Raw genomic sequence first — 112,744 nt, 5'->3', positions numbered from 1 at the left:
GGCGGGAGCCGGCTCGGACGCCGGAGCGCCGAACGCCGGCAGCCCCAGCGTGGTGGGTGCCCCGGACGGGCGCTCGCCGGCCTCGGCGGCGTCGCCGGCGCGGGTGCGGCGGTGGGTGAGCACGCCGCCGTCGGCGACGAGGTGGTGCGGGGCGCCCCGGTCGATCCGGACGGTGACGACGTCCCCGGGCCGGATGCCGGTCGCGGTACCGGGCGCGAAGTGCACCAGCCGCCCGTCCCGGGCACGACCGGTGAGACGGGCGGTCGCCGCGTCCTTGCGCCCCTCGCCGGTGGACACCAGCAGCTCCACCACCGTGCCCTCCTGTGTGCGGTTCTCCTCCCAGGAGATCCGCTCCTGCAGTGCGACGAGGCGCTCGTAGCGCTCCTGCACGACGGCCTTGGGCAGCTGGTCGGGCAGGTCCGCGGCCGGGGTGCCGGGGCGCTTCGAGTACTGGAAGGTGAACGCCGCGGCGAACCGGGCCCGCTCGACGACGTCGAGGGTGTCGGCGAAGTCCTGCTCGGTCTCGCCCGGGAACCCGACGATGATGTCGGTGGTGATCGCCGCGTGCGGGATCGACTCCCGCACCTCGGCCAGGATCGAGAGGAACCGCTCCGAGCGGTAGCTGCGACGCATCCGGCGCAGGACGTCGTCGGAGCCGGACTGCAGGGGCATGTGCAGCTGCGGGCAGACGTTCGGGGTCTGCGCCATCGCGGCGATGACGTCGGAGGTGAAGTCGCGCGGGTGCGGGCTGGTGAACCGCACCCGCTCCAGCCCCTCGACCTCGCCGCAGGCCCGCAGGAGCTTCGAGAACGCCTGCCTGTCACCCATGTCCGAGCCGTAGGCGTTCACGTTCTGTCCGAGCAGGGTCACCTCCAGCACGCCGTCGGCGGCGAGGGTCTGCACCTCGGCGAGCACGTCGCCGGGGCGGCGGTCGCGCTCCTTGCCGCGCAGCGACGGCACGATGCAGAACGTGCAGGTGTTGTTGCAGCCCACCGAGATCGACACCCAGCCGGCGTAGGCGGAGTCGCGGCGCGCGGGCAACGTCGAGGGGAACACCTCGAGCGCCTCGGCGATCTCGACCTGGGCCTCGTCGTTGTGCCGGGCGCGTTCCAGGAGGGTCGGCAGTGCGTGCACGTTGTGCGTGCCGAACACGACGTCGACCCACGGCGCCCGCCGGGTGATCGTGTCGCGGTCCTTCTGGGCCAGGCAGCCGCCGACGGCGATCTGCATGTCCGGGTTGGCGACCTTGCGCGGGCGCAGGTGCCCGAGGTTGCCGTAGAGCTTGTTGTCCGCGTTCTCCCGCACCGCGCAGGTGTTGAACACGACGACGTCGGCGGTGTCGGGGTCCTCGGCCCGGGCGTACCCGGCGTCCTCCAGCAGACCGGCCATCCGCTCCGAGTCGTGCACGTTCATCTGGCACCCGTAGGTGCGCACGGTGTAGCTGCGGCTCACACACCCGAGGGTAGGCGCCCCGGCGAACGGCGCCGGGACGGGGCCGTCGGGGATGATGGCCCGATGCACCGGTCCGGTCCCCCGCTGACGCGGCGCGCCCTGCTGGGTGCGGGCGTTGTGCTGGGTGCGGGGGCGGTGCTCCCGGGCTGCACCGGCCCGCGGCCAGCCGAGCCGCTGGTGATCGCCGGCGGGGTGCAGCCGGGGGTGTACATCAACCTCGCGCGCACGCTGTCGGAGATCTGGCACGAACGCCTCGGGCTCCCGGCGGCCCCCCGGGTGCTGGAGACGGCGGGCAGCGCACAGAACATGGAGCTGCTGACCGACGGGCGGGCGGCGGTCGCGATCAGCCAGGTCGACGTGGCCGCCGACGTCGCCGCGCGCGTCACCGGCCCGACCGAGCCGCGCGCACTGGCCCGGCTCTACGACGACGTCACCCACCTCGTCGTGCGTGCCGACTCCGGCCTGCGCAGCATCGCCGACCTGCGCGGACGACGGGTGTCGGTCGGCCCGAGCGGCAGCGGCTACCAGCCGATCGCGATCCGGCTGCTCGACGTCGCCGGGATCGGTGTCGCGGGCCTGGGTACCCGTGCGGAGCTGGGGCTGCCGGACGCGGCGACGGCGCTGGTCGAGGGCCGTCTCGACGCGTTCTTCTGGTCCGGCGGGGTCCCGACCGACGGGGTGCGGGAGCTCGCCGCCCGGGTCCCGATCCGGCTGCTGGAGCTCGGTGGGGTGCTCGACCGGATGCGCGAGCGTCACCCCGTCTACTCCGTGGCGACGGTCCCGGCGAACACCTACGGGCTGCCCGGCCCGGTGTCGTGCCTGTCGGTGCGCAACGCGCTGCTGGTCACCGAGGGGATGGACGCCGACCTGGCCCGCGCGCTGATCCGGGCGGCCTTCGACGAACAGCCCCGGCTGGCGCAGGCCAGCCCGGCCGCGGTGACCGTCGACTCGCGCTCGGCCATCGGCACCCAGCCGATCCCGCTGCACGAGGGCGCCGTCGAGTTCTACCGGGCCGCCAAGGGCTACTGACCTCGCTGACCCCGCGCGGACAGGTCGAGCACTGTCTTCCCCGTCCCGTGCCCGTCCTCCACCCGCGCCAGGGCCTGTGCCGCCCGGTCGAAGGGGTACACGGCGGTGACGTGCGGGTCGAGGACGCCCTGCACCATCAGCGCCGCGACCCGCTCCAGGGTCCGGCGGTCGGTGTGGCGCTCCACGACGACGCCGCCGACCTCCCCGACCGTGGGATCCCCGACCGAGACCACGGCCCGTGGCGTGGCGGCGAGCGGTGCGACGGCACGCAGCGACGCGCCGCCCACGAGGTCCACGACGCCGTCGAAGCCGCCGGGGGCGAACGCGCGCAGCCGGTCGATCGCACCGGGCGCGCGGTGGTCCACGAACACCGCCCCGGTCCCGGTGACGACGTCGCGCTTGGTCCCGCCCGCGGTACCGATCACCTCGAGCCCACCGGCGCGGGCCAGCTGGGCGACGGCCAGCCCCACGCCCCCGCCGATCCCGTTGACCAGCAACCGGCCACCGCGCGGCAGTGCCAGCTGGTCGACGACGTCGAGCGCGGTGGTCCCGGCGACCGGCACGGTGGCCGCCCACTCGTCGGACAGCGCGTCCGGCGTCCGGGCCGTGGCCGAGCCGAGCAGCAGCGTGTCGGTGGCGTAGGTCCCGGCGCCGGTGAGGGCGAACCCGAACGCCCTGTCCCCGACCGCGAGGCCCGTCACGGCGGTCCCGACCGCCGTGACCACCCCCGCGGCCTCCATCCCGAGGACCTGGGGGAACGGGAGGTGCCCATTGATCATCGGCACCCCGCCGGCTCGCAGGACGTGGTCGAGGGGGTTGACCCCGGCGACGGCGACGGCGAGCGCGACCTCGTGCGCACCCGGCACCGGGGCGGGGCGGTCGAGGAACTCCTGGACGTCGGGGCCGCCGAAGGCGCGGTATCCGTATGCGTTGACCACGCCGGCACGCTATGACCTGCCACCGGTGTCAGGTTCCAGTGATCGTGTCCCAGGTCACCGGTCGGCGGACCCGGCCGGGCGCGCGGCGGCGAGGGCGGCCCGGTGCTCGCTGTTCCCGGCCATGAGGCGTTCCAGGGCGTCGACGGCGGTCCCGAGGGTCCCCATCGCCTCGCGCAGCCGGTCCCGCTCACGTGCCATCGTCGCGAAGGCGTCCTCGGCGGTCCGCAGGCTCGGGGTGTCCACGCACGGCAGCAGCCGGGCGATCGTGCGGCTCGACAGGCCGGCGTCGAACAGCGTCCGCAGCAGGGCGACGCGCTCGACCTCCGGTGTCCCGTACTCCCGCTGGCCGCCGCTGCCGCGGGTCGAGGCGAGGAGACCCTGCTGCTCGTAGTAGCGCAGCATGCGTGCGGTCACGCCGGTGCGTTCCGCGAGCTCGCCGATCCGCATTCCTCACACGTCCTCTCCGTGGCTGGGGGGCCGGTCGCGCACCGCGGAGGGAGCGGGGCGCAGCCACAGTGTGACCCGGAGCCCGCCGCCGGGTGCGTCGCTCAGCTGCAGGCTCCCGCCGGCCGCGGCGGCGGTCCGCACCGCGATGGCCAGGCCGAGCCCGCTGCCCTCGACGTTGGTCTGCCCGGGTGCCCGCCAGAACCGGTCGGTGGCGCGTGCCCGGTCCTCGCGTGCGAGGCCGGGGCCGCCGTCGACGACGCTGACCCCGATCCGGTCGGCGGTGCGCAGCGTCGCGACCCGCACCCGTCGCCCGTGCGGGGTGTACTTGAGCGCGTTGTCCAGCAGCGCGTCGAGGACCGACTCCAGCGCGGGCTCACCGATCAGGGCGTGCAGGCCGCGTGGGCCGCTGCGGCACAGCTCGATCCCGGAGTGCTCGGCGAGCGGCCGCCAGTTGTCCACCCGTTCGGCGACGACGACGTCGAGGTCGGTGTCCTCGGCGACGCCCGGGTCCTCCACCGCGCGCTCGGCGCGGGCCAGCGCGAGCAGTCCGTCGAGCACCCGGGACAGTCGCTCGGCCTCCTCCATCGCCGCGAGGTGGTCGTCGGCGGCGGCCGGGTCGACGTGCCCGTCGAGGTTGGACAGCCGCAGCCGCAGCGCGGTGAGCGGGTTGCGCAGCTGGTGGGAGGCGTCGGCGACGAACGCGCGCTGGGCGCCGAGCGCCTCGCGCACCGTCTCGGTCATCCGGTCGAACGACTCGGCCAGCGAGCGCAGCTCCGGCGGGCCGCTGCGCCGCGACGGCGGACCGGGCGGCCCCCCGGCGAGGACGGCCGTCCCGACCCGGTCCATCGCCTCGTCGAGCCGGCGGACCGGGCGCAGCACCCAGGCGGTCAGCGGCAGCGCGACCAGGATCCCGGCGAGCAGCGCGAACACCGCGGCCCCGGCGATCAGCGACCAGGTGCGCACCGCCTCGGCCCGCAGGGCGTCGGTCGGGGACACCGTCACCACCGCGCCGACGACCTCGCCGTCGACGAGTACCGGCTCGGCCAGCACCAGCGGCCGGTCGTCCCACGGCATGAGCAGCGGGTAGGTCGAGGAGCGGCGCCCGGCGAGCGCGACCTCGGTCCGCTCGACGGCGTAGTCCCCCAGCTCGGGCAGCCGGTCGGCCGGGCGGGAGGCGGCCACCGTGCGCCCCGCCCGGTCGAGGACGAGCACCGCGACGCCGTAGACGTCGTCGTAGCGGGTGATCTCGTCGGTGAACGTGGCGAGCGCGGAGCTGCCCGCGGGGGTCTCGATGAGCGGGCGCTGGGCGGTCGAGGCGAAGGAGATGGTGTCGGTGAGGCGGTCGGTGAAGACCTCCTCCTGGGCCCGCTGGGCGGCGGTCCACGCCAGCGGGACGCCCAGCCCGGCGGCGAGCAGCCCGACGAGCACGAGCACGACCAGCAGCAGCCGGCTGCGCACGTCGCCGTTCCCCTCTCAGTCCTCGGTGGCGGCGAAGCGGTACCCGACGCCGCGGACGGTCCGCACCAGCTCGGGGCGGCCGAGCTTGGTCCGCAGGGTCGCCACGTGCACGTCGAGGGTCCGGTTCGCGCCCGCCCAGCCGCGCCCCCACACCTCGGCGACGATCTGGGCGCGGGTGCAGACGGCGCCGTCGGCGCGGGCGAGCAGCGACAGCACCTGGAACTCCTTGCGGGTGAGCACCACCTGCTCCCCGGCGACGGTGACCTCGTACCGCTCGGGGTCGACGCGGACCTCGCCGACGGTCACCGGGGCCGACCCGGCCGGGACGACGGTGCCGTCGTCGCCGATCTTGCGGCGGCGCTGCACCGCGTGCACCCGGGCCACGAGCTCCCCGATGTCGTAGGGCTTGACCAGGTAGTCGTCGGCGCCGGTGTGCAGCCCGGCGATGCGGTCGGTGACCTCGCCGCGGGCGGTCACCATCAGCACCGGGACCTCGGAGACGGCGCGGATCGCCCGGCAGACGTCGAGCCCGTCGGCGTCGGGCAGCCCCAGGTCCAGCAGCACGACGTCGACGCCGTCGAGGTGGTCCACGGCGCCGCGGCCGTGGTCCAGGCGGGTCGTGGTCATCCCGTGCCGGTGCAGTGCCGGACGCAGCGCGGCGGCGACCCGGTCGTCGTCCTCGATCAGCAGGATGTGCACCGGTGGCCGCCCTTTCCGTTACGTGGCCGAGACCCTAAAGGTTCCTCAAGGTGGTGGACTCGCATGTCCGTTCCGTCCAGGCTCTCGCCATGTCCGGAGGCAGCATGACCAGCCCGCCCGCGTCCAGCACACCCATGGTGCGGATGGCCGGGGTGCAGAAGCACTTCGGCGACCTCCACGTGCTGCGCGACATCGATCTGGACGTCGCCCGTGGGGAGGTCGTCGTCGTCCTCGGCCCCTCCGGTTCCGGCAAGTCCACACTCTGCCGCACGATCAACCGGCTCGAGCCGATCGACACCGGCACGATCGAGATCGACGGCACCGCGCTGGCGGCGGAGGGCAAGGCGCTGGCCGCCCTGCGCGCCGACGTCGGCATGGTCTTCCAGTCGTTCAACCTGTTCGCGCACAAGACGATCCTGGAGAACGTCACCCTCGCACCGCTGAAGGTGCGCGGGGTGTCCAAGGCCGAGGCCGAGAAGACCGGTCTGGCGCTGCTGGAGCGTGTCGGCATCGCCAACCAGAGGGACAAGTACCCCGCCCAGCTCTCCGGCGGCCAGCAGCAACGCGCGGCGATCGCCCGCGCGCTGGCGATGAAGCCGAAGGTCATGCTGTTCGACGAGCCGACCTCCGCCCTGGACCCGGAGATGGTCAACGAGGTCCTCGACACGATGACGTCACTGGCCGCGGAGGGCATGACGATGATCGTCGTGACCCACGAGATGGGCTTCGCCCGCAAGGCCGCGCACCGCGTGGTGTTCATGAGCGAGGGCGAGATCGTCGAGGACTCCACTCCGGACGACTTCTTCACCAACCCGCGCAGCGACCGCGCGAAGGACTTCCTCGGGAAGATCCTCTCGCACTGAGCGCCGCCACGCCCCCGCCTGTCGCCGAGCACCACCGTTCCCACCCCGTCCACGATCGGAGCCCGTCCATGAAGAGATCCCGCATGCTGGTGGCGGCCGCGCTGGCCGCCGCCCTCGCGCTGGCCGGCTGCGGCCAGGAAGGCGCCCCCGGCGCGGAGGGCTCGGGCTACCAGCCGACCGTCGCCGAGAACGTGACCGTCGAGGGCTCCCCGACCTTCGAGACGATCCAGCAGCGCGGCCGCGTGGTCGTCGGGGTGAAGGACGACCAGCCGGGGCTGGGCTTCCGCGACGCCACCACCGGCGAGTTCTCCGGCTTCGACGTCGACATCGCCCGGATGGTCGCCGGCGGTCTCGGGTTCGCCCCCGAGCAGATCGACTACAGGGTCGTGCCGTCCGCCGCCCGCGAGGACGTCCTCGAGCGCGGCGAGGTCGACTACTACGTCGGCACCTACACGATCAACGACCGGCGCAAGGAGCGCGTCGGTTTCGCCGGCCCGTACTACGTCGCCGGCCAGGGCCTGCTGGTCCGCGCCGACGACAACGAGATCACCGGCCCGCAGACGCTGCAGGGCAGGACCGTCTGCTCGGTCACCGGCTCCACCCCGATCCAGCGGGTCCGCGACCAGAACCTGACGACCAGCATCGTCGAGTTCCAGACCTACACCCAGTGCGTCGACCAGCTGATCAACAACCAGGTCGACGCCGTCACCACCGACGACGCGATCCTGCTCGGCTACGCCTCGCAGAACGCGGAGCAGCTCAAGGTCGTCGGTGAGACCTTCTCCGACGAGCCCTACGGCGTCGGCGTCCCGCTCGCCGACACCGCGTTCCGCAACAAGGTCAACGACCTGCTGCAGGCCGCGATCGACGACGGCACCTGGCAGACGATCTACGACGGCACGCTGGGCCGGTCGGGCACCCCGGCCACGCCGCCGGCGATCGACCGCTACTGACCCGACCCACGGCCCGGTCTGCGGTGCGTCCGCGCACCGCGGGCCGGGCCGTGCCCGATCCGACGGAAGGAGAGCACCTCGGTGGACGTCCTGCTCGACAACCTCGACGTGTACTGGCGCGGCCTGGTGACGACGGTCGGTCTGTTCGTCGTCTCCGGTATCGGCTCGCTGGTCCTCGGCACGCTGGTCGCGGGCCTCCGGGTCAGTCCGGTGCCGATCCTGCGCAGCTTCGGCTCGCTGTACGTGACGGTCCTGCGGAACACACCGCTGACCCTGGTGCTGTTCTTCTTCGCGTTCGCCTACCCGCGCCTGGAGCTGGTGGAGTTCTCGTTCTTCACCCTCGCGTGCATCGGGCTGACCCTCTACACCGCGGCGTTCGTCTGCGAGGTCGTCCGGTCGGGCATCAACACCGTCCCGGTCGGCCAGGCCGAGGCCGCGCGGGCGCTGGGCTTCACCTTCACCCAGACGCTCGGCCAGATCGTGCTCCCGCAGGCGGTGCGCTCGGTCGTGCCGCCGATGACCAACATCCAGATCGCGCTGCTGAAGAACACCACGATCGCCTCCGGCTTCGCGGTGTTCCAGCTCGGCAGCGTGTACAGCGTGCTGTCCGAGCGCGGCTACAACGTGCTCGTCGGGCTGCTGTGGGTCGCGCTGTTCTTCGTGGTCCTGGTCGTGCCGCTGACGCTGCTGCAGCGCCGGCTCGACGCGACGTGGGGAGCGTCCCGGTGACCGCGCCCGCCCGTACCCCGTCCCTCGGCCACCGCTCGGAGGTGACCCGGTGAGCTCGGTCCTCTACGACGTCCCCGGCCCGGCCGCGGACCGGCGCAACCGGCTCCTCGGTGTCGTCGGCACGGTCGCGATCGTCGCGATCCTCGGATTCGTGGTGTGGCGCTTCTACGACGCGGGCCAGTTCTCCCCGCGGCTGTGGGAGTGGATCACCTACGTCCGCATCCAGTACCTGCTCCTGGACGCGATCTGGGCGACCGTCAGCGCGTTCGGGGTCGCCGCGGTCCTGTCGCTTCTCTTCGGTGCGGTGTTCGCCGCCGGCCGGCTGTCCGAGCACGCCTGGGTCAGCGGGCCGTCGACGGCGGTCGTGGAGCTCTTCCGCGCCGTCCCGCTGCTGGTCCTGATCTTCATCCTGTACTTCGGCCTGTCCCAGGGCGCCGGCATCGAGATCGACGCGTTCTGGGCCGTGGTGATCGGCCTGATGCTCTACAACGGCTCGGTGCTCGCCGAGGTGTTCCGGGCCGGGGTGAACGCGGTGCCGCGCGGCCAGCGCGAGGCCGCCTACGCCCTCGGGATGCGCAAGACCCAGGTGATGAGGAGCGTGCTCCTCCCGCAGGCGTTCCGCTCCATGCTGCCGACGATCCTGTCGCAGCTGGTCGTGGTTCTGAAGGACACCGCACTCGGGTTCATCATCCTGTACCCGGAGCTGCTCTACCAGGCGCGCTTCCTGGGCAGCCAGACCCAGCTCGGGTCGCCGATCCTGCCGGTCGCGCTCGTCGTCGCAGTCATCTACATCGGGCTCTGCCTCATCCTGACCTGGGTCTCGCGGCTGGTGGAGAAGCGGATCACCCGCGGCCCGAAGGCGACCACCCCCACCGGGGGCGACCGCGAGGTCGCGGCGGCGGTGCCCTGACCGCCGTTCCGCCCGACGACGGGCCCCGGGACGCGTTCCCGGGGCCCGAGGTCGTCCGGGCCGGAGCACCCGGGTGCCCGTCAGCCGAGGTGCCGGAGGAACGCCTGCGGGTCGGCCAGGAAGCGGCGGGTCAGGGCGACCGGCAGGGCGTCGTCGTACGGGGTGCGAGTCACCTCGCCGTCACCGTCGATCTGCAGGACGGCGGCCCCGGGCAGGGCCAGCAGGACCGGCGAGTGGGTGGCGACGACGAACTGGCTCCCCCGTCCCACCAGGTCCGTCATCCGCTGCAGGACGGCGAGACAGCCGGTGACCGACAGCGCCGCCTCCGGCTCGTCGAGCACGTAGAGCCCGAGCGGACCGAACCGGTGGCGCAGCAGCGTCAGGAACGACTCGCCGTGGCTGCGCTCGTGCCCGGAACCGCCGTAGACCGGCAGCAGCGGCGGGCCGCCCGCCCGGTCGAGCCGCTCCACCTCGGACGCGACGTTGTAGTACGACTCGGCACGCAGGAAGAAGCTGGTGCGTTCCCGGCCCGGTCGCCGGGTCACCCGCAGGTAGGACCCCAGGTCGGACTCGCTGGCCCGGGTGGCGAACCGGAACGAGCGCGACCCGCCCTCGGGGTTCAGCCCCAGCGCGACGGCGAGTGCCTCCACCAGCGTCGACTTCCCGGACCCGTTCTCCCCCACCAGGAACGTCACGCCCGGGTACAGCGCGAGCCCGCCGTGCTCGCACAGCCACCGGACCACGGGGAGCTCGAACGGGTACCCGGTGGACGGGGCACCGGGTTCGAGGGACATCCGGGCGACGAAGTGCCCCGGGCTCACAGGTTCTCGATCTCCACCGGCTCGATGCCCTCCCCCGGGGGCAGCGCGAACCCGAACACCCGCGAGTAGAACGCGAGCTCCGCGTCGAGGGCGCGCCGGATGTTCTCCGCCTTCCGGAAGCCGTGCTGCTCACCGGCAACCAGCAGGTGGGCGACGGGCACTCCCCGCCGGCGCAGGGCGTCGACGATCATCTCCGACTGGTTCGGCGGGACGATCGTGTCCTCCGCGCCCTGCAGCACGATCAGCGGGGTGCGGAACCGCTCCACGTGCGTCAGCGGGGAGCGCTCGGTGTAGACCGCCTCCGCCGCCGGCCACGGCCCGACCAGCCCGTCGAGGTAGCGGGACTCGAACTTGTGCGTCTCGCGGGCGAGCGCGGCGAGGTCGGCGACGCCGTAGTGGTCGGCCCCGGCGGAGAACGGGGTGTCCTCCCGGGCCAGGGCGGCCAGCGTCGTGAACCCGCCCGCGGAACCGCCGCGGATCGCCATCCGGGCCGGGTCGACGCGTCCGGCGTCGGCCAGCGTGCGGGCCGCGGCCAGACAGTCGGCGACGTCGACGACCCCCCACGCCCCCTTCAGCTGCTCGCGGTAGGCGCGCCCGTAGCCGGTGGAGCCGCCGTGGTCGACGTCGACGACCCCGAACCCTCGGCTGGTCCAGTACTGCACGGCGACCGAGAGGACCGGCGTCGCCGAGCCGGTCGGGCCGCCGTGGATGACCACCAGCAGCGGCGGCAGCTCGCCCTCGGGGGCCTCGTGGGCGCCCAGCGGCGGGTAGAACAGCGCGTAGCCGGTGCGCGGGCCGCCCGCGGCGTCGGTGGACAGGAACGTGATCGGCTCGGGCACCGACACCGTCTCCGGGTGCAGGCCCAGGTCTCGCGGGGCGCGCAGGGTCTGCACCCCGGCCGCGCCGGGCTCCCCCGCGCCCTCCGGGGCGGGCACCACGCGGTGCACGCCCGGCTCGGCGGTGGGCGCCCCGGCGACGCAGACGACGGCGTAGGGCCCGTCGGCGCGCACCGAGCCGATCGCGGTGAACGGCGTGTCGAGCTCGATGATCCGGCCGTCGACCTCCCGCACGACCAGGGCGTCGAAGCCCCGCGAGGAGCGGGCGAACACGACGCGTCCGTCCTCCAGGACGGCGTAGCGCGACCCGCCCAGCGCCCAGCCGGGTACACCGATCTCGGCGTCGATGCGCACGAGCGCCTCGATGTCCCGGCCGGGCGGCCACCGGTAGAGGTTCCACCAGCCGGTGCGGTCGCTGAGGAAGGTCAGCGACCCGTCGGGCTGCCACTGCGGCTCGGTGACCGACTCCCCCGGCCCACCCGCGACGACGGTGTCCAACCCGGACTCCAGGTCGCGCACGGTGAGCTCGACGTCGTCCCACGGCATCGACGGGTGGTTCCAGGACAGCCAGGCCAGGGTGCCGCCGTCCGGCGAGATCCGCGGCGCTGCGACGAAGTCCGGGCCGCTGACCAGCACCTCCGGCTCCGACGGGGCGCGGGCGTCGAGCCGCACGATCTCGTTGACGACCTCGGCCGCCGGGGTGTGCTCGGCGTGGTGGTGCTCGCGGACCGCGACCATCCAGGTGCCGTCGGGGGCGACGTCGCCGTCGGCGTAGCGGTCACCACGGGCCACCGCGGGCTCCGGGGTGAGCGCGACCGGCTCGCCGCCGCGGTCGAGCCGGTACAGGCGCTGATCGACCCACTCGACGTAGAAGACGGTGCCGGGGCTGCCGGGGTGCAGCCACCACGCGCCGCCGCCGTACTCGTGGACGGCCGAGCGCGCGTTCGCCCCGGCCGGCAGCAGGTCGGTGCGGGTGCCGTCGTCGGTGCGGCGCACCAGCTGGGTCCGCCCGCCCTCGGTGGCGCGGCCCTCGGCCCACACCACCCCGGTGTCCTCGGTGCCGGGCGCACCGTCGGGGCGGACCTCCCCGAGCCGCACCGCGGCCGTCACCACCACTTCGGACGTGACCGGTGTCGGCCACGACCCGTACCCGGAGATCGTCACGGCGACCACGCTAGTCATCACCGTGCCGCCGTGCCCGTAGGTTGTCGCCGTGCCGACACTGCGTGCGCTGGAATGCCTGGTGGCCGTGTTCGACCACGGGTCGGTGACCGGGGCGGCCGCGGCCCTGCACCTGTCCCAGCCCGCCCTGTCCCACCAGCTCGCCCAGCTCGAACGCGAGGTCGGGACCCCGCTGCTGGAGCGGCTGCCGCGCGGGGTGCGCCCGACCGTCGCGGGGCGGGCGGTGCACGCCGACGCGGTCGCCGCGCTGGAGGCCGCGGACCGGGTGCTGACCACCGGGCGCACGGTCGCGGCCGGCGGCGCCGGGGTGCTGCGGGTGGCGTGCGCGGAGACGATGACCGCGGGTCTGCTCGCCCCGGTGCTGCGGGCCGCCGCCGGTGCCACCGCCCGGACCCGGGTGGAGCTCACCGAGCTGACCAGCGCCGACGAGATCGCCGCCCGGGTGGCGGACGGCGCGGCCGATGTGGGGGTGTGCCCGCCGCCCGGCCGTGACGGCGTCGACGTCGAGGGGCTCGGCCGCGAGCCGCTCGTCGCGGTGCTCCCGCGCCGCCATCCGCTCGCCGGCGCGCCGGGGCCGGTCCCGGTCGTCGCGCTCGGCGAGGGCCCGGTGGTGCACTACGACCCCGCCAACGGCCTGGCCGGCTGGCTCGACAGCCTCGCCGTCACGCACGGCGTCCGCCTCGACCCGGTGACCCGCACCCGGAGCGCGACGACCGCGGCCCGGCTCGCCGACGCCGGGCTGGGCGTCGCGGTGGTGCCGGTGACGGCACTGCCCGCGGGTGCCCCGGGTGTGGTGCGGGCGCTGGCCCCGGCGCAGGACCGGGAGGTCGTCGCGCTGACCCGGCCGGGCCGGGACCCGGTGGTGGCGGCGTTCGTCGCCACGCTGCGACCGCGCGGGGTGCCCGTGCCCGCCGCCGTCGCGCAGCTCGCTCCCTGAGCGGCGCAGGTCAGGCCAGCCGGCCACCGCCGTCGACGTGCAGGGTCGTGCCGGTCACGAAGGGGTTGGTGAGCAGCGACCGGGCCGCGGCGGACAGCTGGGCCGGGGTGCCGGTGCGCCGCGCCGGGTTGGCCGCGGCCGTGGCGGCGAGGAAGGTGTCCTTGCCGTCGCCGAGCCGGTCCCACTGGCCGGAGTCGACGATGCCGGGCGAGAGCGCGTTGACCCGGACCGGGGCGAGCTCGACGGCCAGCGCCTCGGCGAGGAACGCGACGGCGCCGTTGGTCGTCGCCATCACCGAGCAGCCGGGCGCCGGGCGCCAGGCCGCGACGCCGGAGAACAGCAGGAACGACCCGCGCACGAGTGGGGCGAGGTGCTTGGCGAGCAGCAGCGGGCCGACGACCTTCGCGTCGAACGCGGTGTGGACGGCGTCGCGGTCCAGCTCGCCGACCGGCCCGTTCGCGGGTGCGGCGGCGAGCGACACGACGTGGTCCAGCGGCCCCGGGGCCGCCGCGAAGGCGGCGATGCTCGCCTCGTCGGTCAGGTCGATCCGGGCGGTGGCGGCGCCGACCGCGGCCGCGACCGGGGCGAGCTGCTGCGGGTCGCGCCCGGCGAGGGTGACCGTCGCCCCCTCGGCGACGGCGTCGGCGGCGAGCGCGCGGGCGATGCCCGATCCGCCGCCGACGATCAGCAGGTCCTGTCCGGCCAGTGTGGTGATGTCCATGTCCGGTACAGCGTCGCCGGACCGACGCGCAGTCCCGTCGCGCGATCGATGCTTCCGAGCTCTGCCATAGACGCCGTCTATGCCTCGGCGCGGCGCAGGACCGCCCTGGCCCGGGCGAGCACCGGCGCGTCGACCATCTCCCCGCCGAACCGGAACACCCCGGGGTGGCACTGCGCCTCGGCGAGCAGGGCGCGGGCGTGCTCGGCCTCGGCGTCGGTGGGCCGGAACCCGCGGCGCACGACCTCGACCTGCGACGGGTGGATGCAGGCCTTCGCCGCGAACCCCGCGGCCGCCGCGTCGAGGGTGTCGGCGAGCAGGGTGTCGGTGTCCGCGATGTCGGTCAGCACGGTGTCGACCGGGTCGAGGCCCGCGGCACGCGCGGCGTAGAGGATCCGGGTGCGGGCCTCGGTCAGCGCCGGGCCGTAGCCGCCGCCGGACGCGCGCCCGGTGCGTCCGCCCAGGTCGGCGAGCAGGTCCTCGCTGCCCCACATCAGGCCCGCGCAGTTCGTCGCCCGGGCGATCGACGGCGCCTCCAGCACCCCGTGCGCGGTCTCGCACAGCGCGATCACCGGGTGCGGGGCCAGTGCCTCCACCGCGGCGGCGCTCGTCGCCATGGGCAGCATCAGCGTGAGGTCCGGGTGGGCGGCCAGCGCGGCGACGTCGCCGTCGTGGGCGGAGGTGCCGGGCGCGTTGACCCGCACGACCACCCGGGTGCGGTCCAGCTCCGCCAGGGCGTCGACGACGGCGGCACGGGCGCCGTCCTTGTCGTCCGGGCCGACCGCGTCCTCCAGGTCGAGGATGACGGCGTCGGCCGCGGCGAGTGCCCTGGCGAACCGGTCGGGCCGGTTGCCGGGGCAGAACAGCAGGCCGGGGCCGTGGTCGAGCGGGCGGGCGGCGGTGTCCACGAGCGGGACCTCCTCGTTCCGGGGACGGACCACGATCATCGACCTGCCGTCGCCGCCGCGCGCAGCAGGCGCACCGCGGCCGGCAGCGCCCCGGGTCGCAGGACCGGAGCCAGGCCGACGACCCCGCTCATCCCGGTCCACCAGCGGACCTGCCCGTCGGTACGGAGCACGCCGACCGCGGGCGTCCGGCACCCGGCGACGGCGGCCGGGAGGTTCGGGTAGATCTCGGCCAGCCGCGGCTCGCGGCAGGAGCGGGCCCGGACCCGGACCCGCACGCAGCCCGGCAGCTCCTGTGCGATCCGCGAGCACGGCGCACAGGCCGCGTCGTGCACCACCACGAGCTCCCGGATCCGTGTGCGCGCCACCGCGTCATCATCGCCTGCCACCGGCCCCCGCCCTCGGCGGCCGTCCTCGGCGGCCGTCCTCAGTGGCTGCCCTCAGCGGCCGAGCAGCGCCGCGGCCAGCTCCCCGGGGTGCGACAGCATCGGGTGGTGCCCGCCCGACACCATCTCGGGCACGACACCGCGCAGCCGGCGGGCGAGCGTCGTCCGGACGAACGCGGCCGGGAACAGCTTGTCCTCTCGGCACAGCAGGTACCGGGTCGGCACGTCCGGCCAGGACTCCCGCGGCCACGGCTGGTTCCACGGCGTCGCGGACTGGTCGCGCTCGTGCCGCAGCGCCTCGTTCGCGACCGCCTCGTCGACGTCGTGGTAGAAGAGCCCGACGACGTCGTCGGGGTCGCGCCCGTCGCGCGCGGCCTGCTCGGCGAGCGCCGCACCGGAGCCGGTCGCGGCGCCCCACTGCGCCGCGGACTCGCCCGGCTGCGGCACCATCGCCGTCACCAGGACGAGCTCGCGCACCGCGATCCGGTCGCACACCAGCGGCGCGCTGAACCCGCCGAAGGAGTGCGCGACGACCACCAGGTCCTCGGCACCCTCGACCGCTGCCACCACGGCGTCGGCGCAGTCCTCCAGTCCGGCGGCGTCGTCGTCGCAGGGCAGCTCGACCGGCACGGCGCGGTGGCCGCGCCGGGTCAGCTCCCGTACCAGCGGGCCCCAGTACCAGGTGTCGGTCCCCGCCCCGGGGACGAGCGCAAAGGTCGTCATACCGGTGTGGACCGTCCGCGCGCGGCGTCCTCATCGCCTACCGTCGACGGCGGAACCGAGGAGGCCCGATGACCGATCCGACCCGCCTGCCCGCCGTCCCCGACCCGGAGCCTGCCGACCCCGCCGTGCCCGACCTGGTCGAGCCGGTCACCGACTACACCGACGACGGCGTCCCCACGTTCTCCTACGTGCGCGATCGCATCGAGGGACGCGCCGCGACCGCGGCGGCCGCCGAGGAGCTCGCAGGCGGCGATGTGCGCGCCGCGGAGGCCCACGACGCGGTCGCCGAACGCGAGCGCAGGGCGGCGGAGCGGCTCGCCGAGATCCGCCGGTCGATGGAGGGCTGAGCGGCCCGTCGCACCCCCGGCGCGGTCCCCGCACCCCGTGCGCCGGGTGCGACGGCCGTCGCGGGGGTGCGGGGACACGTTCAGCTCCCGGTGCGGCGGAAGATCTTGTCCCCCAGCCACACCAGCGGGTCGTACTTGCGGTCCACCGCGCGCTCCTTGAGCGGGATGAGCGCGTTGTCGGTGATCGTGATGTGCTCCGGGCACACCTCGGTGCAGCACTTGGTGATGTTGCAGAACCCCAGACCGTGCTCCTCCTGGGCCTCGACGGCGCGGTTGCCGTGCGCGTCGAGCGGGTGCATGTCCAGCTCGGCCATCCGCATCAGGTAGCGCGGCCCGGCGAACGCGTCCTTGTTCTCCTCGTGGTCGCGGACCACGTGGCAGGTGTTCTGGCACAGGTAGCACTCGATGCACTTGCGGAACTCCTGGCTCCGCTCGACGTCGACCTGCGCCATCCGGTACTCGCCCGGCGCGACCCCCTCGGGCGGGGTGAAGCTGGGGATCTCGCGGGCCTTGGTGTAGTTGAACGACACGTCGGTCACGAGGTCGCGGATCACCGGGAAGCTACGCAGCGGCGTGACGGTCACGACCTCGCTGTCGTCGAAGGTGTTCATCCGGGTCATGCACATCAGCCGCGGCCGGCCGTTGATCTCCGCGGAGCACGAGCCGCACTTGCCCGCCTTGCAGTTCCACCGCACGGCCAGGTCGCCGGCCTCGGTGGCCTGCAGCCGGTGGATGACGTCGAGGACGACCTCGCCCTCGTTCACCTCCACCGGGTAGTCGACCAGCTCGCCCTTGGTGTCGTCGCCGCGCCAGACGCGGAAGTGGTGGAGATGGCTGCTCATCGCGGTCCCTCCGCATCGGCCCGGTGACCGCCCAGCTCGTCACCGGTGTAGTACTTCTTCAGCTCGTCCATCTCGAACAGGTCGAACAGGTCGGGCCGCATCGGGAGCTGCTCCTGACGGGTCAGCTCGATGCCGTCCTCTCCGACGGCGCGGCAGACCAGCAGCACGTGGCGCCAGTCGGAGTCCATGACCGGGAAGTCGTCGCGAGTGTGCCCGCCGCGGGACTCCTTGCGCTCCAGGGCCGCCTTCCCGGTGCACAGCGCGACGAGCAGCATGTTGCGCAGGTCCAGGGCCAGGTGCCAGCCCGGGTTGAAGCGGCGGTGCCCCTCCACCGAGACGGTGCGGGTGCGGGTCGCGATGTCCTCGAGCTTCTTGAGCGCGAGCTCCATCTCGTCGCCCTTGCGGATGATCCCGACGAGCTCGTGCATCGTCTTCTGCAGCTCCTGCTGGACGACGAACGGGTTCTCCCCACCGGCGGTCGCACTGGAGAACGGCAGCATCGCCCGCTCCAGCGCCGCGGTGACGTCGGCCTCCGCGACGGCCGGCCGTCCCCGGTCCGCGTGCTGCGCGGCGTGCAGCCCGGCGCGACGGCCGAACACCAGCAGGTCCGACAGCGAGTTGCCGCCGAGCCGGTTGGAGCCGTGCATGCCGCCCGCGACCTCACCGGCGGCGAACAGGCCGGGCACCCTCGACATCGCGGTGTCCGGCTCGACCTCGACCCCGCCCATCACGTAGTGGCAGGTCGGGCCGACCTCCATCGGCTCCTTCGTGATGTCGACGTCGGCCAGCTCCTTGAACTGGTGGTGCATCGACGGCAGCCGCTTGAGGATCTCCTCGGGCTTCAGCCGGGTGGACACGTCGAGGAACACCCCGCCGTGCTCGGTGCCCCGGCCCGCCTTGACCTCGGAGTTGATGGCCCGGGCGACCTCGTCGCGGGGCAGCAGCTCGGGCGGGCGCCGGTTGTTGTCCGGATCGGTGTACCAGCGGTCGCCCTCCTCCTCGGTGGTGGCGTACTGCTCCTTGAACACGTCCGGCACGTAGTCGAACATGAACCGTGAGCCGTCGGTGTTGCGCAGCACGCCGCCGTCGCCGCGGACGGACTCGGTGACCAGCAGGCCCCGCACCGACGGCGGCCACACCATGCCGGTCGGGTGGAACTGCAGGAACTCCATGTTGATCAGGGTCGCGCCGGCGCGCAGGGCCAGCGCGTGGCCGTCGCCGGTGTACTCCCAGGAGTTCGACGTGACCGAGTAGCTCTTCCCGACGCCGCCGGTGGCGAGCACGATCGCCGGGGCGTCGAAGCGCACGAACCGACCGTCGCCGCGGAAGTAGCCGAAGCAGCCCGAGATCGCGCCGTCGGTGGTGAACAGCTCGGTGATCGTGCACTCGTGGAAGACCCGGATCCGGGACTCGGCGTCGCCGGTCTCGGCGAGGTCCTCCTGCTGCAGCGAGACGACCTTCTGCTGCAGGGTGCGGATCAGCTCCAGGCCGGTCCGGTCGCCGACGTGCGCCAGCCGCGGGTAGGTGTGCCCGCCGAAGTTGCGCTGGCTGATCTTCCCGTCCTTCGTGCGGTCGAACAGCGCGCCGTAGGTCTCCAGCTCCCAGACCCGGTCCGGGGCCTCCTTGGCGTGCAGCTCGGCCATCCGCCAGTTGTTGAGGAACTTCCCGCCACGCATGGTGTCGCGGTAGTGGACCTTCCAGTTGTCGTTCGGGTTGGCGTTGCCCATCGACGCCGCGCAGCCGCCCTCGGCCATCACGGTGTGCGCCTTGCCGAACAGCGACTTGGAGATGATCGCCGTCCGCTTGCCCTGCAGCCGCGCCTCGATCGCCGCCCGCAGGCCGGCACCGCCGGCCCCGATGACGACGACGTCGTAGTCGTGCCGCTCGATCTGCTCGTCCATCTCGGTGCTCACCCCACGATCCGCAGGTCGCTGATCCAGCCGGCGGAGACGGCCATGACGTAGAAGTCGGTGACGGCGAGGCTCACCAGCGTCGCCCAGGCGAACTGGTTGTGCCGGGTGTTCAGCTTCGAGACCCGGGTCCAGAGCGCGTAGCGGACCGGGTGCTTCGAGAAGTGGTTGAGCCGCCCGCCGACGGCGCTGCGGCACGAGTGGCACGACAGCGTGTAGCCGAACAGCAGCACCACGTTCACGACCAGGATGATGTTGCCCAGCCCCAGGCCGAACCCGCCGCCGGGCTTGGCGAAGGCCAGCACCGCGTCGTAGGTGTTGATCAGCGTGATGATCCCGGCGATGTAGAAGAAGTAGCGGTGCGCGTTCTGCAGGATCAGCGGGAAGCGCGTCTCACCGGTGTAGCGCCGGTGCGGCTCGGCGACCGCGCAGGCCGGCGGGGAGAGCCAGAACGCCCGGTAGTAGGCCTTGCGGTAGTAGTAGCAGGTCAGCCGGAACAGCAGCAGGAACGGCAGGGAGACCGCCGCGTAGGGCAGCCACCAGACGTCGGGCAGGAAGCGGCCGAAGTGCGCAGCCTCCTCGACGCAGCCGGTCGAGACGCACGGCGAGTAGAACGGCGTCAGATAGCCGTACTCGGGGACGAAGTAGTGGTCCTGCATGAACGCCCGCACCGTCGCGTACGCGACCCAGGCGACGAACGCCACGAAGGTGGCCAGCGGGGGAAGCCACCATCGGTCCGTGCGCAGCGTGCGCGCGGCGATGGTGGCCCGGCCGGTGGACGCGTCAGTGGTGGATGACACGTACGGGAGCTCCTGTCGTCTCGACGACGCCGAAGAGACCTGACACGACGTCGTGCCCTCGTGAACACCCGCCGCACACGGTGCGGTGGTCGCCAGAGAGTACGACGCAGATCACATGTGATCTACGTCGGGACGGCGATTGGCCGTTCCAGCGAGACGTGGGTCACATGTCGCACGACGCACGACGGCCCGGGCACCCCGCGGAGGGAGTGGCCCGGGCCGTCGCGACGGTGCGTCCTACTTCTTGCGGCCGCCCACCGTGGCCGCGAGGTAGTCGCGGTTCAGCTGGGAGATCACGTCGAGCGGGATCTCCTTCGGGCAGGCGGTGGCGCAGGCGCCGGTGTTGGTGCAGCCACCGAACCCGGCGGCCTCGTGCTCCTCCACCATGCTGACGACGCGCTCGTAGCGCTCCGGCTGACCCTGCGGCAGCTCACCCAGGTGGGTCAGCTTCGCGCCCAGGAACAGCGACGCGGACCCGTTCGGGCAGGCCGCGACGCAGGCACCGCAGCCGATGCAGTTCGCCGCGGCGAACGAGCGGTCCGCGGCGGACTTCGGCACGGCGTTGGAGTTGGCCTCCGGCGCCGACCCGGTGTTCACCGAGACGTAGCCGCCTGCCTGGATCATCTTGTCGAACGCGGCGCGGTCGACGACGAGGTCCTTGATGACCGGGAACGAGCCCGAGCGGAACGGCTCGATGACGATCGTGTCGCCGTCGGAGTAGTGCCGCATGTGCAGCTGGCAGGTGGTGGTCGCCCGCTGCGGGCCGTGCGGACGGCCGTCGATGACCATGCTGCACGAGCCGCAGATGCCCTCGCGGCAGTCGTGGTCGAACGCGACCGGCTCGTCGCCGGACAGGATCAGCTTCTCGTTGAGCACGTCGAGCATCTCGAGGAACGACATGTCCTCGTCGGCGTCGACGGTGTAGGTGACCAGGCGCCCCTTGTCGACCGCGTCGCGCTGGCGCCAGACCTTCAGGTTGAGCTTCATGTCCGTCGGTCCTCTTACTTGTAGCTGCGCTGGGTCGGGTGCACGTACTCGAACGTGAGCTCCTCCTTGTGCAGGACCGGAGCCTGCCCGCGGCCGGTGTACTCCCAGGCCGAGGTGAAGGAGAAGTTCTCGTCGTCGCGCTGCGCCTCGCCGTCCTCGGTCTGGCTCTCCCCGCGGAAGTGACCGCCGCACGACTCGCGACGCACGAGCGCGTCGAGACACATGAGCTCACCGAGCTCGAGGAAGTCGGCCACCCGGCCGGCCTTCTCCAGGCTCTGGTTCAGCTCCGCGCCGGTACCCGGCACCTTGACGTTGCTCCAGAACTCGCGACGGAGCTCGGGGATGCGGTCCAGCGCCTTGCGCAGACCGTCCTCGGTGCGCTCCATGCCGCAGTAGTCCCACATGATCTGGCCCAGCTCGCGGTGGAACGAGTCCACCGTGCGGGTGCCGTCGATCGACAGGAACTGGTCGATCCGGTCGGTGACCGACTGCACGGCCTCGACGACCTCGGGCGCGTCGTCGGAGACGGCGTCGAGCTCGTTCTTGGCCAGGTAGTCGCCGATCGTGACCGGGAGGACGAAGTAGCCGTCGGCCAGACCCTGCATCAGCGCGGACGCACCGAGGCGGTTCGCGCCGTGGTCGGAGAAGTTCGCCTCGCCGGCCACGTAGAGGCCCGGGATGGCCGACTGCAGGTCGTAGTCGACCCAGAGGCCACCCATCGTGTAGTGCACGGCGGGGAAGATCCGCATCGGGACCTCGTAGGGGTTCTCCCCCGTGATCCGCTCGTACATCTCGAACAGGTTGCCGTACTTGTTCTCGACGGCCTTGCGGCCCAGCCGCTGAATCGCGTCGTCGAAGTCCAGGTAGACACCCAGACCCGACGGACCGACACCGCGCTTCTCGTCGCAGACCTCCTTGGCGGCCCGGGACGCGATGTCACGGGGCACCAGGTTGCCGAACGCCGGGTACTTGCGCTCGAGGAAGTAGTCACGCTCCTCGTGCGGGATCTCGTTCGGCCCGCGGTCGCCGCCGAGCCTCTTCGGGACCCAGACGCGGCCGTCGTTGCGCAGCGACTCCGACATCAGGGTCAGCTTCGACTGGTGGTCGCCGGAGACCGGGATGCAGGTCGGGTGGATCTGGGTGAAGCAGGGGTTCGCGAACAGCGCGCCCTTGCGGTGCGCCCGCCAGGAGGCCGTGACGTTGCAGCCCTTGGCGTTGGTCGACAGGTAGAAGACGTTGCCGTAGCCGCCGGAGGCGAGCACGACCGCGTCGGCGGTGTGCACCTCGATCTCGCCGGAGACCATGTCGCGCGCGACGATGCCGCGGGCGCGTCCCTCGACGACGATCAGCTCCAGCATCTCGTGCCGGGCGTACATCTCGACGGTGCCGGCCTTCACCTGGCGCTCCAGCGCCTGGTAGGCGCCGATGAGCAGCTGCTGGCCGGTCTGACCGCGGGCGTAGAAGGTGCGGGAGACCTGCACGCCGCCGAACGAGCGGTTGTCGAGCAGACCCGCGTAGTCGCGGGCGAACGGGACGCCCTGCGCGACGCACTGGTCGATGATCTGCCGCGAGATCTCGGCGAGCCGGTGGACGTTGGACTCCCGCGCGCGGAAGTCGCCGCCCTTCACGGTGTCGTAGAACAGCCGGTAGACGCTGTCGCCGTCGTTGCGGTAGTTCTTCGCCGCGTTGATGCCGCCCTGTGCTGCGATCGAGTGCGCACGCCGCGGGCTGTCCTGGTAGCAGAACGTCTTGACGTGGTAGCCGGCCTCGCCGAGCGTCGCGCTCGCGGAGCCGCCGGCCAGGCCGGAGCCGACGACGATGATCTTCTTCGAGCGCTTGTTCGCCGGGTTGACCAGCTTGACGCCGAACCGGCGGCGCTCCCAGCGGGTCTCGATGGCACCCGAGGGAACCGCCTTGTCGACGACCGGCTCACCGGTCGTGTAGTCGGCGTAGGAGATGTGGTGGGACGAGGCGTCAGTCATGGATCAGACCACTCCGAACGTGACGGCGAGGGGCACCGAGATGAAGCCGAGGGTCAGCACGGCGGCGAAGACCGTCGACACCACCTTGATGGTGCGCTCACGCCTGTTCGACGACCACCCGAGCGTCTGGATGCCCGAGAAGATGCCGTGCTGGACGTGGAAGCCCAGCGCGACGACGGCGAGGACGTAGAACAGGGTGACGTACCAGCGGGCGGGGGTGAAGTCGGCCGCGAGGTTGTCCGCCACCGCGAGGTGCACGCCGTTCGGGTTCAGCGTGCCCGCGGTGAGGTCGAGCAGGTGGTAGACGACGAACAGCACGATGATCACGCCGCCCCAGCGCATGGTGCGGGCCGCGTAGCTGCCCTTGACCTGGTAGGAGCCACCCGCGTACTTGATCGGGCGGGCCTTGCGCGCGCGCAGGGCGAGCACGGTCGCCGACCAGATGTGGGCGACCACCGCGACGACGAGCACCACACGGACGATCCAGAGCATGCCCGAGTAGGGCAGCGCCGGCTCCAGGATGGTGCGCAGCCAGGCCGCGTAGTGATCGATCGCCTCGGGACCGAAGAAGATCTTCAGGTTCCCGATCATGTGCAACGTGACGTAGCCGAGCAGCACGACGCCACTCACCGCCATCACGAACTTCAGCAGCGCACTGGGCGTGCGCGGACGGCGGGGTGCGGCGGGCTTGGCTCCGCCGCCGGCCCGGGACTTCTCGGACATCGTGACCACGTCGTCCAGTGGATATACCAACGGGTAAGGCAGTCCAATGCATGAAACGGTCTCCGGTCATAGCCGTAGGCTATGCATGTGACACTTCAGCAGCTCATGTACTTCGTCGCCGTGGCAAACGTGCGCAGCTTCACTCGGGCGGCCGACCAAGTCGGGGTCGCCCAGCCGACCCTGAGCCGCGCGCTGCGGGCGCTGGAGGACGAGCTGGGCTCCCCGCTGATCAACCGCGGGTCGGTCGTCACGCTGACCCCGGCCGGTGAGGCGGTGCTGCCACTGGCACGGAGGATGCTCGCCGACTCCGACATGGTCCGCACGACGGTGGCCGAGATGGTCGGCCTGCGCAGCGGCCGGGTCCGGGTCGGCGCGACGCCGTCGCTGTGCATCGGCGTGCTGTCCGACGTGCTGCGGGTCTTCCACGCCCGGCACCCCGAGATCGCCGTCGAGCTGGCCGAGGACGGCTCGCAGCCGTTGGAGGCGGCACTGGTCCAGGGCGCGCTGGACGTCGCCCTGGTCATCGTGCCCCCCGACGGGGTGGACCCGACGCTGCACACCGCTCCCCTGCTCCGCGAACGGCTCTCGGTCGCCTCCCCCCGGGCACGCAGGCCGCTGACCCCGCGCGGGTCGATGACCGTCTCCGAGCTCGCCCGCCACGACCTGGTGATGGTGCGCCAGGGCTACGACCTGCGGGAGGTGACCCTGCGGGCCTACGCGGTCGCCGGGGTCACGCCGCGGATCGCCGTCGAGGGTGGCCAGATGGACGCCGTGCTGCGCATGGTCGAGGCCGGCACCGGGGTGGCGGTGGTGCCGGACCTGACGTTCATCGGGCGGCCGCGGCTGCGGCGCACGGTGCTCAACCCGGCCATCCACCGCACAGTGGCGCTGGCGCGGCGCGCCGACATCGCCCCCACACCGGCCGTCATCGCCTTCGCGGACACGCTGCTGGAGCACATGTCCGACACCTCGGCGTCGCTGCGGGAGGGCACGACCGACGTCCAGGTGCTGCACCGGCACCGGACCGGCCGGGAGCTGCTCGGCTGAGGACCGGGGTCAGTCGGGAACCGGGAACAGCGGGGCGCGGCCGTCGGGGGTCTCCGGCGGCGGGTGCGGGTCGAGCACACGCAGGTGCTCGCAGGTGCCGGTGACCTGCAGAACCCGGCGGACCTGGCGGGCCGCGCCGCAGTACAGCTCCAGGACCACCCCGGCCGCGACAGCGGCGTGCTGGCAGTCGAGCAGCACCGAGATCCCGGCCGAGGCGAACACGCCCACCCCGGACAGGTCCAGCACGACCCGTGGGGACGCGGCGAGCCAGTCGCCCACCTGCTCGGCCAGGAACGGCGCGGTCGCGAGGTCGACGTCGCCGACGACGTGCAGCGCCACCGGTCCCGACGGGTGCGGCACCGCCTCCAGGGTCAGGCCGCCGCCCTCCTCGGTCGCGGCGGACAGGCCCGGCACTCCCCCCGCGCCCTCCGTCGGATCGGTCATCACCGGCCGCCTCCCGCGGGGCGCCGCGCCACCGCCGCAGTCAGGGTGCCAGTGCGGTGCCAGTACCGCACGCCGATCGCCCGGTGACGCCCCCGCCCGGCGTGGACGCGCGGGAGGGCGCCGGTCTTCCTAGGCTCGGCGGGTGGCCCATCACGATCTCGCAGTCGTCGGCGCCGGAGCCGGGAACACGATCGTCGACGACCGGTTCGACGGTCTCGACGTCGCCCACGTCGAGGCGACCCGGTTCGGCGGGACCTGCCTCAACGTGGGCTGCATCCCGACCAAGATGCTCGCCCACACCGCCGAGGTCGCCGAGACCGTCCGCGCGGCGTCGGCCTACGGCGTGGACGCCCGGATCGACCGGATCCGCTGGAGCGACATCCGGGACCGGGTGTTCTCCCGGCTCGACCCGATCGGCGACGAGGGCCGCGACCACCGCCGCGACCACGGCACCGTCTACGACGGCACGGCCCGCTTCACCGGGCCACGCGCGATGGCGGTGGACCTGGCCGACGGCGGCACCGCCGAGTTCACCGCGGAGCGGATCGTGCTCGCCGTCGGCGGGCGGCCGGTGGTCCCGCCGCCGGTCGCCGACTCGGGCGTCCCGTTCGACACCTCCGACACGATCATGCGGATCGACGAGCTGCCCGGGCACCTGGCGATCATCGGCGGTGGCTACATCGCAGCGGAGTTCGCGCACGTGTTCGGCGGGCTCGGCTGCGAGGTCACGCTCGTCGAGAGCGCCGACACCCTGCTCGGCGGGATGGACGAGACCGTCGTGGCACGGTTCACCGACGCCGCCCGCGAGCGCTTCACCGTCCACACCGGACGGACGGTGGAGAGGGTCACCGGCGGTGCGGGCGACGTACGACTGCACCTCGACGACGGCACCGAGGTGCGGGCCGACCGGCTGCTCGTCGCGGCCGGGCGCCGCCCGAACTCCGACCGGCTCGACCTGGACCGAGCCGGGATCGACACCGACGACGCCGGCCGCGTCGTCGTCGACGCCCACGGCCGCACCACCGCCGACGGGGTGTGGGCGCTGGGCGACATCTCGTCCCCGCACCCGCTCAAGCACGTCGCGAACCACGAGGCCGAGGTCGTCGGGCACAACCTCGCCCACCCCGACGACCTGCGCGAGGTCGACCACGGGTCCGTCCCGGCCGCGGTGTTCACCACCCCGCAGATCGGCACCGTCGGCCGCACCGAGCAGCAGTGCCGCGAGGAGGGCCTGGAGCTCCGGGTCGGGTTCCACGAGTACGCCGACGTCGCCTTCGGCTGGTCGATGGAGGAGCAGCGCGGGTTCTGCAAGGTCCTCGTCGCCCCGAACGGCACGCTGCTCGGGGCGCACCTGCTCGGCCCACAGGCGTCGACGCTGGTCCAGCAGCTGGTGCAGGCGATGGCGCTGGGCGTGACCGCCCAGCGCCTCGCCGACGTGCAGTACTGGATCCACCCCGCGCTGAGCGAGGTGCTGGAGAACGCGCTGCGCGACGCCGCCGACCCGGACTAGGCGCGCCGCTCGGTGGCCACCGCCAGGCCGATCACCACGGCGAGCACGACCAGCCCGATCACGATCACGGGCAGGGCGTGTCCGGCGACCAGCGCGACCACCGCGGCCACCACCAGGATCGCGGCGGCCGTGTAGCGCGACCTCCCGACCGTCCCGGTGCGGCCCTGCAGGTAGAGCTTGTTGCCCGCGAGGTAGAGCAGCGGACCGCCGACCGAGGTCAGCACCAGCGCCGGGGTGTTCTCCGGGTGCGTGAGGTGCAGGTCGATCGCCACCGCGAACAGCACCGCCCCGGCCACCATCAGGCCGTGCGCGTAGGCGAACGCGGCCCGCGCCGCACGGGTCGACCCGTCGCCGGAGCTCGCCCGGGTGCCGTGCCCGGCGAGCGCGAAGTAGGACCACCACAGCGCGACGAGACCGGCGAAGCCGAGCAGGGTGATCGCCACCGCGTAGGGGGTCGCGTCCTCCATCTCCGACAGCGTGAAACCCATGATCAGGATCGACTCGCCGAGTGCGATGATGAACACCAGCCGGTTGCGCTCGGCGAGGTGCTCCACGTCGGTCGGCCACTCGTCCATCGGGGTGCGCCCGAGCCCCGGCACCCGGAACTCGAACCGCGGCCCGGCCATGTCGACGGCGACGGCCAGCACCCAGACGACCAGCCGCGCCACCGGCGGGAGGAACGCGCCGACGACGACGAGCACGGACGCGGTCGTGCTCCACACCAGAAGGTTGCGGTAGTTGCGGGCCATGACGTGCCCGCGCATGGTCACGACGAGGAACAGCGGGCGCCCGATCTGGGTGGCGGCGAAGCACAGTGCGAACAGCAGCCCGGACTCACCGAACGCGCCCGGCAGGGCCAGCGCCATCCCCAGCGCCGCCAGCATCAGCCCGGCGTTGAGCATCCGGACCGACGGGCGTCCGGGGTCCAGGTAGTTCATCGCCCAGGCCGAGTAGTTCCACAGCCACCAGACCGCGGCGAACAGCACCGCCGTCTCCAGCGCCCCGATCGGGGTCAGGTGGTAGAGCAGGGTGTGCGAGACCTGGACGATCGCGAACACGTAGACGAGGTCGAAGAACAGCTCGATCGGAGCGACCTCGGAGTCGCCCTCCCGTCGCAGCACCCGCGGCCGGATGTCCGGTGTGGTCATCGGTGGGTTCCTTTCCCGTGTCGGCGCCGCCGAAGGTAGTGCGGCGCGCAACGATGGGCGGTGTGAACCTCGGCCTGCGCGAGATGCGCCCCCGCGATCCGGACGAGCCCCACCGGGTGGCCAGCCCGCTGGAGCTGTTCTTCGACCTGGTGTTCGTGGTGGCGGTGTCGCTGTCGTCGGCGGCGTTGCACCACGAGGAGTCCGGCGGGCACGTCGGCGCCGGGGTCGGGTCCTACCTGATGGTGTTCTTCGGCATCTGGTGGGCCTGGATGAACTTCACCTGGTTCGCCTCGGCCTTCGACGTCGACGACTGGGGCTACCGGGCCACCACCCTGGTCCAGATGGCGGGCGCGCTGGTCATGGCCGCGGGGACGCCCTCGGCGATGGCCGGTGAGGGCTACGGCGTGCTCGTCGCCGGGTACGTGGTGATGCGGCTGGCGATGGTCACGCAGTGGCTGCGGGCGGCGCGGTCGCACCCCGCGCTGCGGACCACCGCGCTCCGCTACGCGGGCGGCATCGCCGTCGTCCAGCTGCTGTGGATCGCCTGGGTGCTCGTCGCCCCGCACCCGGTGTGGTTCGTCGTGCTGGCACTGGCCGAGCTGGCGGTCCCGGTGGTCGCCGAGCGTGCGCGGTCGACGCCGTGGCACCCGCACCACATCGCCGAGCGCTACAGCCTGTTCACCCTGATCCTGCTGGGTGAGTCGATCCTGGCGTCGACGACGGCCGTGGTCGACGCGCTGTCCTCCGCCGAGCACCTCGGCCCGCTGCTGGTGCTCTCGGCGTGCGGGCTCGTGCTGGCGGCGGGCATGTGGTGGGTCTACTTCGCCCACAGCCAACACGAGCACCTGCGGGCCATGCCGCGGGCACTAGTGCACGGCTACGGCCACTACCTCGTCTTCGCCGCGGCCGGAGCCTTCTCGGCGGGCATCGAGGTGGCCGTCGACGTCGACACCACCGGAACCGGCCTGTCCGCCGCCGCGGCCGGGGCGACGCTGACCATGCCGGTCGCGCTGTTCGTCCTCGGGGTGTGGGCGCTGGCGCTGCGCCCCGTGCTCGCCGCCGGCCGCAGCGCCGCCGTCGTCGTGCTGGCGGTGCTGCTGGGGCTGTCGGCGTTCGCGCCGTTCACCCCGGTCGTGGCCGCGGTGGTGATGGTGGCGGTGGTCGTGACCGTCGAGACGGCCCCCGCCCGGAACACCGTCGCCGCTTGACGGGTTCGGAGACGACAGGGGCCGGCACCTGCGGGAGCCGGTGAACCTGCGCCGCGTGGTGCGGCGCCGCGCGTCCTGAGAGGCTGAGTACATGTCCGGCGACACCGACCACGACACCGACCACGACACCGACCACGACACCGACCACGACACCGTGGTCACCCACGACACGGGCCACCACCGCTACGAGATCCTGATCGACGGCACCGTGGTCGGCAGGGCCGAGTACGTCGACGACCACGAGCAGCGGATCTTCCACCACACCGAGGTCGATCCGGAGCTGTCCGGGCGCGGGCTCGCGAGCACCCTGGTCCGCTTCGCGCTGGACGACACCCGCGCCGCCGGGAAGCGCATCGTGCCGGTCTGCCCGTACGTGCGGCGCTGGGTGTCGACCCATCAGGGCTATGCCGACATCCTCGACCCGGTGACGCCCGACGCCGTCGCCGCCGTCCGGAGGGGCTCGCGGTGAGCAACGTCGAGACCGCGCCGGAGGAGGTCGTCTGCGGGGGCGACGCCGCCGACGGGGAGCTGGTGACCCCGCGCAACGTGCCGCTGGGCGGGCCGCGCGCGATGACGGTGCGCCGCACGCTGCCGCGCCGCACCCGGTCGCTGATCGGGGCCTGGTGCTTCCTGGACCACTACGGCCCAGACCGGGTCGCCGACACCGGCGGGATGGCCGTGCCGGGGCATCCGCACACCGGGCTCGCGACGGTGTCGTGGCTGTTCACCGGCCGGGTCGAACACCGCGACACCACCGGCGCGCACGCGATCGTGCGCCCGGGCGAGCTGAACCTGATGACCGCGGGATCCGGCATCGCCCACTCGGAGTTCTCCACCCCCGACGCCGAGGTGCTGCACGGGGTGCAGCTGTGGCTGGCACTGCCCGCCGCCCACCGGGAGACCGCTCCCCGCTTCGAGCACTACGCACCGCCCCGGGTGCAGGCCGGGGACGCCGCGCTGCGGGTGTTCCTCGGATCGCTGGCCGGGTCGTCGTCGCCGGTCCCGACGTTCACCCCGCTGCTCGGCGCCGAGGTGGTGCTGCCCGCCGGCGCGTCGGTGACGCTGGACGTCGACGCCGGGTTCGAGCACGGAGTGCTGGTCGACACCGGCTCGGCACAGGTGAGCGGCACTGCGGCCGCGGCCGCCGAGCTCGTGTACCTCCCGCCGGGCCGGACGACCCTGGACCTGCACGCCGGCGACGACGGCGCCCGCCTGGTGCTGCTCGGCGGGGAGCCGCTGGGCGAGCAGATCGTGATGTGGTGGAACTTCGTCGGTTCCACCCACGACGAGGTCGTGGCCTTCCGGGAGCAGTGGCAGGACGAACGCGCCGCCGGGGGGCGGGACGGTGGCCGCTTCGGGATGTTCCCGGACGCCTGGGACTCGACGTTGCCGGCGCCGGAGCTGCCGAACGCACGGTTGACTCCTCGCGGGTAGGCGGGGCACGCCTCTGCTGCCCTGTCCTCGCAGGTCAGAGATTCGCGATTGCGAACGGAAAGTAGTGATCGAACACACGTTCGACTGTCGTCGACGGTGTGACCGCGACCCAGGAGCCACCCGACCATGCCACCGGCGTGGGCCCGGGTGGGTCCCCGGCCGGTGACCTCGATCTGTTCCGGTTCCTCGTCGACCACGCCCACACCGTCGACACCTCTGCGCTGACAGAGACAGACCTGATCGACCAGATCCAGCAGATCGAGACGCTCCAGGCCCCCCTCGCCGGGCTGCAGGCGAGTCGGATCCGGGCGTTCGCCCGGGCCCACGTCGAGAACCGCCTCGCCGACGACCGGACCGATGGGAGCGACCGCGCCCGGGCCGACGTCGAGCGGCTCCACCGCAGTGTCGTCGCCCAGATCCAGCTCGCCTGCCGGGTCTCCACCACCGAGGCCCGCACCCGCGTGGCCAACACCCGCGACCTGCACACCGGACTCGACCACGTCCGCGGCCTGCACACCGCCGGTGAGCTCAGCGCCGCCAAGGTCACCGCGATCGCCGTCGAGTGCCGCGACCTCGACCCACGCCAGCGCAGGCAGGTCGACACCCGCCTCGCCGCGCACGACCTGACCCGGCTCGGCATCGGCCGGCTCCGCGCGATGACCCGCCGCATGGTCGCCGAGATCGCGCCCGAACGCTTCCGCTCCCGCGCCGCCGCGGCCGAACGCCGGGTCACCCTGCGACCCGCACCGGACGCGATGAGCCACCTCACCGCCTACGTCCCGGTCGCACAGGGCGCGGCCTGCCTCGCCGCACCCCAGAAGGCCTTCGTGCAGGTCCAGGTCGACCCGGCACCCCTGACCCGCAGCCACGGACAGATCATGGCCGACACGCTGGTCGAACGCGTCACCGGACAGACCACCGCCACCGCGGTCCACCTGGAGGTCCAGGTCACCGTCCCCGTCCAGGCCCTGCTCGACCCCACCTCCCCACTCCCGGCGGAGATCCCCGGACTCGGCCCCGTCCCCGCCGAGCTGCTCGCCACCAGCGAGGCGACCTCATCCCTACGGCGGCTGCTCACCGACCAGGGTCTGGTCATCGGCGGCGACTCACGCCAACGCACCTTCACCGGACTCCTCGCCACACTCGTCACAGCCCGCGCGGACAACCGGTGCACCGAGCCCTACTGCGACGCACCCCTCCGCCACATCGACCACATCCACCGCCACACCGACGGCGGACGCACCGACCTCGACAACGGACGCGGACTGTGCGAGTTCCACAACCACATCCGCGAACAACCCGGACGGCACGTGGCCCGTGCACCCGACGGGACCGTCGTCACGACCACACCCACCGGACACACCTACCGGGGACCGGACCGACCGGATGCGTCTCCGTCCGGCGGGCACGAGAGCCCGGCGGTGGACGACGGCGCCGCGCGCCCGGCTCAGCCCAGATCGGCGCGTACCACCGGCACGACCCGGCGCAGCTGCTCGAGCAGCAGGTCGGCGTCCCGGCCGTCGCGGGCGACGACGAGGTCGACCCGGCTGATCTCGGCGGACATGTCGACCTGCAGCGAGCGGACCTTCCAGCGGCGCGACCGCAGCACGGTCAGCACCTTGTAGAGGCCGTCATCGGCGTCGGTCATAAGCAGCGAGACGACGTCGCCGTGCTCGGCGGGATCGGTCCCGGTGCGGGTGCGCTCGGCGGTGGGGGCGTTCATCGGATCTCCGGTGTTCGAGGGCGAACGTCAGGATCCGGCCAGGTCCGGCGGACACCACGTGCCACGCGCCGGCTCCCTGGGTTCAGCCGGCGCGCCGGGTAATGATCCGACCGCGCACGGGTCGAGGGTAACAGCCGTCACCACCCCCGGGCGGAGCCGTGGTGACCGCGACGCGGATGCTGGCGCCGTGCGGTACGTGGCGATCGGGGACAGCTTCACCGAGGGCGTGGGCGACGAGGACGCGGCAGGTGTCCCCCGCGGCTGGCCCGACCGGGTCGCCGCCGGGCTGGCCGGTGCCTCCGGTGAGCCGGTGCACTACGCGAACCTGGCCGTACGGGGCCGGCTGCTGGCCGACGTCGTCGGGCCGCAGCTCGATGCCGCACTGGCGCTGGACCCCGCACCGACCCTGATCACCCTCAACGGCGGGGGGAACGACATGCTCCGCCTCCGCACCGACGTCGCCGGGCTCGCCGCGCTCACCACCCGCGCCGTCGACCGCTGCGCGGCGGCCGGGGTCCGGCTGGTGCTGCTCAGCGGCGCCGACCCGTCGGACCGGCTTCCACTGGGACGGGTCGTCCACCGCCGCGGCGCGGAGCTGTCGGCGGCGGTGCGCACGCTCGCCACCACACGCGGACTCACCTTCGTCGACGTGTTCGGCGACGCCGAGATCCGCCGGCCCGGCTACTGGTCGGACGACCGCCTGCACCTGGGCACGCCCGGGCATCTGCGCACCGCGGGAATCGTGCTGGAGGCGCTCGGTGTGCGTGGGGCGACGCCCGCGACGACCGTCGACGCGGACCCGCCGACCGGACCGGCCGCAGCGCTCGCCTACTACCGCACCCACGTCCTGCCCTGGGGCGGACGACGTCTGCGGGGCCGGTCGTCCGGGGACGGCCGCCCGGCGAAGGCCCCGTCCTGGACGGTCGTCCCGGCGCTCTGAGCTGCACCGATCCGTGACTGCGCAATCACGGAAGCCGCTGAAAGTGATCACCCCGATGGATCACCGTCCGCCATACCGTTGCGACTAGCAACGATTTCAGCGGAAGGAGCAGACCATGACGGGGATCAGCAGGCGACGGGCCCTGGGCGCGGGTGTCGCAGGGGTGGCGGGGATGGCGGGACTGGCCGCCACGGGCGGGACCGCCGGGGCGGGCGCTCCGACGCCGCCGCGGACCGGGCAGCCCGGCCACCTGTTCCATCTCGTGGCGACCGAGCCCAACAACTTCGACGGCGGATGGCTGCGCGGGGCGAACGAGCAGAACTTCCCGGTGCTCGCCGGCCAGCAGGGGTCGGTGTACCTGGCCCACCTCGACCCCGGCGGGATCCGCGAGCCGCACTGGCACCCGACCGCGTGGGAGCTGAACTACATCGTCTCCGGCACCGCGAAGTGGACCATCCTCGGCACCCACCCCGACGGCGAGTACCACAACGACGTCTTCACCGCGGAGCGCGGTGACCTCGTGTTCGCGCCGACGGGCCTGTTCCACTACTTCGAGAACGCGTCGACGACCGAGCCGCTCGACGTGCTCATCGTCTTCAACACCTCGACCGCCGAGCCGGACGACGACATCGGCATCGTCGGCAGCCTCAACGCGATCCCCCGGGACGTGCTGGCCGCGTCGTTCGGGGTGCCCGAGTCGGCCTTCGCGCAGGTGCCCCAGCGGATCGAGCCGGTGGTGATCACCCGCCGCCGCTGAGCACCGGGCGGGCTCAGAGGTCGGCGAGCGCGGACAGCGGCGACTCGACGGCGTCGGCGACGAAGCGGAGGAACCCGCCCGCGGTGCCGCCGTCGCAGACCCGGTGGTCGAACACCAGCGACAGCTGGGTGATCGACCGCGGGACGACCGCGCCGTCGACGACCCACGGCCGCGGCAGCACCCGTCCGACGCCCAGCATCGCGACCTCGGGATGGTTGATGATCGCGGCACTGCCGTCGACGCCGAGCACCCCGTAGTTGTTCAGGGTGAACGACCCTCGGGTCAGCTCGGCGGCGGTGACCGAGCCGTCCCGGGCCGCCGCGGTGAGGCGGCGGATCTCGGTGTCGAGGCCGCGCATCCCGAGACGGTGGGCGTCGGCCACCGAGGGGACGACCAGGCCGCGGTCGGTCTGCGCGGCGATGCCGAGGTGCACCCCGTCGAGGTGCACGATCTGCGCGGACCCGGTGTCGACGCGGGCGTTGAGCTCGGGGAACCGCGCCAGACCGGCGACGACGAACCGCGCCAGGATGGCGAGCAGCCCGACCGGACGGCCGTCGGCGCCGGTGAGCTGCGGGCGCAGGGCGAGCAGGTCGGTGGCGTCGACGTCGACCCAGGTCGTGGCCTCGGGGATCTCGGCGCGGCTGCGGGTCAGGGTCTCGGCGACGGCGCGACGGACTCCGCGGAGCGGCACGACCTCGCGGACCGCGAGCCCGGTGCGCGGGTCGCGGTCCGGCGCGGCCGGGGTCGGACCGTTCGCGGTCGGTCCGGTCGCGGCCGTCGCGGTCGGGACGGTGGCTCGTTCCGCGGCGGCGGTCGGTGCGGCAGCACGGGCCGCGGCGACGGCCACGTCGTGGCGCAGCACCATACCGCCGAGTCCGGTCCCCTCGACCGTCGCGAGGTCGATGCCGTGGTCACGGGCCAACCGCCGCACCACCGGCGACTGCACCGGCCGACGCTCGCCCGGTGCGCCGTCGGCGGCCGACGTCGCCGGGACCGCGGATGCCGCTGCCGGGACCGCGGACGGGGGAGCCGACGCGGGGGCGTCCGCGGGTACGACGGTCGCGGGAGTGGCCGACGCGGGAGTGGCCGTCGCGGAGGCCCGCTTCACGGCCCGGCGACGCCGGCGGGCCCCCTCGTGCCCGCCGGTCGTCCCGTAGCCGATCAGGACGTTGCCCGACCCGGCGGCCCCGGCTGCCCCGGTGGCGTCCCCGACCGACACCAGCGGCTCCCCGACCCGCAGCGTCTCACCCTCCGCGCCGTGCCGGGACAGCACCGTGCCCGCGTACGGCGAGGGCACCTCGACCACGGCCTTCGCCGTCTCCACCTCGGCGACGGGCTGGTCCACGCCGACGGTGTCCCCATCGGCCACGAGCCAGCGGACCAGCTCGGCCTCGGTCAGCCCCTCCCCCAGGTCGGGCAGCGTGAACACCTGCGCGCTCACGCCGCGTCCTCCCAGCCGAGCGAGTCGACCGCGTCGAGCACCCGGTCCACCCCCGGCAGATGGTGCTGCTCCAGCTTCGGCGGCGGGTAGGGCACGTCGAACCCGGTCACCCGGCGCACCGGCGCCTCGAGGTGGTGGAAGCAGCGCTCCGAGACCCGGGCGGCGATCTCCGAGGCGACCGAGGCGAACCCCGGTGCCTCCGCGACGACGACCGCCCGCCCGGTCCGGCGCACCTGCGCGCAGACGGTCTCGTCGTCGAACGGGACGATCGACCGCAGGTCGACCACGCCCAGGTCACGGCCCTCCAGAGCGGCCTCCTCGGCGGCAGCGAGCGCGACCGGGACCGTCGGCCCGTAGGCGATGAGCGTCGCGTCGGCCCCGGGGCGGCGGACGACGGCACGTCCGATCGGTGGCACCGGCACCGCCGTGTCGACCTCCTCGGAGGTGAAGTAGTGCTTCTTCGGCTCCAGGAAGACCACCGGGTCCGGGTACTCGATCGCCGCGCGGAGCAGGCCGTGGGCGTCGGCGTTCGTGGCCGGGGCGAGCACGGTCAGCCCGGCGGTGTGGGCGTAGTACGCCTCGGAGGAGTCGCAGTGGTGCTCGACGCCGCCGATCCCGCCGGCGTAGGGCACCCGGATGACCATCGGCAGCCGCATCCGGCCCGAGGTGCGGTTGCCGAACTTCGCGACGTGGCTGACGATCTGCTCGAACGCCGGGTAGGCGAACGCGTCGAACTGCATCTCGACGACGGGCCGCAGCCCGTTCATCGCCATCCCCACCGCCGTGCCGACGATGCCGGACTCGGCGAGCGGGGTGTCGAAGCAGCGGTGCTCGCCGAACTCGGCGGTGAGCCCGTCGGTCACCCGGAAGACCCCGCCGAGCGGACCGACGTCCTCCCCGAACACGACGACGGTCGGGTCGGCGGCCATCGCCTCGCGCAGCGCGGTGTTGATCGACTGCGCCATCGTGAGCTTCACGGGACCGGTGTGCACGGTGTCGGTGTTCGCGGTGTCGGTGTTCACGGCGTGACCTCCAGCTCGGCACGCAGCTGGTCGCGCTGCTCGCGCAGCTGCGGGGTGGGGTGGGCGTAGACGTGCGCGAACAGCTCCTCGGGGTCGACCGGGGACTCGGCCGCGATACCGGCGCGCAGGTCGGCGGCCATCTGCTCGGTCTCCTCGACGAGAGCGCGCTCGGCGTCGTCGTCGAGCAGGTCGTCGGCGCGTAGCCGGGCGCGCAGGCGCGCCAGAGGGTCGCGGGCGGCCCAGGAGGCGACCTCGCCGTCGCTGCGGTAGCGGCCGGCGTCGTCGGCGTTGGTGTGGGCGTCCATCCGGTAGGTGTCGGCCTCGACCAGCGTGGGGCCGTCGCCGGCGCGGGCCCGCTCCACGGCGTCGTCGAGCACGCTGAGCAGGGCCGCGAGGTCGTTGCCGTCGACCCGGACACCGGGCATGCCGTAACCGACCGCCTTGTCCGCGAGGCTGGCGGCGGCGCTCTGGCGGTGCAGCGGCACCGAGATCGCGTACTTGTTGTTCTGCACCAGGAACACCACGGGCGCCCGGAAGACCGCGGCGAAGTTCAGCGCCTCGTGGAAGTCGCCCTCGCTGGTGGCGCCGTCGCCGCAGAGCGCCAGGACGGCGTCGGGCTCGCCCTTGAGCCGCGCGGCGTGGGCGACGCCGACCGCGTGCAGCAGCTGCGTCGCGAGCGGGGTCGCCTGCGGGGCGACGCGGTGGGCGGCGACGTCGTAGCCGCAGTGCCGGTTCCCGCGCAGCATCGTGAGGACCTCGACCGGATCGACACCGCGGGCGACGATCGCGGCGGTGTCGCGGTAGGTCGGGAAGAGCCAGTCGCCGTCGGCCAGCACCATCGCCGCGGCCACCTGGCAGGCCTCCTGCCCGCGCGAGGACGGGTACACGGCCAGGCGTCCCTGCCGGACCAGCGCGCCGGCCTGCTCGTTGAGCCGACGGGCGCGCACCAGCCCGCGGTAGCCGGCGAGCAGCCGGTCGGGCGACGGGAGCTGGGCCCCGGGAACCGCGGCGCCGTCGGGCTCCACGAGGCGGACGGTCTCGTGCCGGTCGTCCACGACGACCCCCTTCCGTGCGGACACAGTGCTCCGAGAATGGCGCATGATCCGTACGATCAGCCTGGATCGGGGAGAGGACGAGACGATCGGCCCGGAGCGCGATGCCACCCCGGACGAGTGGTCCTGGGCACCGTCGCCCGGCGGGTCCCGGCGAGACGAACGGAGGCGGCGGTGCTCGACGACATCGACCGGCGGATGGTCGCGGAGCTGCAGCACGACGGCAGGCTGACCGGGCGCGCGCTGGCCGAGCGCCTGACGATCTCGCGGGCGAACGCCTACGCCCGCCTCGCCCGGCTCGTCGACGACGGCGTGATCACCGGGTTCACCGCCGTCGTCGACCCGCACCGGGTGGGTCTGCACACCTCGGCGTACGTGACACTGACGGTGCGGCAGAACAGCTGGCGCGAGCTGCGCGAACAGCTGCGCGCGATCCCCGAGGTCCGGCACATGGCGTTGGTCGGCGGGGACTTCGACGTGCTGCTGCTGGTGCGCACCACCGGCAACGACGCGTTGCGCAGCGTCGTGCTCGAACGCCTGCAGGCGCTCCCGACGGTCGTGTCGACGCGGACGATCCTGATCTTCGAGGACGAGTCCCGCTAGCTCCGGGCGGGTGTCTCCTCGGACCAGGCGGTGTCGAGGAGCTGGCGCAGCGCGTCGACCGGCTGGGCGCCGGCGACGCCGTAGCGGTCGTCGACGACGAGGAACGGCACCGAGGTGATGCCGAGGCGGCGGGCCATGTCCTCGTCGGCGCGGACGTCGTCGAGGTACCGGTCGGAGCCGAGCACCGCGCGCGCCCCTCCGTCGTCGAGACCGGCGGCCACCGCGATCCGGGCGAGCGCCTCGGGATCGCCGATCGGCTCGCCGTCGGTGAACGAGGCGCGCAGCAGCCGCCCCTTCAGCGTGTCCTGCAGCCCGGGCCCGCCGGTCGCCCAGGCGTGGTGGAGCAGCCGGTGGGCGTCGACGGTGTTGCCGTGGCGGGCCCGGTCGAAGCGGAACTCCAGCCCGTCCGCGGCCGCGGTGACGGTGACCTGCTCCTCCATCCGGCGGGCCGCCGCGACGCTCACGCCGTACTTGGCCGCCAGGTGCTCGGCGCGGTCACCAGGCTGCTCGCACGGCGCGGCCGGGTCGAGCTCGAAGCTGCGCCACCGCAGTGTCACCCGGTCACGGTGCGCGAAGCCGGACAACGCCGTCTCCAGGCGCGCCCGCCCGATCGCGCACCACGGACACACGACGTCGGACCAGATCTCGAGCTTCACGACCGGTCGCAACCCGCACGCGACCCGCGGCATTCCCGCGCCGGACAAGGTCAGGCCCTCGGCTCCCGCCGGTCCTTGAGGCGCTGCAGCTTCCCGACCGAGCGCTCCAGGGTGTCGGGGTCGACGACCTCACAGGTCACCGAGATCCCGACGGTCTCCTTCACCGCGCGCACGAGCTCGGCGGCGGCCGGGTCGCGGCGGTCGGCGGGGGTGTCGCCGCGGGCCTCGACGCGCACGGTCATCGCGTCGAGCCTGCCCCGGGTCGTCAGCTCCAGCTGGAAGTGCGGCGCGAGCCCGGGCGTGCGGAGCACGATCTCCTCGATCTGGGTCGGGAACACGTTCACCCCGCGCAGGATGATCATGTCGTCGGACCGGCCGGTGATCTTGGCCATCCGCCGCATCTGCGGCCGCGCGGTGCCCGGGAGCAGCGTCGTGAGGTCGCGGGTGCGGTAACGGATGATCGGCAGCCCCTCCTTGGTGAGGCTGGTGAACAGCAGCTCGCCCTCGGCGCCGTCGGGCAGCGGGGTGCCGTCGAGCGGGTCGACGACCTCGGGCAGGAAGTGGTCCTCCCAGATGTGCAGGCCGTCCTTGGTCTCCACGCACTCCTGCGAGACGCCGGGCCCCATGACCTCGGAGAGCCCGTAGATGTCGACCGCGTGGATGCCGGCCCGCTCCTCGATCTCGGCGCGCATCCGTTCGGTCCACGGTTCGGCGCCGAGGATCCCGACCTGCAGGCTCGTGGCCCGCGGGTCGACGCCCTGGCGCTCGAACTCGTCGAGCAGGGTCAGCATGTAGCTCGGGGTCACCATGATGACCTCGGGGGCGAAGTCGCCGATGAGCTGCACCTGCCGCGGGGTCATGCCGCCCGAGACCGGAATGACGGTCGCACCCAGCTTCTCCGCGCCGTAGTGCGCGCCGAGCCCGCCGGTGAACAGCCCGTACCCGTAGGCGACGTGCACGCGGTGGCCGGGGCGCCCGCCCGCGGCCCGGATGGACCGCGCGACGAGCCCGGCCCACCGGTCGAGGTCACCCCCGGTGTAGCCGACGACGGTGGGGCGGCCCGTGGTGCCCGACGACGCGTGGATCCGTGCGATCCGCTCCCGGGGCACAGCGAACATGCCGAACGGGTAGGTCTCCCGCAGGTCGGCCTTGGTCGTCGTCGGGAACTTCGCGATGTCGGCGAGCTCGCGGCAGTCGTCGGGGTGCACGCCGTGCTCCTCGAACCTCCGCCGGTAGTGCGGGACGTTGTCCCAGGCGTGCCGCAACGTCCACTGCAGACGCCCCAGCTGCAGGGTGCGCAGCTCGTCGACCGACATCCGCTCGGCCGGGTCCAGCAGCTCCGCCGGGGGCGCGTCGCCGAGGCGCGTCGTGGCCGCGGTCATCACGCGTCCTTCTTCGCGACGAGGGTGAGCACGTCGTAGCGGGCGACGGACTCGCCGTCCTGCCGCGTGACGTCGGCGTCCCAGCGGACCTCGCCGTAGCCGGCGGACTCGCGCGGGGTGAGCTGCTTGCAGGTCAGCGTGACGGTGAGCTCGTCGTCGAAGCGGACCGGGGTGAGGAACCGCAGCCCGTCGACGCCGAAGTTCGCGAGCACGGGACCCGGGTCGGGGTCGACGAACAGCCCGGCGGCGAGGGACACGACCAGGTAGCCGTGCGCGACGCGCTGCCCGAACAGCGGGTTCGCCGCGGCAGCTGCCTCGTCCATGTGCGCGTAGAACGTGTCGCCGGTGAACTCGGCGAAGTGCTCCACGTCCTCCCGGGTCACCCGGCGCGGGCCGGCGACCAGGCAGTCGCCCGGGCGCAGCTCCTCCAGGTGCTTGCGGAAGGGGTGCACGTCGGTGGTGTGGCGCTGCGCTCCGGTGACCCAGCGGCCGGTGATCGCGGCGAGTGAGTCGGGGTCGGCCTGGACCGCGGTGCGCTGCATGTGGTGGAACACCCCGCGCACGCCGCCCATCTCCTCGCCACCGCCGGCCCGGCCCGGCCCGCCGTGGACGAGCTGCGGCAGCGGCGACCCGTGCCCGGTGGACTCGCCGGCGTCGCGGGCGTTGAGCACGTGCACGCGGCCGTGGAGCGGGGCGACGCCGAGCACGACCTCGCGGACGAACCCGGGGTCGGCGGAGACGACGGAGCCGGCGAGCGAGCCCTGGCCGCGGGCGGCGTAGTCGATCAGCTGCTCGGTGGTGGCGTAGGGCAGCACGGTCGACACCGGGCCGAACGCCTCGACCTCGTGCGGCTCGGCGCGGTCCGGGTCGCCGACCAGCAGCAGCGGGGAGACGAACGCGCCGCGGTCGGCGTCGGCGCCGGTCACCTCGACGCGGTCGGGGTCGCCGAACACGATCCGGCCGGCGTCGCGCAGGGCCTTCACGCTGCGGCGGACCTCCTCGCGCTGGTCGAGGTTCGCGAGCGCCCCCATCCGGACACCCTCGGCACCGGGGGCGCCGACCACGACCGTCGCGAGCCGCGCGGTGACCGCCTCGACGACGGCGTCGACGTACGCGCGTGGCACGAACGCGCGCCGGATCGCGGTGCACTTCTGTCCGGCCTTGACCGTCATCTCGGTGGTGAGCGCCTTCACGAACAGGTCGAACTCCGCGGTGCCGGGCGTCGCGTCCGGGCCGAGCGCGGCCAGGTTCAGCGAGTCGGCCTCGGCGGAGAACCGCACGGAGTTGCGGACGATCCCGGGGTGGCTGCGCAGGGTCTGCGCGGTCGACGCCGATCCGGTGAAGCTCACCAGGTCCTGCCCGGTGAGGTGGTCGAAGGCGTCGCCGAGCGACCCGGCGACGAACTGCACGGACCCCTCGGGCAGCAGGCCGGAGCCAATGATCAGCTCGACGAGCTCCGCGGTGAGGAACGCCGTCGGCGACGCCGGCTTGATCAGCGTCGGGACGCCCGCGAGGAAGGCCGGGGCGAGCTTCTCCAACGGGCCCCAGACCGGGAAGTTGAAGGCGTTGACCTGGACCGCGACCCCGCACAACGGGGTCAGCACGTGCTGACTGAGGAAGGTCCCGCCGCGGCCGAGCGGCTCGACGTCGCCCTCGACGTGGATCGTGTCGTTGGGCAGCTCGCGCTTGGCCTTGGACGCGTAGGCGAGCAGGACGCCGATGCCGCCGTCGACGTCGAACTTGGAGTCGCCGAGCGTCGCGCCGGTCCACGCGGAGACGGCGTAGAGCTGTTCGCGGTGCTCGCGCAGGTGCTGGCCGAGCGCCTTCAGCAGGGCTGCGCGCTGGTGGAACGTGAGCGCGCGCAGCGCGGGCCCACCGGTCCGCCGTCCGAACTCCAGCGCCCCGGCGAGGTCGAGACCGTCGGCGGAAATGCGGGCGACCTCGTCGCCGGTCACCGCGTCGTACAGCGGGCGGCCCTCGCCGCTCCCCGTCTGCCAGGTGCCGGAGAGGTGACTGCGGAGCAGGGTCATCGGCGGGCCTCCGTCGCGCTTCGTCGTCGCGGGTCGACCATTGGACCGACCGTTCGTTCGGGGAACCTAGCACCGGTCCACGGAGCCGCACCAGGGTCCGTCCAGGCGTCCGGCGGCACCCGGACGACGGGCCGGGCGGCACGCGTGGGACACCTCCCGACCTCGCCCGACGACCTGGGGGACCGATCGTTCGGTCGGCCGTTAGGCTCAGCGGATGACCACCCCCGCCACCGGCACCGATCCCGCCGTCCTCGTGACCCGCGACGAGACCGACCCGTCGGTCGCGGTGGTCACGCTCAACCGGCCGGCGAAGTACAACGCGCTCACCGTCGAGCTCAAGGAGGCGCTGCTCGCCGCGGTCGTCGAGGTCACCGGGGACGAGTCCGTGCGCTCGATCGTGCTGACCGGCGCGGGGAAGGCGTTCTGCGTCGGGCAGGACCTGGGCGAGCACGCCGCGGCGCTCGACGTCGACCCGGTCGGGGCCCTGGGCACCGTGCGCCGGCACTACAACCCGCTGATCCGCGCGCTCAACGAGGCGCCGAAGCCGGTGGTCGCCGCGATCAACGGGCCCTGCGTGGGCGCCGGGCTCGGCATCGCCCTGGCCGCCGACCTGCGGATCGCCGCGGACGGACTGAAGTTCGCGACCGCGTTCACCGGCATCGGGCTGTCCACCGACAGCGGGCTCGCGGCGTCGCTCGCACACGCCGTCGGGGTCTCCCGGGCCACCGAGCTGGTGATGCTGAACGAGCAGTTCACCGCCTCCGACGCCCGCAACTGGGGGCTGGTGCGCGACGTCGTGCCTGCCGAGAAGGTCCTCGACGCCGCACTGGACCTGGCGCGGCACCTCGCGGCGGGCCCCACCCGCGCCTACGCCGAGGTGAAGGGCGCGCTGCGCTTCGGCGCGGTCAACGAGCTCCCCGCCGTCCTGGAGTACGAGGCCGACGCCCAGATCCGGCTGTCGACCACGCGCGACCACCAGCAGGCCGTGAGCGACTTCCTGGCGAAGAACAAGCCCGTCTTCGAGGGCCGATGAGCTCGCCGGTCAAGCGGGCCCGGCGCCCGAGCGGGGGCCGCGACGCGCTGCTCGAGACCGCGGTCGGCGAGTTCATCGACCGCGGCTACGACGCGACGTCGATGGAGGACCTCTCGCGGGCCGCCGGGATCACGAAGTCGTCGTTCTACCACCACTTCGCGGGCAAGGAGGCGCTGCTGCGCGCGGCGCTGGAACGCGCCGTCGACGGGCTGTTCGGGGTGCTCGACCTACCCGAGGCCCGCGCCGGCTCTCCCGCCGAGCGGCTGCGGGCGATCGTTGCCGCGCAGGTCGGGGTGCTCATGGCCGAGCTGCCCTACGTCACCCTGCTGCTCCGGGTGCGCGGCAACACCGAGACCGAGCGCTGGGCGCTGGAACGCCGCCGCGCGTTCGACGGGGCCGTGCGCGCCCTGGTCAGCGAGGCCGTCGACGCCGGCGAGGTCCGCTCCGACGTCGACCCCGCCCTGGCCGCCCGGCTGCTGTCCGGCACGATCAACTCGATCGTCGAGTGGTACCGCCCCGGCCGCCCCGGGACCGCCACCCTGCCGCAGGACGTCGTCCGCGCCGCCTTCACCGGCATCGTCCCGGCCCCCTGACCGTGTCGCCCGCCCCCGAGGAATCGATCAGCACGTTGTGACCCCGGGCGGGGCGACAACGTGCTGATCGATCACGGCCGAGCTGCTCGGGAGGTCAGGCGGTGACCGACCTCGGCGGCCAGGAGGTCGGGTCGAGCCAGGACCACGTGGGCCTCCGGACGGAGGATGTCCCAGCCCTGCGCGGTCAGGAACGCCTGCCGGCGCAGATCGGCCCGGGCGCGGTCGCCGTCCAGGTGGTGCTCCCCGTCGTACTCGACACCGAAGCGCAGGTCCGGGTAGGCCAGATCGATCCGGTACGGCCCCACCGGATGCTGCAGCACCGGCGGCCGGACCCCGTGGTCGTGCAGGGCCAGCCGGACCCGGGTCTCCATCGGCGACTCGGCGAGCGGATCGGCCAGGGCGACCAGGCCCGGGACCCGCCGACTTCCCCGGACGGCCGGACGGGCCGCCGCGAGCACCAGGACCTCGCCCGGCCCGTGCCCCCCGACCCTGGCCAGCGCGTCGAGCGCGATCACCGCGTCGGTCCGCCCGACCCGGCAGGCGAGGTCGAACGCGGTCCGCAGCGGCGACGTCGTGACCACCGTGCGGCCCCGCACGTACCGGGCCGGCGTCCACCGGGAGCGGGGATCCGGACACCGGTCACGACGTCCGCCGCCGGAATGTCGCGGTGCCGCAGAACCAGTCCGGGTCGGGTGCGCCGGTGCCCGAGGGCCACCACCACCTCGACCGGCACCCCACGCGGTGCGCAGTCCGCACCCAGCATCTCGGCGGCGGCCCAGCCGCACAGCGCGGCGCGACCGGTCCCGGCCCCGGTCGCGCCGACCGCGACCGCCCCGGCCTCGCACCGGAGCAGGAAGCCGTCCGGGACGTGCGCGGCGACGAACACTCCGCGGAGGACCGGGCGGAACCGGGGCCCCCGCAGCTGCTTCGTAGTGACCACACCGGCCCCGACCGCCGCGGCGCCGAGGAACGGTCGTGTGAGATCCATGCCCCTTGGACCATCCCACCCCCCTCCCGGTTCCTCCGGGCTTCCGGTCCGGCACCGGCCACCGCGCGTCGATCAGCACGTTCCCGCCCCGGGGAGGGCGACAACGTGCAGATCGACGTCGCCGCGGGCCGGGGTTGCGGGACCATCCGGCATCGGCCACACTCCTAGCCGAACGAACATTCGGTACGGAGGTGTCCAGTGACGAGCACCGCGCCATCCCCGGCGGAGCTGGCGGAGCGGTTCGACGCGACGATCGCGGCGGACCAGCGGATCGAGCCGCGGGACTGGATGCCCGAGGCCTACCGCAGGACGTTGATCCGGCAGATCGCCCAGCACGCGCACTCGGAGATCATCGGGATGCAGCCGGAGGGCAACTGGCTGCTGCGTGCGCCCTCGCTGCGGCGCCGGGCGATCCTGCTGGCCAAGGTGCAGGACGAGGCCGGCCACGGCATGTACCTCTACGCGGCGGCCGAGACCCTCGGCGTCGACCGCGAGGAGCTCACCGAGAAGCTGATCGACGCCAAGCAGAAGTACAGCTCGATCTTCAACTACCCGACGCTGTCCTGGGCCGACATCGGGGTCATCGGGTGGCTGGTCGACGGCGCGGCGATCGCGAACCAGGTGCCGCTGTGCCGCTGCTCCTACGGGCCCTACGCCCGGGCGATGATCCGCATCTGCAAGGAGGAGTCGTTCCACCAGCGCCAGGGCTACGAGTCGCTGCTCGCCCTGACCGCGGGGACCGACGCGCAGAAGCGGATGGTGCAGGAGGCCGTGGACCGCTGGTGGTGGCCGTCGCTGATGATGTTCGGCCCGGCCGACGGCGAATCCCCCAACACCCACCAGTCGATGGCGTGGGGCATCAAGCGGCACACGAACGACGAGCTGCGCCAGCGATTCGTCGACATGACCGTGCCGCAGGCGGCGGCGCTGGGCGTGACGCTGCCCGACCCGGACCTGCGCTGGAACGAGCAGCGGCAGGCGCACGACTTCGGGGAGCCGGACTGGTCGGAGTTCACCGCCGTCGTCTCCGGGGCGGGACCGGCGAACCGGCAGCGGCTGGACCACCGCCGCCGGGCGCACGAGAACGGGGCGTGGGTGCGCGAGGCGGCCCGGGCCTACGCCGAGAAGCAGGGGGCACGGGCATGAGCGAGCAGGACATGAGCACCGAGGGCGGCCACGGCGCCGTCCCGACGACGGGCGTCGAGACCGGGCAGGGCGAGCGGCCGGGCCGTCGCGCCTGGCCGCTCTACGAGGTGTTCGTCCGCGGCAAGCGCGGGCTCAACCACGTGCACGTCGGGTCGCTGCACGCCCCCGACGACGAGATGGCCCTGCACAACGCCCGCGACGTCTACACCCGTCGCAACGAGGGCGTGAGCATCTGGGTGGTCCGCGCGGACGCGATCACCGCGTCCAGTCCGGACGAGAAGGACCCGTTCTTCGCCCCCAGCGGGGACAAGGTCTACCGGCACCCGACATTCTACGCGATCCCGGAGGAGGTGCCGCACCTGTGAGCGGCTCCGTCCACGACGCGCTGACCGAGGAGGGCGACGACCCCCGCTGGGCGTTCGGGTCGGGCTTCGAGGACTCCGAGGCCGACATCGTCGCGCCCGTCCCGGACGGCGTCGACCCCGCCGACCTGGCCGCGTACTGCCTGATGCTCGGCGACGACGCGCTGGTGCTGTCGCACCGGCTCACCGAGTGGGTCTCGAACGCCGCGGAGCTGGAGGAGGAGGTCGCGCTCGCCAACACCGCGCTCGACCTGCTCGGTCAGGCCCGGGTGCTGCTCTCGCGTGCCGGGCACCTGACCGGCCGCGACGAGGACGCGCTGGCCTACTGGCGCGAGGTCGAGGAGTTCCGCTGTGTCGGCCTCGTCGAACCGTCCGACGACCTGGACTTCGCCCGGTGCATCGCCCGGCTGCTGGTGTTCTCCACCTGGCGCCTCGCGCTCCTGCACCGGCTGCAGGGCTCGGCCGACCCGGTGGTCGCCGCCGTCGCCGCAAAGGGGGTCAAGGAGGTCACCTACCACCGCGACCACGCCGCCCGCTGGACGCTGCGCCTCGGCGACGGCACCGACGAGTCCCACCGCCGCATGCAGGACGCGCTGGAGTGGGTGTGGCCGCACCTCGAGGAGCTGTTCCGCACCACCGAACAGGAACGGCGCCTGGTCGCGGCCGGGGTCGCGGCCGACCCCGCAGACACCCGCGAGGAGGTCGAGACCGTGCTCGCGCAGGTGCTGGAGCGGGCCACGCTGGCCCGCCCGGACGTACCGCCGACCGGCACGGTGGGCGGCCGCGGCGGCCGGCAGGGGCTGCACACCGAGAAGCTCGAGCACGCACTCGTGGTGATGCAGAGCCTGGCGCGCAGACACCCGGGGGCGACGTGGTGACCACAGTGGACCTGAGCGGCCGTGACCTCGGTGCCCGCGACGTCGTCGCCCGGGTCGTCGACCCCGAGATGCCGATGCTCACCCTCGACGACCTCGGGGTGGTCAGGTCGGTCTCCGAACAGGACGGCACGGTGACCGTCACGATCACCCCGACCTACGCCGGCTGCCCGGCGATCGAGGAGATGCGGGCCGACATCCGCGGCGCGCTCACCGCGGCCGGGTACACGCGCGTCGAGGTGCGGACGGTGTTCTCCCCCGCCTGGAGCACCGACTGGATCAGCGCGGCCGGGCGCCGCAAGCTCGCCGAGGCCGGCGTCGCACCGCCCGGCAGCGCCCCGCGCACCACCGGGCCGATCCCGCTGACGCTGGACGCGCCGTCGACGGTCGTGCCCTGCCCACAGTGCGGGTCGCGGGCGACCGAGGAGCTGTCGCGCTTCGGCCCGACCGCGTGCACCGCGCTGCGGCGGTGCACGACCTGCCGTGAGCCGTTCGAGCACATGAAGGAGATCTGAGGGTGCGTGAGCATCGCAGCGAGCCCTGGCGAGCGAGGAGCGGAGCGTGCCCGGTGATCGACCGAACCGGCGAGGAGCTGTGATGGGCGGACGGCGCGCGGCGGCGTGGCAGGCCCGGGCCAACCGGGCGTACGGCCGGACGACGCTCGCCCTGGACGACGAGGTCGAGGCCCTGCTGGCGGAGGGGACCGAGCTCCCCGCCGGCTTCCACCGGCTGGTCGTCACCGGGGTCGACCGGCTGTGCGACGACGCCGTCGCCGTCACCTTCGACGTGCCCGACGACCTGCGCGCGCACTACGACTTCCGGCCCGGCCAGTACCTGACCCTGCGGAAGGTCACCGCCGACGGCGAGGAGCGCCGGTCGTACTCGATCTGCTCGGCCGCCGGGACCGCGCCGCGGGTGGGGGTGCGCCGGATCGACGGCGGCCTGTTCTCCGCGTGGCTGGTCGACGAGGTGACCCCGGGCGACGTCGTCGAGGTCGGCCCGCCCGCCGGGTCGTTCACCCCGGAGCTGACGGCGGGCACGCATCACGGCCTCGTCGCCGCGGGGTCCGGGATCACCCCGGTGCTGTCGATCGCGGCGTCGCTGCTGGCCGCGCACGACGACACCCGCGTCACCCTCGTCTACGGCAACCGGCGGACCGACACGGTGATGTTCACCGAGGAGATCGCCGACCTGAAGAACCGCTACGGCCCGCGGCTGCACCTGCTGCACGTGCTGTCCCGCGAGCCCACCGAGGCCGAGATCGTCAACGGCAGGCTCGACGCCGAGCGGCTGCGGCTGCTGTTCACCGCGCTGGTCGACACCGGCGACGTAGACGACTGGTGGTTGTGCGGCCCGCTCGGGATGACCGAGGCCGCGGTCGCGGTGCTCGGCGAGCTGCGTGTCGAGCGGCGCCGGGTGCACCGCGAGCTGTTCTACGTCGACGAGCCGCCGCCGGAGGTCGACCGCCACGAGACCGAGCCCGACGGCGACAGCGCGCAGGTCACGGTCGTCCTGAACGGACGGTCGACGACGCTGGCCGTCCCGGCCGGGGAGTACGTCCTCGACGCCGCGCAGAAGGTCCGTGGCGACCTCCCGTTCGCCTGCAAGGGCGGGGTGTGCGGGACGTGCCGGGCGAAGGTGACCGACGGCGAGGTGACCATGCGGCGCAACTACGCGCTGGAGCCCGAGGAGGTCGCCGCCGGGTTCGTCCTCACCTGCCAGTCCCGCCCGGTGACGGGGACCGCCACGGTCGACTACGACGCCTGATACTGGCGGGCATGACCACGTCGCGTCGCGGCCACCCGGTGGGACCGACCGGGTCGGTCGTGGTGCGCGCGCTCGGCCTGCTCGACGCGTTCGGCCCCGACCGGGCCGCGCTGTCGCTCAGCGACCTCGCCCGGCACGCCGACGTCCCGCTGTCGACCGCCCACCGGCTCGTCGCCGACCTGGCGGCGTGGGGTGCGCTGGAGCGTGACGAGCAGGGCCGCTACCGGATCGGGCTGCGCGTGTGGGAGCTGGGCGCGCTCGCCCCGCGCGGGCAGGCGCTGCGCGAGACGGCGCTGCCGTTCCTGGAGGACCTGTCCCGGGTCACCCGGGAGAACGTTCAGCTCGCGGTGCGCGAGGGCGCCGAGGTGGTGTTCGTCGAACGGCTCGCCGGGTCCGGCGCGGTCCCGGTGCAGACCCGGGTCGGGGGGCGTTTCGCGCTCACCGCCACCGGGGTCGGCCTGGTGCTGCTCGCGCAATCGCCGCCGGAGCTGCAGGACGAGGTGCTGGGCGGGCGGATCGAGCGCTACACCCCGTTCACCGTGACCGACCCGCAGCGGCTGCGCCGCATGCTCGCCGACGTCCGCCGCGACGGCCACTCGGTCAGCGACCGGCAGGTCACCGACGACGCGCTGTCGGTCGGCGCCCCCGTCTCCGACGCCCGCGGCCAGGTCGTCGCGGCCGTCTCGCTCGTGGTGCGGCACGGCAGCGTGCCCGCCCGTGCGCTGGCCCCGCTGGTGCGCACGACCGCCGCCGGGATCAGCCGCGCGCTCAGCGCCACCACGCACTGAAACCCTTCCATTCTCCGGAAGGCACGTACGGCGCTCGCCCCGTCGCCCCGCATCCTCGCTGCACCACCACCGCGCGGAGACGACGGAGTCCACCATGCGCCCACCACCCGCGACGGACACCGTCCGCCGCCTGCTCGACGACGCACCCATGTCCCGCTATCAGTGGGGCGCGGTCGCGGCGTGCGTCCTGCTCAACGTGCTGGACGGCTTCGACGTCCTGGTCATGGCCTTCACCGGCCGTTCGGTCGCCACCGAGTGGGGCCTGTCCGGCAGCCAGCTCGGCCTGCTCCTGTCCGCGGGTCTGGTGGGCATGGCCGCCGGTTCGGTCCTCATCGGACCGTGGGCCGACCGCATCGGGCGACGGCCGATCGTGCTGGGCTGCCTGGTCGTCGCGGGGCTGGCGATGCTGGCCTCGTCCGCGGCGCAGTCCCCCGGTCAGCTCGGCGCGCTGCGGCTGGTCACCGGGCTCGGTGTCGGCGGCATCCTCGCCACCAGCAACGTCGTCGCCGCCGAGTACGCCTCGGCCCGCTGGCGGGGTCTCGCGGTCAGCCTGAACTCCACCGGCTACGCGATCGGGGCCGTCCTCGGCGGCGTGCTCGCCGCCACGCTGATCGGGCAGCTCGGCTGGCGGTCGGTGTTCCTCGTCGGCGGCCTGGCCACCCTGGCGGCGGTCCCGCTGGTCTGGTGGCGGCTGCCGGAGTCGCTCGACTTCCTGCTCGTGCGTCGCCCGGCCGGGGCGCTGGAGCGGGTCAACGTGCTGCTGGCCCGGATGGGGCACGCGGCGCTGCCCGCGCTCGCCGGCGACGCTCCGGTGCGCACCGGTGTCGCGGCCGGGTACGGCGCGCTGCTGCGCCCCGCGCTGCGCCGCACCACGGTGCTGCTCTGGATCAGCTTCTTCTGCGTGATGGCCGGGTTCTACTTCGTCACCAGCTGGACGCCGACGCTGCTCGTCGAGGCCGGACTCGCCCCGGACGCGGGCATCGCGGGCGGCACCCTGCTCAACGTCGGCGGCATCTTCGGCGCCGCCGGGCTCGGCCTGCTCGCCGCCCGGTTCGCGCTGCGGCACGTGCTCGCCGGGTACCTGCTGGCCACCGCGGTGCTGCTCGCCGTGTTCATCGCCAGCACCTCCTCCCTCGCGGTGGCGTTCGTCGTCGCCGCGCTGGTCGGGCTGTTCGTCAACGGCTGCGTCGCCGGGCTGTACGCGATGGCCCCGACCTCCTACGGCGCCGACGTGCGCACCACTGGCGTCGGGACCGCACTCGCTGTCGGCCGGTCCGGGGCGATCCTCGCGCCGACCCTGGCCGGGGCGCTGCTCGACGGCGGCGCCACCCCGCAGTCGCTCTACCTGCTCTTCGCCGCGGTGTTCGTCGGCGCGGCCGTCCTCGTCCTGCTGCTCCGCCGATCCGGCGCCCCCACCACCCAGGGAGTCCCCGCATGAGCTCGATCCCCCGCGACCAGTGGTACGTCGCCGCCTACTCCGCCGAGATCGGGCGCGAGCTGTTCGGCCGCACGATCTGCGACGAGCCGATCCTGTTCTGGCGCACCGAGGCCGGCCAGGTCACCGCGCACGCCGACCGCTGCGTGCACCGCCGGTTCCCGCTGTCCCGGTCCCCGAGCCGGCTCGTCGGCGACACCGTCATCTGCGGCTACCACGGCTTCACCTACGGCGCCGACGGCGCGTGCGTCGCGGTGCCGGGCCAGAAGCGGGTGCCGCGCACGGCCCGCCTGGCGGCCTACCCGGTCGTCGAACAGGACTCGCTGATCTGGGTCTGGATCGGTGCCCCGGAGCGCGCCGACGCGACCCGCATCCCGCGCGCGACCTACCTCGACGACGACGCGTGGACGACGGTGCGCGGCATGGAGCCCCTCGCGGCGCGGTTCTCTCTGCTGGTGGACAACCTGCTCGACCTGTCGCACGAGACCTACCTGCACGGCGGCTACATCGGCACCCCCGAGGTCGCGGCCACCCCGATCTCGACCGAGGTGGACGAGGACGCGGGCATCGTCCACGTCTCCCGGCACATGGCCGACGCCGAGTGCCCGCCGTTCTACGAGCGCTCCACCGGCCTGTCCGGGCGGATCTCGCGCTGGCAGGACATCGAGTACACCCCGCCGTGCCTGTACAAGCTGCACTCCCGGATCGCGCCGGTCGGCTCCGTCCCGGACCCGGACGGCTCCGACCCGGACGCCTTCCACGTCGAGGTCGTCTACGCGATCACGCCGGAGACCGAGCACTCCACGCACGACTTCTGGATGGTCGCGCGCGACTTCGCCCAGGACGACGTCGAGGTGTCGGCGTTCCTGGCCGAGCAGAACCGCACCGTGGTGCTGCAGGACGTCGAGGCCCTCGACGTGCTGGAGAAGGTCGTCGCGACCGAGCCGCCCGGCTACCAGGAGCTGTCGGTCAACATCGACACCGGTGGGCTCGCCGCCCGCCGGATGCTGGCCAGGATGGCCTCGGCACCGCAGGCGGCGACCGTCCGGTGAGCGACATCCCCGAGGCGCCCCCGGTGCTGCACGGGCGCCGGGTGCAGCGCATCCACTGGGTGCTGGGCACCGATCTGCAACGCGCGGTGTGCCACTGCGGCGCCGAGCGCGTCTTCGACGACCCCGTCCCGCTGTGGGAGTGGCTTCTCGCCCACCCCGACGGCCACGACCCGCTGCCCGAGCCGCCGTCCGCCCGTCGGGAGCTGGAAGGAGCGACGCGATGAGCACCCCTCTCGTGGTGGAGAAGAAGGAGGCAGCCGCCGACGGCGTGGTGCTGCTGACCCTGCGCGACCCGTCCGGCGCGGACCTGCCGGCCTGGGAGCCGGGCGCGCACATCGACCTGCGGACCGGGCCGGACCTGGTCCGGCAGTACTCGCTCTGCGGCGACCCCGCGGAACGGTCGGTCTACCGCGTCGCGGTGCTGCGGGAGGTCGACGGTCGCGGCGGGTCCGCGCACGTCCACGACGTCCTCGCCGAGGGCGACACCGTCGACGTGGACGGCCCCCGCAACCACTTCGCGCTCGTCGACGCGCCCGGCTACCTGTTCGTCGCCGGGGGCATCGGGATCACCCCGATCGTCCCGATGGTCGCGGCGGCACAGGCCGCGGGCGCGGACTGGCGGCTCGTCTACGGCGGCCGCGGCCGGGCTTCGATGGCCTTCATCGAGCTCGCCGAGCGGTACCCCGACCGCGTGGTCCTGGTGCCGCAGGACGAGAACGGGCCGCCCGACCTCGCCGCCGTGCTCGGCGCGGCCGGGGACCGGCCGGTCTACTGCTGCGGTCCCGGCGGCCTGCTCGACGCCGTCTCCGAGCTCGGCGACCGGCTCGGCCTCGACGTCCACCTCGAACGGTTCGCCCCCGCCGACGGAGCGCTCGACGGGCCGCAGGACTGGTTCGAGGTGGAGCTCGCCGGGTCCGGCCGGGTGGTCGAGGTCCCGGCCGGCTGCTCGATCCTCGACGCGCTCGAGGGCGCCGGGATCACGATGCTGTCCTCGTGCCGGGAGGGGACCTGCGGCACCTGCGAGACCGGGGTGCTGGGCGGCGAGCCCGACCACCGCGACTCGCTGCTCTCCGACGACGAGCGCGCCGCGGGCGAGGTGATGATGGTCTGCGTGTCCCGCTCGCGGTCCCCGCGGCTCGTGCTGGACCTGTAGCCGATCCGCCGGCCTCCTTCCCGGCGCGCCGAGCGGCGCGGCCGCGCCACGTAGGGTCGACCCCGTGTTCGTGAAGGTGTGCGGGTTGTCCACCCCGGCCGACGTCGACGCGGCCGTGGCCGCCGGCGCCGACGCGGTCGGGTTCGTCGTGTACCCGCCGAGCTCCCGCCACGTCGACCCGGCCGGGCTGGCCGCACTCGTCGCGCGGGTGCCGGACGGGGTGCGGTCGGTGGTCGTGGTCGCCGACCTGCCCGCGGGCGAGGCCGCCGCGGTGACCGCCGACGCCGGCGCCGACGTGCTGCAGCTGCACGGCCGCTACACCGCCGGGGACTTCGCCGTCGCCGGACGCCACCCCGTCACCCTGTGGCGGGCCACCTCGCTGGCGGACGACCCGGACCTCACCGTCGGCCTGCACGGCGAGGAGGTCCTGCTGCTCGACTCCCCCGTCGCCGGGTCCGGCGAGCGCTGGGACGCCGAGGCACTCGACCCGAAGCCGGACGGGCGCTGGCTGCTCGCGGGCGGTCTGGACCCCGGCACGGTCGGCGAGGCGGTGCGCCGCGCGCGGCCCTGGGGCGTCGACGTCTCCAGCGGCGTCGAGTCCGCCCGCGGGGTGAAGGACCACGGGCGCATCCGCGACTTCGTCGCCGCCGCCCGTGACGCCGGCTGACCCCGGCCGGGCCCACGACGGCCGGGCGAGGCGTCGTCGGTCGGGTTCGTGCATGATCCGAGGAACCAGGCATCGTCTCGACGCCGAGGAGCCGTCATGGCCACGGACGCACCGCTCCCCCTGGAGGGCCTGCTCGTCGTCTCCTGCGAGCAGGCCGTCGCCGCGCCGCTGGCGACCCGGCACCTCGCCGACCTCGGCGCCCGCGTCATCAAGATCGAACGCGAGGGCTCCGGCGACTTCGCCCGCGACTACGACGAGACCGTCCACGGCATGTCCAGCCACTTCGTGTGGCTCAACCGGTCCAAGGAGTCGGTCACCCTCGACCTGAAGTCCGACGACGGACGCGCCACGATGCTGCGGCTGCTGGAGCGGGCCGACGTGTTCGTGCAGAACCTCGCCCCGGGCGCCGCCGAGCGGCTCGGGCTCGGCGCCGCCGCCCTGCGCGAGCGGTACCCCCGGCTGGTGACCTGCTCGATCTCCGGCTACGGCAGCTCCGGCCCGTACCGCGACGCGAAGGCCTACGACCTGCTCATCCAGTCCGAGGCGGGGCTCGTCTCGATCACCGGCACCGAGGACGCCCCCGCCAAGAGCGGCATCCCGGCCGCCGACATCGGCGCCGGCATGTACGCCTTCTCCGGCATCCTGTCCGCGCTCTACGAGCGGGAACGCACCGGGCTGGGCACCGACCTGGAGGTCAGCCTGTTCGACTCGCTGGTGGAGTGGATGGGCTACCCGCTCTACTACGCCGGCTACGGCGGCACCGCCCCGCGGCGGACCGGCACCAGCCACGCCGCGATCGCCCCGTACGGCACGTTCTCCGCCGGGGACAGCACCGACGTCGTCCTGTCGATCCAGAACGAGCGCGAGTGGGTGACGTTCTGCGAGGTCGTGCTGCGCCGCCCGGAGGTCGCGACCGACCCGCGGTACTCCAGTGGCCGGGCCCGGGTGGAGAACCGCCCCGCCCTGCACGCCGAGATCGACACCGTGCTGACCGGCCTGACCGGCGACGAGATCGTCGCGCGGCTGGTGGCGGCGCGGATCGCGCACGCCCGGCAGCGGGAGGTCGGCGAGGTGCTGGAGCACCCGCAGCTCGCCGCGCGGGACCGGTGGACCGAGGTCGACAGCCCGGTCGGGCCGCTGCGGGCGCTGCAGCCGCCGATCACCGTCGCCGGGCGGCGGGCACGGATGGACCCGGTCCCGGCCGTCGGCGAGCACACCGAGGCCGTCCTCGCCTGGCTCGACGGGCACCGGGCCGAGGAACAGTTCGACGGCTAGGGTCGCGCGGATGGACTGGGTACGGCACGCGATCTGGTGGCACGTGTACCCGCTGGGGTTCACCGGGGCCCACCCCGACCGCGGCGACGGGGCGGACCACTCGCTGCGGCGGATCATCGGCTGGCTCGACCACGCGGTCGCGCTGGGGGCGAACGGACTGCTGCTCGGCCCGGTGTTCGCCTCGACCACCCACGGCTACGACACCACCGACCACCTGCGGATCGACCCGCGTCTGGGCTCGGGCGCCGACTTCGACGCGCTCGTCGCCGAGGCGAAGGGGCGCGGCCTGCGGATCCTGCTCGACGGCGTGTTCAACCACGTCGGGCCCGAGCACCCGCGGCTGCTCGCCGCCCGCGCCCACCCCGGCGGGCCGGACGACGCCTGGTTCCGGCACACCGACGACGGGGAGATCGCCGTCTTCGAGGGCCACCCCGGCCTGCACGCCCTCGACCACGACAACCCCGTGGTGCGCGACCACGTCGTGGACGTGCTGTGCCACTGGCTCGACCGCGGCACCGACGGGTGGCGGCTCGACGCCGCGTACACCGTCCCCGACGACTTCTGGGCCGACGTGCTCCCCCGCGTCCGCGCACGCCACCCGGGCGCCTGGTTCCTCGGCGAGGTCATCCACGGCGAGCACGACGCGGTCACCGCCGCCACCACGATCGACGCGCTCACCCAGTACGAGCTGTGGAAGGCGGTCTGGTCGAGCCTCAACGACGGCAACCCGCACGAGCTGGCGTGGGCGCTGCAGCGCCACGACCGGTTCGTCGCCGCCGCGGTGCCGAACACCTTCCTCGGCAACCACGACGTCACCCGGCTCGCGTCGCAGCTGCACGACCGCCGCCACATCGAGCTGGCCGTGGCCGTGCTGTGCACCGTCGGCGGCACCCCCTCGGTCTACGCCGGCGACGAGCTCGGCCTGACCGGGGTCAAGGAGGAGCGGGCAGGCGGCGACGACGCGGTCCGCCCCGGGTTCCCCGCCGACGGGTCGTTCCCCGACGGCGCCGACCCGCACGTCCTCGCGGTGCACCAGGAGCTGATCGGGCTGCGCCGGCGCCACGCCTGGCTGTACGACGCACGGACCGAGGTCCAGGAGGCCACCGACGACCGGCTGGTCTACCTCAGCCACAGGAACGGCGGGGCGCTGCGGGTCACCCTCGACTACGCCGCCGGCACCTGGGACGTCCAGGACGCCTGATCGACCTCGGCAACAGGCGGATCACCATTGATCCTTCCGGCCGAGCCGCCCGCCACTCACAGCACCGCGACGGCCGGTGGTCGCGGACCGACCCCGCGTCGGCAACCCGATCCGTACGGTCGATCACGGAACGGTCACGGTCCTGATCCCCAGCAGGACCCGCGCGCCCCGCTCCCCAGGCATCCGGGCGCAGCCGTCTCCGACGAGGAAGGACGCCTGCGTGCCGAGGAACATCCCCGGCTCCGTGGCGGCCCGGCGCTCCCCGAGCCGGACCGACCCGAGCCGACCGTTGCCGTCGACGACCGTCGTCACCCGTGACGTCGGCCCGGAGCGGGGCGGAAGGCACCGTCGCACGGGCCGGGCCCGCACCCTGCAGGTCCTCACCTCCGCGCTCGCGGGCGGCGGGCTCGTCGCCGCGCACGCCGCGACCGGCGGCGGGCTCCCCCGGGTCGACGACCTCGCGCTGCAGGCCTTCAGTTCCCCGGCCGCGGACGCGTCGCTGACCGACGCGGTGCCGTCGGCACACTCCGGGACGGCGCGGTCGCTGGCCGAGCCGCCGCCCCCGGTCGACATCGACGCGATCGTCGGCGCCGCGAACGGTGCGGTCGGCTCCGCGGTGACCGCCCGCGACGAGGCGCGCGAGCGCGCCCGGGCCGCCGCCCGCGAGGCACGGGAGGCGGCCGCCCGCGCCACCGACTCCGCGCGCTCCTCCTCCGGTGCCGCCGACGCGCCCTCGACCGGCGGCCCGACCGGCTCGACCACGTGTGCCCTGGGCACCGCGGGCATGGAGGGCGTCGCCACGAACGTGGCGAGGGCCGGGGAGAAGCTGCGCTGCCTGTTCGGCGTCGACTCCGTGCTGGGCATCGGCAGCCGCGGCAACGCCTCCGACCACCCGAGCGGCAAGGCCCTGGACTTCATGGTCGACCGCGCGACGGGCGACCGGCTCGCCGCCTACGCCCAGCAGAACCGGGAGGAGCTCGGGATCTCCTACATCATCTGGCGGCAGCGCATCGACACCGGCAGCGGCTGGACCGCCCAGGAGGACCGGGGCGGGGCGACGGCGAACCACATGGACCACGTGCACATCTCGTTCAGCTGACGCCGCGACGATGATCGTCACAACCGAGTGGTCCGGTGCTGTTCCCGGCACCGGATCCCTCAGTCGTGACGATCTCCGCTCAGCCCAGCAGCGCCCGCATCTCCGCGATCTCCGCCTGCTGCGTGTCGACGATCCGCTGCGCCAGCTGCCGTGCCCGCGGGTCCACCCCGGCGTCGAGCTCGGCGCGGGCCATGGTCACCGCACCCTCGTGGTGGGCGATCATCATCTCGAGGAACGACCGGTCGAACGCGGCGCCGGACGCGCGTTCCAGCCCGGCCATCTGCTCGTCGGACATCATCCCGGTCGTGCCGGCCATCCCGGCAGGGCCGCCGTGGCCGGCGTGGTGGTCCGCGGAGGGTGCGGCGCCCCAGCCGGCCAGGAGTCCCTGGAGCTGCGCGATCTCCGGGCCCTGGGCGGCCTCGATCCGGTCGGCGAGGGCGCCCACCCGGGCCCCGGCGCGGCCGTCGGCGAGCCGTGCCATCGCGACCGCCTGCTCGTGGTGCGGGATCATGCCCTGGGCGAAGGTGACGTCGGCGCTGCTCGACGACGCGGCCGGCGGTGCGGACGCGGCTCCGCCGGCGCAGCCGGTCAGGACGAGGGCAGCGATCAGTGCCGTGGCGGCGAGCGCCACGTTCGTGCGTGTCATGTGTCGGTACTCCCGTGTCGTGGGTGCTCGGCGGCTCCGGCGCTCTCCCGCGCCGGAGGCCGGTCACGTCCGCGACACGCAGAGCAGCGCGAGCCGCCGTGGGACCGGGGGCGAGCGGCCGGTCGGTCCGGTCCGCGGGCGCCCCGGGCCGACCGGCCCCGCGACGCCGGCAGCGGCGCCCACCCGGACAGCAGCACCGCCGCGGCGAGGACGACCCCGGCCACGAGCACGGCCAGGCACAGGTGCAGCAGGTGCGCGGCCCCGTCGTGCGACGACCCGTGGGGATCTGGACGCGTGGCCCCCGCCGACGCGCCGTCCGGGACGGGGTGCGCCGGTACCGCGGCGGCACGGGCCGGTCCATCGTGCAGTGCCGAGTGCAGTGCCGAGTGCGGGGCGGGGTGCGGGGTGCCCGCGGGACGGTCGTGTACACCGGAGTGCGCGGATGGCGCCGCGAGCGCGTGCATCCCCAGCAGCCCGAGCAGCACCGGCAGCACGAGCACGAGCAGCCGGGTCCGGTCCGTCACACCCCGACCGTACCGGCGGGGTAGATACCACTACCCCCTAGGGGTATGGTCGCGGTGGACCCCGAGGAGGACGCGATGCCCGGCTACGCCGACACCAAGGACGCGCACGTCAAGCGGATGCGCCGGATCGAGGGCCAGGTCCGCGGCATCACGAAGATGATCGAGTCGGACAAGTACTGCATCGACGTGCTGACCCAGGTCGCCGCGGTCAACAAGGCCCTGGAGGCCGTCGCGCTGGGTCTGCTCGACGAGCACCTGAAGCACTGCGTCGCCGACGCCGCCGCCGAGGGCGGCCCCGTCGCCGAGGAGAAGATCCAGGAGGCCAGCGCGGCGATCGCCCGGCTGGTCCGATCCTGACCCCGATGGCGCCGAACCCGATGGCGCCGAACCCCGCACAGGAGAGAGCACGATGAGCACCGCCAGCTACACCGTCACCGGCATGACCTGCCAGCACTGCGTCGCCTCGGTCACCGAGGAGATCAGCGAGATCGCCGGCGTCACCGACGTGGCCGTCGACCTGCCGACCGGCGCCGTCACCGTCACCAGCGACGACGAGGTCTCCACCGAGGCCGTCCGCGACGCCGTGCGCGAGGCGGGCTACCAGCTCGTCTGAGCACCCCACCCGACCACCCACCCGGCGCGGGTCGCGACCGCCACCCGCGCCGGGTCGCCCCGGAGGACCGACCATGAGCGACACGTCCCCGGCCCACGGACCCGTCACCGCCCTGCCCCGCGCAGCCGCGACCGGGACCGTCGCCGAGAGCGGCCCAGGCAGCCTAGACAGCACAGCCGGCGCAGCCGGCCCGGGCAGCACAGCCAGCACCGTCACCGAGATCGAGCTCGCCGTCGGTGGCATGACCTGCGCGTCCTGCGCGAACCGCATCGAGCGCAAGCTCAACAAGCTCGACGGCGTCACCGCCACCGTCAACTACGCCACCGAGAAGGCGCGGATCAGCGCCCCCGGCGGCGTCGGGCTCGACACCCTGCTCGGGACCGTCGAGGCGGCCGGCTACACCGCCACCCCGCCGAGCGCCGAGCCCGACCTCGACCCCGAGCGCGACCTGCGCGACCTGCGGAACCGGCTGATCGGCGCCGTCGTGCTGTCGGTGCCGGTCGTCGTCCTCGCGATGACGCCCGCGTGGCAGTTCGTCGGCTGGCAGTGGGTCTCGCTGCTGCTCGCCCTGCCGGTGTGGGGCTGGGCCGGGGCGCCGTTCCACCGCGCCGCCTGGACGAACCTGCGTCACGGCGCCGCCACGATGGACACGCTCGTCTCGATGGGGACGACGGCCGCGCTCGCCTGGTCGCTCTACGCGCTGTTCCTCGGCACCGCCGGGATGCCCGGCATGGTGCACCCCTTCGAGCTGACGATCTCGCGCACCGACGGCAGCGGGAACATCTACCTGGAGGTCGTCGCCGCGGTCGTCACGTTCGTGCTGGCCGGTCGCTACGTCGAGCTCCGCTCCCGCCGCCGGGCCGGCGCCGCGCTGCGCGCGCTGCTGCAGATGGGCGCGAAGGACGTGACGGTGCTCCGCGACGGCGCCGAGGTGCGCGTCGGTGTCGACGAGCTCGCGGTGGGCGAGGAGTTCGTCGTACGTCCCGGGGAGAAGGTCGCCACCGACGGCGAGGTCGTCGACGGCCGCTCGGCGGTCGACGTCTCGATGCTCACCGGCGAGTCGGTGCCGGTCGAGGTCAGGGCCGGTGACACCGTCGTCGGCGGGTGCGTGAACTCCGGCGGGCGGCTCGTCGTGCGGGCCACCCGGGTCGGTTCGGACACCGCGCTCGCGCAGATGGCGCGGCTGGTCGAGGAGGCGCAGAACGGCAAGGCCGAGGTGCAGCGCCTCGCCGACCGGATCTCCGCGGTGTTCGTGCCGGTCGTCGCCGTGATCGCCGCCGCGACGCTGCTTGCCTGGATCCTCACCGGCGCCCCGGCCTCGACCGCGTTCACCGCGGCCGTCGCCGTGCTGATCATCGCATGCCCGTGCGCGCTCGGGCTGGCCACACCGACCGCGCTGCTCGTCGGCACCGGCCGCGGCGCCCAGACCGGCATCCTGATCAAGGGCCCGGAGATCCTGGAGTCGACGCGCCGGGTCGACACCGTCGTGCTCGACAAGACCGGCACCGTCACCACCGGCACCATGGCGCTGACCGGTGTGCACACCGCCGACGACACCGACGAGGCGACCGTGCTGCGCCTCGCCGGTGCGCTGGAGCGCGCCTCGGAGCACCCGGTGGCCGCCGCGATCGCCGGGGCCGCCACCGAGCGGGTCGGTGACCTGCCCGCCGTCACCGACTTCACCAACCACGAGGGTCTCGGCGTGCAGGGCGTCGTCGACGGGCACGCCGTGCTCGTCGGCCGCCCGCGGCTGCTCGAGCAGTGGTCGGTCCCGCTGTCCGACGACCTCGCCGCGGTCGCCGCGGACGAGACCGCACGGGGCCGCACGACGGTCGCCGTCGCCTGGGACGGGGCCGCCCGCGCCGTGCTCGTCGTCGCCGACACCGTGAAGCCGACGTCGGCGGAGGCGATCGCGGAGTTCCGCAGGCTCGGGCTGCGCCCGGTCCTGCTCACCGGGGACAACCGGGCCGTCGCCGAGACCGTCGCCCGTGAGGTCGGCATCGAGCCCGGCCCGGAGACCGTCGTCGCCGACGTGCTGCCCGCGGACAAGCTCGCCGTGGTGACGCGGCTGCAGGAGCAGGGCCGGGTCGTCGCGATGGTCGGCGACGGGGTGAACGACGCGGCCGCGCTGGCCCGGGCCGACCTGGGCCTGGCCATGGGCACCGGCACCGACGTGGCGATCGAAGCGTCGGACATCACCCTGGTCCGGGGCGACCTACGGGCCGCGGCCGACGCCGTCCGGCTGTCCCGGCGCACGCTGGGCACGATCCGGGGCAACCTGTTCTGGGCGTTCGCCTACAACACGGCCGCGATCCCGCTGGCCGCGTTCGGGCTGCTCAACCCGATGATCGCGGGTGCGGCGATGGCGTTCAGCTCGGTGTGCGTGGTGCTCAACAGTCTGCGGCTGCGCCGGTTCCGTCCGCTGGCGGTGTGACCCCGCCGGCCGCGGGGTCCCGGGCCAGGTGCTCGGCGATCGAGCGGAGCTTGATGTCGAGGTGCTGCGAGGCGCGGGTGAGCCGGTCGAAGGCCTGCTCCGAGGTGATCCCGTAGCGCTCCGGCAGGATGCCGATCGCCTCGCCGATCACCTGCCTGCTCCGGACGGCCCCGTGCAGGTTCTCCGTGTGCGTGCGGCGTCGATGGCGACGGCGGCGTGCGCGGCCAGCACCGCGATCCGGTCCTGCGCGGCGGTGTCGAACGCGCCGGCGGCGCCGAAGACGTTCAGGGCACCGGTAGTGCGGTCGTCGGTGAACAGCCGCGACGCCACCACGGAGCCGATCCCCGGCGCGCGGCGGCCGGGCCGAACTGGGGCCGGCGCAGGTCGTGCTCCAGATCCGCCGACACGACGTTGCGGTCGGCGCGGATCGCCTGCAGGCACGGACCCTCACCCAGCTCACGCTGCAGGTCGTCGAGGATCTGCGCGGACGGGCCGGTGCTCGCCGGGGTGACGATCCGGCCACCTGTGGTGAGGGTGAGCGTCGCGTGAGTGCAGCCCTCCATGTGAGGCCGGTGCAGGCCTCGAGCACACGCTCGCAGGCGTCGGTGGCGTCCTGGGCACGGTAGAAGTGCCGGGACAGCCCGGCCATGACACCGGCCAGCTCCTCGGGGGCGCGGGCGGCGTCGGCGTCGGCACGGAACTCCCCGGAGGGCGCTGTGACAGCTCGTCGGTCCAGGGCGACCGCCGTGCCGTCATCTGCCGCTCCTCGGTGTCCGGGGGGCGGCCCCGCCGGCTGCAGGATCTCAACCGACAGGACCTGGGCCGGCGTACGCCCCGGGTACGAGTGCCGGCATGGTCCTGGCGTACCCGGTCGGCAGCCGCCCACACGTCATCGGCCGGCCGGATGCAGATCCGGGCTGCGGTCGGCCGGGCCGCCGTGCAGGTGGTCCAGGCACCGCCGCAGGTGCAGCACGATGCCGACGCGGCGAGGCTGTCCTCCCAGCCCGCGCGCTGGGAGTCGAGCCGGTCGGTGACTCGGTCCAGCGCCTCGCGGGCGGCGGCCAGGTGGCGGCGGTGCCCGTCGAGCCCGGAGCGGGCGGGTCCCCGGGTCAGGTGTGCCGGCTCCGCCGAGCGGATCGCGGTGGCCAGGTCCGCCATCGCCTCCGCGACCGGGGTGCGCAGCTCCGGGTCGAGGACCAGGACGGTGCGCTCGGCCCACGCCGTCTGGGCCAGGACCGTGCTGATGTCGCGGACGAGCACCGCGAGCTGTTCCAGGGTCTGCGCGGCCTCGTAGAGCTGCTGTCCGCGGGCCCGGTAGGCGCGTGCCCGCAGGTTGGCGCGCCGGCCCGCGTCGGCGGAGCGGACCGCCTCCCGCGTCGCGTCCATCAGCGGCTCGAAGTCGTGGCGGTGGCGTGTCCACTCCTCGCGCTCGGGCGGCCACTGCTCGGCCAGGACCTCCGCCATTTCCTGCAGGTGGTCGGCGATGCCGTCGCGCAGCCGCGTCACGACACGGTGCGCGCGGGCGTTCTGCGGCGGGGGTGGCAGGGCCAGGGTGACCGGGATCCCGACCAGCACACCGAGCAGGGTCTGGCCGAGGTGGCCGGCCATGAACCCGGACGGGTCGGCGGCCCCGATGAGGATGGTGAACAGCGCCGCCGTGGGGATCAGGTCCCGCGCCGCGGCCAGCACGGGCACCGCGCCCGCCGCGATCCCGGCCAGGACGGCGACGGCCACCGCCCACCATCGGGCCCCGCCCAGGTGCAGTGCGGTGGCGCCGAGACCGACACCGATGCCGGAGGCGAGCACCGCGTACAGGCTCTGGCGCAGCGAGTCGAAGACGGTCGGGTAGCAGACGAGCAGGGCACCGAGCGGCGCGTAGTAGGGGTACTGGCCGAGCACACCGGGGACGAGGGTGGCGAGGTACCAGGCCGCGCCGGCCGCGGCGCCGGCCCGCCAGGCCAGTCGCATGCGGTGGCGCAACCCCTCGGTGAACAGGAGGCCGGGGAGTTCGGGTGGTGCGGGATCAACGACGGCTCCGTCGGTCGTGCAGGCGGTGTGGGAAGCGGGGCCGGCTGTTCGACCGCGAGGGCCCGACCACCCGTCGGCCGCGGGGAACGCGGTGGAGTCCGGGGGTGGCGCCGTGCGCACACGGGCGCGGGCCGGACGAGGACCACCCGCGGCCGTGCGGCACGAACGCGGCCGGTGGCAGGGTGGGCCGGTGCACGCCATCGTGATCGGCCACGACCACGTCGCCGGGCTCGGTCTGCTCGGTCCGGCCCTGGAACGACACGGCGTCCGTCCGGAGTGGACGACGGTGGTGCCCGCGTCCCGGTACGACACCCCGGACGTCGACACCCGGTTCCCCGACCCCACCGGGGCCGACCTGGTGGTCACCCTCGGCGCGCCGTGGCCGCGGGAGCGGATCGCCGGGTGGGCGGGCCGCGAGGTCGACTTCCTGCGGGCCGCGCACGACGCCGGCGTGCCCGTCCTCGCGGTCTGCTTCGGTGCCCAGCTCCTCGCCGAGGCCCTCGGCGGCGGCCGGACGACGCTGCCGGCCGCCAGGATCGGATGGCACCCGGTCGACCCGGTCGGCGGCCGTCTCCCGGCCGGACCGTGGTTCTGCTGGAACGCCGAGCAGCTCGTCGCGCCGCCCGGGGCGGAGCTGCTCGCCACCAGCGGGGCCGGACACGAGGCGTTCGTGGCCGGCCGCAGCGTGGGCGTGCAGTTCCACCCCGAGATGACCGTGGACCTGCTGGAGCGCTGGTTCACCACGGGTCTGCCCGACGGTCTCGACGCCGACGCGCTCCGGGCGGCGACGGCGGCGCAGGACCCGCAGCGGCTCGCCGAACGGGCGCAGCGGGTCCTGGCCCTCGCGCTCAGACCGCCAGGAAGTGCTCCAGCGTGATCGGCAGCGACCGGACCCGCACGCCGGTGGCGTGGTGGGCGGCGTTCGCGACGGCCGCGGCCACCCCGACGATCCCGATCTCCCCGATGCCCTTGGCACCCACCGGGTTGACGAGCGGGTCGTGCTCGTCGACCCACTCGGCGTCGATGTCGCCGACGTCGGCGTTCGCCGCCACGTGGTAGCCGGCGAGGTCGTGGTTGACGACGTGCCCGCGGGCCGGGTCGACGACGCCCTCCTCGTGCAGCGCCATCGACAGCCCCCACACCATCCCGCCGAGGAACTGCGAGCGGGCGGTCAGCGGGTTGAGGATGCGTCCCGCGGCGAACACCCCCAGCATCCGCGGCACCCGGATCTCGCCGGTGTCGGCATGCACCGCGACCTCGACGAAGTGCGCCCCGTGCGCGCCCATCGCGTACTCGGCCATCGCCGGGTTGTGCCCGGCGACGCCGTCGGCCTCCGCCCCGTCCTCGGGGTCGGTGCCCCACTTGTCGCGGAACCGGTCGGCGGCCTCGACGATCGCCGTCGCCCAGGACGCGGTGCCCGCGGAGCCCCCGGCCATGGTCGCGTGCGGCAGGCCGGTGTCGCCCAGGTTCAGGTCCACCTGCGCGGGCGGCACCCCGAGCGCCTCGGCCGCGATCTGGGTGAGCACCGTGCGGGCGCCCTGGCCGATGTCGGACGCGGCGATGTCCACCCGGTAGCGACCCGGCGCTCCGGCGCCGGGGGTCCCGTGGACGGAGTACCGGATCGCGGCGGCGGAGCCGGGCATCGCGAACGTCGGGAAGAACGCGGCGGCGACACCGGTGCCGTGCCACCAGCCGTCGACGAGCCGGGTGCGCGGCCGCGGGTCGCGGTCTGTCCAGCCGAACCGGTCGGCGCCCCGCCGCAGGCAGGCCACGAGGTTCCGGCTGGAGAAGGGCCTGCCGGTGTCGGGGTCGACGTCGGGTTCGTTGCGGATCCGCAGCTCGACCGGGTCGATCCCGAGCGCGACGGCGAGCTCGTCGACCGCGGACTCCGCACCGAAGCTGCCGGGTGCCTCGCCGGGGGCGCGCATGTACGTCGGCATCGACAGGTCCAACGGCACCACCCGGTGCGAGGTCGCCCGGTGCGGCGCCGCGTACAGGTGCCGGCTCATCACCGCGGTCGGCTCGCCGTACTCGGCCATCCGTGCCCCGCCCTCGACGACGTCGTGGGCCAGCGCGTGCAGCCGACCGTCGGTCCCCGCGCCGAGCCGGACCCGCTGCACGGTCGCCGGCCGGTAGCCGGTGGTGTCGGTCATCTCGCGCCGGGTGAGCGACAGCTTCACCGACCGGCCGGGGACGGCCCGCGCCGCGAGCACGGCCAGCACCGACCCCGCGTGCAGCGCGCCCTTGGTCCCGAACCCGCCGCCGACGTGCGGCGAGACGACGGTGACGTCGTCGTCACCGATCCCGAACAACGCCGCGACCTGGCGCCGGGCGTCCCAGACCGACTGCGAGGCCTCGAACAGGGTGAGGTGCCTGCCGTCCCAGCGGGCCACGGTCGAGTGTGGCTCCATCGGGTGGTGGTACTCGATCGGTGTGCGGTAGGTGGCGTCGATCCGTACCGGGGCCTGCGCGAACGCCGTCTCCGGGTCGCCGGTGCGGGTGTCCGGCGGGAACGCGACCACCACCTCGGGGGTGTAGGCCTGCGACGAGGCGGGGTCGAACGCGGTGACGGCGTCCTCGGCGTCGTAGGTGACGACGACGGCGCCGGCGGCCTCCCGGGCCGCCTCGGCGGTCTCGGCGAGCACCGCGGCGACGTACTGGCCGCGGTGGTGCACGGCGCGGGTCTGCAGGACGGCCTGCTCGGTGCTCGCGCCGTCGTCGAGCCGCGGCGCGGTGTCCGCGGTGAGCACGGCGACCACCCCGGGGACCGCGGCCGCGGCGGCGGTGTCGACCGCGCGGACCCGGCCACGGGCGATCGTCGCGCCGACACCGCACAGGTGCAGCGGCGCGACGGTGTACTGCTCGTAGGCGTAGACGGCGTTGCCGGTGACCTTGGCGGGACCCTCGATCCGGGTGTGCGCGGTGCCCGCGGTGCCGGGGGTGACGGTGCTGGTCATGCGGCCTCCGTCCGGTGCGCGGCGAGGCCGCGCAGGGTGGCGGTGACCGTGCCGGCCACCAGCGGGATCTTGAAGGCGTTGCCGCCGACGGCGGTGTCCACGGCACGGGCGTCGGCGGTCTCGGCCGCCGCGGCGGCCCGGAACGCCTCGTCGGTGGCGGGCCCGCCGAGCAGCGCCTGCTCGGCGCGGTGCGCCCGCCACGGCCGGTGCGCGACCCCGCCGAGGGCGATCCGCACGTCGCGGACGGTGCCGTCGTCGGCGACGTCGAGGGCCGCGGCCACCGACACCAGCGCGAACGCGTAGGAGGCGCGGTCGCGGACCTTGCGGTAGGCCGAGCGCGCGGCGACCGGCAGTGCGGGCAGCTCGACCGAGGTGATCAGCTCCCCGTGCTCCAGCACGGTGTCGCGGGACGGGTCGTCGCCGGGCAGCCGGTGCAGCTCGGTCGCGGCGACGGTGCGCTCCCCGTCCGGGCCGAGGAGGTGCACTCTGGCGTCGAACGCGGCCAGGGCGACCGCCATGTCCGACGGGTGGGTCGCGATGCAGCCGCCCTCGGGCGCGCCGAGGATCGCGTGGTGGCGGGCCCAGCCCTGCTGCGCGGCCCAGCCCTGCCCCGGGTCGCGCTTCGTGCAGGGCGCGGTGAGATCGGCGAAGTAGGAGCAGCGGGTGCGCTGCAGCAGGTTCCCACCGGTCGTCGCCATGTTCCGCAGCTGCCCCGAGGCCCCGGCGAGCAGCGCCGCGGACAGCGCCGGGTAGTCGCGCCGGACTCGCGGGTCCACGGCGACGTCGGTGTTGCGGGCGCCCGCGCCGATGGACAGGCCGCCGTCGGCGGTCGGGGTGATCGCGGTGGACAGCAGCCCGGTGACGTCGACGAGCGTGCCCGGGCCCGCCACGCCCAGCTTGAGGTGGTCGACGAGGTTGGTGCCCCCGGCCAGGTAGACGGCGGACGGGTCGGCGGCGACGGTCGCGACGGCGGCCGCGGCGTCGCCGGGGCGGGTGTAGGCGAACGGCTTCACCGCGACGCCCCCGCTCCGGTGCTCACGGCGCTGACGGCGCTGACGGCGCTGACGGCGCTGACGGCGCTGACGATGCCGGAGTAGGCCGCGCAGCGGCACAGGTTCCCGGACAGGCGCTCGGCGATCTCGGCACGGTCCAGCACGGCGGGCCCGTCGGCGGACAGGTCGGAGGTGACCGCGCTGGGGTGCCCGGCGCGGGCCTCGTCCAGCATCCCGACGGCCGAGCAGATCTGGCCGGGGGTGCAGTAGCCGCACTGGTAGGCGTCGTGGGTCACGAAGGCCTCGGCGAGCGGGTGCAGGTCCGTGCCGTCACCGAGGCCGTCGGCGGTGGTGACCGCGGCGTCGTCGTGGGCGACGGCGAGCGAGAGGCAGGACAGCACGCGGCGGCCCGGCCCCTGCTCGCCGGGCCCGGCCAGCAGGACGGTGCACGCACCGCACTGGCCGTGGTCGCAGCCCTTCTTGGCGCTGGTCACGCCGAGCCGGTCACGCAGCGCGTCGAGGACGGTGGTGCGGGTGTCGACCGTCAGCTCGTGGCGACGGCCGTCGACGGTGAGGGAGATCGTGGAGTCCACGATGGTGCGCTCCTTCGGGAGACGAAGTGGAGACCCCGAAACGGAGCCTCCTCCGCTACTATAGAGGAACGATGTTCCGGTTAGGCAACCCGAAGACCGGCGAGGAAGAAGCCGACGGCGCGCCGGGCGTCGTAGGCAGGGTCGGCGTCGGCGTCGGCACCGAAGCACAGGTTGCCGATCCCGCGCAGCACCTCGTAGGTGGTGACGTCGGACGGCAGCTGCCCGGCATCCCGAGCCGCCCGGACGATCTCCTCCGCCGCCGGCAGCAGCCGCTCCACGAACAGCTCGTGCAGGGCGGCGGAACGGCCGTCGTCGTGGACGAGCATCGCTACCAGCCCGTGCTTGGTGACGACCAGGTCGACGAACTCCCCGACCCACGCGACGAGCGCGTCGAACGGCGCCGGACCGGCGTCCAGGCAGGTCCGGGCGGCCGCGGCACAGCTCTCGACCTGGTGCCGGTAGACGGCGACCACCAGGTCGGGCCGGGTCGGGAAGTGCCGGTAGACCGTCCCCACACCGACCCCCGCGCGGGCGGCGATCGCCCGGACCGGCGCGTCGACGCCCGAGGTCACGAACTCGGCCGCGGCGGCCTCGAGCAGGGCGGCGCGACTGCGCCGGGCGTCGGACCGCACCGGTTCCCGCTGCACACCCACCACAGACTCCCCTGCCGCCCGGAACGCTGTTCCGCATCGTATCCGGAACAGCGTTCTGCTCCATCTCGGGAGACGAGGTCGTCGCGCAGGTTTAGCCGACCGGGTAGTTCGGTCATCTAACTACCATGACCTCCTCCCGGCACGCACTCATCTCCGGCGCCGGCATCGCCGGCTCCGCGCTCGCCCTGCGCCTGGCCACGTACGGCTGGCGCACCACCGTCCTGGAGCGCACGCCGCGCCGGCGCGACGAGGGGCACAACGTCGACGTCCGCGGCGCCGCACGCGAGGTCCTGCGCCGGATGGGGCTGGAGGACGCGGTGCGGGCCGCGGGCACCCGGGAGGTCGGCTTCCGCGTGATCGGCGACGACGGGCGGGCCGTCGCGGAGATCCCGACGGACCCGACCGTGCCGACCGACGGGCCGACCGCCGAGCTGGAGATCCTGCGCGGGGAGCTGGCCCGGGTGCTGATCGAGGCCGCGCCGGCGTCCACGACGTTCCGGTTCGGCACCCGGATCACCGGCGTCGAGGACCGGGGCACCGCCGACGGCCCGACCCGGGTCGCCCTCGACGACGGCACGACCGTCACCGCCGACCTCGTCGTGGTCGCCGAGGGGCTGCGGTCGCGCACCCGCGACCTGGTCTTCGACGACGTCACGGTCCGCGAGACCGGCATGTACGGCGCCTACCTGACGATCCCCCGCACCACCGACGACGACGCCTGGTGGAACTGGTTCCACGGGACCGGCTCGCGCGGTGTGCACCTGCGCCCGGACAACCTGGGCACCACTCGCGCCATGCTGACCTTCCTGTCCGGGGTGCGCGGCCTGGAGACCCTCGGCGACGCCGACGTCCGCACCGTCCTCCGCCGGACCTTCGCCGACGCGGGCTGGGTCGCCCCGCGGATCCTGCGCGAGCTCGGCGACGGGCCGGACGGGGCCCCGATGTACTTCGACGCCGTCGGGCAGGTCATGGCCCCGCGCTGGAGCTCGGGACGGGTGGTGCTGCTCGGCGACGCCGCGCACTGCCCGTCGCCACTGGGCGGCGGGGGCACGAGCCTGGCACTGATCGGCGCCTACGTGCTGGCCGGGGAGCTGGCCTCCCGCCCCGGCGACACCGCGGGCGCACTGCGCCGCTACGAGGAGCTGCTGCGGCCCGCGACCGATCGGGCGCAGAAGCTGCCGCCGCTGAGGCTGGCCAACCCGCGGACCCGGGCCGGGATCCAGGCACTGCGCACCGCGTTCCGGGCCGTCGCGAGCCCGGCCGGGAAACGGGTCACCGGGCTGCTCGGGGCCACGCCGACCGGCGCGGTCGACACGTTCGGTCTCCCGGACTACCCGGCGCCGAGCTCGTCGAGCGTCGCGACGACCTCGCGCACGTAGCGCTCGACGACCGCGCCCTCGTCGTCGGAGAGGCGGCGGGCGACGTCGTCAAGGGCCCGGACGGCCGGCTCCCACTGCGCGAGCCGCGTACGGAAGGACTCCTCCCGCGAGCGCACGGTGACGCGGCGGCGGTCCTGCGGGTCGAGCACCCGCTCCAGGTGACCTGCCGCCTCGAGCCGGTCGATCAGCGCGGTGGTCGAAGCCGGCCGCAGGTCGAGCCGCCGGGTCAGCTCGGTCGGCCCGAGCGAGCCGTGCACGTCGAGCAGCCGCAGCGCCCACAGGTCGGTCGGGTGGAGCCCCGCCCGCCGGGCCTGTCTCCGGTGAACTCGTGGGTCGCCCGGGTCACCGCCTCCAGCGCGACGGTCGGGCCGGCGAGCCCCTCCAGCAGGTGTCGGCTCTCGCTCATGCGGCCTCCCGGCTTCGGTCCACGGCACCGTAGCCGGACAGGGCCGGCCGCATTCGCGGCGGGATCGGTCACGAGATGGTCACGAATTCATCGCGCCCCGTCGGAGGCGATCACCCTGTCGCTTCCCTCGAATGGCGAGGATTCCGCGTAAACTGATCAACCAACCGCAGGTGACGGCCCTGCGATGTGATTCACTCGATCGAGTGGCGACGCATTTTTGCCCTCCATTCCCGGAGTCGACCCGACGAATCCCGGAATGACGGCGTGCGTAATCTCCGGAATCGTGATCGAACTCGAGGGGGTCTCCAAGGTCTACCGGACCGGAGCCCTCGAGCTGCGCGCACTCGACTCCGTGGACCTGCGCGTCGACGACGGCGACCTCGTCGCGATCATGGGCCCCTCCGGCTCGGGCAAGTCCACGATGATGAACATCCTCGGCTGCCTCGACGTGCCGAGCTCCGGCAGCTACCGACTCGACGGCATCGACGTCGGCCGGATGTCGGACAACCGGCTCGCCGACATCCGGCTGCAGAAGATCGGCTTCGTCTTCCAGTCGTTCAACCTGCTGCCGCGCACCACCGCGCTGGCCAACGTGGAGCTGCCCCTGGTCTACGCCGGCGGGCGCGACCGCCGGGGCCGGGCGCGGCGCGCACTGGAGCGGGTCGGGCTCGCCGACCGCGGCGACCACCGGCCCAACGAGCTCTCCGGCGGCCAGCAGCAGCGCGTCGCGGTGGCCCGCGCACTGGTCACCGACCCGTCGATGATCCTGGCCGACGAGCCGACCGGGAACCTCGACACCACCTCGACCACCGACGTGATGAACCTGTTCGTGGAGCTCAACGAGTCCGGCCGCACGGTCGTGCTGATCACCCACGAACCCGAGGTCGCCGAGTTCGCCAAGCGGGTCGTGACCCTGCGCGACGGCCGGATCGTGAGTGACGAGCGCCGATGACGATCTGGGAGTCCGCGCGGATCGCGGTACGGGGCCTGCGTGCCGGGCCGCTGCGGTCGCTGCTGACGATGCTCGGGATCATCATCGGGGTCGCCGCGGTGATCGTGCTGGTCGCGTTCGGCAACGGGCTGCAGCGCTTCGTCGCCGACGCGTTCGGGCCGCTCGCCAACCAGATCCAGATCACCCCGGACCGCGGCGGCATCAGCGGCACCGGCACCCCGCGCGATCTCACCGACGCCGACGTCCGCGCCCTGCGCGACCGGGCGTCCGCCCCGGCGACCGCCTCGGTCAGCCCATCGGTGACCGGCTCGGCGCAGCTGCAGCTGGCCGGCGGCGGGAGCGTCCGCAGCGGCGTGACCGGCGCCGACGCCGACTACCTCGACATCGCCAACCGGGAGCTCGTCGTCGGGTCGTTCTTCGACGACCGGCAGGCCACGACCCGGGCGAAGGTCGTGGTGCTCGGCCCCAACCCGGTGGCCACCCTGTTCGGCGGCCGCGCCGGCGAGGCGCTCGGCTCGGAGGTGCGGATCGGGCGCACCTCGTTCCGGGTGATCGGCGTGCTCGCGGCCAACGGGCAGCAGGACGACGTCGCGGTCATGCCGCTGGGTGCCGCACGGGCCTATCTGACCGGCGGCGGCGACGACGTCGACCAGATCACCGTGCGGGCGGTGTCCACCGACGCGGTGCCGCAGGCGGTCGAGCAGGTCACCACGATCCTCGACGAACGGCACCGCATCGACGACCCGCAGGACCGCGACTACACCGTCACCGCGCTGCAGAGCCTGCTCGACCAGTCCTCGCAGGTCCTGAGCTTCGTGACGATCTTCGTCGCGGCGGTCGCGGGCATCTCGCTGCTGGTCGGGAGCATCGGCGTCGCCAACATCATGCTGGTCACGGTGACCGAACGGACCCGCGAGATCGGCATCCGCAAGGCCATCGGCGCACGCCGCCGCGCGATCCTGCAGCAGTTCCTCATCGAGGCGATGGTCCTGACCGGCATCGGCGGGGTCATCGGGATCCTGCTCGGCGTCGGTGTGTCCGCGCTGGCCGGGATCGTCCTGCCCCGCCTCGTGCCCGACTTCCCCGCCCCGACGGTGTCGGCCGGATCGGTGGTGCTCGCCTTCGGGGTGAGCCTGCTGATCGGGCTGCTCGCCGGCGGTTTCCCCGCCAACCGGGCCGCACGGATGCGGCCCATCGACGCACTGCGGCACCAGTGACAGCAGCTGAGGAGCACTTCATGACCCGACTGCGGCTCGCGGGCAGCCTGCTGCTCGCCGGACTCGTCGGCCTCACGGCCTGCAGCGGCGGGGAGCAACCGCCGCCGACGGCCGTCGTCGACCGGGGTGTGGTCTCCACCGGGGTGTCGGCGTCGGGCTCGCTGGTGTCCATCACCCAGCAGAACCTCGGGTTCACCGAGGGCGGCCGGATCACCGAGCTGCTGGTCGAGGTCGGCGAGACCGTCGCGGCGGGGCAGCCGCTGGCCCGGCTGGACGACGCCGAGGCCCGGTCGCAGGTCGTCGCCGCGCAGGCCGCCCTGGACCAGCAGCAGGCGTCGCTGGGCAAGCTGACCGGCGCGAACACCGTCGAGGCCGCACAGACGTCGCTGGGCTCGGCCGAGTCGGTGCTCGCCGCGACCCGCGACCAGGTCGGTGCGCAGAACGCCGCGAACGACACCGCCGTCGAGCGGGCGAAGGTCCAGCTGGCCTTCGACCGCAAGCAGCTCGCCGCGGCCCAGGAGAAGCTGGATACCGACCGGCGGGCCTGCAAGCGCTCCGGTGGCAGCACCGCGACGGCCACCCCGGACCCGGCCAGCCCGGAGCCCGACGCCGCGTCCTCCGGCGGCGGCCTGCTCGGCGGCCTGTCCGGCGGGTCCGGCACGTCGGGCGGGTCCGGACTCGGCGCGGCCACGACCGACCCGGCCTGCACCGCCGTCGCCGCCGACGAGCAGGCCGTGACGGCGGCGAAGGGCCAGGTCATCGCCACCCAGACGGCGCTGGCGCAGGCCGAGGGCACCCGCGACACCGGGGCCGCCTCCGGCCGGGTCTCGATCGCGAACGCCGAGAGCGCGGTCGCCGACGCCCGCTCCCAGCTCACCGGGGCGAACAACGACGCACCGGCCGACGTCGCGGTGCAGGACGCCGTGGTCGCCGACGCCCGCAACACCCTCGCCGACGCCCAGCGCGGCCTGGACGACACGCTGCTGCGCGCCCCGGTAGCCGGCACCGTGTCCGCGATCAACGGCGCGGTCGGCGACGTCGTGCCCGCCGCGAGCTCCACGACCGCGCTCGCCCCCGGCTCCGACGCCCGGATCCCGCAGGCCGTCGGGTCGGCGTCGGCGGCATCGGGTGCCGCGGGGGCCACCGGGGGCGGCGCGTCCGCGGCCGGCGGGGCTCCGTTCATCACCCTCAACGACCTGCAGACCTACCAGCTGGTCGTCCCGTTCGAGGAGAGCGACGCGGCCCGGGTCGCGCCGAACCAGACGGTCGACGTCACGGTCGACGCACTGCCCGGGGTGAGCCTGCCCGCGACCGTGGTGGCCGTCGCGCCGACCGCGACACAGCTCTCCGGCGTCGTGAGCTACTACGCGACCGTCGTGCTGAACCGCACCGCCCCCCAGCTGCGCGACGGCCAGACCGCACAGGCCGACGTGCGCACCGAGGCCCGCAACGGGGTGCTGCGTGTGCCCAACACCGCCGTCCGGCAGGAGGGCGGGCGCTCGGTCGTCGACGTGCCCGGCGACGACGGCGCCCCGGTGACCCGGCAGTTCGTCCCCGGCCTGGTCGGTGACCAGTTCACCGAGGTCCGCTCCGGCCTGGACGACGGCCAGCAGGTCCTGCTGCCGCAGGCCACCGTCCAGGCGACCCCGGGCGGCCCGGGCGGAGGTGGCCCCGGCGGGGGCGGCGCGGGCGGGAACTGACCGGCTCCGCCCGTCACCCCCGGCGCGCTCCGCCCCGGTGGGTGACCGGACGCGACGGCGCGTCCTCCGTGACCGTCCCGGCCGTCGCCGGGATGGTCCGCCAGGCGACGATCGCCGCGGCCAGGGTGACCGCCGCGGCGATCAGCGAGGTGGTCTGCATGGCGACGGTGAACGAGGCACGGGCACCGTCGAGCACCGGCGAGGCCGGGTCGAGCGCGTTCGTGCCCGCGGCGAGCGAGTCGGTCACCGCGGCCCGTGCGGCCGGGTCCAGCCCGGTGGGCAGCGTGAGGCGGTCGCGGTAGATCAGCGACACCACCGACCCGAGGACGGCGACGCCCATCGCGACCCCCAGCTCCAGCGCCGTCTCGGAGATGGCCGACGCCGCTCCCGCCTTGCGCGGCGGCACCGACGACACGACCGCGTCGGTGGTCAGCGTCTGGGTCAGGCCGACGCCGAGCCCCAGCGGGACCAGGGCCAGCGCCAGCCACAGGTAGCTGGTGAAGCCCTCGGCGACCGCGACTGCCACCAGCCCCCCGGTGACCAGCCCGAGGCTCACCGCGATCGCCCGGCCGAGCCCCAGCGCGCGGGAGAACCGCCCCACGACGGCGACGACGGCGACCGCCGACAGCGTGGTCGGCAGCTCCCCGAGACCGGCCTGCAGCGGTGAGAACCCGCGCACGAGCTGCAGGTACTGGGAGAAGAAGAACAGCGTCCCGATGAGGGCGAACACGGCCATGAACCCGGCGAACACCGAGCCGGCGAAGGCCGGGCGGGCGAACAGCGACACGTCGATAAGCGGGACGGTCAGACGCCGCTGGCGACGGACGAACAGCGCGCCCAGCGCGAGCCCGGCCGCCAGCGCGGCGACGCCGGCGACGTCGATCCCGGCCGTGACGGTGTGCTTGACCGCCCACACGACCGGCACGATCGCGGCCATCGACAGCAGCGCCGACACCAGGTCGAACGGCCCCGGTGCGGGGTCGCGCGACTCGGGCAGCAGCCACGCCCCGGCCACGATGAGTACGACCATGATCGGGACGTTGATCAGGAACACCGAGCCCCAGGAGAAGTGCTCCAGCAGCGCGCCGCCGACCAGCGGACCGACCGCGGCGCCGCCGCTGGCCGCGGCCGCCCAGGCCGCGACGGCCCGGGCCCGCTCGGCCGGGTCGGTGAACACGGTTCGGATCAGCGACAGCGTCGAGGGCATCAGCGTCGCGCCGGCGACGCCGAGCAGCAGCCGGGCCACGATGAGCATCGCGGGGCTGGTGGACAGCGCCGCGAACAGCGACGCCGCCCCGAACGCGGCGGCGCCGACCAGCAGCAGCCGCTTGCGGCCGACCCGGTCGGCCAGCGACCCCATGACGACGAGCAGCCCGGCCAGGGCCAGGGAGTAGACATCGCCGATCCACAGGATCTCGGTCGCCGTCGGCGACAGGTCCGCGGTCAGCGAGGGCACGGCGAGGTAGAGGACGGTGTTGTCGACCGCGAGGACCAGGACGGCGATCGACAGCACCGCGAGCGCCGCCCAGCGGCGGCGGGGCGTGAGCCCCTGGGTGGTGGTGTCGGCGTACATGAGCAAAACTGTACCGACTGGCCGGTTTAGTTTCGACGTGGTGTCCGTCTCGCCGGCACCGGACGGGAGGATGGACGCATGGGTCGCACGACCGGACGGTCCCCGGAGGACACTCGCAGGCTGGTGCTCGACGCCGCCGCGTCCGCCATCCGCACGCACGGCATCGGGGCGACGCTCGACCTCGTCGCGCGGGAGGCCGGGATCTCCAAGGGCGGACTCGTCTACCACTTCCCCAGCAAGACCGCGCTGCTCGTCGCCCTGGCGCAAATGGAGCTCGACGCGTTCTGGGACGCCGTGCACGCCCACCTCGACGAACCCGAGGGCACCCCCGGACGGCTGGTGCGCGCCTACGTGCGGACCAGCCTGGCACCGGTCGACGAGGGCGAGGCCCTGGAACGGTTCACCCTGATCGCCCAGCTGCTCGCGGTGCCCGAGGTCCTCGACCTCGCCCGGGTGGACGACGAGCGCTGGCAGGCCGCGCTCGCCGGGGACGGGGTGCCGGAGGCGACGCGCACGCTGGTCCTCGCCGCCGCCGACGGGATCGGCGGACGACCGCTGTGGGCGGCGGACCTGGAACCGGCGGTGCGGGAGCGCCTGGAGGCCGACCTGCTGGACATGGTGGACGCGGCGCTGCGCACGCCGCCGGCCGAGCGCTGACCCCGCGGCGCGGTCGGCCGTCCCGTACCCGTCGACTGTGACGATCGTGTGTCCTACCGCCCCCGTGGCGACACACATTCCTCACACCGTTTACCCCGCGCGGCCCTGTCCGCGACCGGGCCGGACTCCCTAGCTTGTCCACACCCGACGCGCCCCGTCGGTGACGACGCGCCCCGGGAGGACGCCATGGCGAACGATCCGTCGGACTACCTGGAGCGACGACGGCTGCGCACCGGGGCGGCGGGCTGGGTCCTGCTCGCCGGTCTCGGCGTCAGCTACGTCATCTCCGGCGACTACTCGGGATGGAACTTCGGTCTCGCCGAGGGCGGGTTCGGCGGGCTGCTGATCGCCGGCGTCGTCATCGCCGCCATGTACTTCGCGATGGTGCTGGGGATGGCCGAGCTGTCCTCGGCGCTGCCGGCGGCGGGTGGCGGCTACACCTTCGCCCGGCGCGCGCTCGGCCCGTGGGGCGGGTTCGCGACCGGCACCGCGATCCTCATCGAATACGCGATCGCCCCGGCCGCCATCGCCACCTTCATCGGCGCCTAGGAGCCGGCCCCGCCCGCCCCGCACCGGGCCGTCGTCGATCTACAGACCGTTGACGCGCCGTCGGATGTGTGTAGCATCACAGCTCCCCGAACCGGCACAGGAGCCACCCACCATGGCCGATGTCGTCAGCGTCGACAACGTCGATTCCCGCCGCACCGCTGTGCCCGTCCCCCGCAGCGCGCAGGAGGCGCCGGTGTTCAACGCCGCGTCGCACCTGACCGCGGCCCGGGTCGAGGCCGGGGACGGCGCCCGCACCGCCGTCCGGTACCCCGACGGCTCGCTCACCTACGCCGCCCTGACCGACCGGGTCAGGCTCGTCGCCGGGGCCCTGCGCCGGGCCGGCGTACGGCCCGAGCAGCGGGTGCTGCTCGTGATGCCCGACGACGTCGAGCTGTTCACCGCGATCCTCGCGACCCTGTGGGCCGGCGCGGTCGCCGTGCCCTGCTCGACGATGCTGACCGGGCGCGAGCTGGCCGTGCTCGTCCGGGACTCGCGGGCGACCACGGTGATCGGCGGCGAGGCGTTCGCCGCGCACCTCACCGAGGCCGTCGCGCAGGCGCCCGACCTGGAGCGCGTGGTGCTCACCGGGGCGGACCCGCTGGTCACCGGGGTCACCTCGCTCACCTGGGACGCGCTGCTCGACGGCGCCGACCCGCTGCCCGAGCCGCACCCGACCTGGCCGGAGTCCCAGGCGCTGTGGCTCTACACCTCGGGCACGACCGGCAAGCCCAAGGGCGCCATGCACCGGCACGACGACATCCGGTTCGTCGCCGACACCTACGGCCGGCAGGTCCTCGGCATCCGCAGCGACGACGTCTGCCTCTCGGTCGCGAAGCTGTTCTTCGCCTACGGCATCGGCAACTCGATGTTCTTCCCGCTGTCGGTCGGCGCCTGCACGGTCCTCGAACCGTCCCGGCCGGACCCGGAGCACTACTCCCGCCTCGTCGAGCAGCACGGCGCGACGCTGTTCTTCGCCGTCCCCAGCTTCTGGGGCCCGATGATCGCCGCCGAGCTGCCGCGCGAACGGTTCGCCACCGTGCGCCGCGGCGCCTCGGCGGGCGAGGCGCTGCCCGCGCGGATGTTCCACGGTGTGCTCGACCGCTACGGCTTCGAGGTCCTCGACGGCATCGGCTCCACCGAGGCACTGCACATATTCATCTCCAACCGGCCGGGCGAGGTCGTCCCGGGCAGCTCCGGCTTCCCGGTCCCCGGCTACGAGGTGGAGCTGCGACGACCGGACGGCAGCGTCATCGACGGTCCCGGCGAGCCGGGCATGCTCTACGCCGCGGGCGACTCGGTGTGCACCGGCTACTGGTGTCGCACCGAGGTCAACCGCGCAGTGTTCCAGGGCCGCTGGATGCGTACCGGCGACCAGTACGTCCGCGGCGAGGACGGGTCGTGGACCTGCCTGGGCCGGGCCGACGACGTCCTGAAGGTCGGGGGCATCTGGGTCTCCCCCGGCGAGGTCGAGAACCGCCTGCTGGAGCACCCGGGGCTCGTGGAGGCGGTCGTCGTCGGGATCCCGGACGACGACGGGCTGGACAAGCCGGTCGCGTTCGTGGTGCCCCGCGACCCGGCGGCGGCGCCGTCGGAGAGCGAGCTGGTCGCGTTCTGCCGCGAGGGGCTGGCCGCGTTCAAGCGGCCGCGCGCCGTGGTCACCGTCGACGAGCTGCCCAAGACCCCCACCGGGAAGATCCAGCGCTACCGGCTGCGCGCGCACGCCGCCGCCCTGCCGGGGGCCACCGGCCACCCCGGCACCCCGGAGACCGTGGTCTGAGGACCCTCCGGGGTGTCTCGATGTAGGACGTTCGCTCGACCCGGAGTGCCCCGCCGGGGTTCACTCGCCGGACACACCGACGGCGAGGAGGCCGCGTGGACACGTGGGACTGGATCCCGGAGACCCCCGCGACCTGGGACGACCGCAAGCGCCGGGTGCTCGACGGGCTCGACCCCGCGTCGTTCGGCCTCGGCCGGCCCGGCGACGGCGATCCGCTCGGCGACGAGTGGTGGCGCGTCGAGGACGCCGACGGCACGACCGTCGCCTACGGCAGGCTCGACGGCAGCTGGGGCGACGCCGAGATCCTGGTCCTGGTCGCCCCCGCGGCCCGGCACAGCGGCGTCGGCTCGTTCGTGCTGGAGCGTCTGGAGGCCGAGGCGGGCCGGCGGCGGCTGAACTACCTCTACAACGTCGTGCCGCACGGCCACCCCGATCCCGAGCCGGTGACCGGCTGGCTCACCGCGCGGGGCTTCGTCCGCAACGACACGGGTGAGCTGCGCAAGCAGGTCCCGTCCGCGGCGGTGCGCAACCGGGGCTGAGACCCGGATCCCGGCGGTGACTCGGACCCCGGCGATGACTCAGGTCCCGGCGGTCCGCAACGCGGTCTCCAGGATCCGCCGGGCCGCGCCGCAGGGATCCGTCGGGGCCGACGCGACCACCGACAGTGCCCCCGACCCGGCGTCGACGACGGCCATGCAGGTGCCCTCGGTCTCCGACACCGCGGCGCGGCGCCCGGAGGGCCTCCTCGGTGAGGGTGCTGACCTGGGCCCACAGCTGGGCGAGACCGGCGTCGTAGGCGCCGGGCTGCGCGGCGACGATCAGCGTGGTCGGGATCGAGTACGAGAACCCGGTCGTTCCCCCGCCGGTGCCGGCGGTGTCCCAGCGGCAGCTGGGGGCGGGCCGTCCGGTGGCCTTCCCCCGTCCGGTGAGGCCGAGGCCGGACAGCTCGCCGTCGGGGACGAGGGAGCAGGGCGGCACCGAGAGGTTCGCGTCCGCGGGGGCGTCGGCCGTCGGGCCGATGGCGGATCCGCCGCCCGCGCCGGCGCAGCCGACGAGCAGGGGCAGGGCCAGGTGGCGAGCACGAGGCCCGCGAGCTGGGGTCGGTTCACGAGTGGATCATGCACGGCGCCGGACGCCGCCCCGTGTGATTCGCAGAACGGGCGACCGCGGGCTGGTCGTGGGGACGGACCGGCACCGACACCGTCCGTGACCCCGAACACTCCACACTCTTCCGTCGCAGCGTCGCTTAGTTGTAGTCTTTACAGCGTCGCAGCGACGCGAGGAGGAGTGGACTCCATGAGCAGTGACGACCCGGCCGCCGGCACGGACGTCCCCCGGGTGGACTTCGACCGTGACCCGTCGGGCTACCGGCACTGGCAGCTCGCGATCGACCCGGACGACCCCAGGGTCGCGTACGTGCGGCTCGACGTCGACGAGGCGGGCGGCCTTGTCCCCGGCTACGAGCTCAAGATGAACTCCTACGACCTCGGCGTCGACATCGAGCTCTACGACATCACCCAGCGCCTGCGCTTCACCCATCCGCAGGTCAGGGCCGTCGTGCTGACCAGTGCGAAGGACCGCAACTTCTGCGCGGGCGCGAACATCCGGATGCTCGCCGGGTCCTCGCACCCGTGGAAGGTGAACTTCTGCAAGTTCACCAACGAGACCCGCAACGGCATCGAGGACGCGACCGCGCACTCCGGCCAGACCTGGATCGCCGCCGTCAACGGCACCGCCGCCGGCGGGGGCTACGAGATGGCGCTGGCCTGCGAGCGGATCCTGCTGATCGACGACAACTCCTCCACCGTCTCCCTCCCCGAGGTCCCGCTGCTGGGCGTGCTGCCCGGCACCGGCGGCCTCACCCGCGTCACCGACAAGCGCCGCGTCCGCAAGGACCGCGCCGACGTGTTCGCGACGAAGCCCGAGGGCTTCGGCGGGAAGCAGGCCGTCGAGTGGAAGCTCGTCGACGAGGTGATCCCGAAGCGTCGCTGGGACTCCACGGTGTCCGAGCGGGCGGTCGAGGCCGCGGCGGCGTCGACCCGGCTGCCCGCGGGCGAGAGGATCGAGCTGCCCCCGCTGGAGCGCACCGAGACCGCCGACGGCATCACCTACCCGCACGTGCGGGCGGAGTTCGACCGCGACCGCGACCTCGTGGAGATCACCGTCGACGGTCCCGCGGGCGGTGTCCCGGAGAGCATCGAGCGCGTCCACGCCCTCGGCGCGGACTTCTGGCCGCTGGCCATGACCCGCCAGCTCGACGACCTGGTCCTGCGGCTGCGCAGCAACGAACCGGAGCTGGGCACCTGGGTGATCCGCACCCGGGGCGACGTCGAGGACGCGCTGGCGTTCGAGCGCGTCATCGAGCAGCACTCCGGCGACGACTGGCTGGTCAACGAGATCCGGCACTATTTCAAGCGCACCCTCAAGCGCCTGGACGTGACCAGCCGCAGCCTGGTCGCGCTGATCGAGCCGGGCTCCTGCTTCGCCGGCGCGCTGCTGGAGCTGGCCCTGGCCTGCGACCGCCAGTACATGCTCGACGGCACGCTCGACGAGGACGGCGACGAGCAGGGCGACGAGGCCCAGATCATGCTCACGGCGTCGAACTTCGGCACGTTCCCGATGCCCAACGGGCCGTCCCGGCTGGCGAGCCGCTTCCACGGCGACGACGACCACGTCGCCGTGCTGCGCAAGGAGGTGGGGCGCCGCCTCACCGCTGGCGAGGCGCTGGAGCTGGGCCTGGTCACCGACGCCCCGGACGACATCGACTGGGACGACGAGGTCCGCATCATGCTCGAGGAGCGGGCCTCGCTGTCGCCGGACGCGCTGACCGGGATGGAGGCCAACCACCGGTTCGTCGGGCCGGAGACGATGGAGAGCCGCATCTTCGGCCGGCTCACCGCCTGGCAGAACTGGATCTTCGTGCGGCCGAACGCCTCCGGGCCGGAGGGCGCGCTGCGCAAGTACGGCACGGGCCGCAGGGCCGACTTCGACCGCAATCGGGTGTGAGCCATGAGCATCGACTACTCCGAGAAGATCCCCAACAACGTCGACCTCGCCGGGGACCGCAAGCTGCAGCGCGCGCTGGAGTCGTGGCAGCCCAACTTCCTCACCTGGTGGAAGACGATGGGCCCGGCCGTGCCGACCCAGGACGTCTACCTGCGCACCGCCGTCGACGTCGGCAAGGAGGGCTGGGCGCAGTTCGGGCACGTCGCGATGGAGGAGTACCGCTGGGGTGTGTTCCTGGCCGAGCGCAGCGACGACCGCCGGATCGCGTTCGGCGAGAACCGCGGCGAGCCGGTCTGGCAGCAGGTCCCCGGCGAGTACCGCGCCGACCTGCAGCGCCTGATCGTCATCCAGGGCGACACCGAGCCGGCCTCGGTCGAGCAGCAGCGCCGCCTCGGCGAGACCGCCCCCAGCCTCTACGACCTGCGCAACCTGTTCCAGGTCAACGTCGAGGAGGGCCGCCACCTCTGGGCCATGGTGTACCTGCTGCACGCCTACTTCGGCCGCAACGGCCGCGAGGAGGCCGAGGCGCTGCTGCAGCGCAACTCCGGTGACCTCGACAGCCCCCGCATCCTCGGCGCGTTCAACGAGGAGACCCCGGACTGGCTGTCGTTCTTCATGTTCACCTACTTCACCGACCGGGACGGCAAGTACCAGCTCGGCACGCTGAAGGAGTCCGCCTTCGACCCGCTCTCGCGCACCTGCGAGTTCATGTTGAAGGAGGAGGCCCACCACATGTTCGTGGGCACCACCGGCATCGACCGGGTGATCCAGCGGACCTGCGAGCTGATGCGCGAGCACGACACCGCCGACATCGCCCCGCACGGCGGCATCCCGCTGGACGTGATCCAGAAGTACATCAACTTCCACTACTCGGTCAGCCTCGACCTGTTCGGCTCCGAGCAGTCGACCAACGCCGCGAACTACTTCACCGCCGGGCTCAAGGGCCGCTGGCAGGAGGAGCGGCGCCGCGACGACCACGTGCTGACCGAGGACGGCTACGGCATGGAGCAGGTCCGCGACGGCCGCGTCGTCACCGACGAGGTCCCGGCCCTGCTGGCGCTCAACCTCGACCTGCGCAACGAGTACGTGAAGGACTGCGGCTCCGGGCTGAAGCGCTGGAACCGCATCCTGGAGAAGAACGGGTTCGACGACCGCGTCTACCTCCCGCACGTCGGGTTCAACCGGCAGGTGGGGCTGTTCTCCTCCCACGAGCTGACCCCGAAGGGCGACCTGATCTCGTCCGAGGTGTGGGCGTCCCGCCGGGACGACTGGCTGCCGTCGGAGGCGGACCGGACGTTCGTGCAGAACCTGATGCGCCCGGTCTACGAGCCCGGGAAGATCGCGGGCTGGATCGCGCCGCCGTCGAACGGGATCAACGGCAAGCCCGTCGAGTACGAGTACGTCCACCTCGCCTGACCCCGGGGGCTCCCGGACCGCCCGTCAGCCGAAGTTCTCCACGTGCACGCGACGCTCCGGCACCCCGGCGGCGAGGACGGTGCGCCGGACCATCGCGGTCCACCGGCCGGGCCCGCACACGTACACCTCGCGCACCGCGATGTCCGGGATCCGGGCCCGGAGCGCGGCGAGGTCGTCCGCGCGGCGCGCGTCGGCGCCGAACCACGACCCCGACCGACGGCGTGGCCCGGGCGAGGTCACGACGTGCAGCTTCCGCTCCCGGGCGAGGCGGGTGAACTCCCGGGCGAACAGCGGCTCGCGGGTGAAGCGGTGCACCACCACGACGTCCGCGGACTCGTTGAGGAACTTCTCCGCCAGCGCCCGCAACGGGGTCATCCCGACGCCGGCACCGATCAGCGCGACCCGCGGGCTGGTCCGGGTGCGCGGGGTGAGCCTGCCGTAGGGGCCCTCGATGTGGACCCGGGTGCCCTGCCGCAGGTTCGGGACGGCGGCGCTCCCGTCGCCGAGCTGCTTGACGGTGATCCGGAGCGAGCGGGCCGTCGGCGGCGCCGACAGCGAGTACGGGTTGCCCGCGGGCCAGCCGCGCCCGGACCGGAACCGCCAGACGAAGAACTGCCCGGCCGAGGCGCCGAGCTCGCGCAGCCGTTCGCCGGTCATGTGCACCGACACGCTGCCGTCGCCCTCGGGCAGCACCGCGGCGACGGTGATCCGGTGCCGGCGCGACCGCACCACCGGGACCGCGACCCGCCAGACCGCGACGGCGAGCACCGCGGCGATCCACAGCCCCCACCAGAACACCGTCCGCGACGGCGAGGTGGTGAACTCCCGACCCGCCCACAGCTGGTGCGGCAGCGCGAGGAACACCCCGGCGTAGCCCCACAGGTGCAGCAGGTGCCACCACTCGTAGCGCAGCCGCGTGCGGATCCACCGCGCGCTGGTCACGACGACCAGCACCACCAGGACGGTCCCGAGCGAGGCGACCGCCATCCCGGGCCAGGTCCAGGTCAGCTCCCAGAAGCCGGCGGGGACACGACCGGCGCCGGCGGGGCCGTGCGCCCAGCTCGCGCAACCGACGTGCGCCAGCACCCCGGCGAACGAGGCGATGCCGGTCCCGCGGTGCAGCGCGATGAGGTGCCGCTGGCCGAACGCGTGCTCCAGCAGCGGGATCCGGGCGGCGAGCAGCACCTGCCCGAGCAGCAGCAGCGACGCCAGCAGCCCACAGAGCCGTCCGGTCTCGGCGACCGCGCTGGTGCCGCCCTCCAGCAGCCCGACGGGGCCGCCGCCGTCGACCCACCAGGCGACGACGAGCAGCACCGCCAGGGCGGCGAGCACCCCCGACGCACGGCGGACCCGGCGGTCGGCGCGCGCGACGTCGCGTGCCGGGACCGGTGGGTCCGGTTTGAAGCGGCCACCGGGCACCCGGACGGTGGGGGCGAAGAGGGATGACACAGTGTGGTCATCCTCCCCGACCGCCGGGCGGCGCCGTCGCCGGACCCGGTGTTCGGCGCGCCGGCGCGACCACCGACCGCCACGACCGGGTGGCCGTCCGCACCGCCCGGGGCCGGTCCGCGCGGCGGCGACGAGGATCGACGTCGATGTCCGAGTCGAACCTCCTCCTGCTCGTGACCGTCCTCGCGGTCGTGCTGCCCGTCGTCGCCGCGGTCGTCGTCACGGTGGTCACCGTGCGGCGGATCCGGCGCGATCCCCGGCGACTGGGCAACGCCTACTGGCTGCTCGCCACGGCGGTGCTCCTCGGGTGGGTGCTCTCGATCGCCGGGTCGAGCGGCAACCCGGTGTTCGGCGCGCTCGTGCTCGCCGTGGTGCTGTCGCCACTGATCACGCTGGTGTTCGCGGTGTTCTGCGTCCTCAACGGCGCGGTCATGCTCCGCCGGGAGCGCCTCTCGCTCGGCAACTCGCTGTCACTGCTCACCGGCCTGGCGATCATCGGCCTGCTCGTCGCCGTCTGGCCGGTGCTGGCGCTGGACTCGCTCGTACTGCGCGCGCTGTGGCTGGCCTGCCTGCTCGCGGCGGCGTTCCTGGCGTTCCAGTTCGCCGCGTTCCTCGGCTACGCGTGGCTCTACCGGTGGCTGGTGCGCGACCGGCCCGCGGACTGGGTGGTCGTGCTCGGCTCCGGGCTGCACGGCAGCGAGGTGCCACCGCTGCTGGCGTCGCGGATCGCGACCGGGATGGACGAGCTGGCCCGGCGTCGCGCGGGGCGGCTGGTGCTGTCCGGCGGCAAGGGCGACGACGAGCGGCTCGCCGAGGGCGAGGCGATGGCCCGCTGGGCCGCGGCGCACGGCGCCGACCCGGCGGTGCTGACCGCGGAGACCGGCTCGCGGACCACCGAGGAGAACCTGCGGTTCAGCTCGGCGCTGGTCGGCGACGGCCCCGGGGTCATCGTGACCAGCAACTACCACGCGTTGCGGGCCGCGCTGCTGGCCCGGCGGCTGGGCATCGACGCCCAGGCCGTCGGGGCGCCGACCGCCGGCTACTACTGGCCCAGCGCGGTGCTGCGCGAGTTCGTCGCCGTGCTGCGGGAGTACCGGGTGGCGAACGCGGTGCTGCTGGCGCTGGTCGCCGTCCCGGTGCCGCTGGCGCTCGTGCTGCTCGCCGGCTGAGCCCCGCTCAGCTGCCCGCGGTCGTCGGGGACGGCGGCGGCAGCGGCGGGCACTGCTTGTCCGACCGGTCCCCGCCGGTCCGCTTCGGCAGCACGCCGGTGAGCAGGTAGTCGGCGACCGCGTCGTCGGTGCAGGCGATCCCCGACAGCGACGACGAGTGGGTGTGGCCCCCGACGCCCTCGATCAGCGACGAGCCGGGGAAGGACCGCCGGGCCTGCAGCGCACCGGCGTAGGGGGTGGCTCCGTCGTAGGTCTCGGAGATCAGCAGCGGACCGGTCTTCAGCGTCCCGGCGACCTTCGGGGCGGGCCTTGGCTTCACCGGCCACTCCCGGCAGGGCGCGTTGTACCAGGCGTTGCCCCAGGTCTCGAACGGCGCCTTCCGGTCGGTGGCGGTGTTGTCGCGCTTCCAGGTGGCCCAGTCGCGCGGGAACGGGGCGTCGGTGCACTGGGTGGCGAGGTAGACGGCGTAGTTGTTGTCGTCGGTCGGCGAGCCAGCCTGGTCGAAAGCGGCCTTGAGCTTCGCGGCGTCCTTCTTCGCCCCCGCGACGAACGCGTCGGCAACGGAGGTGTACTCCGCCACGTTGTAGCCGGCCCGCAGGAAGATGTCGGTCCACTCCGAGGAGCCGATCTTCCCACCCAGCGGGGCCCTCCGGAACTCGTCGTAGAGCGCGTAGAAGCGCTTCTCGACGGCGTCACCGGTGTTGCCGAGGTGGTAGACGGCGTCGTTCTTGGCGACCCAGTCGAAGAAGGTCTCGATGTTGCGCTGGAACGCGACGTCCTGGTTCAGGTTGGCCCGGTACCACCAGTCGCGGGGGTCGACGACGCCGTCGAGGACCATCCGGCGGACCTTGTCCGGGAACATCGTCGCGTAGACCTGGCCGAGCAGCGTGCCGTAGGAGAAGCCGTAGTAGTTGATCTGCTTCGCGCCGAGCGCCTGGCGGATCAGGTCCATGTCACGGACGGTGTCCTCGGTGCGCAGGTGCGCGAGCAGCTCGCCGCCGGCCTTCCCGCAGGCCTGGGCGTAGGCCTTGGCCTTCGGCAGCCACGCCTTCTCGGCGCCGTTCTCCGGCCGGTAGTCCGGGCGCGCGTAGCCGCCGTAGTCGGGGTCGCAGCTGAGCGCGGGCCGGCTGGTGCCGACCCCGCGCGGGTCGAAGCCGATCCAGTCGTAGGCGGCGCCGGCGTTCTTCGGGACGGCGGCGCCGAGCCGGGACAGGCCCAGCCCGGGGCCGCCCGGTCCGCCCGGGTTCACGAGCACGACGCCCTGGTACTGCGCCTGCGGGACGGTGTGCCGGATCCGCGAGACCGCGATCTCGATCTTCTTGCCGGCGGGCTTCGCGTGGTCCAGCGGGACCTTCAGGAAACCGCACTCGGCCTTGGCCTGCTGCAGCGACGGGCTGGTGCACGCGCCCCAGACGATGCCCGCCCCCGGCGGGGGCGGCGCGGGTGCCGCCGGCGCGGCGACGGCGGGACCGGCGGTCCCGAGCGTCACCCCCACGGCGACGAGCAGCGTGATGATCGTCCTGCGCACCGGCTCCACCTCTCCGGGCGCACGCGCCCGCCCCCCGACCGAGAGCCAGACCGTGCCACCGGCGACGCTGCGTCCACAATCGCCACGCCCGACGGTAGCCCGAACGGATCAACGAGAAACGGACGTCTCAGCCGCGACCGCCACAACCTCCGACGAGCGCGCAGGTCGCGCACCGTGCGGACGGCACCAGCCCCTCGATGACGTCCGCTGCCGCCGCGGCCCCGCCGGCAGCACGGGCGGTCGCCTTCTCCTCGGCGCAGCGGCGAGCGACCTCCTCCGACGACGACACCCGCAGCACCGCGTCGCGCAGGCTCTCCGGGGTGACCGCGTCGGCGGGCAGGTGCTCCCCCACCCCCAGCGCGGCGATCCGGTCGGCGTTCCCGAACTGGTCCACGGCCTGCGGCACGGCGACCATCGGCACCCCGTGCCAGAGACCCTCGGTGCAGCCGCCCATCCCGGCGTGGGTGACGAACGCCGACGCGTGCGCCAGCACCGCCAGCTGCGGCACCCACTGCCGGACGGTGACGTCGTCGGGGATCGCGCCGAGGTCGGCCGGGGAGACGTGCGGGCCGGTGGCGAGCACGGTCTGCCAGCCGGTGCCGGTCATGGCCTCGATGCAGTCCCGCCAGAACGCGGGTCGGTCGGTGTAGGCCGAGCCGAGCGACACCAGCAGCAACGGGGCCTTCGGCTTGGGCCACAGCCCCTGGTGGGAGCGGTCGCCGATGACCGGGCCGACGAAGGTGTAGCGGTCGCGGTCGACCCGGACGAGCTCGGGCTGCATCGCCTCCGGGATCAGCACCACCGAGCGGTCCGGCCGGCCGAGCAACTCCCGGTTCCCGACGCCCGCGCCGACCTCGTCGAGCCAGGCGTCCAGCTCGGCCCGCCAGGCGAGACCCTCCGGGTTCTCCAGGAACGCGAAGGCCTCTGCCATGTCGGTCTCGAAGCCGTCCCAGGCCACCATGTGCGGGGCCAGTTCGACCCGCGGGATGCCGCGGACCCGGGAGAAGGCGTGCCCGGCCCAGCCGGAGCCGTCGTAGCAGACGACGTCGGGGTGCTCGTACTGCAGCGCGTCGGCGATCTGCTCGTAGGCGGAGCGGGCCTCGGCGGAGAACAGCCGCATCGCCGCGACGCCGCCGTCGGGCCACTGCTCGCCCTTCGCCGGGTCGGGCAGGTCGGTGCGGATCCGCAGCGGGGTCGCCCCGGTCGCGGCGACGGCCTCGGCGAACCGCTCGGGGACCGGGTAGGTGACGCGGTGGCCACGTGCGACCAGCTCGGCCATCACCGGCAGGTTCGGGTGGACGTGGCCGTGCGCGGCGGTGGTCGACATGAGGACGTGCACCACCCGAGTGTGCCTTGACCGGCCCGGGACGCGCCGACGAGTATCGCCGGATGGCCCGGCTGCGCTGCGACGTCGTCGCCGACTCCCTCGGACTGGCCACCTCGGTCACGGTGCTGCTGCCCCAGCCGTCGCGGACCCGGATCGGGGGCGGCGTGCGCGACCTCGACACCCCGCCGCCGGTGCTCTACCTGCTGCACGGCCTGTCCGACGACGACACCGCCTGGACCCGCTACACCTCCGTCGAGCGCTACGCCGACGAGCTGGGGCTGGCCGTGGTGATGCCGCAGGTTCACCGCAGCTTCTACACCGACCAGGCCTACGGCGGCCGCTACCGCACCTGGGTGACCGAGGAGCTGCCCGCGCTGGTGGCGCGGTTCTTCCGGGTGTCGGCCGACCCGGCGGAGACGTTCGTGGCCGGGCTGTCGATGGGCGGCTACGGTGCGCTGTCCTGGGCGCTGTCCGAGCCGGACCGCTTCGCGGCAGCGGCGTCGCTGTCCGGGGCGCTGGACCTCGCCGCGCTGGCCGCGGGTCCGCCGCGCGAGGAGGACCCCCGGATCTGGGAACGGATCTTCGACGGCGCCCCGGTGGCCGGGAGCGACGCCGACCTGTTCGCGCTGCTCGACCGACTCGACCCGGGAGCGGCGCCCGCCCTGTACGTGTGTGCCGGGACCGAGGACCCGCTGCACCCGCAGTCGGTGCGGTTCGCGGAGCGGGCCAGGGCCGCCGGGGTGGCCGTGACCTCCTCGTTCGGCCCCGGCGAGCACGAGTGGGGCTACTGGGAGGCCCGGATCCGCGACGTCCTGGACTGGCTGCCGCTCCCCCGCTGACCCCGTCCCGGTCCCGCGGCGTTCGACGGTCGCGGCCGGCGTCGAGCTGCACGTTTCCGCCCTGCACGGGGCGGAAACGTGCGACTCGGCGTCGGCCGGGGTGCCGTGTCGGCGAGGTGGGGGCGGGGCGGGGCGTCAGCGGGGCGCGGGGACCAGGCGGACGGGCTCGCCCGCCGCGGGATGCAGGAGCAGGGCGGCACCGTCGGTCTCGACGCGGACGGCCCCGGAGACCCAGCGCGCGACCGGCACGTTCTCGCAGCCGATCAGGGTGCTGGGGCCCGCCGTCGCGCGCAGGGCGCCGTCGCCGCCGAGGGTCCACTCGCCGCTCTGCCCGTTGCAGCCGTCCGAGCCGGCCCAGGTGCCGTCCGGGGCGAACTCGGCGAACGCGCGGCCCTGCGCAGCGCCGTCGGCGGGCAGCCAGCGCACGCCGGTGAGGTCGGAGGCCGCGGCGGCGCGCGGGACGTCGCGGCCCGCCGCGCCGTCGGGATCGCCGCCGGGATCGTCGGCCGCACCGCAGCCGGACAGGACGAGCGCGGCGGCGGCGAGTGCGGCGAGTGCTGTTGTCCGGTTCGTCACCTCCCCGGTGTACCGGATCGCGGCTCCGGCCGGGGCGGTCAGCTCCCGGCCTCGTCGTCGCGGTGCGCGGCACCGATCTCGAAGGCGGGCAGGCAGACGGCCACGTACTCCGCCCCCTCCGGACCGGGCGAGCTGTAGCGCACCCACTCCCCCGGGGCGGTGTGCACGGCCTGGCCGGCGGCGACGGTGAGCTCGCCGCCGTCGTACTCGACGCGCAGCGCGCCGCGCAGGACCAGGGTGTACTCGTCGAACTCCGGGGTCTGGCCGGGCTCGGCCCAGCCGGACGGGCTGCGCATGTGGGCGACCGACACCGCGTCGTCGCCGGAGTTCACCCGGCCCACGTACTCGTCGATGGTCTTGGGCGGGGTCCCGGCGGCGGTGACCCGGCTCGCGTTCTCGATCAGCTTCGGCACCGCACCATCCTGCCGCCTCACTGCTCGGCGGGCGGCCGGGGTGCGGGCAGCGGTGGCGCGGGGGCGACCGTCCACCGGCTCGGCGGGGAACGGTCCGCCGTGCGCGGACAGGTCGATGCACACCGACCAGGCGGGCGGCAGGACGAGCACCGTCTGGTCGGCGCCGGGCCGCATCGGGTGCCGGTAGTGCGCGGCGACCCAGCTGCGGTTGCGCCAGTGCCCCTCGACCCTGACCACCCCGACCACCTCCGTGGTGTCCCCGCGGGACGACCGCGACCGTACCCCGCGGGAACCGCCCCGGGGGAATACCCTGGGGGGTATGAGCGCTGCAGCGGGCGTCCACGACGTCGGGAGGTAGACGATGCACGGCGAGCCACGGGCCGCCTCGGCCCCGCAGGAGCACGGGACGCACCCCGGGGGTGGTCACGGAGGGCACGCCGACCACACGGGACACGGACACGCCGACCACGCGGCGGCGTTCCGGGACCGGTTCGTCGTCGCGCTGGTGCTCGCCGTCCCCGTCGTCGGGTTCAGCGCGATGACCGGGATGCTGCTCGGGTACACGCCACCGACGTGGTCGGCGTGGGTCCCACCGGTGCTCGGCACCGTGATCCTCTTCTGGCCGGGGTGGCCGTTCCTGTCCGGCGCCGTCGCCGAGATCCGGGCGCACCGGCCCGGGATGATGCTGCTGATCGGCATGGCCGTGGGCGTCGCGTGGGTGGCGAGCCTGCTGAGCTCACTCGGCGTCGGCGGGCTGGACTTCTGGTGGGAGCTGGCACTGCTGGTCGTGATCATGCTGCTCGGGCACTGGCTCGAGATGCGTGCGCTCGGCCAGGCGTCCGGAGCCCTCGACGCACTGGCCGCGCTGCTGCCGGACACCGCCGAGCGGATCGGGGCCGACGGCGCGATCGGCACGGTCGCACCGGCCGACCTGACCGTCGGCGACGTCGTGCTGGTCCGGTCCGGCGCCCGGGTGCCCGCCGACGGCACGGTCGTCGACGGTGCTGCCGAGGTGGACGAGTCGATGATCACCGGCGAGTCCCGGCCGGTCGCGCGCGGGACCGGCGACCGCGTGGTCGCGGGTACCGTCGCCACCGACTCCGCGCTGCGGGTCCGGGTCGACGCCGTCGGCGAGGACACCGCACTGTCGGGCATCCGCCGCCTGGTCGCGAACGCGCAGGCCTCGCGCTCCCGGGCCCAGGCACTCGCCGACCGCGCGGCGGCGCTGCTGTTCTGGTTCGCCGCGGGTGCCGGGGTGCTGACCTTCGCCGCGTGGACGCTGCTCGGCGACACCGCGCAGGCGGTCACCCGCACCGTCACCGTGCTGGTGATCGCCTGCCCGCACGCGCTGGGGTTGGCGATCCCGCTGGTCATCGCCATCTCCACGGCCCGCGCGGCGCGGTCGGGGGTGCTGGTCACCGACCGGCTCGCGCTGGAGCGCACCCGCACCGTCGACACGGTGCTGTTCGACAAGACCGGCACCCTGACCACCGGCAGCCCCCGGGTCGTCGGGACCGCGGGCGCCGCGGAGACCCTGTCCCTGGCCGCCGCCGTCGAGGCCGACAGCGAGCACCCGCTGGCCCGGGCGGTCGTCACCGCGGCCGACGGGCGGGACGTCCCGGTCGCCGAGGGGTTCCGCTCGTACACCGGGCGCGGTGTCTCCGCGACCGTCGACGGGCGGCCGGTCGCGGTGGGCGGCCCGGCGCTGCTGCGCGAGCGCGGTCTCGGTGTGCCCGCGGAGCTCGCCGGCGACGTGCACCGGTGGGGCGACGACGGCGCCACCGTGCTGTACGTGGTGACCGGTGCGGAACCCGGCGAGGTGGTCGGCGCGCTCGCGCTCGCCGACGCGGTCCGCCCGGAGTCCCGGGCCGCGGTCGACGCACTGCACGCCCGCGGTGTGCGGGTCGTGATGCTCACCGGCGACGCGCGCCCGGTCGCCGAGGCGGTCGCCCGCGACCTGGGCGTCGACGAGGTGGTCGCCGAGGTGCTGCCCGAGGGCAAGGACGAGGCGGTGGCCCGGCTCCAGGCCCGCGGCGCGGTCGTGGCGATGGTCGGCGACGGTGTGAACGACGCCCCGGCGCTGGCCCGGGCCGACGTCGGCATCGCGATCGGGGCCGGGACCGACGTCGCCGTCGCCTCGGCCGGGGTGGTCCTCGCCTCGTCCGACCCGCGCGGGGTGCTGTCGGTGATCGCGCTGTCCCGCGCCGGGTACCGGAAGATGCTGCAGAACCTGTGGTGGGCGGCCGGCTACAACCTGGTCTCGGTGCCGCTCGCGGCCGGGGTGCTCGCCCCGGTCGGGTTCGTGCTCCCGCCCGCGGTCGGCGCGCTGCTGATGAGCCTGTCGACGGTCGTCGTCGCGCTCAACGCGCAGCTGTTGCGCCGGGTGGAGCTGCGCCCGGACCGGCTGGTCAGCTGACCCGGGGTGGCGCCATCGTCGCCCGGACCACCAGCCGGGTCGGCACCTCGACATCACCGGGGACGCCGCCGGGGACGTCGCCGCCCAGCGCGGCGAGCAGTGCCCGGGCGGCGAGCTCGCCCTGGCGGCGAACCGGCTGGGCGACCGTGGTGAGCTCGGCGACGGCGGCCGAGTCGTGGTCGTCGAACCCGACCACCGACACCTGTCCCGGCACCGTCACGCCGGCGCGGCGCAGGGTGCGCAGCACGCCGACGGCGAGCTCGTCGGACATCGCGAACACCGCGGTCGGCATCACCGGCAGCGAGAGCAGCTCGGCGGCCGCGGCGTCGCCGTCGGTCACCCCGGCCCCGGTGGCGACGACCGGACCGTGGGGGCGCCCGGCCTCGGCGTGCGCGTCGGCCCAGCCGTCGCGCCGGTCGGTCGTCGTGGCGCGGCCGTTGGCCTCATCGGGGTCGAACGACACCAGCGCGACGCCGCGGTGGCCGAGCCCGAGCAGGTGACGGACGGCGGTCCGGGCACCGGCGCGGTCGTCGATGCCGATCCGTGGCCGACCGGGCATGTCCCCGCCGAGTACGACGACCGGGATCCCCAGCGCGTCCAGCGCCGCGGCCTCGGTGGTGTCGATGGCCGAGGCGACGACGATCAGCCCGTCGGCGCGACCGCGCACCGGCAGCGTCGCGAAGAAGTGCGCCCGCGCCTGCGGGTCGCCGAGGTTGTGCAGCTGGGTGACGTGCCCGGCCGCGGACAGCACGCCCTCCACCCCGGCGACCGCCTCGGCGAAGAACCAGCGGGTCGGGAAGCGGGCGAGCACGGCGACCGTCAGCGGCCGGACCGGGACCGAGTAGCCGAGGGAGGCCGCCGCCCGCCGGACGCGTTCGCGGGTGTCGTGCGAGACGGGGGTGCCCTCGCGCAGGGCGCGCGACACCGTCGCCGGCGAGACCCCGGCGAGCTCGGCGACCCGCCGGACACCCACCCGGCGTACGACCTCGCGCACCGGCTCGTCCGTCACGGGGGTCATCGTGCCCGCCTCTCGACAGCGGTTGCAACCGGATGAAACACTCTGCAACACCGCCCCGCCCACGATCCGTACCCGGGAGCATCATGTCCGTGCACGAGCAGGACTGGTGGCGCAACGCCGTCGTCTACCAGGTCTACATCCGAAGCTTCGCCGACGGGAACGGCGACGGGACCGGTGACCTCACCGGCCTGCGCAGCAGGCTCGACCATCTCGACCGGCTCGGCGTCGACGCGATCTGGATCAACCCCTGGTACCCGTCTCCGCTGGCCGACGGCGGCTACGACGTGGCCGACTACCGCGCGATCAACCCGATGTTCGGCGACACCGCGCAGGCCGAGGCCCTGATCGCCGAGGCGCACGAGCGCGGCATCAAGGTGCTGCTCGACATCGTCCCGAACCACCACTCCGACGAGCACGTGTGGTTCCGGCAGGCGCTGGCCGCCGGCCCCGGCTCACCGGAGCGCGAGCGCTACATCTTCCGCGACGGCCGCGGCACCGACGGCGCGCTGCCGCCCAACAACTGGCAGTCGATGTTCGGCGGGTCCGCGTGGGAGCGGGTCGTCTCCCCCGACGGGACCCCGGAGCAGTGGTACCTGCACCTGTTCGACATCCGACAGCCGGACGTGAACTGGGAGCACCCGGAGATCCGCGCCGACTTCGAGGAGACGCTGCGCTTCTGGTTCGACCGGGGTGTGGACGGGTTCCGCGTCGACGTCGCGAACTCGATGGTGAAGGAGCCCGGGCTGCCCGACATCGTCGAGGGCGTCAACGACGTCCAGGACGGCAGCCACCCCTACCTCGACCGCGACCGCGTGCACGACATCTTCCGGTCGTGGCGCCGGATCGGCGACACCTACGACCCGCCGCGGGTGTTCGTCGCCGAGGCCTGGGTGCCGGACCCGCAGCGACTGGCCCGCTACCTGCGCCCGGACGAGCTGCAGACCGCGTTCAGTTTCAACTTCCTCACCGCCGCCTGGCTGGCCGACGACCTGCGCGCCAACATCGACGACGCGATCGCCGAGAACACCCGGGTCGGCGCACCGGCGACCTGGGTGCTGTCCAACCACGACGTCTGCCGGCACCCCAGCCGGCTGGCCCGCAAGCCCGAGGCCGGGCGCGGCTGGAACCTCGACGACGTGATCGCCCTGCCCGCCGACCCGGAGCTCGGGCTGCGCCGGGCCCGCGCGGCGACGCTGCTGATGCTCGCGCTGCCCGGCACCGCGTACCTCTACCAGGGCGAGGAGCTCGGGCTTCCCGAGGTCGAGGACATCCCGACCGACCGGCTCGACGACCCGACCTGGGAGCTGTCCGGGCACACCCTGCGCGGACGCGACGGCTGCCGCGTCCCGCTGCCGTGGGTCGCGGACGCGCCGGGCTTCGGCTTCGGCCCGTCCGGCGAACCGTGGCTGCCCCAGCCCGCGGTCTTCGCCCGGCACGCCGCGGACGCCCAGGAGGCCGACCCGGACTCGGTGCTGCACCTCTACCGCGACGCGCTGGCCATCCGCCGCGCCCACCCCGCGCTCGGCGGCGGCACCCTGACCTGGCAGGAGTCGCCGGAAGGCACGCTGGCCCTGACCCGCACCTCCGACGCCGGCGACGGCGGCTTCACCTGCCTGGTGAACGTCTCCTCCGCGCCGGTGTCGCTGCCCGAGGACGCCGAGGTGATGCTGGCCAGCGGCCCGCTCACCGCGCGCGGCGAGGTCCCGGCCGACACCGCGGTGTGGCTGCGCCACTGAGCTGCACCACTGAGCTGCGTCACTGACTCCTCCTCCACCACGACGGCCGGGCCGGGCGGGTGCCCGGCCGTCGGCGACTCAGGCCACGATGGGCAGCCCGGCGAACCAGACCTCGCGCAGCGTGCGCTCGGTCCAGCGCCAGACCCGCCGCGCGACGACCGGGTCGAGCGCGTGGGTGGCGACCCCGCCCGCCACTCCCGGCCCGACCGGTCCCGCCTCCGCGAGCCCGGCGAAGTAGCGCCCGCTGATCCCCCCGACCAGCGGTGACGCCGCAGCCAGCACGACCGTCGCGGCCCCCTGCTCGGGGTCGACCCCCACCGGGCCGGGGTCGGCGGCGTTCACCGCGATCCCGTCGCCCGACCAGCGACGCGCGGCCTCGACCGCGTGCAGCAGCGCCGCACTCCGGGACCGGGCGTGGGCGAGGTGGGCGTCGTAGCGCTCGTCGGAGAAGTGCGGGTCCTCCGGGTCGAACGCCGCGTCCCGGTGGGCGGCGGAGGTCGCGGTGACCACCCGGGCGCCGTCGACCGCGGTGAGCGCCCAGTGCAGCCCCGAGGTGAGCGACGCCGGCCCGAGGTGGTTGACGGCCAGGTGCAGCTCCCAGTCGTCGACGGTGCGGGTCAGCGGGGCACCGGCGACGGCGGCGGCGTGCACGAGCATGTGCAGCGGGCCGTCCCACAGCCGCACGAAGCGGGCGACCGAGCGCTGGTCGGACAGGTCGAGCTCGCCGACGGCGACGCGCTCGTTGCCGGTGTCGGCGACGATGCCGTCGCGGGCGACGGCCCCGGCCTCGGCGTCGCGCACGGCGAGGGTGACCTCGGCCCCGGCGGCGGCCAGTGCGCGGGCGGTGGCGAGACCGACCCCGGTGGTGGCACCGGTGACGACGGCGCGCCGCCCGGTGAGGTCGACGCCGGCGAGGACGTCGGCGGCGGTGGCCGCGGCCGGTGCGACCGGGAGGACGGCGGCCGCCGTCGAGGTGGTCGAGGTGATGGTGGAGACGGGACGGGATCGGTCGGTCGTGGAGCGGAACAGCATGGCGTGATCCCTTCTGAGCACCGGGTACGCGGTCGGTGACGTCGTCGTTGCGTCGCCGTGTCCCCGGGGACAAGTAAGCGGAGGATCCTCCGTATGACTCGGGACTCTATCCGGAGCATCCTCCGGATCGCAAGACGTATCGTGGGATCGTCAGTCCACCCGAGGAGGAACCGTCATGGGCACCAGCACACGTTCCGGCCTGCGCGCGGACGCCGCGCGCAACCGGGAGCTGCTGCTGGCCGCGGCCGTGCGCGCGTTCACCGCGGAGAGCCGCGGCGGCCCCGCCACGACCCTCGACGGCATCGCGAAGGACGCCGGCGTCGGCATCGGCACGCTCTACCGGCACTTCCCGAACCGGGACTCCCTGGTCGAGGCGGTCTACCGCAACGAGCTCGACCGGCTCTGCGCCGCGGCCGAACAGCTGCGCACCGAGCTGCCCGCGGACCAGGCACTACGGGCCTGGATGGACCGCTTCGTCGACTACGTGATCACGAAGAAGCACCTCGCGGACTCACTGCACGCTCTCGTCGCCTGCGGGCACAACCCGTTCACCCAGAGTCGCGAGCGGATGGTCGAGGCCGTCCGACTGCTACAGCAGGCCGGCGTCGCCGACGGCACCCTGCGCGACGACGTCGACGCCGCGGACGTGCTCGTCGGCACCAGCGGGATCTGCATGGCCGTCGCCGACCCACAGGCACGCGAGCAGGCCGGACGACTGCTCGACCTGCTCGTCGACGGCCTGCGTCCGCGCTGAGCCCCGGCCCGGGCACCCGGGGTGATCGTCCGGACACGTAGGATCCGTCCCCGACGAGGGCACTGGCCCGGACGAGCACGGAGGCATCATGGGCGAGCCGTTGCGCCGCGGAACGGACCGCGGGGAACACCGCCGCCCGGCCGTCGTGACCGCTCCGCCGGCCGACCTGGTCGCCGCCCCCGGCTACGGCGCGCGCCGCATGTACCAGGCGTACCTCGCCGCCTGGAGCCGCCACGTCGACCCGGTGCTGACCGGCCCGCAGTTCGCGGTGCTGTCGGCGATCCGCGCCTACCCGGAGTCCGACCAGAGCTCGCTGGCCGGCGCCGTCGCCCTGGACACCTCCACGATGGCCGACGTCTGCCGCCGGATGGAGCGCCGAGGACTGATCGTGCGCACCGAGTCCCCCCGCGACGCCCGGCGCAAGATCCTCTCCCTCACCGGCGACGGCGCGGCCGCCCTCGCCGAGGTCACCCGCCGGACGCGGCGCCTGGACGCGGAGCTGCTGGCCGCGGTCCCGCAGGACCGGCGCTCGGAGATCGCCGGCCTGCTCAACACCCTCGGCGCCCACTGGGAGGCTGTCGCGGAGCGGACGTCGCTGCCCGGCGACGACTGAACCCGCCCGCCCCGTTACGTCCCGGTTTCCCTTCCGGTTCGTTCCCACGAGAACCTTGCGTATCCGGATAGTACGTGCTCGGATTACTTCTCGTGCGGGCCACGTCACAGGTCCGCCGGATGCGAGGAGGTAGTCGTGGCACCCAGCCAGTCCCTGGAGATCACGGTCACGGGCGGCGGCCTCGGCGGGCTGACCGCCGCACTGGCCCTGCGCCGCCAGGGCTTCCGGGCCACCGTGCTCGAGGCCGCGCCGCAGCTCGGCGAGGTCGGCGCCGGGATCCAGACCGCCCCCAACGCCAGCCGCATCCTGTTCGGCCTGGGGCTGCGCCGGTCGCTGGAGCGGATCCACACCGCCCCGCAGGACCAGGTGCGGCGGCGCTGGGCGGACGGCTCGATCATCGCCCAGCTCCCGCTCGGGCAGCAGGTCGTCGAGGCCTACGGTGCGCCGTACTGGCACTACCACCGCGCCGACCTGCACCGGGTCCTGCTCGATGCCTGCCTCGACCCGGACGGCCCCGGCCCCGCCGTGACCGTGCACACCGACGCGAAGGTCGTCGAACTCGACCGCAGCGACCCGGACCGCCCGGTGGCCGTCACCGCGCGCGGGCTGCGCGTCGCGGGCGACGTGCTGGTCGGCGCCGACGGCATCCGGTCCGGGGTGCGCGACCTCGCCGGGTTCGACGACACCCTCGCCTTCTCCGGCGAGATGGCCTACCGCGCCCTGATCCCCGGCGAGCTGATCGCCGCGGACCCGGCGACCCGGTTCCTGCTCGACCGCTACCACTCCACGATCTGGTACGGCCCCGGCAAGCACCTGGTGCACTACATGATCCGCAGCGGCGAGTACCTCAACGTCGTCGCGATCGTGCCCTGCACCGAGCAGGTCGAGCGCGACTGGAGCGCCCCCGCCACCGCCGAGGACCTCGTCGCCGACTTCGCCGACTGGGACGACCGCGTCCCGGCGATGCTGTCCAAGGCCAAGGACGACGTCTCGGTGTGGGCGCTGTACCGGCGCCGCCGCGACCCGGTCTGGCTCGACGGCCGGGTCGCCCTGCTCGGCGACGCCTGCCACGCGATGCTCCCCTACCAGGCCCAGGGCGCATCGCAGGCGATGGAGGACGCCGCCGTGCTGGCCGAGGAGCTCGGCGCTGCCGGCCGCGGCGGGATCGACACCGCGCTCGCGCGGTACGTGCAGCGCCGCGCCAAGCACGCGGGCGTCGTGCAGGACGCCTCGCTGCAGAACATGGACTTCTACCACCTGCCCGACGGCCCCGAGCAGCGCGAACGCGACGAGAAGCTGCGCCGCTTCCAGGGCGAGTCCGACGTGTCCTACGACTGGCTGTGGCGGGGTTCCCCGTTGAACGATCCGGACGACGAGTCCGTCACCTACCCCTTCGCCCGATAGAGGAGCACCGACATGCGTACCGGAGACCAGGTCGTCCAGGACCTGCCCTGGCGCTGGGGCGTCCGGGGGAAGATCTTCCTCATCGGCGGCCTCGGCTACATGTTCGACGCCTGGGACGTCGCCCTCAACGGCTTCCTCACCCCACTGCTCGGCGTCGAGTTCGACCTCTCGACCGGCCAGCGCGGCCTCGTCGCGACGGCCAACCTCATCGGCATGGCCGTCGGCGCCGTCGCGTTCGGCACGATCGCCGACCGGATGGGCCGCAAGCGGGTCTTCAGCATCACGCTGCTGATCTTCGCCCTGTTCTCCGTACTGGGCGCCTTCTCCCCCAGCTGGGAGGTCTTCCTGGCGCTGCGCTTCCTGGCCGGCATCGGGCTCGGCGGCTGCATCCCGGTCGACTACGCGATCGTCAGTGAGTTCTCACCCCGGCGCTACCGGGGCAAGGTGCTCGCCGCGATGGACGACTGGTGGCCGATCGGCGCCACCCTCGCCGGGCTGTCGGCGACCCTGCTGGTGCCCGTCGAGGGCAACTGGCGCTGGATGCTCGCGCTGATGGTGCTGCCCGCGCTGCTGCTGGTCTGGGTCCGCCGCGGCGTCCCGGAGTCCCCGCTCTACCTGGCCCGGACCGGCCGCGAGGCCGAGGCCCGCGCCGTCATCGACGACATGGTCCGCCGCACCGGCGCCCCCGTCGAGCAGTACACGATCACCGCCGCCGCGCCGGAGCCGACCACCTCGCGCCGCCGCGGTCTCGGCGCGCTGGCCGAGCAGCTGCGCATGGTGTGGTCGTTCAACCCGCGCATCACCGGCGTCGCCTGGTCGCTGTTCATCACCGTCATGGTCGTCTACTACGCCGCGCTGTCCTGGATGCCGTCGATCCTGCGGGCCCAGGGCATGGGCGAGGTGGCCGCGTTCGCCTCCACCACGGTCATGAACGCGGTCGGCATCCTCGGGGTCATCACCTCGGTGCTGCTGGTCGAGGTCGTCGGCCGCAAGTGGGTCATCGGCGTCGCGGGACCGTGCGCCGCACTGTCGCTGGTCGTGTTCTCGCTGGTCATGGGCTCGTCCACGGCGGCGGTCGCGATGATCGCGGTGTTCGGGTTCTTCGCCCTGGTCGTCATCCCGGTCATGTACGCCTACGTCTCCGAGCTCTACCCCACCGAGCTGCGGGCCTCGGGCTTCGGCTGGGCGTCGTCGTCGAGCCGGGCGGTCACCGGGTTCGTCCCGCTGATCTTCGGCAGCCTGCTGTGGCCGGTGCTGGGCCTGCCGCTGACCTTCACGCTGATGGCGCTGCTGGTGCTGGCCGCGGTGACGTTCATGGCGCTGGGCGCCCCCGAGACCCGGGGTCGCGAGCTGGACCGCATCACCGGCGACGAGCAGACCCTCGACGCGCCGGCCGTGGAGCGGGTGGAGAAGGCGTGAAGCCCGCCGCGTTCACCTACCACCGGGCGTCGTCGGTGCGCGGGGCGGTCGACCTGCTGACCGAGTTGGCCGACGACGAGCCCAAGCTGCTCGCCGGCGGGCAGAGCCTGGTCGCGATGATGAACTACCGGATGGCCCGCCCCGGGCACCTGATCGACCTCACGCACGTGCCGGGCCTGGCCGGCATCCACCGCACCGGCGGTGCACTCCGGATCGGCGCACTCACCACGCACCGGGCCGTCGAGCGGGCCGACCTCGGGCCGGACTTCGGGGTTCTCCCGGCCGCGATGCGCTGGGTCGGGCACCTGCCGATCCGCACCCGCGGCACCGTCGGCGGGTCGATCGCGCACGGCGACGCCACCGCCGAGTGGTGTCTGCTGGCCGTGCTCCTCGACGCCGTGGTCGTCGCCGAGGGGCCGGGCGGGCGCCGCGAGATCCGGGCGCGGGAGTTCTTCCTCGGTCCGTTCACCACCGCCCTGGCCCCCGACGAGGTGATCGTCGAGGTCGTGTTCCCCCGGCCCGCGCCGCGGGGGGCGCTCACCGAGTACGCCGACCGGCGTGGCGACTTCGCCGTCGTCGCGGCGGGGGTGGACCTGGACACCGAGGAGGTCGTGCTCGGTGGGGTCGGCGCCGTCCCGCTGCTGGTCGGCCCGGCCGGGACGCCGTCGGAGATCGCCGACGGGCTGGAGCTGCGCGACGAGGCCGGGATCCCCGCGGCGTACCGCCGCGGCCTGGTCCGCACCCTCGTCGCCCGGGCACGGGAGGAGGCCGCCGGTGGCTGAGCCCGGATTCCGCCGCGACGGCAGCTGGGTCGGCGCGTCCGTCCCGCGCCGGGAGGACCCGCGGCTGCTCACCGGCCGCGGCCGGTTCGTCGACGACATCACGCTGCCCCGGATGCTGCACGCCGCGTTCGTGCGCAGCACCGAGGCACACGCCAGGGTGGTCGACGTCGACCTGTCCGAGGTCCGTGCGGTCCCCGGCGTCGTCGCCGCGTTCGCCGCCGCCGACCTCGCCCTGCGCGACATCACCGCGTTGCTCGACCGGCCGATCGAGGAGTTCGTCCCGACCTCGATGCCGGTGCTGGCCGGGGAGAAGGTCCGCTACGTCGGCGAACCGCTCGCGATCGTGCTCGCCACCGACCCCTACGCCGCCGAGGACGGGGTGGAGGCTGCCCTCGTCGGGCTCGACCCGCTCGACCCGGTGGTCACCGAGGCCGCCGCGCTGGCCGCGGCCGGCCCGCCGGTGCACGACGAGGCCCCCGGCAACGTGCTCGTGGACGTGTCGCTGTTCGCGACCGAGGGCATCGACGACGTGTTCGCCGACGCGCACACGGTCGTCTCGGTCGAGGCACGGACCGGTCGGCAGAATGCGCTCCCGCTGGAGACCCGCGGCGTCGTCGCCGACTGGGACGACCGCGACGAGCAGCTGGTCGTGCGCACCTGCACCCAGGTCCCGCACCAGGTCCGCACGGTCCTGGCCCGCTGTGCCGGGCTCGACGAGAGACAGGTCCGGGTCCTGGTGCCGGACATGGGCGGCGGCTTCGGGCAGAAGTGCGTCGTCGGCCGGGAGGAGATCGCCGCCGCCGCCGCGAAGCGGCTCCGCCGTCCGGTGAAGTGGATCGAGGACCGGCGCGAGGCGCTGACCGCGAGCTTCCTGGCCCGCGAGCAGCACTACACCGCCCGCGCCGCGTTCACCGCCGACGGGGAGATCCTCGCCCTGGAGTCCGACGTCGTCTGCGACATGGGCGCCTACTCCTGCTACCCGTTCACCGCGGGCATCGAGCCGCTGATGGCCTCGGCGGAGATGCCCGGCGTCTACCGGGTGCCGGCCTACCGGGTGCGCGGCCGTGCGGTCACCACGAACAAGGCGCCGACCGCGCCGTACCGCGGGGTGTCCCGGCCGCAGTACGTGATGGTGATGGAGCGGCTGATGGAGCGCGCCGCCCGCGAGCTCGGGCTCGACGCCCTGGAGGTCCGCCGCCGCAACCTGATCACCGAGTTCCCCTACCGCGGGGTCAACGCGATCACCTACGACCCGGGGTCCTACCGGGAGTCGCTGGACCTGTGCGAGCAGGTGCTGCGCGACGAGGGCTGGCCCGGGCGCAGCCTGTCCGACGGCCGGGTCCTCGGCATCGGCTACTCCTGCTTCTCCGAACGCACCGGCTACGGCTCCGGCGCGTTCGCGGCGCGGAAGATGCAGGTCGTCCCCGGGTTCGACCTGTCCCAGATCACGATGGACCTGGACGGCACGGTCACCGTCACCACCGGCACGCTCTCGCACGGCCAGAGCCACGAGACGACCTTCGCCCAGATCGTCGCCGACAGGCTCGGCCTGCCCTACGACAAGGTCACGATCGTCCAGGGCGACACCGACCGGATCACCTACGGGTGGGGCTCGTTCGCGTCCCGCTCGGTGACGATCGGCGGGTCCGCGGCGGCCGCGGCGGCGGTGAAGCTGGGCGACCAGCTCCGTGCCCTGGCCGCACACCTGGCCGGGACCGACGTGGACTCGGCCCGGCTCGACGGCCGCGGCGGGGTGCGCGCCGGGGACCGCACGTTCTCCTACGCCGAGCTGGCCGACGTCGCCTACCTGCGCGCGCACCTGCTGCCCAAGGAGGTCGGGCCGGGCCTGACCGCGACGGCGAGCTTCGACGTCGGCGGCGACGGCACTTTCTCCAACGCCACGCACGGCTGCGTCGTCGCGCTGGACCCGGGCACCGGCGGCGTGGAGATCCTGCGCTACGTCTGCGTCGAGGACTGCGGCGTCGCCATCCACCCGCGCGTCGTCGAGGGGCAGGCCCGCGGCGGCATCGCCCAGGGCATCGCCGGGGCGCTGTTCGAGCAGGTCGTCTACGACGAGCTCGGCCAGCCGCTCGCGCCGAGCTTCATGGAGTACAAGGTCCCGACCGCCGCCGAGATCCCCGACGTGCGCATCGAGCACCTCGAGACGCCGTGCGCGTTCACCGCCGACGGCGCGAAGGGCGCGGGCGAGGGCGGCACGATCGGCGCCCCCGCGGCCGTGCTCAACGCCGTCAACGACGCGCTGCGCACGACCGGCGTCGAGCTGGACTCCACCCCGATCCCCCGCGCCGCCCTCTTCGCGGCCCTGAACCAGGAGGCATCGTGACCGACGTCCAGCTGGTCGAGCTGACCGTCAACGGCGAGCGTCACGAGCTGGCGATCCCGCCGCGCCGCACGCTGGCCGACGTGCTCCGCCACGACCTGGGGCTGACCGGCACCCACGTCGGCTGCGAGCACGGGATCTGCGGGGCGTGCACCGTGCTCGTCGACGACGCGCCCGCCCGGGCCTGCCTGCTGTTCGCCGTGCAGGTGGAGAACGCAGCGATCCGCACGGTCGAGTCGCTGTCTGGGCCCGACGGCGGGCTGTCGGACCTGCAGCGGTGCTTCGGCGAGCACCACGGTCTGCAGTGCGGCTTCTGCACCCCCGGGTTCCTGATGCTGGCCGAGGGCTACCTCGCCGAGTCCCCCGACGCGGATCGCGAGGAGATCCGCGAGGTCGTGGCGTCGAACCTGTGCCGGTGCACCGGCTACCAGACCATCGTCGACGCCGTGGAGGACTGCGCGGGCCGGCGCCGCGCCGCGCTGCAGTCCGCACTGGACTCCGCACCCCGTTCCGCACCGCAGTCCGCACCGCAGTCCGCACCGCAGTCCGCACTGGACGGAGCATCCGCATGAGCCCGCACGCCACCGGTCTGCACGGGGCCGGCACCGACGCGACCTACGCAACCGCCGGGTTCGGCGCCGCCGCGCGGCGCGGGACCCGGCCCGCGGTCGTCGTCGTGGACCTGACGGTCGGGTTCACCGACCCCGCGCTGCCCACCGGCAGCGAGCTGTCCGAGGTCGTCGCGGCGACGTCGGCGCTGGTCGGGGCGGCCCGCCCCCTCGACGCCCCGGTGGTGTGGACGACGATCGCCTACACCCCCGCCGAGCTCGACACCCTGCCCTGGCTGGTGAAGGCGCCCGGCATGCGCTCGCTCGTCGAGGGTTCGGCCGCCGTCGGCTTCGACCCCCGGCTCGACGTCCGCGGCACCGACCACACCCTGACCAAGAAGGGTGCCTCGGCGTTCTTCGACACCGGGCTCGCGACCCTGCTGCAGTCCTCCGGTGTGGACACCGTGCTGGTGTGCGGGGCCACCACCTCGGGCTGTGTCCGCGCGACCGCCGTCGACGCCGTCCAGTCCGGGTTCGGCGTACTGGTGCCGCGTGAGTGCGTCGGCGACCGCGCGGCCGGGCCGCACGAGGCGAACCTGTTCGACATCCACGCCAAGTACGGCGACGTGATCGGTCTCGACGACGCGCTCGCCTACCTGAAGGGACTCCTGTGACCGTCACGTCCACCCGTCTCCGGCAGGTCCGCCAGGACGCGCTCGCCGACCTCGCCTACGTCCCCGCCGTGTCCCGCTGGGTGCGGCACGGCGACCTGGCGCTGCACGCCCTGGACCACGGCGGCGACGGCGTCGCCGTCCTGGTCCTGCCCGGCATCACCAGCCCCGCGGTGACGATGGACTTCGTCGCCCGCGAGCTCGTCGACCTGTGCCGCCCGGTGGTGCTCGACGTCCGCGGTCGCGGGCTGTCCGACACCGGCGACTCCTGGACCCTCGACGACTACGCCGGTGACGCGCTGGCCGTGCTCGACGCGCTGGACCTGGGCCCCGACACGGTGCTGTTCGGGCACTCGATGGGCGCCCGGATCGCCGCCGTCGCCGCCACGCGACGGCCGGTCGGCGGCGCCGTGCTCGTCGACCCGCCGCTGTCGGGACCCGGCCGCTCGCCGTACCCGACGACGCTGGAGGCGTTCCTGGGCCAGCTGCACGAGGCGCAGCACGGCACCGACGCCGACGGGGTCGCGCGGTCCTGGCCGCGCTGGCCCCGCCGCGAGCAGGAGCTGCGCGCACGCTGGCTGTCCTCCTGCGACGAGGCCGCGATCGCCGCGACGCACGCCGGGTTCGAGTCCGAGGACTTCTTCGACGTCTGGCCGAGCGTCCCGGCGCCGGTGACCCTGCTGTACGGCGCGGACTCCCCCGTCGTGCCCGCGTCCGGGGTCGCCGAGCTCGCCGCCGCCCGGCCGGACGCCCGGCTCGTCGCCGTCCCGGACGCCGGGCACATGGTGTTCTGGGACAACCCGGCCGAGGCGCTGGGGCTGCTGCGCACGACGCTCACCGGGCTCCTCCCGAGCTGACCCCGCCCCGCCACGCCGCCCCGGCTCCCGGGGCGATCGGCGCGGGCCTACCGTCTCGGTGTGCAACCGTGCCCGCGCCCGATCACGTCCCTGCTGCGGGCGGCCGTCCTGCTGGTGGCCGCCCTGCTCCTGGCAGGCTGCTCCGCCGACCGTCCCGCCGCCTCGTCGGCGCAGGACACCGAGCCCTGGCCGGGACAGACCGCCTCGGAGCGGGTCGGCGCTCCCGGGTTGGAGGCGCTGCGGACCAAGTTCCGCTTCTACGCCCAGGACCCCTGCTGGACGGGCGACGCGGCGAAGGTCTTCCCGCGCTGCGGCCGGTTCACCACCGAGATCCGCAACGTGCTGCCCCAGGTCCGGCAGGACGCACCCGCCGCGGCCGCGCAGGCCGACCTCGTCGGGAAGGCGCTGGACGACTTCGCCGCGAAGGGCTGCCAGGCCGACCCGGGAACCCTCGCCGAGGGCGACGCCACCGTCTGCGGCCCGGCGTTCCGCGCGGTCCAGGAGACCGTCCAGGGCATGGCGACGGCGGCGGGCGCGGAACCTGAGGGGCCCTGCCCCATCCATCCCGGCGCCCCGGCCATGCTCGCCAGGAGTGGAGTTCGGAGTGCAGTCCGCCCACCTCCACGCTCCACTCCTGGCGATCATGGAACGGCGACGCGCACCCCGGCCGGCCCCGGCGCGTCGATCGGCGAGCCCGCGGCGGGAGCGGCCCCGCCATCCCGCGGCTACGGAGCACACCGCCGTCCCGCGGCGACGGCGCGCACCGTCACCCCGCGGCGGCCCCGGTGAGGAACGCGTCCAGCTCCGCCCGGGTCGGCGCCGTGGCCGGCCCGTGCCGGGTCACCGCGAGCGCCGCGGCCGCACCGGCCCGGGCGACCGCCTCCGACCACGCGGTGCCGCGCAGCAGCTCCGCGGCCAGGACACCGCAGTGCGCGTCCCCGGCGCCGTTGGTGTCGACGGCATCCACCACCGGCGCCGGGACGTCCTCCACCGCCCCGTCGCGGACGACCACGCAGCCCGCGGCTCCGTCGCGGACGACCACGGCCGCGTCGTCGCGCAGTTGCCGGGCCAGCGCCCCGGCGGCGCGCGCCGGGGTCGGCTCCCCGGTCAGCAGCCGCGCCTCCCGCGCGTTGGTGCTGAGCACCCCGGTCGCGGCGAGCATCCGCTCCCACAGCGTGTCCGGCACGTCCGTGACCAGCGGCCCCGGATCGAGCAGCACCGTCGCCGACGCCTCCTCGGCCGCGGCGAGCAGCGCCCCGGCCTTGTCCGGGACGAGCAGGCTGTAGCCGGACACGTAGAGCACGTCGTCGGCGGTGGTCGCGGGAAGCCCGGCGGGTAGCGCGGTCTCGACCCCGCTGCCGGTGACGAAGGTCCGTTCCCCGGAGGGGTCGACCAGGGTCACGCAGATCCCGGTGTCGCCACCGGGGTCGGGCGGCGCGGTCACCGTGACACCCTCCGCGGCCAGCGCAGCCCGCACCAGGTCGCCGTGCGGACCGGCGCCGTGCCCGCCGGCGTAGAGGACCTCGGCCCCGGCCCGGGCGGCCGCGGCGACGACGTTGAACCCGCCGCCGGGCAGCATCGTGGTGCCGGTGGCGAGCACGTCGCCGCCCGGCGGGGGCAGCGCGGGAACCTGCATGACCAGGTCGACCAGGACCTGTCCGGAGTGGACGAGCCGCCCGGTCACCGCTGCTCCCGGGCCCCGCCCAGCGCGGCGTACACCCCGGCCGCGACGACGAAGGTGATCACCCAGGCCAGCCCGTTCTCGCCGAACCAGGTGCCGGCGAGCGGCCCGGTGAACCACGGCTCCGACGACGGCCCGACGGTGGCGAACAGGTAGCCGACGACGATCGCCAGCGCCCAGGCCGCCGTCGCCCGCGGCTCGATCCCGCCGCGGTACCAGTAGCCGCTGCTGCGCGAGGTGTCCATCAGAGCCACCGGGTCGTAGTGACGGCGACGCAGCATGTCGACGGCGAACACCCCGACCCAGGCGGTGATCGGCACGGCGAGGGCGCTGATGAAGGCGATGAACGGCGGGTAGAAGCCGTCGGCGATCAGCATGAAGTAGATCGCGCCGACGAAGGTCACGAGCACGTCGACGACGACGGCGTACACCCGCGGCAGCCGCACGCCCAGGGTCAGCGTGGTCAGCCCGGCCGAGTAGACCGACAGGTGGTTGGACAGCAGCAGCCCGCCGAACGCGGCGACCAGGTACGGGATCGCCATCCACGCGGGGAGCAGGTCGCGGATCGCGGCGACCGGGTCCTCGGCGGTGGCCAGGGTCGGGTCACCGGCGGCGAGCAGGCTGCCCAGCGAGATCAGCAGCACCAGCGGGATGCCCGCACCGGCCGCGGCCGAGGCGACCAGGGAGCCGGCCCGCACCGACGGGGACTGGTAGCGGGACATGTCGGCCGAGGCGTTGGCCCAGCCGATGCCGGTGCCCGCCGCGATCACCCCGACCGCGGCGACGACCGCACCCGACAGCGCGGGGGCGGCCGCGGCGACCGCGGCCCAGTCGACGGTGGCGACCAGGAACCCGCCGACGACGATGTTCAGCGCGCCGAACACCCAGGTCGCCCAGCGCTGCACCGCGACGAGCACCGCGTGCCCCAGCCCGGCGACGAGCACCGTGCACAGCACGAACACCGCGATGCAGACGATCGTGATCACCGGGTGGTCCTTCGCCGACGGGCTGGTGCCCGCGACGATCGTGACCAGCGACAGCAGCGCGAACGCGGCCGTGGTGGTGTTGACCGTCTCCCAGCCCAGCCGCGACAGCAACGACACCAGGGTCGGGCCGATGTTGCCGCGGGTGCCGAACACCGCGCGCGACAGCGTCAGCCCGGGTGCCCCGCCGCGCCGCCCGGCGATCGAGACGGCGCCGACGATCGCGAACGACCCGACGCTGCCGAGCACCGCGGCGATCACCGCCTGGGTGATGTTCAGCCCGGAGGCGACCAGCGTCGCGCCGAGCGGGAGACCGAGGATGGAGATGTTCGCGGCGAACCAGACCCAGAAGAGCTGCCCCGGGCGGCCGTGCCGTTCGGCGACCGGGACGGGTTCGATGCCGCGGGTCTCGAGCGTGCCGGTCCCGGCGGTGCCGGTGTCGGTCGTGCTGGTGGCCATGTCGGCCTCCTGTCAGGATGGAAGGCGGAGGCGGAGCAGCCCCTCGACCACGTCGTCGAGGGGATCGAGCAGGGCTGCGTTGACCCGGCGAACGGTGCGGACGAGGTCGGCGGGCAGTGCGGCGGCGCCGTGCACCGCTCCGACGACCGCGCCGCAGATCGCGGCGACGGTGTCGGTGTCACCGCCCAGCGAGGCGGCGGTGACCAGCGCGGCCCGGGGATCGTCGCCGAGGGCGGCGGCGAGCCCGAGGGCCGCGACGACGGACTCGGTCGCGGTGACCGAGGTGCCGACGACGTCGACGACGGTGTCGGCGAGCGCGGCGCGGTCGAGCCCGGGCAGGACCCGGAACGCGACGTCGAGGCGGGCGGCGACGTCGGCGCCCGCCGCCCAGCCGCCACGTCGCGCACCGGCCCGGGCGGCGTCGAGCGCGGCGTCCAGCGCGGCAGGGAGCCCCGCGCCGGACACCCCGGCCGACACCGCCGCGGCCACCGCGGCGGCGGCCGCGATCCCGGGTGCGGTGTGGTGGGTGACGACCGCGGACTCCACCACGGCGTCGAGGAGCCGCGGACCGGTGTGCGCGATGCCGACCGGCGCGACGCGCATCGCGGCGCCGTTGGTGACGCCGTCGCGGCCCGCGAGCTCCGGCGGCTCACCGTCCGCGAGCCGGGTCAGGGCCCGGCGGGTGGACGGGCCGAGCAGGTCCAGCGACCCGCGCCGGATCATGTCCTGCTCCCACGCCTCCAGGGCACCGGCGAACACCCGGGCCGGGACGTGGCCCCCGTGGTCGAGCAGGATCCGGGCGAGCAGCAGCGCCTGCTCGGTGTCGTCGGTGACGGTGCCTGCCGGGAGCTTCGGGGCGATCGGCTGGTCGTCGGCGCCGTCGAGGAGCCGGTCGACGACGCCGTAGCGCTCGGTGATCGCGGCCCGGGACAGCGACTGGGTGGGCATCCCGAGGGCGTCGCCGACGGCGAGGCCGAGCAGCGCGCCCATGGCGCGGTCGTGCGGGTCTTTCACCGCTGCTCCCCGAACCCGAGGTGGAACCGGAAGCGCTGCGGATCCAGCAGGCTGACGACGTGCTCGACGAGCCCGCCGCGGGCGTCGCGGGTGACCCGGACGGCGCGCAGGAACAGCTCGCCGGGCTCGCGTTCGAGGGTGACGGCGTCGGCGGTGTCGAGCGGGGCGACCGAGATCCACTGCTCCCCCGCGACGCCGAGCAGGCCCGCCGCGGCGAAGGTGGCGGTGATCGAGCCGTCGACGAGACCGGTCTCCGGGAGCCGGGCGAGGTCACCGGTGGCGGGCAGCGAGGCGGTCTCCAGCGAGACCGGGACGGACCCGGCCCGCCGCAGCCGGCGCACGGTGACCAGCGGCCCCTCGTACCCGGTGGGACCGGGGTCGCCGCCCGCGGCGATGCCGAGCAGCTCGGTGCGGACGGCCGCGCCGGACGCGGCGAACGCCTGCGCCCAGCCGAGCCGCTGGTCCAGGGGCGACCCGTCGAAGGTGACGAACGAGCCGACACCGGTCTCGGTGGTGATGAGGTCGCGCCGCGCGAGCTCGGCCAACGCGCTGCGGACCGTGCCGCGGGAGACGGCGTAGGTGCGGGCGAGCTGGTTCTCCCCCGGGAGCTGTTCACCGTTCGGCAACCGGCCGGAGCGGATCCGCCCGGCGAGGTCCTCGACGAGGCGCGCCCTCTTGGAGCGGCCACCCTGTTCAGACATGTACAAACATGTACAGCAGCACGGCGCCCCCGTCTACCCCCACGTCGGCACCGGTCCCGATCTCGTGATCGGGCCGCGGACACGACAGAGACCCGTGTGCCGGTGCGGCACACGGGCTCAGCCGGCGAGCAGCGCCCCCGCCCCGGGCACCCGCGGCTCCAGCCCGAGCTCGGTGAGGATGCGGTGCGCCGTCGCGGTGGCCGCGGACAGCACCGGGATCCCCGCGTCCTCCTGCACGGCCTCGATCGAGGGCAGCGACGGCATCTGCACGCACGCGCTGAGCACCAGCGCGTCGGCACCGGTCAGGTCCAGCCTGCGCCAGTGCTCGCGCAGGTCGGCCGGGTCGAGCCGGGCGACGGCGAGGTTGTCGGGCACCTCCAGCGACAGCGAGTCGACGACCCGCACCCCCGCGTCCTCGAGGTAGTCCACGACCGCCTTCGTCAGCGGCTCCAGGTACGGCGTGATGATCGCGACCCGCTGCGCCCCGAGCGCGGCGATCCCCGACAGCAGCGCCCCCGCGCTGGAGACGACGGGCGCCTCGGAGCCCTCGGCCCGCAGCGCAGCGGTGATGTCGTCCTCGGCGGTGCAGTGGTAGCCAGGGCCCTGCGCCATGATCGCCACCAGGCAGGCGGTCGCGACGACGTCCGGGCGGGCGTCGGCCAGCTCGGCCGCGGCCCGCCGGGCCTGGGCGTTCATCGCCCGCAGCTGCTCGGGCGTCACGTGCTGCATCCGGGCCCGCGCCGCGTGGAAGACGAACCGGTCGTCGGGCAGCACGTCCTCGCGGGCGCGCAGCATCCGCGGGAGCTCGGTCTCCATCGTGAGGTTCGAGCTCGGGACGATCATCCCCACGTGGTGGTCGGTCATCGCTTCCCCACCGGGCGCATCTCCGGGACGGTCAGCTCCCCGGCGTCGACGATCAGCTCGTCGTCGAGGAACAGCGAGTTGTCGCGCATCGGGATGTCGAAGTGGCAGGCGGTGTCGTTCGGGCCGCCGAGCTCGTTGTTCGGACCGATCGAGAACATGACGTTGCCGTAGAAGCTGCGCAGCTCCATGCCCATGCCGCCGCCGAACTGGGTCAGGCCGTGCCAGTGGGCGCGCTCGTCGAGACCCCAGCCGACGTGGCTCATGCCGTAGCCGCGCGGGTCGTCGAAGCTCTCGATGTAGGAGCGCAGCAGGTCCGCGTCGAGCCCGGAGGAGCCCGCGCCACCGCGGATGTCGCGGATGAAGCCCTCCTCGATGGTGATCTCGACCGGGGTCTGCACGTAGGTGTTGAACGGCAGCAGCACGTCGCCGGGAGCGAGGACGATCTTCCCGTCGACGCCGTCGTCGGCACCGCCGGTGAACACGAACGCGGCCGGCCAGTGGTCCCAGCGGCCGGGGATGTCGGTGTAGCCGTACTCGCTCATCGTCGGGTACATGCCGAGCCGGTAGGTGACGTCGGTGCCGTGCGGGCTGGTGATCCACATGGTCGACGCCTTGGCCAGCAGGTCCGCGCCGGTCTCGACGCGCTCGCGCAGCTCGGTGGTCGGCATCA

General features: G+C 74.1%; 112 protein-coding genes and 2 pseudogenes (2 of these 114 running past the window's edge). 59 read left to right on the top strand and 55 right to left on the bottom strand.

The features are described 5' to 3' along the window. Positions 1-1,452, bottom strand: the 5' portion of a protein-coding gene (miaB, locus tag XF36_RS05865; RefSeq protein WP_075311123.1) for a tRNA (N6-isopentenyl adenosine(37)-C2)-methylthiotransferase MiaB. The gene continues 45 nt to the left of window position 1, outside the view; the window shows 1,452 of its 1,497 coding nt (coding positions 1-1,452); its start codon is at positions 1,450-1,452; its stop codon lies beyond the left edge, outside the window. A gap of 63 nt (positions 1,453-1,515) precedes the next feature. On the opposite strand from miaB, the gene XF36_RS05860 reads away from it, so the two are divergent. Next, positions 1,516-2,481, top strand: a complete 966-nt coding sequence (locus tag XF36_RS05860; RefSeq protein ID WP_060711210.1) for a TAXI family TRAP transporter solute-binding subunit — start codon at positions 1,516-1,518, stop codon at positions 2,479-2,481. Here XF36_RS05860 and XF36_RS05855 read toward each other — a convergent pair. Genes XF36_RS05855 through XF36_RS05840 form a run of 4 tightly spaced genes read right to left on the bottom strand, consistent with a single transcriptional unit; the run spans position 2,475 to position 6,023 of the window. Continuing rightward, positions 2,475-3,419, bottom strand: a complete 945-nt coding sequence (locus tag XF36_RS05855; RefSeq protein WP_060711209.1) for an NADP-dependent oxidoreductase — start codon at positions 3,417-3,419, stop codon at positions 2,475-2,477. The two genes, XF36_RS05860 and XF36_RS05855, sit on opposite strands and share 7 nt — an antisense overlap. Positions 3,420-3,473: 54 nt before the next feature. Next, the gene (locus XF36_RS05850; protein ID WP_060711208.1) at positions 3,474-3,866 is read right to left on the bottom strand and encodes a MerR family transcriptional regulator; all 393 of its coding nucleotides are present in this window, start codon (positions 3,864-3,866) and stop codon (positions 3,474-3,476) included. Positions 3,867-3,869: 3 nt separating this feature from the next. Further along, on the bottom strand, positions 3,870-5,324 hold the full coding sequence (locus tag XF36_RS05845; RefSeq protein ID WP_060711207.1) for a sensor histidine kinase: 1,455 nt from the start codon (positions 5,322-5,324) through the stop codon (positions 3,870-3,872). Positions 5,325-5,339: 15 nt separating this feature from the next. Continuing rightward, positions 5,340-6,023 (bottom strand): response regulator transcription factor, encoded by a 684-nt coding sequence (locus XF36_RS05840; protein WP_060711206.1) that lies wholly within the window; start codon positions 6,021-6,023, stop codon positions 5,340-5,342. A gap of 134 nt (positions 6,024-6,157) precedes the next feature. Between XF36_RS05840 and XF36_RS05835 the strand changes: the two genes are divergently transcribed. From XF36_RS05835 to XF36_RS05820, 4 genes are all read left to right on the top strand, one after another. Beyond that, positions 6,158-6,886 carry an amino acid ABC transporter ATP-binding protein gene (locus XF36_RS05835; protein WP_060711205.1) on the top strand — a complete coding sequence of 243 codons (729 nt, stop codon included), beginning with the start codon at positions 6,158-6,160 and terminating at the stop codon, positions 6,884-6,886. A 68-nt stretch (positions 6,887-6,954) separates the two neighbouring features. Next, positions 6,955-7,839 (top strand): glutamate ABC transporter substrate-binding protein, encoded by an 885-nt coding sequence (locus XF36_RS05830; protein ID WP_060711204.1) that lies wholly within the window; start codon positions 6,955-6,957, stop codon positions 7,837-7,839. Between the two features lie 81 nt (positions 7,840-7,920). Beyond that, the gene (locus XF36_RS05825; protein ID WP_060711203.1) at positions 7,921-8,568 is read left to right on the top strand and encodes an amino acid ABC transporter permease; all 648 of its coding nucleotides are present in this window, start codon (positions 7,921-7,923) and stop codon (positions 8,566-8,568) included. Positions 8,569-8,617: 49 nt separating this feature from the next. Further along, a complete protein-coding gene (locus XF36_RS05820) occupies positions 8,618-9,478 on the top strand; it encodes an amino acid ABC transporter permease (RefSeq protein WP_060711202.1) in 861 nt (286 codons plus the stop codon). Between the two features lie 80 nt (positions 9,479-9,558). Here the strand turns inward: XF36_RS05820 and XF36_RS05815 are convergent, their stop codons facing one another. Continuing rightward, on the bottom strand, positions 9,559-10,299 hold the full coding sequence (locus tag XF36_RS05815) for an AAA family ATPase (RefSeq protein ID WP_238589142.1): 741 nt from the start codon (positions 10,297-10,299) through the stop codon (positions 9,559-9,561). Continuing rightward, entirely contained in the window at positions 10,296-12,299 is a 2,004-nt protein-coding gene (locus tag XF36_RS05810) for a prolyl oligopeptidase family serine peptidase (protein ID WP_238589141.1), read from the bottom strand. The genes XF36_RS05815 and XF36_RS05810 overlap by 4 nt, the downstream gene beginning before the upstream one ends. 49 nt (positions 12,300-12,348) lie before the next feature. On the opposite strand from XF36_RS05810, the gene XF36_RS05805 reads away from it, so the two are divergent. After that, on the top strand, positions 12,349-13,254 hold the full coding sequence (locus XF36_RS05805; protein WP_060711200.1) for a LysR family transcriptional regulator: 906 nt from the start codon (positions 12,349-12,351) through the stop codon (positions 13,252-13,254). A 10-nt stretch (positions 13,255-13,264) separates the two neighbouring features. On the opposite strand, the gene XF36_RS05800 is transcribed toward XF36_RS05805, so the two are convergent. From XF36_RS05800 to XF36_RS05785, 4 genes are all read right to left on the bottom strand, one after another. After that, positions 13,265-13,975, bottom strand: a complete 711-nt coding sequence (locus XF36_RS05800; protein WP_060711199.1) for an SDR family oxidoreductase — start codon at positions 13,973-13,975, stop codon at positions 13,265-13,267. Positions 13,976-14,052: 77 nt separating this feature from the next. Then, positions 14,053-14,913, bottom strand: a complete 861-nt coding sequence (locus XF36_RS05795) for an HpcH/HpaI aldolase/citrate lyase family protein (RefSeq protein ID WP_238589140.1) — start codon at positions 14,911-14,913, stop codon at positions 14,053-14,055. Between the two features lie 2 nt (positions 14,914-14,915). Beyond that, the gene (locus tag XF36_RS05790) at positions 14,916-15,245 is read right to left on the bottom strand and encodes a hypothetical protein (RefSeq protein ID WP_020623684.1); all 330 of its coding nucleotides are present in this window, start codon (positions 15,243-15,245) and stop codon (positions 14,916-14,918) included. Positions 15,246-15,317: 72 nt separating this feature from the next. Then, entirely contained in the window at positions 15,318-15,986 is a 669-nt protein-coding gene (locus XF36_RS05785; protein ID WP_060711198.1) for an alpha/beta fold hydrolase, read from the bottom strand. A gap of 68 nt (positions 15,987-16,054) precedes the next feature. On the opposite strand from XF36_RS05785, the gene XF36_RS05780 reads away from it, so the two are divergent. Then, a complete protein-coding gene (locus tag XF36_RS05780) occupies positions 16,055-16,333 on the top strand; it encodes a hypothetical protein (protein ID WP_238589139.1) in 279 nt (92 codons plus the stop codon). An 80-nt stretch (positions 16,334-16,413) separates the two neighbouring features. On the opposite strand, the gene XF36_RS05775 is transcribed toward XF36_RS05780, so the two are convergent. The 6 genes from XF36_RS05775 to XF36_RS05750 all read right to left on the bottom strand — a co-directional run bounded on the left by XF36_RS05775 (position 16,414) and on the right by XF36_RS05750 (position 23,577). Continuing rightward, positions 16,414-17,175, bottom strand: coding sequence for a succinate dehydrogenase/fumarate reductase iron-sulfur subunit (locus XF36_RS05775; protein WP_060711197.1), 762 nt, complete (start codon positions 17,173-17,175; stop codon positions 16,414-16,416). Beyond that, positions 17,172-19,076 (bottom strand): fumarate reductase/succinate dehydrogenase flavoprotein subunit, encoded by a 1,905-nt coding sequence (locus tag XF36_RS05770; RefSeq protein WP_060714449.1) that lies wholly within the window; start codon positions 19,074-19,076, stop codon positions 17,172-17,174. Before XF36_RS05770 ends, XF36_RS05775 begins: the two co-directional genes overlap by 4 nt. Before the next feature lie 8 nt (positions 19,077-19,084). Next, positions 19,085-19,885 carry a hypothetical protein gene (locus XF36_RS05765; protein WP_060711196.1) on the bottom strand — a complete coding sequence of 267 codons (801 nt, stop codon included), beginning with the start codon at positions 19,883-19,885 and terminating at the stop codon, positions 19,085-19,087. Between the two features lie 237 nt (positions 19,886-20,122). After that, positions 20,123-20,872 (bottom strand): succinate dehydrogenase/fumarate reductase iron-sulfur subunit, encoded by a 750-nt coding sequence (locus tag XF36_RS05760; protein ID WP_020623678.1) that lies wholly within the window; start codon positions 20,870-20,872, stop codon positions 20,123-20,125. Positions 20,873-20,886: 14 nt separating this feature from the next. Next, entirely contained in the window at positions 20,887-22,854 is a 1,968-nt protein-coding gene (locus XF36_RS05755; RefSeq protein WP_060711195.1) for a fumarate reductase/succinate dehydrogenase flavoprotein subunit, read from the bottom strand. 3 nt (positions 22,855-22,857) lie between these two features. Continuing rightward, entirely contained in the window at positions 22,858-23,577 is a 720-nt protein-coding gene (locus tag XF36_RS05750; RefSeq protein WP_082375760.1) for a succinate dehydrogenase cytochrome b subunit, read from the bottom strand. 87 nt (positions 23,578-23,664) lie between these two features. Between XF36_RS05750 and XF36_RS05745 the strand changes: the two genes are divergently transcribed. Further along, positions 23,665-24,624 carry a LysR family transcriptional regulator gene (locus XF36_RS05745; protein ID WP_043278006.1) on the top strand — a complete coding sequence of 320 codons (960 nt, stop codon included), beginning with the start codon at positions 23,665-23,667 and terminating at the stop codon, positions 24,622-24,624. Positions 24,625-24,633: 9 nt separating this feature from the next. Here the strand turns inward: XF36_RS05745 and XF36_RS05740 are convergent, their stop codons facing one another. Next, positions 24,634-25,068 (bottom strand): STAS domain-containing protein, encoded by a 435-nt coding sequence (locus tag XF36_RS05740; RefSeq protein WP_082375196.1) that lies wholly within the window; start codon positions 25,066-25,068, stop codon positions 24,634-24,636. 142 nt (positions 25,069-25,210) lie between these two features. On the opposite strand from XF36_RS05740, the gene XF36_RS05735 reads away from it, so the two are divergent. Further along, positions 25,211-26,578: a mycothione reductase gene (locus XF36_RS05735; protein ID WP_060711193.1), complete on the top strand. Its 1,368-nt coding sequence runs from the start codon at positions 25,211-25,213 to the stop codon at positions 26,576-26,578. Here the strand turns inward: XF36_RS05735 and XF36_RS05730 are convergent. Continuing rightward, positions 26,575-27,726 carry a low temperature requirement protein A gene (locus tag XF36_RS05730; protein WP_060711192.1) on the bottom strand — a complete coding sequence of 384 codons (1,152 nt, stop codon included), beginning with the start codon at positions 27,724-27,726 and terminating at the stop codon, positions 26,575-26,577. The genes XF36_RS05735 and XF36_RS05730 overlap by 4 nt on opposite strands. A gap of 53 nt (positions 27,727-27,779) precedes the next feature. Between XF36_RS05730 and XF36_RS05725 the strand changes: the two genes are divergently transcribed. From XF36_RS05725 to XF36_RS05715, 3 genes are all read left to right on the top strand, one after another. Continuing rightward, positions 27,780-28,934 (top strand): low temperature requirement protein A, encoded by a 1,155-nt coding sequence (locus XF36_RS05725; protein ID WP_193393999.1) that lies wholly within the window; start codon positions 27,780-27,782, stop codon positions 28,932-28,934. A 91-nt stretch (positions 28,935-29,025) separates the two neighbouring features. After that, positions 29,026-29,403 carry a GNAT family N-acetyltransferase gene (locus XF36_RS05720; protein WP_082375195.1) on the top strand — a complete coding sequence of 126 codons (378 nt, stop codon included), beginning with the start codon at positions 29,026-29,028 and terminating at the stop codon, positions 29,401-29,403. Beyond that, positions 29,400-30,368 (top strand): pirin family protein, encoded by a 969-nt coding sequence (locus tag XF36_RS05715; RefSeq protein WP_060711191.1) that lies wholly within the window; start codon positions 29,400-29,402, stop codon positions 30,366-30,368. The genes XF36_RS05720 and XF36_RS05715 overlap by 4 nt, the downstream gene beginning before the upstream one ends. Before the next feature lie 1,447 nt (positions 30,369-31,815). On the opposite strand, the gene XF36_RS35460 is transcribed toward XF36_RS05715, so the two are convergent. After that, positions 31,816-32,016 (bottom strand): ACT domain-containing protein, encoded by a 201-nt coding sequence (locus tag XF36_RS35460; RefSeq protein WP_414706230.1) that lies wholly within the window; start codon positions 32,014-32,016, stop codon positions 31,816-31,818. Positions 32,017-32,278: 262 nt separating this feature from the next. Here XF36_RS35460 and XF36_RS05705 point away from each other — a divergent pair, with 262 nt between their 5' ends. Together XF36_RS05705 and XF36_RS05700 are read left to right on the top strand one after the other, a co-directional pair. Then, complete coding sequence (locus XF36_RS05705) at positions 32,279-33,031, top strand: SGNH/GDSL hydrolase family protein (RefSeq protein ID WP_060711189.1); 753 nt, start codon at positions 32,279-32,281, stop codon at positions 33,029-33,031. A 115-nt stretch (positions 33,032-33,146) separates the two neighbouring features. Then, positions 33,147-33,788 carry a cupin domain-containing protein gene (locus XF36_RS05700; protein ID WP_060711188.1) on the top strand — a complete coding sequence of 214 codons (642 nt, stop codon included), beginning with the start codon at positions 33,147-33,149 and terminating at the stop codon, positions 33,786-33,788. A gap of 13 nt (positions 33,789-33,801) precedes the next feature. Here XF36_RS05700 and XF36_RS05695 read toward each other — a convergent pair whose 3' ends face one another. From XF36_RS05695 to pdhA, 3 genes are read right to left on the bottom strand one after another with little or no spacing between them, the layout of a single operon-like run. After that, positions 33,802-35,229 (bottom strand): dihydrolipoamide acetyltransferase family protein, encoded by a 1,428-nt coding sequence (locus tag XF36_RS05695; protein WP_060711187.1) that lies wholly within the window; start codon positions 35,227-35,229, stop codon positions 33,802-33,804. Further along, on the bottom strand, positions 35,226-36,194 hold the full coding sequence (locus tag XF36_RS05690; RefSeq protein ID WP_082375759.1) for an alpha-ketoacid dehydrogenase subunit beta: 969 nt from the start codon (positions 36,192-36,194) through the stop codon (positions 35,226-35,228). Before XF36_RS05690 ends, XF36_RS05695 begins: the two co-directional genes overlap by 4 nt. Positions 36,195-36,247: 53 nt before the next feature. Continuing rightward, positions 36,248-37,330, bottom strand: coding sequence for a pyruvate dehydrogenase (acetyl-transferring) E1 component subunit alpha (pdhA, locus tag XF36_RS05685; protein ID WP_060711186.1), 1,083 nt, complete (start codon positions 37,328-37,330; stop codon positions 36,248-36,250). 171 nt (positions 37,331-37,501) lie between these two features. Here pdhA and XF36_RS05680 point away from each other — a divergent pair, with 171 nt between their 5' ends. Next, positions 37,502-37,906 (top strand): Lrp/AsnC family transcriptional regulator, encoded by a 405-nt coding sequence (locus XF36_RS05680; protein ID WP_051050029.1) that lies wholly within the window; start codon positions 37,502-37,504, stop codon positions 37,904-37,906. On the opposite strand, the gene XF36_RS05675 is transcribed toward XF36_RS05680, so the two are convergent. Genes XF36_RS05675 through paaZ form a run of 3 tightly spaced genes read right to left on the bottom strand, consistent with a single transcriptional unit; the run spans position 37,903 to position 41,974 of the window. Next, positions 37,903-38,562, bottom strand: coding sequence for a DsbA family oxidoreductase (locus XF36_RS05675; RefSeq protein ID WP_082375758.1), 660 nt, complete (start codon positions 38,560-38,562; stop codon positions 37,903-37,905). The two genes, XF36_RS05680 and XF36_RS05675, sit on opposite strands and share 4 nt — an antisense overlap. A 50-nt stretch (positions 38,563-38,612) precedes the next feature. Beyond that, positions 38,613-39,944 carry a phenylacetate--CoA ligase PaaK gene (gene paaK / locus XF36_RS05670; protein ID WP_060711184.1) on the bottom strand — a complete coding sequence of 444 codons (1,332 nt, stop codon included), beginning with the start codon at positions 39,942-39,944 and terminating at the stop codon, positions 38,613-38,615. Continuing rightward, positions 39,944-41,974 (bottom strand): phenylacetic acid degradation bifunctional protein PaaZ, encoded by a 2,031-nt coding sequence (gene paaZ / locus XF36_RS05665; protein WP_060711183.1) that lies wholly within the window; start codon positions 41,972-41,974, stop codon positions 39,944-39,946. The genes paaK and paaZ overlap by 1 nt, the downstream gene beginning before the upstream one ends. A gap of 214 nt (positions 41,975-42,188) precedes the next feature. On the opposite strand from paaZ, the gene XF36_RS05660 reads away from it, so the two are divergent. Both XF36_RS05660 and XF36_RS05655 read left to right on the top strand, forming a co-directional pair. Beyond that, entirely contained in the window at positions 42,189-43,007 is an 819-nt protein-coding gene (locus XF36_RS05660) for an enoyl-CoA hydratase/isomerase family protein (protein WP_060711182.1), read from the top strand. Then, positions 43,004-43,600: a TetR/AcrR family transcriptional regulator gene (locus XF36_RS05655; RefSeq protein ID WP_060711181.1), complete on the top strand. Its 597-nt coding sequence runs from the start codon at positions 43,004-43,006 to the stop codon at positions 43,598-43,600. Before XF36_RS05660 ends, XF36_RS05655 begins: the two co-directional genes overlap by 4 nt. Before the next feature lie 71 nt (positions 43,601-43,671). Here XF36_RS05655 and XF36_RS32205 read toward each other — a convergent pair whose 3' ends face one another. Both XF36_RS32205 and XF36_RS32200 read right to left on the bottom strand, forming a co-directional pair. Beyond that, positions 43,672-44,181, bottom strand: a complete 510-nt coding sequence (locus XF36_RS32205) for an endonuclease domain-containing protein (RefSeq protein ID WP_060711180.1) — start codon at positions 44,179-44,181, stop codon at positions 43,672-43,674. Further along, positions 44,112-44,588, bottom strand: coding sequence for a hypothetical protein (locus XF36_RS32200; RefSeq protein WP_060711179.1), 477 nt, complete (start codon positions 44,586-44,588; stop codon positions 44,112-44,114). The genes XF36_RS32205 and XF36_RS32200 overlap by 70 nt, the downstream gene beginning before the upstream one ends. Before the next feature lie 198 nt (positions 44,589-44,786). Here XF36_RS32200 and paaA point away from each other — a divergent pair, with 198 nt between their 5' ends. The 14 genes from paaA to XF36_RS33755 all read left to right on the top strand — a co-directional run bounded on the left by paaA (position 44,787) and on the right by XF36_RS33755 (position 57,408). Next, positions 44,787-45,734 (top strand): 1,2-phenylacetyl-CoA epoxidase subunit PaaA, encoded by a 948-nt coding sequence (gene paaA, locus XF36_RS05640; RefSeq protein WP_060711178.1) that lies wholly within the window; start codon positions 44,787-44,789, stop codon positions 45,732-45,734. Continuing rightward, entirely contained in the window at positions 45,731-46,099 is a 369-nt protein-coding gene (paaB, locus tag XF36_RS05635; RefSeq protein WP_082375191.1) for a 1,2-phenylacetyl-CoA epoxidase subunit PaaB, read from the top strand. The genes paaA and paaB overlap by 4 nt, the downstream gene beginning before the upstream one ends. Continuing rightward, a complete protein-coding gene (paaC, locus tag XF36_RS05630) occupies positions 46,096-46,974 on the top strand; it encodes a 1,2-phenylacetyl-CoA epoxidase subunit PaaC (protein ID WP_060711177.1) in 879 nt (292 codons plus the stop codon). Before paaB ends, paaC begins: the two co-directional genes overlap by 4 nt. A gap of 68 nt (positions 46,975-47,042) precedes the next feature. After that, a complete protein-coding gene (paaD, locus tag XF36_RS05625) occupies positions 47,043-47,486 on the top strand; it encodes a 1,2-phenylacetyl-CoA epoxidase subunit PaaD (RefSeq protein WP_060714445.1) in 444 nt (147 codons plus the stop codon). Between the two features lie 82 nt (positions 47,487-47,568). Beyond that, the gene (gene paaE / locus XF36_RS05620; RefSeq protein ID WP_082375190.1) at positions 47,569-48,738 is read left to right on the top strand and encodes a 1,2-phenylacetyl-CoA epoxidase subunit PaaE; all 1,170 of its coding nucleotides are present in this window, start codon (positions 47,569-47,571) and stop codon (positions 48,736-48,738) included. Positions 48,739-48,749: 11 nt separating this feature from the next. Next, entirely contained in the window at positions 48,750-49,526 is a 777-nt protein-coding gene (locus XF36_RS05615; RefSeq protein WP_082375189.1) for an IclR family transcriptional regulator, read from the top strand. A gap of 94 nt (positions 49,527-49,620) precedes the next feature. Next, positions 49,621-50,964 carry an MFS transporter gene (locus XF36_RS05610; RefSeq protein WP_060711176.1) on the top strand — a complete coding sequence of 448 codons (1,344 nt, stop codon included), beginning with the start codon at positions 49,621-49,623 and terminating at the stop codon, positions 50,962-50,964. Further along, positions 50,961-52,013, top strand: coding sequence for an aromatic ring-hydroxylating dioxygenase subunit alpha (locus XF36_RS05605; RefSeq protein WP_060711175.1), 1,053 nt, complete (start codon positions 50,961-50,963; stop codon positions 52,011-52,013). Before XF36_RS05610 ends, XF36_RS05605 begins: the two co-directional genes overlap by 4 nt. Further along, on the top strand, positions 52,010-52,237 hold the full coding sequence (locus tag XF36_RS05600) for a hypothetical protein (RefSeq protein WP_060711174.1): 228 nt from the start codon (positions 52,010-52,012) through the stop codon (positions 52,235-52,237). Before XF36_RS05605 ends, XF36_RS05600 begins: the two co-directional genes overlap by 4 nt. Further along, positions 52,234-53,166 carry a PDR/VanB family oxidoreductase gene (locus tag XF36_RS05595; RefSeq protein ID WP_060711173.1) on the top strand — a complete coding sequence of 311 codons (933 nt, stop codon included), beginning with the start codon at positions 52,234-52,236 and terminating at the stop codon, positions 53,164-53,166. The genes XF36_RS05600 and XF36_RS05595 overlap by 4 nt, the downstream gene beginning before the upstream one ends. Positions 53,167-53,230: 64 nt before the next feature. Then, the gene (locus XF36_RS05590) at positions 53,231-53,833 is read left to right on the top strand and encodes a phosphoribosylanthranilate isomerase (RefSeq protein WP_060711172.1); all 603 of its coding nucleotides are present in this window, start codon (positions 53,231-53,233) and stop codon (positions 53,831-53,833) included. Positions 53,834-53,929: 96 nt separating this feature from the next. Continuing rightward, entirely contained in the window at positions 53,930-55,108 is a 1,179-nt protein-coding gene (locus XF36_RS05585) for a CaiB/BaiF CoA transferase family protein (RefSeq protein WP_060711171.1), read from the top strand. 10 nt (positions 55,109-55,118) lie between these two features. Next, positions 55,119-56,309, top strand: coding sequence for an alpha-amylase family glycosyl hydrolase (locus XF36_RS05580; RefSeq protein ID WP_060711170.1), 1,191 nt, complete (start codon positions 55,119-55,121; stop codon positions 56,307-56,309). A 220-nt stretch (positions 56,310-56,529) separates the two neighbouring features. Continuing rightward, positions 56,530-57,408, top strand: coding sequence for a hypothetical protein (locus XF36_RS33755; RefSeq protein WP_238589137.1), 879 nt, complete (start codon positions 56,530-56,532; stop codon positions 57,406-57,408). A gap of 79 nt (positions 57,409-57,487) precedes the next feature. Here the strand turns inward: XF36_RS33755 and XF36_RS05565 are convergent, their stop codons facing one another. Next, positions 57,488-58,054, bottom strand: coding sequence for a DUF305 domain-containing protein (locus XF36_RS05565; RefSeq protein ID WP_060711167.1), 567 nt, complete (start codon positions 58,052-58,054; stop codon positions 57,488-57,490). Next, the gene (locus XF36_RS05560; protein ID WP_060711166.1) at positions 58,051-58,578 is read right to left on the bottom strand and encodes a DUF6153 family protein; all 528 of its coding nucleotides are present in this window, start codon (positions 58,576-58,578) and stop codon (positions 58,051-58,053) included. The genes XF36_RS05565 and XF36_RS05560 overlap by 4 nt, the downstream gene beginning before the upstream one ends. Before the next feature lie 75 nt (positions 58,579-58,653). Between XF36_RS05560 and XF36_RS05555 the strand changes: the two genes are divergently transcribed. From XF36_RS05555 to XF36_RS05545, 3 genes are all read left to right on the top strand, one after another. Then, complete coding sequence (locus XF36_RS05555; protein WP_043278418.1) at positions 58,654-58,935, top strand: metal-sensitive transcriptional regulator; 282 nt, start codon at positions 58,654-58,656, stop codon at positions 58,933-58,935. 52 nt (positions 58,936-58,987) lie between these two features. Continuing rightward, positions 58,988-59,191 carry a heavy-metal-associated domain-containing protein gene (locus tag XF36_RS05550; RefSeq protein ID WP_020623949.1) on the top strand — a complete coding sequence of 68 codons (204 nt, stop codon included), beginning with the start codon at positions 58,988-58,990 and terminating at the stop codon, positions 59,189-59,191. 241 nt (positions 59,192-59,432) lie between these two features. Beyond that, a complete protein-coding gene (locus tag XF36_RS05545) occupies positions 59,433-61,625 on the top strand; it encodes a heavy metal translocating P-type ATPase (protein ID WP_238589286.1) in 2,193 nt (730 codons plus the stop codon). On the opposite strand, the gene XF36_RS32195 is transcribed toward XF36_RS05545, so the two are convergent. From XF36_RS32195 to XF36_RS32185, 3 genes are all read right to left on the bottom strand, one after another. Then, positions 61,582-61,776 (bottom strand): ANTAR domain-containing protein, encoded by a 195-nt coding sequence (locus tag XF36_RS32195; RefSeq protein WP_060711165.1) that lies wholly within the window; start codon positions 61,774-61,776, stop codon positions 61,582-61,584. The genes XF36_RS05545 and XF36_RS32195 overlap by 44 nt on opposite strands. Continuing rightward, on the bottom strand, positions 61,773-61,958 hold the full coding sequence (locus tag XF36_RS32190) for a hypothetical protein (protein WP_168169462.1): 186 nt from the start codon (positions 61,956-61,958) through the stop codon (positions 61,773-61,775). Before XF36_RS32190 ends, XF36_RS32195 begins: the two co-directional genes overlap by 4 nt. 123 nt (positions 61,959-62,081) lie before the next feature. Beyond that, complete coding sequence (locus tag XF36_RS32185) at positions 62,082-63,593, bottom strand: FUSC family protein (protein WP_060711163.1); 1,512 nt, start codon at positions 63,591-63,593, stop codon at positions 62,082-62,084. Positions 63,594-63,843: 250 nt separating this feature from the next. Between XF36_RS32185 and XF36_RS05525 the strand changes: the two genes are divergently transcribed. Next, entirely contained in the window at positions 63,844-64,530 is a 687-nt protein-coding gene (locus XF36_RS05525) for a type 1 glutamine amidotransferase (RefSeq protein ID WP_168169461.1), read from the top strand. Here XF36_RS05525 and XF36_RS05520 read toward each other — a convergent pair. The 4 genes from XF36_RS05520 to XF36_RS05505 all read right to left on the bottom strand — a co-directional run bounded on the left by XF36_RS05520 (position 64,502) and on the right by XF36_RS05505 (position 68,848). Then, on the bottom strand, positions 64,502-66,610 hold the full coding sequence (locus tag XF36_RS05520; RefSeq protein WP_060711161.1) for a xanthine dehydrogenase family protein molybdopterin-binding subunit: 2,109 nt from the start codon (positions 66,608-66,610) through the stop codon (positions 64,502-64,504). The genes XF36_RS05525 and XF36_RS05520 overlap by 29 nt on opposite strands. Further along, positions 66,607-67,623, bottom strand: coding sequence for an FAD binding domain-containing protein (locus XF36_RS05515; protein ID WP_060711160.1), 1,017 nt, complete (start codon positions 67,621-67,623; stop codon positions 66,607-66,609). Before XF36_RS05515 ends, XF36_RS05520 begins: the two co-directional genes overlap by 4 nt. Then, on the bottom strand, positions 67,620-68,195 hold the full coding sequence (locus tag XF36_RS05510; protein WP_060711159.1) for a 2Fe-2S iron-sulfur cluster-binding protein: 576 nt from the start codon (positions 68,193-68,195) through the stop codon (positions 67,620-67,622). The genes XF36_RS05515 and XF36_RS05510 overlap by 4 nt, the downstream gene beginning before the upstream one ends. 80 nt (positions 68,196-68,275) lie before the next feature. Further along, positions 68,276-68,848, bottom strand: a complete 573-nt coding sequence (locus XF36_RS05505; RefSeq protein ID WP_202968481.1) for a TetR/AcrR family transcriptional regulator — start codon at positions 68,846-68,848, stop codon at positions 68,276-68,278. Between the two features lie 125 nt (positions 68,849-68,973). Here XF36_RS05505 and XF36_RS05500 point away from each other — a divergent pair, with 125 nt between their 5' ends. Further along, the gene (locus XF36_RS05500) at positions 68,974-70,227 is read left to right on the top strand and encodes an FAD-dependent monooxygenase (RefSeq protein WP_060711157.1); all 1,254 of its coding nucleotides are present in this window, start codon (positions 68,974-68,976) and stop codon (positions 70,225-70,227) included. Here the strand turns inward: XF36_RS05500 and XF36_RS33750 are convergent. Together XF36_RS33750 and XF36_RS33745 are read right to left on the bottom strand one after the other, a co-directional pair. Next, complete coding sequence (locus tag XF36_RS33750; protein WP_060711156.1) at positions 70,179-70,484, bottom strand: MarR family winged helix-turn-helix transcriptional regulator; 306 nt, start codon at positions 70,482-70,484, stop codon at positions 70,179-70,181. The genes XF36_RS05500 and XF36_RS33750 overlap by 49 nt on opposite strands. Beyond that, entirely contained in the window at positions 70,454-70,633 is a 180-nt protein-coding gene (locus XF36_RS33745) for a hypothetical protein (protein WP_238589136.1), read from the bottom strand. The genes XF36_RS33750 and XF36_RS33745 overlap by 31 nt, the downstream gene beginning before the upstream one ends. A gap of 256 nt (positions 70,634-70,889) precedes the next feature. Between XF36_RS33745 and XF36_RS05490 the strand changes: the two genes are divergently transcribed. The 3 genes from XF36_RS05490 to XF36_RS05480 are packed head-to-tail and all read left to right on the top strand — an operon-like array spanning position 70,890 to position 74,502. Continuing rightward, positions 70,890-71,585, top strand: coding sequence for an ABC transporter ATP-binding protein (locus tag XF36_RS05490; protein ID WP_060711155.1), 696 nt, complete (start codon positions 70,890-70,892; stop codon positions 71,583-71,585). Then, on the top strand, positions 71,582-72,802 hold the full coding sequence (locus XF36_RS05485; protein WP_060711154.1) for an ABC transporter permease: 1,221 nt from the start codon (positions 71,582-71,584) through the stop codon (positions 72,800-72,802). Before XF36_RS05490 ends, XF36_RS05485 begins: the two co-directional genes overlap by 4 nt. Positions 72,803-72,822: 20 nt before the next feature. After that, positions 72,823-74,502, top strand: coding sequence for an HlyD family efflux transporter periplasmic adaptor subunit (locus tag XF36_RS05480; protein WP_060711153.1), 1,680 nt, complete (start codon positions 72,823-72,825; stop codon positions 74,500-74,502). Between the two features lie 13 nt (positions 74,503-74,515). On the opposite strand, the gene XF36_RS05475 is transcribed toward XF36_RS05480, so the two are convergent. Next, positions 74,516-76,075 carry an MFS transporter gene (locus XF36_RS05475; protein WP_060711152.1) on the bottom strand — a complete coding sequence of 520 codons (1,560 nt, stop codon included), beginning with the start codon at positions 76,073-76,075 and terminating at the stop codon, positions 74,516-74,518. Positions 76,076-76,153: 78 nt separating this feature from the next. Between XF36_RS05475 and XF36_RS05470 the strand changes: the two genes are divergently transcribed. From XF36_RS05470 to XF36_RS05455, 4 genes and pseudogenes are all read left to right on the top strand, one after another. After that, the gene (locus XF36_RS05470; RefSeq protein ID WP_060711151.1) at positions 76,154-76,732 is read left to right on the top strand and encodes a TetR/AcrR family transcriptional regulator; all 579 of its coding nucleotides are present in this window, start codon (positions 76,154-76,156) and stop codon (positions 76,730-76,732) included. Between the two features lie 186 nt (positions 76,733-76,918). Beyond that, a pseudogene (locus XF36_RS05465) lies at positions 76,919-77,275 on the top strand (ethanolamine permease); the annotation flags it as partial. 118 nt (positions 77,276-77,393) lie between these two features. Further along, positions 77,394-79,058: a benzoate-CoA ligase family protein gene (locus XF36_RS05460; RefSeq protein ID WP_082375184.1), complete on the top strand. Its 1,665-nt coding sequence runs from the start codon at positions 77,394-77,396 to the stop codon at positions 79,056-79,058. Between the two features lie 95 nt (positions 79,059-79,153). After that, positions 79,154-79,597, top strand: coding sequence for a GNAT family N-acetyltransferase (locus XF36_RS05455; RefSeq protein WP_060711149.1), 444 nt, complete (start codon positions 79,154-79,156; stop codon positions 79,595-79,597). Between the two features lie 39 nt (positions 79,598-79,636). Here XF36_RS05455 and XF36_RS33740 read toward each other — a convergent pair whose 3' ends face one another. Then, entirely contained in the window at positions 79,637-79,777 is a 141-nt protein-coding gene (locus XF36_RS33740; protein WP_168169460.1) for a hypothetical protein, read from the bottom strand. A 166-nt stretch (positions 79,778-79,943) separates the two neighbouring features. Then, positions 79,944-80,078: pseudogene (locus tag XF36_RS35455) on the bottom strand (hypothetical protein); the annotation flags it as partial. 276 nt (positions 80,079-80,354) lie between these two features. Between XF36_RS35455 and boxC the strand changes: the two are divergent. Further along, complete coding sequence (boxC, locus tag XF36_RS05450; protein ID WP_060711148.1) at positions 80,355-82,064, top strand: 2,3-epoxybenzoyl-CoA dihydrolase; 1,710 nt, start codon at positions 80,355-80,357, stop codon at positions 82,062-82,064. Between the two features lie 3 nt (positions 82,065-82,067). Continuing rightward, positions 82,068-83,480, top strand: a complete 1,413-nt coding sequence (gene boxB, locus XF36_RS05445) for a benzoyl-CoA 2,3-epoxidase subunit BoxB (RefSeq protein WP_020625593.1) — start codon at positions 82,068-82,070, stop codon at positions 83,478-83,480. 24 nt (positions 83,481-83,504) lie between these two features. Here the strand turns inward: boxB and XF36_RS05440 are convergent, their stop codons facing one another. Continuing rightward, a complete protein-coding gene (locus XF36_RS05440) occupies positions 83,505-84,929 on the bottom strand; it encodes a ferredoxin reductase family protein (RefSeq protein ID WP_202968480.1) in 1,425 nt (474 codons plus the stop codon). Positions 84,930-85,075: 146 nt separating this feature from the next. Between XF36_RS05440 and XF36_RS05435 the strand changes: the two genes are divergently transcribed. Beyond that, a complete protein-coding gene (locus XF36_RS05435) occupies positions 85,076-86,098 on the top strand; it encodes a YdcF family protein (protein ID WP_060711147.1) in 1,023 nt (340 codons plus the stop codon). Between the two features lie 7 nt (positions 86,099-86,105). On the opposite strand, the gene XF36_RS05430 is transcribed toward XF36_RS05435, so the two are convergent. Then, positions 86,106-87,626: an alpha/beta hydrolase gene (locus XF36_RS05430; RefSeq protein WP_238589135.1), complete on the bottom strand. Its 1,521-nt coding sequence runs from the start codon at positions 87,624-87,626 to the stop codon at positions 86,106-86,108. A gap of 127 nt (positions 87,627-87,753) precedes the next feature. Then, entirely contained in the window at positions 87,754-88,965 is a 1,212-nt protein-coding gene (locus XF36_RS05425) for a macrolide family glycosyltransferase (RefSeq protein ID WP_238589134.1), read from the bottom strand. Between the two features lie 14 nt (positions 88,966-88,979). Between XF36_RS05425 and XF36_RS05420 the strand changes: the two genes are divergently transcribed. Next, entirely contained in the window at positions 88,980-89,792 is an 813-nt protein-coding gene (locus XF36_RS05420; RefSeq protein WP_238589133.1) for an alpha/beta hydrolase, read from the top strand. A 135-nt stretch (positions 89,793-89,927) separates the two neighbouring features. Here XF36_RS05420 and XF36_RS05415 read toward each other — a convergent pair whose 3' ends face one another. Continuing rightward, positions 89,928-90,368, bottom strand: coding sequence for an META domain-containing protein (locus tag XF36_RS05415; RefSeq protein WP_060711144.1), 441 nt, complete (start codon positions 90,366-90,368; stop codon positions 89,928-89,930). Between the two features lie 38 nt (positions 90,369-90,406). Further along, on the bottom strand, positions 90,407-91,018 hold the full coding sequence (locus tag XF36_RS33735) for a cupin domain-containing protein (RefSeq protein WP_238589132.1): 612 nt from the start codon (positions 91,016-91,018) through the stop codon (positions 90,407-90,409). 124 nt (positions 91,019-91,142) lie between these two features. Here XF36_RS33735 and XF36_RS05405 point away from each other — a divergent pair, with 124 nt between their 5' ends. Then, complete coding sequence (locus XF36_RS05405; protein ID WP_060711143.1) at positions 91,143-93,197, top strand: copper-translocating P-type ATPase; 2,055 nt, start codon at positions 91,143-91,145, stop codon at positions 93,195-93,197. Here the strand turns inward: XF36_RS05405 and XF36_RS05400 are convergent. Beyond that, the gene (locus XF36_RS05400; RefSeq protein WP_060711142.1) at positions 93,190-94,215 is read right to left on the bottom strand and encodes a LacI family DNA-binding transcriptional regulator; all 1,026 of its coding nucleotides are present in this window, start codon (positions 94,213-94,215) and stop codon (positions 93,190-93,192) included. The genes XF36_RS05405 and XF36_RS05400 overlap by 8 nt on opposite strands. Before the next feature lie 83 nt (positions 94,216-94,298). On the opposite strand from XF36_RS05400, the gene XF36_RS05395 reads away from it, so the two are divergent. Further along, positions 94,299-95,951: a glycoside hydrolase family 13 protein gene (locus XF36_RS05395; RefSeq protein WP_060711141.1), complete on the top strand. Its 1,653-nt coding sequence runs from the start codon at positions 94,299-94,301 to the stop codon at positions 95,949-95,951. A 78-nt stretch (positions 95,952-96,029) separates the two neighbouring features. On the opposite strand, the gene XF36_RS05390 is transcribed toward XF36_RS05395, so the two are convergent. Next, positions 96,030-96,983 (bottom strand): SDR family NAD(P)-dependent oxidoreductase, encoded by a 954-nt coding sequence (locus XF36_RS05390; protein WP_082375181.1) that lies wholly within the window; start codon positions 96,981-96,983, stop codon positions 96,030-96,032. Between the two features lie 175 nt (positions 96,984-97,158). On the opposite strand from XF36_RS05390, the gene XF36_RS05385 reads away from it, so the two are divergent. The 10 genes from XF36_RS05385 to XF36_RS05340 all read left to right on the top strand — a co-directional run bounded on the left by XF36_RS05385 (position 97,159) and on the right by XF36_RS05340 (position 107,161). Beyond that, complete coding sequence (locus XF36_RS05385) at positions 97,159-97,737, top strand: TetR/AcrR family transcriptional regulator (RefSeq protein ID WP_060711140.1); 579 nt, start codon at positions 97,159-97,161, stop codon at positions 97,735-97,737. A gap of 88 nt (positions 97,738-97,825) precedes the next feature. Then, a complete protein-coding gene (locus XF36_RS05380; protein WP_060711139.1) occupies positions 97,826-98,350 on the top strand; it encodes a MarR family winged helix-turn-helix transcriptional regulator in 525 nt (174 codons plus the stop codon). Between the two features lie 135 nt (positions 98,351-98,485). Further along, positions 98,486-99,754, top strand: coding sequence for an FAD-dependent monooxygenase (locus XF36_RS05375; protein ID WP_060711138.1), 1,269 nt, complete (start codon positions 98,486-98,488; stop codon positions 99,752-99,754). 12 nt (positions 99,755-99,766) lie between these two features. Further along, positions 99,767-101,173, top strand: coding sequence for an MFS transporter (locus XF36_RS05370; RefSeq protein ID WP_060711137.1), 1,407 nt, complete (start codon positions 99,767-99,769; stop codon positions 101,171-101,173). Then, on the top strand, positions 101,170-101,955 hold the full coding sequence (locus XF36_RS05365) for an FAD binding domain-containing protein (RefSeq protein WP_060711136.1): 786 nt from the start codon (positions 101,170-101,172) through the stop codon (positions 101,953-101,955). Before XF36_RS05370 ends, XF36_RS05365 begins: the two co-directional genes overlap by 4 nt. Then, positions 101,948-104,299 carry a xanthine dehydrogenase family protein molybdopterin-binding subunit gene (locus XF36_RS05360; protein WP_060711135.1) on the top strand — a complete coding sequence of 784 codons (2,352 nt, stop codon included), beginning with the start codon at positions 101,948-101,950 and terminating at the stop codon, positions 104,297-104,299. Before XF36_RS05365 ends, XF36_RS05360 begins: the two co-directional genes overlap by 8 nt. After that, a complete protein-coding gene (locus XF36_RS05355; protein ID WP_082375180.1) occupies positions 104,296-104,868 on the top strand; it encodes a (2Fe-2S)-binding protein in 573 nt (190 codons plus the stop codon). The genes XF36_RS05360 and XF36_RS05355 overlap by 4 nt, the downstream gene beginning before the upstream one ends. After that, a complete protein-coding gene (locus XF36_RS05350; RefSeq protein WP_060711134.1) occupies positions 104,865-105,518 on the top strand; it encodes an isochorismatase family protein in 654 nt (217 codons plus the stop codon). Before XF36_RS05355 ends, XF36_RS05350 begins: the two co-directional genes overlap by 4 nt. Next, complete coding sequence (locus XF36_RS05345; RefSeq protein ID WP_060711133.1) at positions 105,515-106,372, top strand: alpha/beta fold hydrolase; 858 nt, start codon at positions 105,515-105,517, stop codon at positions 106,370-106,372. Before XF36_RS05350 ends, XF36_RS05345 begins: the two co-directional genes overlap by 4 nt. Positions 106,373-106,432: 60 nt before the next feature. Next, a complete protein-coding gene (locus XF36_RS05340) occupies positions 106,433-107,161 on the top strand; it encodes a hypothetical protein (protein WP_060711132.1) in 729 nt (242 codons plus the stop codon). Here the strand turns inward: XF36_RS05340 and XF36_RS05335 are convergent. The 6 genes from XF36_RS05335 to XF36_RS05310 all read right to left on the bottom strand — a co-directional run. Continuing rightward, the gene (locus XF36_RS05335; protein WP_060711131.1) at positions 107,139-108,056 is read right to left on the bottom strand and encodes a PfkB family carbohydrate kinase; all 918 of its coding nucleotides are present in this window, start codon (positions 108,054-108,056) and stop codon (positions 107,139-107,141) included. The genes XF36_RS05340 and XF36_RS05335 overlap by 23 nt on opposite strands. Beyond that, positions 108,053-109,495, bottom strand: coding sequence for a purine-cytosine permease family protein (locus XF36_RS05330; RefSeq protein WP_060711130.1), 1,443 nt, complete (start codon positions 109,493-109,495; stop codon positions 108,053-108,055). The genes XF36_RS05335 and XF36_RS05330 overlap by 4 nt, the downstream gene beginning before the upstream one ends. A gap of 12 nt (positions 109,496-109,507) precedes the next feature. After that, positions 109,508-110,485, bottom strand: coding sequence for an ADP-ribosylglycohydrolase family protein (locus XF36_RS05325; RefSeq protein WP_060711129.1), 978 nt, complete (start codon positions 110,483-110,485; stop codon positions 109,508-109,510). A 20-nt stretch (positions 110,486-110,505) separates the two neighbouring features. Beyond that, positions 110,506-111,210 carry a GntR family transcriptional regulator gene (locus tag XF36_RS05320; protein ID WP_060711128.1) on the bottom strand — a complete coding sequence of 235 codons (705 nt, stop codon included), beginning with the start codon at positions 111,208-111,210 and terminating at the stop codon, positions 110,506-110,508. A 117-nt stretch (positions 111,211-111,327) separates the two neighbouring features. Next, positions 111,328-112,074 carry a maleate cis-trans isomerase family protein gene (locus XF36_RS05315; RefSeq protein WP_060711127.1) on the bottom strand — a complete coding sequence of 249 codons (747 nt, stop codon included), beginning with the start codon at positions 112,072-112,074 and terminating at the stop codon, positions 111,328-111,330. After that, positions 112,071-112,744, bottom strand: the 3' portion of a protein-coding gene (locus XF36_RS05310) for a leucyl aminopeptidase (RefSeq protein ID WP_060711126.1). The gene runs 373 nt beyond the window's last position; 674 of the gene's 1,047 nt are visible here — the last part of the coding sequence; its start codon lies off the right edge, out of view; it ends in the stop codon at positions 112,071-112,073. Before XF36_RS05310 ends, XF36_RS05315 begins: the two co-directional genes overlap by 4 nt.

Origin of the sequence: Pseudonocardia sp. HH130629-09 (assembly GCF_001294645.1) — a bacterium.
Classification (GTDB): domain Bacteria; phylum Actinomycetota; class Actinomycetes; order Mycobacteriales; family Pseudonocardiaceae; genus Pseudonocardia.
This window is presented reverse-complemented; position numbering and strand designations above follow the sequence as displayed.

Bases quoted from the DNA above. Each gene is read 5' to 3' on its own strand.
- XF36_RS05330 (WP_060711130.1), bottom strand. From the start codon at position 109,495: ATGGCCACCAGCACGACCGACACCGGCACCGCCGGGACCGGCACGCTC.
- XF36_RS05770 (WP_060714449.1), bottom strand. From the start codon at position 19,076: ATGGACGAGCAGATCGAGCGGCACGACTACGACGTCGTCGTCATCGGG.
- XF36_RS05595 (WP_060711173.1), top strand. From the start codon at position 52,234: ATGAGCACCCCTCTCGTGGTGGAGAAGAAGGAGGCAGCCGCCGACGGC.
- XF36_RS05775 (WP_060711197.1), bottom strand. From the start codon at position 17,175: ATGAGCAGCCATCTCCACCACTTCCGCGTCTGGCGCGGCGACGACACC.
- XF36_RS05860 (WP_060711210.1), top strand. From the start codon at position 1,516: ATGCACCGGTCCGGTCCCCCGCTGACGCGGCGCGCCCTGCTGGGTGCG.
- paaZ (WP_060711183.1), bottom strand. From the start codon at position 41,974: ATGACCCTGCTCCGCAGTCACCTCTCCGGCACCTGGCAGACGGGGAGC.
- XF36_RS05760 (WP_020623678.1), bottom strand. From the start codon at position 20,872: ATGAAGCTCAACCTGAAGGTCTGGCGCCAGCGCGACGCGGTCGACAAG.
- XF36_RS05555 (WP_043278418.1), top strand. From the start codon at position 58,654: ATGCCCGGCTACGCCGACACCAAGGACGCGCACGTCAAGCGGATGCGC.
- XF36_RS05700 (WP_060711188.1), top strand. From the start codon at position 33,147: ATGACGGGGATCAGCAGGCGACGGGCCCTGGGCGCGGGTGTCGCAGGG.
- XF36_RS05785 (WP_060711198.1), bottom strand. From the start codon at position 15,986: ATGACGACCTTTGCGCTCGTCCCCGGGGCGGGGACCGACACCTGGTAC.
- XF36_RS05315 (WP_060711127.1), bottom strand. From the start codon at position 112,074: ATGACCGACCACCACGTGGGGATGATCGTCCCGAGCTCGAACCTCACG.
- XF36_RS35460 (WP_414706230.1), bottom strand. From the start codon at position 32,016: ATGACCGACGCCGATGACGGCCTCTACAAGGTGCTGACCGTGCTGCGG.
- XF36_RS05680 (WP_051050029.1), top strand. From the start codon at position 37,502: ATGGTCGCGGAGCTGCAGCACGACGGCAGGCTGACCGGGCGCGCGCTG.
- XF36_RS05380 (WP_060711139.1), top strand. From the start codon at position 97,826: ATGGGCGAGCCGTTGCGCCGCGGAACGGACCGCGGGGAACACCGCCGC.
- XF36_RS05395 (WP_060711141.1), top strand. From the start codon at position 94,299: ATGTCCGTGCACGAGCAGGACTGGTGGCGCAACGCCGTCGTCTACCAG.
- XF36_RS05475 (WP_060711152.1), bottom strand. From the start codon at position 76,075: ATGTACGCCGACACCACCACCCAGGGGCTCACGCCCCGCCGCCGCTGG.
- XF36_RS05835 (WP_060711205.1), top strand. From the start codon at position 6,158: ATGGTGCGGATGGCCGGGGTGCAGAAGCACTTCGGCGACCTCCACGTG.
- XF36_RS05780 (WP_238589139.1), top strand. From the start codon at position 16,055: ATGACCGATCCGACCCGCCTGCCCGCCGTCCCCGACCCGGAGCCTGCC.
- XF36_RS05800 (WP_060711199.1), bottom strand. From the start codon at position 13,975: ATGGACATCACCACACTGGCCGGACAGGACCTGCTGATCGTCGGCGGC.
- XF36_RS05655 (WP_060711181.1), top strand. From the start codon at position 43,004: ATGAGCTCGCCGGTCAAGCGGGCCCGGCGCCCGAGCGGGGGCCGCGAC.
- XF36_RS05720 (WP_082375195.1), top strand. From the start codon at position 29,026: ATGTCCGGCGACACCGACCACGACACCGACCACGACACCGACCACGAC.
- XF36_RS05400 (WP_060711142.1), bottom strand. From the start codon at position 94,215: ATGACCCCCGTGACGGACGAGCCGGTGCGCGAGGTCGTACGCCGGGTG.
- XF36_RS05850 (WP_060711208.1), bottom strand. From the start codon at position 3,866: ATGCGGATCGGCGAGCTCGCGGAACGCACCGGCGTGACCGCACGCATG.
- XF36_RS05730 (WP_060711192.1), bottom strand. From the start codon at position 27,726: ATGACCACACCGGACATCCGGCCGCGGGTGCTGCGACGGGAGGGCGAC.
- XF36_RS33745 (WP_238589136.1), bottom strand. From the start codon at position 70,633: ATGAGCGAGAGCCGACACCTGCTGGAGGGGCTCGCCGGCCCGACCGTC.
- XF36_RS05460 (WP_082375184.1), top strand. From the start codon at position 77,394: ATGGCCGATGTCGTCAGCGTCGACAACGTCGATTCCCGCCGCACCGCT.
- XF36_RS05370 (WP_060711137.1), top strand. From the start codon at position 99,767: ATGCGTACCGGAGACCAGGTCGTCCAGGACCTGCCCTGGCGCTGGGGC.
- paaE (WP_082375190.1), top strand. From the start codon at position 47,569: ATGGGCGGACGGCGCGCGGCGGCGTGGCAGGCCCGGGCCAACCGGGCG.
- XF36_RS05325 (WP_060711129.1), bottom strand. From the start codon at position 110,485: ATGGGCGCGCTGCTCGGCCTCGCCGTCGGCGACGCCCTCGGGATGCCC.
- XF36_RS05690 (WP_082375759.1), bottom strand. From the start codon at position 36,194: ATGGCGCAGTCGATCAACACCGCGCTGCGCGAGGCGATGGCCGCCGAC.
- XF36_RS05740 (WP_082375196.1), bottom strand. From the start codon at position 25,068: ATGACCGATCCGACGGAGGGCGCGGGGGGAGTGCCGGGCCTGTCCGCC.
- XF36_RS05605 (WP_060711175.1), top strand. From the start codon at position 50,961: ATGAGCTCGATCCCCCGCGACCAGTGGTACGTCGCCGCCTACTCCGCC.
- XF36_RS05435 (WP_060711147.1), top strand. From the start codon at position 85,076: ATGTCCGAGTCGAACCTCCTCCTGCTCGTGACCGTCCTCGCGGTCGTG.
- XF36_RS05520 (WP_060711161.1), bottom strand. From the start codon at position 66,610: ATGACCAGCACCGTCACCCCCGGCACCGCGGGCACCGCGCACACCCGG.
- XF36_RS05615 (WP_082375189.1), top strand. From the start codon at position 48,750: ATGACCACGTCGCGTCGCGGCCACCCGGTGGGACCGACCGGGTCGGTC.
- boxB (WP_020625593.1), top strand. From the start codon at position 82,068: ATGAGCATCGACTACTCCGAGAAGATCCCCAACAACGTCGACCTCGCC.
- XF36_RS05550 (WP_020623949.1), top strand. From the start codon at position 58,988: ATGAGCACCGCCAGCTACACCGTCACCGGCATGACCTGCCAGCACTGC.
- XF36_RS05725 (WP_193393999.1), top strand. From the start codon at position 27,780: ATGGGCGGTGTGAACCTCGGCCTGCGCGAGATGCGCCCCCGCGATCCG.
- paaB (WP_082375191.1), top strand. From the start codon at position 45,731: ATGAGCGAGCAGGACATGAGCACCGAGGGCGGCCACGGCGCCGTCCCG.
- XF36_RS05830 (WP_060711204.1), top strand. From the start codon at position 6,955: ATGAAGAGATCCCGCATGCTGGTGGCGGCCGCGCTGGCCGCCGCCCTC.
- XF36_RS05390 (WP_082375181.1), bottom strand. From the start codon at position 96,983: ATGCTGTTCCGCTCCACGACCGACCGATCCCGTCCCGTCTCCACCATC.
- XF36_RS05405 (WP_060711143.1), top strand. From the start codon at position 91,143: ATGCACGGCGAGCCACGGGCCGCCTCGGCCCCGCAGGAGCACGGGACG.
- XF36_RS05565 (WP_060711167.1), bottom strand. From the start codon at position 58,054: ATGACACGCACGAACGTGGCGCTCGCCGCCACGGCACTGATCGCTGCC.
- XF36_RS05500 (WP_060711157.1), top strand. From the start codon at position 68,974: ATGACCTCCTCCCGGCACGCACTCATCTCCGGCGCCGGCATCGCCGGC.
- XF36_RS05480 (WP_060711153.1), top strand. From the start codon at position 72,823: ATGACCCGACTGCGGCTCGCGGGCAGCCTGCTGCTCGCCGGACTCGTC.
- XF36_RS05470 (WP_060711151.1), top strand. From the start codon at position 76,154: ATGGGTCGCACGACCGGACGGTCCCCGGAGGACACTCGCAGGCTGGTG.
- boxC (WP_060711148.1), top strand. From the start codon at position 80,355: ATGAGCAGTGACGACCCGGCCGCCGGCACGGACGTCCCCCGGGTGGAC.
- paaK (WP_060711184.1), bottom strand. From the start codon at position 39,944: ATGACCGCGGCCACGACGCGCCTCGGCGACGCGCCCCCGGCGGAGCTG.
- XF36_RS05580 (WP_060711170.1), top strand. From the start codon at position 55,119: ATGGACTGGGTACGGCACGCGATCTGGTGGCACGTGTACCCGCTGGGG.
- XF36_RS05585 (WP_060711171.1), top strand. From the start codon at position 53,930: ATGGCCACGGACGCACCGCTCCCCCTGGAGGGCCTGCTCGTCGTCTCC.
- paaD (WP_060714445.1), top strand. From the start codon at position 47,043: ATGCCGATGCTCACCCTCGACGACCTCGGGGTGGTCAGGTCGGTCTCC.
- XF36_RS05485 (WP_060711154.1), top strand. From the start codon at position 71,582: ATGACGATCTGGGAGTCCGCGCGGATCGCGGTACGGGGCCTGCGTGCC.
- XF36_RS05610 (WP_060711176.1), top strand. From the start codon at position 49,621: ATGCGCCCACCACCCGCGACGGACACCGTCCGCCGCCTGCTCGACGAC.
- XF36_RS05755 (WP_060711195.1), bottom strand. From the start codon at position 22,854: ATGACTGACGCCTCGTCCCACCACATCTCCTACGCCGACTACACGACC.
- XF36_RS05660 (WP_060711182.1), top strand. From the start codon at position 42,189: ATGACCACCCCCGCCACCGGCACCGATCCCGCCGTCCTCGTGACCCGC.
- XF36_RS32200 (WP_060711179.1), bottom strand. From the start codon at position 44,588: ATGGATCTCACACGACCGTTCCTCGGCGCCGCGGCGGTCGGGGCCGGT.
- XF36_RS32185 (WP_060711163.1), bottom strand. From the start codon at position 63,593: ATGCGACTGGCCTGGCGGGCCGGCGCCGCGGCCGGCGCGGCCTGGTAC.
- XF36_RS05545 (WP_238589286.1), top strand. From the start codon at position 59,433: ATGACCTGCGCGTCCTGCGCGAACCGCATCGAGCGCAAGCTCAACAAG.
- XF36_RS05490 (WP_060711155.1), top strand. From the start codon at position 70,890: ATGACGGCGTGCGTAATCTCCGGAATCGTGATCGAACTCGAGGGGGTC.
- XF36_RS05320 (WP_060711128.1), bottom strand. From the start codon at position 111,210: ATGTCTGAACAGGGTGGCCGCTCCAAGAGGGCGCGCCTCGTCGAGGAC.
- XF36_RS05750 (WP_082375760.1), bottom strand. From the start codon at position 23,577: ATGTCCGAGAAGTCCCGGGCCGGCGGCGGAGCCAAGCCCGCCGCACCC.
- XF36_RS05350 (WP_060711134.1), top strand. From the start codon at position 104,865: ATGAGCCCGCACGCCACCGGTCTGCACGGGGCCGGCACCGACGCGACC.
- XF36_RS05385 (WP_060711140.1), top strand. From the start codon at position 97,159: ATGGGCACCAGCACACGTTCCGGCCTGCGCGCGGACGCCGCGCGCAAC.